Below are 109,198 nucleotides of genomic sequence, written 5' to 3'. Positions count from 1 at the left end.
GTGTGCGAATCCACGTACCCACCACTTCGTGGCGGCGTAGACAGGGTTGAAAGGACGGGGATACTGGCCCGCGAAACTCCCGACGAAGACGAGGTTCCCTGCCGATTCGCGGAGGTGTGGGAGGGCCGTCCGCGTGGTGAAGAAGACGCCATCCACGTTCGTCTCCTGCATCGTTCGGTACTCGTCGGTCGAGAGGTCTTCAACCTGTTCACCCCGCGCCAGTCCTGCGTTGTTCACTAGCACGTCGAGACTACCGAATTCGCCGACGGTGTCTTCGACCATCGACTCGATCTCGTCTTCGTCGCGCACGTCGGTCGGAAGGACGAGCGTCTCTGCGTCGTATTTCGATTCGAGTGACTCGGCGATGTCGGCTAGTTCCGATTCTCGCCGGGCCGCGAGCGCGACGTGCGCCCCCTCCCGCGCGAGTGCATGCGCGGTCGCCTGTCCGATGCCCGAACTCGCACCCGTTATCAACGCACTCTTTCCAGAAAGCGGCGTTTCTGCCATACCCCTTCGTTTGGTTTCAGACGGGTTCGTTCTTTTGCCCCCTGCCGTGGCTGCGAAATTCTCTCTCTATCTCGCTCTGCCGCGACCCCGACAGTTATCTTGCCAGCGCGTCTCACGCCAGTCATGATCGTACTTCGCGGTGGAGATGTCGTCGACTCCACAGGAGTCCGGAAAGCTGACGTGGCGGTCGAAGACGGTGAGATCGTCGCGGTTGGGGAGACACCCGACGCCGATGAAGAGATCGACGTCAGCGGACAGTTCGTCGCACCGGGGCTCATCGACTCGCACGTTCATCTGATGATGGATGGCCGACCCGACCCAGCGTCGACGGTCGGTGAGTCGGAGACGATGCTCGCGTATCGCGCGACGGCGAATCTCCGGGCGGCACTCGAAACCGGCGTGACGACCGTACGCGACCTCGGTGCGCCCTCGTCGCTCGCTCTCGATGCGGCGCGAGCGGTCGATGAAGGCGTCGTCGATGGACCGCGCGTGGTCGCCTGTGGCGAGAACGTCGTGATGACGGGTGGACACGGCCACTGGTTCGGCCGGGAGGCGGACGGGCGCGCGGAGGTCAAGAAGGCTGCCAGAGAGCAACTGAAGCGCGGCGCGGACGTGATAAAGTGCATGGCGACCGGTGGTGTCCTCACCGAGGGTGCGATCACTGGCGCGCCGGAACTGGACGAAGGGGAGCTAACCGCACTCGTCGAAACCGCCAGCGCGAAACGCGTTCCGACGGCGGCTCACGCCCACGGCTCGGCAGGGATCAAAAACGCGGTTCGTGCTGGGATATCGAGCATCGAACACGGGACGTTCATGGATCGGGAAGCGGCGGAACTCATGGCCGAGCGAGGCACCTACTGGGTACCGACCGCGAAAGCCCTCCACGGTATCGTCGACGAAGGCGTCGAAGCGGGTATTCCCGAATTTGCCGTCGAGAAGGCAGAAGAAGCCGCCGCCGCCTTCGAAGAGGCGTTCGAACACGCCATCGACGCTGGAGTGACGGTGGCGATGGGAACCGACGCCGGGACGCCCTTCAATTTCCACAGCGACATCCCCGAAGAGCTGGAGCTGATGGTCGAATACGGTCTCTCCCCCGACGATGCGCTGGAAGCCGCCACGGTCAACGCCGCCGACTTGCTCGGACTAACGGACGTCGGACTGGTCGAAACGGGCTACAGGGCCGATCTCGTCGTCCTCGATTCCGACCCTCGGGACGACGTAACTGCATGGCAATCGCCAACACAGGTCATGTCATCTGGAAGCATTGCACGCTGACGAGCGCACGTCACAAGGTCTTTTATATCCGGGCATGGACGAATTATGTACATGAGACGGCTCCTGGCTGTCGGCCTCGTCGCGGTACTACTCATAGGGTCGCTTCCCGCTCTCGGGACGACTCAGAGTAGTGACCCGACAACTCCCCAGACGATCACAACCTCCCAGGAGTTCGACGATGTCGAATTTCATATACTGGTCTATGGCAATGGCTCCGCGCGGTGGACGTTCCGCTACGAAAAGACACTGAACAACGAGAGTGAACGGAAGGATTTCAATCAGTTCTCCAACGAGTTCAACAACGGCAACACAGAGCTGTACAAGGACTTCCGGCAGAATGCGATGCAGTTGACCTCGACGGCGAACAATCAGACGAAGCGGGTGATGACCGCCGAGAACTTCACGAAACGAGCATACATCGGCGGTGGCGGTTTGAACCAGGATGCGAAACGGGGCGTCGTCGAGATGTCGTTCCGATGGACGTCGTTCGCGTACACCGACGAAGGATCGGACGGAGAGACGTATCTCGCCATCGGTGACGTGTTCAAGGGAGGGCTCTACCTCGGAGCGAACCAGCGGTTGGTGGTCGAACCCGCGGACGGGATGAAGTTCGAATCCGCACAACCAGTGAAAGGACGCCACATGACGGGCGATTCGCTAGTGGAAAGCGATACCGTCTCCTGGAATGGTGACCGCGAATTCAACGACCAGCGACCGATGGTTCGGTTCACACAACCGAAACAAAACGAATCACCGACGACAACGTCCCCGCCGGGCGGAAACGACCAGCCGGGAGATGGTGAGGAGAAGCCATCCGATTCGCCGATGATGCTGTTCGTCGCTGCCGTGGTCGTCTTGATCGGCTTGGCGGCGGTGTTCGCGTGGCGGCAGGGTGGCTTCGGGTCGCTCTCCTCGACTCCGACCACTCCAAGTGGCGGCGGTGGTGGCGGCACCGCGTCCACGGAGTCCAGTGGCGGGAGTGCCGAACCTGCCGTCAGCGACGAAGAGCTACTGACGGACGAAGCGCGGGTGAAGAAACTCCTCCGTGAGAACGGCGGTCGGATGAAACAGGTGAACATCGTGGAAGCGACCGGTTGGTCGAAGTCCAAGGTGAGCATGCTCCTCTCGGAGATGGAAGACGAAGGCGACATCAGCAAACTCCGGGTCGGACGCGAGAACATCATCAGCCTCGACGGCCACGAACCGGACGCTGCCGGGTCGCCACTCGACCGCGAGTGATCGGTCGTCCGGTTTCGGTCACTGTTCGTCGATTCGAGAACGCAGTCCACGTTTCTGGATGTGACAGATTGGGCCACAGCGTGGCGAAAACGCAACTGTTAAACAGTCCGTGCGATTATCGAAAGATGCGCTCCGTTGGTGTAGTCCGGCCAATCATCTTGCCCTCTCACGGCAAGGACCAGGGTTCAAATCCCTGACGGAGCATTTCTATCGAGACAAATCCCGAAGGTGGGTTTCTCTCTGAACTTGCATTCACAAGCACAAGCAACAGCCCCGTCGCCACGAAAGACAAAGCCATGCTTTCAGTACTCGCGCCCATCCGGTCGGTGCTTCGCTCGGCCATCAACCTCGTAATCGCGATCATCACGCTCCCCCTCCGCCTCCTTCGCCGGATACTGTAGCGCCGGAACAGTTCCGGCCCAGCTCGGAGTGACTCTGTTTAAGTATTCTCTCGATAAGCTTCGGGTATGACTGAGTCGATACTGGAATCGTCGCCCGAACGAACCCTCCACATCGGTCGGGACCGACCGATTCGTATCAGTTCTGGCCACCGGTTGCTCCATCACGATGGGAAATGTAGCCGACCGCACGGCCATAACTACGAGATCGAGGTAACGGTGGTCGGCGAACTCACGGAAGAAGGATGGGTCGTAGATAAAGGAGATATTACTGCAATCATCTCCGAGTGGGATCATCGATTCCTGCTGGAGGTGGGCGACCCTCTCGTCGAGGCGTTCGAGCAAAGTGGTGATTCAGACGCTGTCGTCCTCTTCGAAGATCCACCGACGGCCGAGGTGATGAGTATCGAACTGGAACGCCGCCTCCGTGAGGAACTGCCAGACACCGTCTCGGATGTCGCGGTACAGGTCAGTGAAACCGCAGAACTCTGTGGTGGGCCTGTCTGACTATGCCGGTGAACGCCGACGCGTGCTCGGAAGCAGATTCCGAATCGAGTACAGCGATGGATGCGAATCCCGATGAACCGACACTTCCCATCAACGAGTTGTTCTACTCGCTTCAGGGAGAGGGAACGCTGGCGGGGGTTCCGAGCGTCTTCGTCCGGACGAGCGGGTGTAACCTGCGCTGTTGGTTCTGTGACTCGTATCACACGTCGTGGGAACCGACCCACGCGCAGATGACGCTCTCCGAAATCCTCGCCGAAGTCGACTCGTACGATGCGAATCATGTCGTCGTCACGGGTGGCGAACCGCTGGTTCACGACGAGACTGTCATCCTCCTCGATCAACTCGCAGAGATGGGGTATCATACGACCGTCGAGACGAACGGAACGATCTTCAGGGACGCAGCTATCGATCTGGCGAGTATCAGCCCGAAACTCGCCTCCTCGACGCCGACGGCGGAGAACGACCCGAAAGGAGACGGTGAGTGGGCAGACCGCCACGAAGCGCGCAGGATCGATATCGACGCACTCGCGGCACTCGTCGATACCTACGAGACGCAGTTGAAGTTCGTCGTCACGGACGATTCCGACGTGAACGAAGTCGAGACACTCGTTTCGAGCGTTCGTGACGCTACGGACACGACCATCGACGACACCGACGTGCTCTTGATGCCCGAGGGCGCGACCCGCGAGCGGTTGGACGAGACACGCGAGCAAGTCGCAGAGTTGGCGATGGAGCACGGCTACCGATACACACCGCGATTGCACGTCGACCTCTGGAACGACGCACCAGGAACCTGAACCGATGACAGGAGACGAGACGACCGACGAATCAGAACCGGCCGACGAATACGAAATGACCGACAAGAGCGAAACGACCGAAGACGTACCGACACCGAATCGAGCGGTAATCCTCGCCTCCGGCGGGATGGACAGCGCGACCGCGGCCTACGAAGCCCGCAAACAGGGGTACGAACCGTTCTTCCTGCACACCTCCTACGGCCAGCGAACCGAGGGCAAGGAGTTCGAGTGCGCGAAACGGCAGGCCGACGAACTCGATGCCGAGTTCCTCCGCGTCGAAACGAGCCATCTCGCCACCATCGGCGGGTCGAGTCTCACCGACGACGAGATGGCGGTCGAAGACGCCGATTTAGAGAGTGAAGAAATTCCAGACACCTACGTTCCCTTCCGTAACGCGAACCTCCTCTCGATGGCCGTCTCGTGTGCGGAAGCGAACGACTGTGACGCCGTGTTCATCGGTGCGCATAGCGAGGATTTCTCGGGATATCCAGACTGCCGACCCGCGTTCTTCGAGGCGTTCCAGCAGGTCGTAGACGTCGGAACGAAACCCGACACGACCATCGAACTCGTCGCACCGTTCGTCGAATGGAGTAAGACCGACATCGCCCGACAAGGGGTCGAACTCGGCGTACCGTACGAACACACCTGGAGTTGCTACCGTGCGGAGGAACCCGCGTGTGGAACGTGCGATGCGTGCGCCTATCGATTGCAGGCATTCCAGAACGTCGGGGTACGCGACCCCATCGAGTACGAAGAACGCCCCGATTACTGAGCCTCAGCGTGCGGTCGAAGTGACGTAGATCCCTCCGAGGACAACGATACCCCCGACGACGGTGGCGATTCCCGGCACTTCACCGAGGATCGCAAGCGCGAGCAAGGTGCTTCCGACGGGTTCGCCGAGGAGCGAGACGCTGACGACGCTCGATTCGACGTACTTCAGTGCCCAGTTGATGACCGTATGACCGAAGATACCCGGCCCGATAGCCATAGCGAGAAACAGGAGCCACTCGATAGGTGGGTAGGCAGTAAGCGCAACGGTCGCATCACTGAACAGCGCCGCGCCGAGCAGAACGACGGTACAGACGCCGTAGACGACGGTCACGTAGGGGATGAGCGAGACGCGCTGGCGGAGTGACCGACCGGCGAGGACGTATCCTGCTGCCGCGATCGCTCCAGCGACCGCGAGTGCGTTGCCGTAGAGCGGATTCTCACCGGCCACGACCGCACCCGAGATGAGGCCGCCGAACGACATCGCCATCATGCCCACGAGTGCGACGAAGATCCCGACCACGGTTCGCTGGGTTACCCGCTCGTCGAGCAGTGCCCACGCCCCGAACGCGACGAACAGGGGTTGTGACTGGACGAGCGTCACGGAGGCGGCGACCGTCGTCCACTCCAGACTCTCGAACCAGGTGACGAAGTGGATGGCAAGTGCACCACCAGTGACGATCGCGATGAGAAAGTCCCGGCGTGAGAAGGTTCGAAGGTCGTCCCGGTAGCGGGTTACGGCGAGTGGAGCGAGCAGCAGCGTCGTAAAGAGCACTCGATAGAACGCTTTGATGATACTCGGGGCACTGCTCAACTCGATGAGTATCGCACTCGTACTGACGGCGACGATGGCGACTGCAAGCGCGACCATCGGTGGAACTTCGTCTTCGACCCGCTCGACCACGTGAAACATCACTCGTCGGTGGATGGTTCCGGCATCTGATTTAAACTTCCGGGTGATGGTTCGGAGCGGTCGTCTTCATTTACTCTCTTTTTCCACCAGTCGTCACAACGGGATTCGAAGCCACGAGAGCCACTCGACGACCGTCTCCGGGGGAATCAGTGGGTCGTGAAGCACCAGCCAATCGAGGAGGAAGAGACCACAGCCGTGCGCGACGACGGAAGGAAGCAGCGAATCGCTTTTGTAATCCACCGCGCCGAAGAGAACGTCGGTCGGTCCCGAGAGGAGGAGTTCGATAGGTGGTTTGCCGAGATGGTGAAAGGCGTACACGACCGGGCTGATGAACACGCTCTTGAACCCGATCTTGCGCACGCCGACACAGAGCAAGCCACGGTAGTACGTCTCCGCGGCGATCACGACGATGAACTGCTTGATCGTGTGGGGAACGAAACTGCCGAACTCGATCGTCGCACCCCACATCGGGTAGTACGCTCGAATCGATGGAAGTGACGACCCGACGATGTAGAACGGAAGGACGAACGCCGCGAGAAATATCGTGTTACGAATCGCCTTCCGGTCGATACGATAGCCGAGGTGTCGTCCGTGGGTCACCGCCAGTATGCCGGGGATCACCATGTATAGCGTCACGTCACGGACGAGTCGTGCGTTCAGGTCGTCACCGGGAACGTCCCACCACATCCACGCGACTGTCAGCACAGCCCCGACGAGAAGCGATAGCTGTACCCACGTCAGGCCAAACGTCCGCCCTTCGGTCGACCGGACGACGCTCACGAATCGTCTGCGGTCGGAACCGGGCCGGTGCCGATGGCGTCCCGGATGTTCTGCGTGAATTCGTGTTCGCTCTGGAAGTACGTCTCGTCGACACTCTCCAACACATCTGCGAGTTTCTGTGGTCCGTCAGGGGTTCGAATCGTCTCGTCACCCGCTTTTCGGGCGAGTTCGCTCTTCTGGATCGGCCAGTGAATCCGAGAGGAGAATCGTGCGACCGGCGCGCCTTCGACGGGGTCTCGCTCGCCGAGTTCGACGGCAGGCCCCTCGTCTTCGTTGTCGTCAGCCATACTCGCCCGTTTGACACCCCACGGATTAGGCTTTTCGACACGACCTTTTGCTGCGGTCGGCGAAGGCGCACGCACGCCGGGGAGGGATGGGGACGCCGAGGACGGGTGGCCCCGGCGATTTGGGCCACCCGTCCGCACTGCCGATGCGGTATGTTGCCCTGGCGACTCCTGCCGTGCAGTGCTGCCTCTAGCAGCTCCTGCGGTTGCGGCAGTTTGCTGCGGTGATTTCTGTTGTGACAAACGTATCAGGATACCAGTTACCTCGTGACTTCCAGTCGTCAGTTCGATTCCGAGTCGCTGTCCAGAGACAGTGAATCGAACGACCACCCAGCGAGAATCGAGCTAACGAGTAACGAAGTTGAATGGTCGAAGATACCGCCATTGCAGGCCTTTTCGTGCCGAACTCGCGCTTTAATATCTTATTTGTGATAATTTTCTGATGCAGTAGTTTAGTAGGTGGCCTTCAATGACGGACACATGACAAGCCTCGGGGAAACGTACGAAGGGCGCGACGGGGTCAAAAAGCGTCCAAAACGCCTCTAGATCGGCGTTGGACTGTTTCTCGCTGGGTCTTTGCTCGTCGTCGTCGCCATTCTCGCAGCGACCACGAGCCTCTTCGCGGCGATCGGCCTGGACATCTACGGCTCCCGAAAGCTCGCGGGCATCACCGCAGGTTTGGGCGTCCCAGCGGTGTTCGTCGGCATCTTCGCCGTGCTCCCAGCGACGAGTGATCGCGTCCGCGCGGCGGCGGCCATCGGGTCGAGTATCTCCATCCTCGGCGTCGGGATGTTCTGGTACGCCTACCCACTCCACTGGGCGGGGTACAATCGTGATCTCACCCTTCCGGTCGTCGCGGTCTACTTCGTCGGTCTCGTCGTCACGTTCTGGTGTCAGTTCACCGCCGTCGTGAACTTCAAGACGCGCAACGACCCCGGTGGAACCGTCACGATGGAGGTCACGCGCAAGGGTGAGACGAAGATCGTGGAGGTCGAACGCTCCCGCGGATTCGGAAGCGTCGGCGTCTTCGGCGACCAACCAAACGGCGATATCGGTGTTACGACCGATACAGTAAGCGACGGCGGCGCGACGAGTGACGATATCTCCTCCCCCATCCAGCAAGGAAACGACCGACGACCCACAACCCCCGAATCGGCCGCGACCGACACCTATTGTGGCAACTGCACCCACTTCGATTACGTCCGCACTGACAACGGAATGACTCCCTACTGCGGGCTCTACGATCAGCGAATGAACGATATGGATGCCTGCGACCAGTGGACGCCGAACCGCTGAACCCCTACAGATTTCGAAGCGTTCGTTCGATCGAATCCCAGTGACTTCCTTTCCAGAACCGCTTCCCGCAGTCTCGACACCGCCAGACAGCCTGTTCGTCGGGAACGTGGTCTGGGAAGCTGTCGGTACGATTGCTATCGTCGCGCATCAGCACCCCGTTACACGCTGAACACCGCGCAGGCTCGGAGAGCGAGAGGTCGAAGCCCAGAGCCGAGAGTTCGCGCAGTTGGTCGGTTACGTCGAGCGATTCGATGAGGATAGAATCCTCCATCTGCGCTGACAGGGCTTCGTCCCGCGTCACGAGCGTTCGGCCCTCCTCTCGCGCGAGTTCGAGGATCAGGTCGTCGTCTTCGATACCTCTATCGAGGGCGTAGGCCGCGTCGTGCCCGCACATCCGGAGGTACGTCGTGAGCTTGCCGAGCATCACGTCGAGTAGGAGCCCCATCAGTGACAGAAATCGCGGACGCCCTCGGCATCACGGGTGTTGAGCACGTCGTCGGCTTTGGCCCATCCACGCCGGGCGGTGTGAACGCCGTACCGGACGTTTCGATACTCGCCGGGGCTGTGGGCGTCGGTGTCGATGGCGATGGTCGCACCCTCTTCGACGGCGACCTGTACCGCCGCTCCCCAGAGATCGAGCCGGTGTGTGTTGCTGTTGATTTCGAGTGCGACTTCGTGTTCGACGGCAGCCTTCGCCACCTCGCGCACGTCGAAATCGACGCCGGGGCGCTGGTTGATGAGACGGCCACTCGGATGCCCCAGGATGTCGACGCTCGGGTGTTCGATGGCTCGAATCAGTCGGTCCGTGGCGTCGCCGTTGAGTCCGCTGTGCGGCGATGCGACCACGATATCCAACTCGGCAAGCACATCGTCGGCGACGCTGATTCCACCCCCCGCGTCGATGTTCGCTTCGACGCCGGTGAACACGTCTATCGGGGCATCTTCGGCGACTGTACGAACGTCATCGATCTGCTCGCGGAGTTCGTCGTCGTCCAGACCGACGCCGCCGACCATTCCCGGCCCGGTCGCGTGGTCGGAGATAGCGATGTAGTCGTGGCCGAACTCGGCGGCTCCCTCGACCATCTCCCTGATGGTGTTGTTTCCGTCCGACCACTGTGTGTGCAGGTGGAGGTCGCCGCGAACGTCACCTTCTTCGAGGAGGGTGGGGAGTTCTCCGGCGAGAGCCGCGTCGATCTCACCCCTGTCTTCGCGCATCTCCGGGGGAATCCACGGTAGGTCGAGCGCGTCGTACATACTCTCTTCAGTTTCGCCAGCGATTCGCTCTCCGACTCGCTGGCCCGCGTCGGGGTCGTCGACGTCGCTTACGTCGAACACACCGTACTCGTTCACCTTCAGGCCGCGTTCGATGGCGTAATTCCGCAGGGTGATGTTGTGGTTCTTGCTCCCCGTGAAGTACTGGAGCGCACTACCGAACTCGTCTGGCACCACGACTCGGAGGTCGACGCGCATGTCGGAGACGCGGATTGCGGCCTTGTCGGTGCCTGCTTCGATCACCTCCGTCGCACGTTCCCAGTCGGTGAAGGCGTCTATGACTGCCTGCTTGTCTTCGCTCTCCGCCAGCACGTCCACGTCGCCGATCGTCTCGCGCCAACGGCGCAGGGAACCCGCGAGTTCACAGCGCCCGACACTCGGCCCGTCGGCGAAGTACGCGAGCACCTGTTCGCCCACCGGACGGGCGTTTCCGAGCAGTTCTCGTCCACGGACAGTGCGGGCGAACTCGATGCCGTCGAGGATGTTCTGTTCGGACTTCTGTCCGTACCCTTTGAGTTCCTGGATCTTCCCCGCTCGGGCCGCGTTTTCGAGGTCGTCAAGCGTTTCGACGCCGAGTTCGTGATAGAGGTCGCCGACCGTCTTCGGGCCGACGCCTTCGACACGAGTCAATTCCTCCATCTGGACGGGTAACGTCTCGCGTTCTTCTTCGAGCGCCTCGATCTTCCCCGTCTCGAAGTATTCGACTACCTTTCCGGCGATGGAGTCGCCGACCTGTGGAATCGCTTGCACCGCGTCAGATCCCTTCGCCGCCATCTCCTCGATATCCTCGGGATAGTCCCGAATGTTGTCCGCAGCGCGGCGGTACGATTGGGGTTTGTACCCCACGTTCTGTGCCTCCAGAAGGTCTGCGTACTCTTCGAACAGGTCCGCGATCTCGGCGTTTCGGCTCATGGTCGTGTTCTATTGCTGGCGTCGTTTCGACCCAGTGCTTTCTTCAAGAACGTCATCCAGCGTTTCTTGTCGGCGGTGTCTTTCGCTCGTTCCTCCGCTTCGAGGTCGGTCGGGCCGAGACTCTCCAGCGCGTTCAGCGCCCGATCGATACCGATGATACTCTCGACCAGTCGCTCTCCCTCTTCGCGACTGATGTCACCGTCTTCGAGTCGCTGTTTCCGCTGGAGGCGCTCCCGGCGCAGGTTCGACTTCGCCTGGTCGACTCGGTCGCGTTCACCGGCCGGAATCGTCTCCCGGCGTTTGATCTCGAAGACGAACTCTCGGAGGTTCAACTCCTCGCCTTGCACCGTTATCGACTCCGGGATGGACGCGCCAACGGTGGCCCCCTCGCGTCCGACGCGCTCCAGTAGCCCTTTTCGCTCGTACTCTTTCACACGTCTTACTCGTCGGCGTGGAAGCAAAAAGTTCCTGCTGCTATGCATCCAGCGAATAAATTTTCCACTCCAGATATGGGCATAAAAAGCATTTCTTCCTCGGGATGTAACCTGTGGCATGAAAAAGCCCGGCGAAGTGTTCGAAGACGCTCGCGTCTACGACCCCGGCATCGAGGCCATCGTCCCGCGATACGACGAACTGCACGATGCCATCCTGAATGCACCACCACAGGAACGCACCGACGAGATTCGCGTCTTGGAACTGGGGGCGGGGACGGGAGAACTGACCGCGAAGCTGCTCACGCGCTTCCCCGAGAGCACCGTACTCGTCGTCGACCACAGTGAGACGATGCTCACCGAAGCCGAGCGCAAACTGGAGACGTTCGGCGACCGCGTCGTGATCGAACAGGGTGCGTTCCCGGACGATCACCCGGACGAGAGCGAGGCGTTCGACCTCGTCATCTCGTCGCTCGCCATCCATCACCTCTCGTCTGCTGAAAAGCGGACGCTCTTCGACCAGCTTCTCGATTCGCTCGTTCCCGGCGGCTGGTTCGTCAACGGCGACGTCATCCACTTCGACGCATCGCACCTCGAGACCCTCTCGGACGAGATGATCAAAAACTGGGTTCGCACCAAGGGGTGGGAAGAAGAAGAGTTCATGAACCGTTGGCAGGCCAGTGACGACCACGACGACCCCGACGTGCTCACCGACCAACTGGTGTGGCTCCGCGAATCCGGGTTCGAGTCGGTCACGTCGCTCTGGCAGTACTACAACTTCGTCGTCTATGGCGCGGCAAGACCCGAGTGATCGATTGCGGCAGGGCAGCGACCCACCCAAACCCATTTGACGTGTCGGTTCAAAAGTCGGAACAATGGCGAAATGCGACGCGTGTGGTCAAAACGAGAATATGCCGTACAAATGCCGGATGTGCGGCGGGACGTTCTGTAGCGAACATCGTCTTCCGGAAAACCACTCCTGTCCGGGGCTGAACGAGTGGGATGATCCGAAAGGGGTCTTCGATAGCGGGTTCGACGATAGCGTGAACCAGCAGGGCCGAACCAGGACGTTCGGTGTGAACACCGGCACTGGCGGCCCACTCGCCTACTTCCGGGGGAACATGACGTACGTCTTCCTCGGGCTGATGTGGCTGACGTTCCTCGTCCAGTACGGTATCGCACCGTTGGTGTTGGGCATCCCACAGGGGTCGCCCGAATGGTTCAACATCTTCACGCTGAACACCGCCCACCCAGAGTACGTCTGGACCTGGTTCACCTCTATCTTCGCCCACGGAGGCTTCGGTCACATCGCGATCAACAGCATCGTGCTGTACTTCTTCGGCCCGGTCGTCGAACAGCGCATCGGGAGCAAGAAGTTCACCGCGCTGTTTCTGGTGACGGGCGCGCTCGCGGGACTCGCACAGGTCGGTGCGACCATCATCACCAACCCGAATGCGTTCGTCCCCGTTCTCGGAGCCAGCGGTGCAATCGCGGCCATCATGGGCGTACTGACGGTGCTGAACCCCAACCTGCGCATCTACCTCTACTTCATCATCCCGATGCCGCTCTGGCTGGCGACGCTCGCGTTCGCCATCTACTCGGCGTTCGTCAGCGTTTCGGGCGGGATCGGTGCAGGTGGGGTGGCCCAGCTGGCTCACCTCACGGGACTCGGTCTCGGGCTGCTCTACGGTGCGAAGCTCAAGAAGGAAGGCCAGCGCGCACCCCAACAGCTCGAATTCGGGGGCGGCGGCGGTGGCATGGGCGGTCGTAGACGATACTGATGAACGTCGTCCACCCCGAATTCGCACCGGACGCCTCGCTCTCGCGCGAGGAGATGGAGTCGCTCCAGCACGAAGTGGCCGACACCGCGGTTTTCGAGGACGAACTGCATTTCGATCCGGCCAGTGTTCGTGCCGGAACTGGTGACGACGCACAGACGCAACTGCCGACCGGGAGTGATGGCCAGCCTACTGACGCAGACACCCCGATCGTCGTCGGAGTAGACCAGGCCTTCGTCGGCGAGAAGGCGGTGAGCGCCATCGTCGCGCTCCGTGACGGCGAGGTCGTAGAGCGCACCCACGCCGTGGTCGAGACAGAGATTCCGTACATCCCCGGCCTGCTGTCGTTCCGCGAAGGAACTGTGATCTTGCGTGCGTTCGAGCAACTGTCGGTCGATCCGGACCTCGCGATCGTCGACGGGAGCGGGCGGATCCACTTCCGGGAGGCGGGTATCGCCACGCACATCGGCGTCATGCTCGATCTGCCCGCTGTCGGCGTCGCCAAGAGCCTGCTCTGTGGAACCGTGCGCGATTCGCCGGAGGGCCACATGCGCGAAGGCGAGCGCGTTCCCGTGCTCTCGAACGCGCGCGTCAGCGCGCCCGACGGAACCGTCATCGGCTACGCCCTTCAGTCGCGTCAGTACGATAACCCCGAGAAGCGCCACGTCAACCCGCTGTACGTCAGTCCCGGCCATCGCGTGAGTGCCCAGACGGGGGCGGATCTCGTCTGGCAGCTCTGTGCTGGCTACAAGCTCCCGGAACCAACGCGGCGTGCGGACGCCTACGCAGACGAGGTGAAGGAAACCGTTGGTACTTAGCCACCCCCCTCCGAAGGAAACCCCATGGCCGAGACTGTGTTGATAACGGGCAGTTCGTCGGGTATCGGCAGGGAAACCGCACTCTCGTTCCTCGCAGACGGATGGGAAGTGTACGCGACCGCCAGGAACCCCGCCGACATCGAAACGCTCGGCGACAAGGGCTGTCATATCGCCAAACTCGACGTGACCGAGGACGACGACGTCGAGCGCGTCGTCTCGCGTATCGTTGACGAACACGGACACATCGATTGTCTCGTCAACAACGCGGGCTACGGGCAACCAGGCCCCATCGAGGACGTACCGATCGAACAGGTACACGCCCAGTTCGACGTGAACGTCTACGGGCCACTTCGACTCACGCGAGCCGTCCTCCCACATATGCGCGAGCGAGGGAAAGGAACCATCGTCAACGTCTCCAGTGCGGTAGGGCGGGTCGCCGTCCCCGGCATGGGGATATACTGCGGGTCGAAGTTCGCCCTGGAAGGCATCTCGGACTCGCTTCGCCCGGAGGTCGAAGCGTACGACGTGGATGTCGTCGTGGTCGAACCGGGCCCGGTGGACACCGAGTTCTACGAACGATCGAACGGTGAAATCGAGGGTGTCGAACGCTCGGGTGCCTACGAACGGTTCTACGAGATGTACGACGACCGGCAAGCCATCGACGGCGGGATGCCAGGCGCAGTCCATCCGAAAGAGGTCGCCGACACCATCCTCGATGCAGCGAACGTCCAGCACCCCGACGCCCGATATCCGGTCGGCACCGTCGCGGAACTGGCAGGTTACGCTCGAATCCTCCCTGCGGCGTGGCTGGACAAACTCTACGGAACGATCTCGGGCCTCTCGACCAGCGACTGGGCAAAGAAGTTTCTGGGATGATATCGAATCGGGCGGCACTCGCCACGACGCCCACCCGCGAGACGGCACTGGCGTGTATCGAGACCGGCATCGAGGCGGCCCACCCGCGAACCGTCGTCCGTGAGCAGGTGAGCCTCGACGGCAACACCCTTCGAATCGGGGATACGGAGTACGACTGTTCGGAGTACGACGAGATGGTCGTCGTCGGTGGCGGCAAAGCCGCCGCACAGGTCGCCGTCGCCTTCGAATCCATCGTCGGCGACCGAATCTCTCGTGGTGCAGTCGTGACCAACGACCCCGAGGAGACGGCGACTATCGACGTGCTTCCAGGTGACCACCCGGTGCCGAGCGAGGCGGGCGTCGAGAGTACGCGACAGGTACGACAGCTCGCCGAATCCGCCGACGAGAACACGCTCGTATTCGCGGTCGTCACCGGCGGTGCGAGTGCCCTCCTGCCAGCACCTGCGGACGGAATCGCGCTGACCGATCTGAAGGACGTGACCCGCGACCTGCTCGATTCGGGGGCGGACATCGACGAGATCAACGCCGTCCGCAAGCACTGTTCGGCGCTGAAAGGCGGGCAACTCGCCCGCACTGCCGCACCCGCGACCGTCGTCGGGTTGCTGTTCAGCGACGTCGTCGGTGACGACCCCGGCGTCATCGGCAGCGGGCCGACCGCACCGGACGAGACGACCTTCGAAGACGCACTGGGAGTTCTGGAACGGTACGGAGTCGAATCACCGGTTCGACATCGATTGGAACGCGGTGCTGACGGTGAACTGCCTGAGACGCCGGATTCGGACGATTCGCTGTTCGACCGCGTCACGAACCACGTCCTCGCAAACGGGTTCACCGCACTCGACGCTGCCCGCGAAATCGCCGAGGAGCGGGGGTACGAGACGATGATACTCTCCTCGCGCGTTCGCGGGGAGGCGCGCGAGTCCGCGACCACGCACGTCGCCATCGCAGAAGAGGTGCAAGCATCCGGCAATCCACTGGCTCCGCCCGCCGTCCTCCTTTCCGGTGGCGAGACGACCGTCACGGTTCGAGGGTCGGGTGAAGGCGGCCCGAATCTGGAGTTCGTCCTCGGTGCGCTCCTCGAACTCGACACGGGCATCGTGGTCGCAAGTGTCGATACCGACGGACGCGACGGAAGCACCGACGCGGCAGGTGCGCTCGTAGACGGGGAGACATCGAAAGAGAGCGGAGTGGAGAATGAGGAGGGTGGAGCGGAGAGTGCAGCGGATGCACTCCGGGAGAACGATTCGTACCCGTTTCTCGATTCGGTGGGGGAACTCGTGGAAACCGGCCCGACGGGGACGAACGTGAACGATCTGCGAGTTCTGGTCGTCGAGTAACGAGATCGGTTGGGTAATCGGTACTGGCCGAGTCAGTCCAGACACGCCGCGACGACCTGCAACATCTCCTCGCCCCGCACTTCGTCGGCGAACAGCGGGACGCGCTTGATGTCGTGGCCGCGGAACACGTCCTGGGCCTCTTGCAAGGCACCCTGTTGAACCTCCCATCGCTGCTGGCAGAACTCACACGTTTCTAAGTTCGGCGTGACGAACTGGCTCGAATCGACCGCCCCCGTCACGTCGGCGAGGTTCTCCATCACGCGGTTGACCACGACCGTTCCCACCGGGATTTCGAACTCTTCGAGTTGCGAGAGCAATCGCTTCGACTCGAAGACGCTCATCTCCTCGGGAACCATGACGACGCGAAAGTCGGTCTTCGAGGGGTCGCGCAGCGTCGTCCGCAGGCGCTCGATCTGCGCTTTCAGGGCTTCGAGGTCGTCGATGCCCTCCTCCGGTTCGGCCTCGCCGCCGAACATGCCTTTCACGCCGTCCATCATCCCCTGCAATCGCTGGCGGAGCGACACCATGCGCCCGACCATCGTGTCCATGACCTCGGGGAGTTCGAGCAGGCGAAGGGTGTGACCCGTCGGCGCGGTGTCCACGATCACGCGGTCGAACCGGTCGTCGTCCAGGAATTCGATGAGTTTCTGCATCGCGGCGGCCTCGTCGGCTCCCGGCATCGCCCCGCCGAGCAGTGAGGACATCGGCCCGTCACCGTCTTCGCCGAGAAGCCCGCCGAGTGGGCTCTCGCCACCGAGTGGGCCTTCGTCGCCGAACATCCCAGCCTGTTCTTCCAGCGCGGCGTCGGGGTCGATCTCCGCCGCGAAGAGCGGGATCTCGTCTCGAATCCGCGTCGCTTCCGGTGGAATATCGACCTCGAAGGTGTCCGAGAGCGAGTGTGCCGGGTCGGTCGAGACGACCAGCGTTCGCGTCCCGTCCCGCGCGCTCGCCAACCCCGTCGCGGCGGCCATCGTCGTCTTCCCGACGCCACCCTTGCCACCGTACAGGACGTACTCCGGCGCTTCGACACCCGCAGGTACGTCCCCCTCGTTGATTCGCTCGACGGCCTCCACGTCGATTTCGCTCATGACATGGGGTTTCCGGCGTGGACTTGTGTACCCGTCGGTATCGACGTGGACGGTGGTGGTGGAGAGGAGGTTCGATACTCGATCGTTCGGTAGTACATTTCAGTACAAAGCAGTACATTATCACCGTCGTGGGATTTTCTCTTTTGATCTGGTTCTTCGAGACGAACGAGTTACCGCAGTTGCGTTGTCCCAGAAAGCCCTCAGCCGCTACGCTTGCGCGACACGTGAGAGCTTCGCTCTCGCTGCCCTCCGCTCACGTTCGTGGAGGCCTCGCTGCGCTCCTCACCTCGTTTCCTTCGGTCGCTCGGTCTGCGGTGCTTCCTTCGTCGAGCTTCGCGTAGCGACTTCGCCCTTTCAGTCCACCAGGGGATTGTACGGACGGGCCGGGATGCTCTCGTGACTGGCTGGTGTGGACGCTCGGCGGCTGGTCGGCCATGCGTGCGGTGGCGCGCGACTGACGCACCGCAGGTGCGCCCGCGCGATGGACGAGTGAGCGAAGCGAGCGAGGAGGTTGGGGAGGACGAGGTGCGGTGGCTGTGGGGATGGGACTGAAAGCGGCCGGGGGCTTTCGAGGACACTACCTTTCGAATGGCGAAGTCAAGATATCTGCGTGGCTCTGAAATCGCATTCCAACGAAGCACTACAACAGGTTCAGAGTCAAAATCTGCTTACAGAACACCGACTCCACCAACAAATTGACCTCCTCCCGCGCCTCAAGACGCGGGAATCCCACCATGGGATTTCAGGCCGTCCGAGACGACCCTAAGGTTTCAAGACGCATCCGTTCCAAGCGTCACTTGCTGGGTGTCAGCATCGGCGTGGGTGTCTTGCGGGACGGTCAAACGTCCCCCATCCTCTGCCGAGTCATCGCCATCCGTGTGTTCTCTTGAATGGCTCTCTCCACAGAGGTAGCGGTCTACAATATTGAGCGCGGCGTTGACATCTGCTTGGTACTCCGAAACCCAACACTCCGAGTTGGAACACTTGAACGTCGCTTGATCAGGGCGGTAGCCTCGTTCTCCGCAACAGTGGCACGTCTTCGATGTGTATGCGGGATTCACCGTCTCCACACGAATCCCTTTCTCAGCCGCCTTGTAGCGAATCTGTGCGTGCATCTTTGCGAAGCCCCACCCGTGAAGCCGTCGGTTCATGAACGCGCCGTAGTCCATATACTCACGGATGTGCGTCAAGTCTTCCAGCACTAACACGGGATTCTCGAATTGGTCGGCGTAGGCGACCACTTCCGACGTGACAGTATGGAGGAGATGGTCGATGTGTCTCCACAACTCATCGCCGTAGGACTCTGCGATTCGTTCGCTCCCGCGTTGCTCAAGGCGTCGAGTAGCCGCGAAGTACGTCTCTCGGAGCTGTCGGACTCGTTTGCCTTCATCGTTCCAAAGGTTGGGTGTAGTCGGGGTGCCGCGCTCGTCACGGTGACACACCGTTAACAAAGAAGCCTCCCCGATATCTATCCCGATCGGCGTCTCCGCCGAACTGGTTTCTCGCTCCTCCACGTCTCGCGAGGCGACGATGTGGAAGTACCATTCGCCGTCGCGGTCGAACAGCCGACACTCACCCATTGTCGCGTCTCCTGCGTGCAACGCTTCAAGCCACTCTCGCTGTTCTGGATTCGGATGCGCGGGTAACCAGAGATGGTAGTCGTCGTGGTGAGGGATTTTGACGTACCATTCAATGGCGTTTTGCGGCTTGTGGTCGAGTTCCGGCCCTTCGTTCGTGAACCGAACCGGGTGGTCGTCGTGAAGCTCTTTCGCGTCGTAGCTGCCGCCACAGAGTTGCGGGACGTACTTCTTGAGCGCGTTCTTTGCGTATCCGCTCAAGTTGTAGTTCACGACCACATCGTTGGCCGCCGACTGTGTAGTACAGTTAGCAGTGAATGCGGCTTGGAGTGCCTGTTGGTACGCCTGTTTCGTCTCACACAGCTTGCGATGCTTGTGAGTATTCGGATTCACAAGTTTGAGTTCCAGCGTCTCGGTGAGTTCGGTCACTGCCCGTCCTCCTCGTGACGCTGGATGTAGTTTTGGACAGTTTCACTCGAAACGTGGCCCGCTGTGCCTGCGTAGTACCCACGCGCCCACTTGATTTTCTCGCCGTCGTGGTCGGCAAATCGGTGGTTGTACTTCCGCGAACTGATACCCTTGAACCAGTTTGCGAGCAGCGACGGAGCGTGTTTCGGCGGGCTACTGACGAACAAGTGGATGTGGTCGGGTTGGACTGTGAGGTCGATTATCTCCAACCCTTTCTCGTCAGCTACTTCGTGAAGGATTCGTCGCACACGGTCGGCTGCGTCGTTAACCAGTACCGGGCGTCGGTACTTTGGCAACCACACTATGTGGTAGTTGAGGTTGTAAGTAGCGTGCCGTGTGGTCTTCATCCGTACCACACACTATGGTTGTGTCGAGCCTTAAATCCGCCGAATGGCGTGGGAAATCCAGCCGTTTGTAGCAACGAGGAATGGACGCACTATGCCTACCGCTTGACCCCCGCCTAAAGACGGAAGTATGCGCTATCGGTATGTATCACGTCGCCGTCACCGCGCATAGAGTTTCGACCCGACGAGCGTCGCCAGTCGCGTTCCCTCATCAGGTGAGACGGCGAGGTAGGGCCGCGAAACCGGGCCGAACACGTCGACGACCCTGCCCACGGTCTGCAAACTCTCGTCTACGACCTCGGTACCGAGGTTCGGATACTCCTCGCCCGGCGACTGGACGATGGCGAGTCCCTGTGCCGTCCGAACGACCTGCCCGAGTCGCTGCATCACTCGCGCATGGCCGTGACGTATGCGGCGACGGCCTGGATGAGGTCGTTCTTCGAGGAGTCGTCCGCGTTCTTGACCAGGACGCGGCCTCGTGCTTCCCACCCTTCGCGAGAATAGGCTTTGTCGCGTTCGATGACGGTGTCGTACCCGACCTGCTGGACGGCGCGGGCGATCTCGTCCACCGTCGGCTCCTCGACGGCGGTGTGTTCGGGCACCCGCCGCCCCTCACTCCGAGTCAGCTCCGCGTCGAGATACGCGGGCCAGATGACTAGTTCGACCATATCCACCTCTCCGTAGTCCCGCGTTAAACGCCTTTTCGTGTCGGTCTGGTCGAACGCCTCACTCGCGCCGAGCAAGGAGCGACACCAACACGAGCGCCACGATTGCCGCAGGCGTGCCGAAGCCGGGTTGGCCACCGGAATCGCTCACGGTCGTGGTTTCCGTGGTCGAGGATTCAGCGGTCGTCGTCGCAGTCTCCCCGGTGTTCGTCTGCGTCGTCGCAGTCGCCTCGGTGGTCGTCGACGTCGCGTTCGCCTCGGCGTAGGCGTCCGGATGGAGCGTCTTCGCCAGTTTCGTGATCGAGTAAACGATTCGCGGTGCGGGTTGGCTGATGTAGTTCGGGTTCAGCGTCACGGTCTGGTTTTTCTTCGCAGCAGGCGTGTCGCTGTAGGCGTCCGGAACCTTGGCTCCGGCAGAGAGGATGAGCCACGCCGGTTGCTGCTGGACGACGACCTCGCTGCTGATCTGCTTGTAGCCCTGGATTCCGGCTTCCGCGGCGACGTTCGTCCCGCCAGCCGTCTGGATGATAGTGTTCACGAACGTTCCATTTCCGGCGGTGAAGCCACCGCTCATGGCGTAGAGCACCTTCGGACTGTCTTCGCCCTCGACAGCCTTCTCGACGGTGTTCACGCGGTCTTTCATCCACGAGACGGTCTCCGCCGCGCCCTGGCACTCACCGGTCAACTGGCCGGTCAGCTCCGTCTTGGCGTAGATGTCCTCGATGGATTTCGCTTCGCGGAATTTGTAGACTGTCAGTCCCGCATTCCGGAGTTTCTGGACGGTCTGGTCTGGGATGACGTTCGGCGCGAGCACGAGGTCGGGCTCCTGTGCGACCACCTTCTCTGGGACGACGGCCGTCATCCCGGCTCCCGAGACGTTAGCCTTCGCACCTGCCCCCTCCAGATAGGTCGCGTATTTCGTCACACCGACGACCTTGTCTTTCCCGCCGATCTCCCACATCGTCTGGGCTGCACTCGGCGAGAGCGTGACTATCTTCTGCGGTTCTTTCTCGATCGTAACATCGGTTCCTGTCGCGTCGGTCTTCGTGACCGGGAACGAACAGGTTTCCTGTGTCGCGTCAGCGACGCCGACAGCACTCCCCGTGTCGAGGGCACCGATACCACCGAAAACGCCGGCGATGACGAGCATCGCCGACAGCAGTAGATGTTTCATGACACTCGACACGTCGAGCGTATCCAATAAATATTTACCTAAAGCAACTGGACTTGCAGACAGATGCGATACGGGACGCGTATTACGACGTGGTGTGGTGGGTTGACGGTCGCGCTGGTGGTCGTCGTGTTGGCGAGTGCCGCAACCGGGCCGACCTCCCTCACATCGAGCGTCGTGGCGAAAACCTTGCTCAACACCCTCGCAGTACCGACCGGAGTCGGTCTCTCCCAGCACTCGCTATCGATTCCCGGTGGACTCGTACTCGGCGTTCCGATCCCGGATCTCACCTACAGTCCTGCCTTCTCGTTCGCGGTTCCACAGACCGCGACCGTCATCGTCGTGAAGCTCAGACTGCCGCGAATCGCACTGGCCGCGGTGGTCGGCTTCGCCCTCGCCACGGCTGGCGTCGTGATGCAGGGTTTCTTCCGTAATCCGATGGCTGACCCATCAATCATCGGCGTCTCCTCGGGCGCGGCGGTCGGTGCGGTCGCAACCATCGCGTTCTCCATCTCGCTTCCATTCGCACTCCCCGTATTCGCCTTCGGCGGCGCGATAATCGCCGCCTTCGGCGTCTACCTGCTGGCGACACAGGACGGGCGAACCCCGGTTGCAACCCTCCTGCTCGCCGGTGTCGCCGTCCAGACGCTGCTCGGTGCAGTCGTCTCCTTTCTCCTGCTCGAAAGCGGCGAGAGCCTGCGCGAAGCCGTCTTCTGGCTGATGGGACACCTGCACTACGCCTCGTGGGGCAAGGTCGGAGTCGCACTTCCCATCTCGCTCCTCGGGTTTCTCGTCCTCGCCGCGTTCGCACAGGAACTCAACGTCCTCCTGCTCGGCGAGGAGGACGCCCACAACCTCGGCGTCGAGGTGGAGCGAACCAAACGACTCCTGCTCGCGGTCGCGAGCATCGTCACCGCCGCTGCAGTCGCGGTGTCGGGCGTCATCGGATTCGTCGGCCTCGTCGTCCCACACGTGATGCGCTTGCTCGTCGGCCCAGACCACCGTATCTTGCTGCCGACCAGCGCGCTCGCTGGATCCGTCTTCCTCGTTGCAACCGACACCGTCGCCCGGTCTGCGGCAGGTGCCGAACAGCTCCCGGTCGGCATCGTCACCGCCTTCCTCGGCGCGCCATTCTTCCTCTACTTGCTCCGAAAACGGGAGGTACACGCGCTATGATCCGGATCGAGGACGTGGCAGTAACGCTCGGCGAGACACGGGTGTTAGACGGTGTGAACGCTCGGATCGGAGGGGGCCAGTTCGTCGGTCTCGTCGGCCCCAACGGTGCGGGCAAGACCACCCTGCTTCGGGCGATGAATGGCGTCCTCACCCCCGATTCGGGGCGCGTGCTGGTCGGTGACGACGCCATCTCCTCCCTCTCATCGAAGGCAGCCAGTCGTCGGGTAGCGACGGTGCCACAGGACACCTCACTCTCGTTCGACTTTCCCGTCCGTGACGTGGTCGCCATGGGGCGCAATCCCTATCGCTCGCGGTTCGGCGGCGTGGTCGAACGGACAGGAAACGATGCGGCGCAGACGAACGGGGGAGAAACGGACGAAACGACGGGAGATTCGAGTTCCGGCGAAGTGATCGTCGGGCAAGCGATGAAGCGAACCGAGGTAGCGAGATTCGCCGACCGAGCTATCACCTCCCTGAGCGGAGGGGAACGCCAGCGGGTCCTGCTCGCCCGCGCGCTCGCACAGGACACACCCGTCCTTCTGCTGGACGAACCGACCGCGAGCCTCGACATCAACCATCAGGTGCGAACGTTCGAACTCGTCCGTGAACTGGTTCGTGAGGGGAAGACGGTCGTCGCGGCCATCCACGACCTGAATCTTGCCGCCCACTACTGCGACGAACTCCTCCTGCTCGATTCGGGGTCGGTACTTGCCTCCGGCTCGCCGACCGAAGTGCTGGCCGAAGACACCCTCCGCGAGGCGTTCGACGCTCGTGCGGTCGTCTCCCGCCACCCCGTAACCGGTTCGACCTACGTGACCGCCCTCCCGGAGCAAACCGCTTCCAACCACGACGGTCGCGTCCACGTCATCGGTGGCGGTGGAACCGTCTCGCGGTTGCTCTATCTGCTTTCTGCGGCAGGATACGAGGTGTCGGTCGGCGTGCTGAACGAAGGTGACTCCGACCTCGAAACCGCCCGGCTGCTCGGCCTGGATGCGGTGGTCGAAGAGCCCTTCGCTCCCATCGGTTCTGCGGCACGAGAGGCACTCGAAAGCCGGATTCGAGACGCGGACGTGACCGTCCTCGCAGACGTGGAGGTCGGCGCTGGCAACCTGCCGAATCTCGAGGCTGCCCGCGAAACGGCATCCGTCGTCGTCGTCGAAGAACGGCCGTTCGACGAGCGAAACTACGCCGGAAGCGAGGCTGCCGTCTGCTATCGGTCACTCTGTGAACGAGGAACGGTCGTCTCACCGGACGAACTGCTCTCGGCAGTCGAAGCCAGCGTCGGCGACGATTCCTGATCCGGGGATCGGTCAGGGCGTGTACCGTTCTTGCACCAACTCGAACAGCATCAGTGCGGCGAACACGCTCGCGGCGAGCATGACGATGGCGGCGATGCCCACCGGAACCGACGGTGCGACGACTGCACTGACACCGAGGAGCATACCCGACAGCAACGCCATCAGGAAGCGTTTCACGCCCGACAGCGACACGAACCGCTGGGCGAGCGTCGGGTCGAGACCGACGATGCGAGACCAGATGACGTACAACGTTACGACGACGAGGAAAGAGAGGAGTGCGATACCGAGTATCAGTAAGAATCCGTCGAGTTGCACGTCGTTTACCTCTGTTAGAAATAAAGCCACAGCATGCAGACATAAATCCATCGAACATCGTACATTTCATCCAAGAAAGAAGTGCAGTGCGGGGGTACTGGTACACCGGGATGAGAACTTTCGTGAGAGGGTTGGTGACACTTTGGAAGGAGGCCAACCTTCCGCCAGAGCCTCCGGCGCCGCCGGGGTACCTGCGCTCACACTAGCACGCTTGCGCGCCCGAGTCAGGAAGGGCGCACTTGGACAATTGTACTCCGATACCTTTGTTATACGCCAGCTAAACTCCCCGAGAAACGACCTTATACACCGGGAAACCCCCAACACGTCAGGGACTCGTTTTTATCAGCGTCGCGGTCTGAAAGTACGTATGAACCTCGCCGACCAGTCAGTCGTCGTCGTAGGCAGTGGCTTCGGAGGACTATCGACGGCGTGCTACCTCGCGGAGGCGGGAGCGAACGTGACAGTACTAGAGAAGAACGACCAGCTCGGCGGACGGGCAAGTCGCCTCCATGCCGATGGGTTCCGGTTCGACATGGGACCGTCGTGGTACCTGATGCCCGACGTGTTCGAGCGGTTCTTCGGCCACTTCGACCGCACGCCGAGCGACTACTATCGGTTACAGCAACTCGACCCGCACTATCGGATATTCTTCAAGGATGGAGACCGCGCCGATATTCTCCCCGATCTCGAACGAAACAAGGAACTGTTCGAGTCCTACGAATCGGGGGCTGGCGAACAACTCCAGCGATATCTCGACAAAGCTGAGACGAACTACGGGGTCGGGATGGAGCACTTCGTCTACACCGACCGCAGTCGGTTTCGGGACTACGTCTCGTGGGACGTGGCGAAGAACGCTCGCGGCCTGAACCTCCTCGGATCGATGCAAGACCACGTCGAGAAGTTCTTCGACAACCCGAAACTCCAGCAGATAATGCAGTACACGCTCGTCTTTCTGGGTGGCTCACCGAAGAACACGCCAGCCATCTACAACCTGATGAGTCACGTCGATTTCAACCTCGGCGTCTACTACCCGGAGGGCGGCCTCGGCGGAGTGGTCGATGGCATCGCCGAACTCGGCGAAGAGTTGGGCGTCGAATACCACACCGACCACGAAGTGACCGGTATCACGGGCCACGAGGGGGATTTCCTCGTCCACAACGGGAGTGCGACGACCGCCACCGACCTCGTCGTGAGCGACGCCGACTACGCCTACACCGAACAGGAACTCTTGCCCCCGGAAGCACGTCGGTACAGCGCCGACTACTGGGATTCGCGCACCTACGCCCCCTCGGCGTTCCTCATGTATCTCGGCGTCGAAGGCGATGTGGAACCGCTCGCCCACCACACGCTCGTCCTGCCGACCGACTGGAACACCCACTTCGACCAGATATTCGAATCGCCCGCGTGGCCCGACGATCCGGCGTACTACCTCTGCGTGCCGAGCGAGACCGACGACTCGGTCGCGCCCGAGGGGTACAGCAACCTGTTCGTCCTCGTTCCCATCGCCCCCGGACTGCCGGATTCCCCGGCTATCCGCGAGCAGTATCGTGAGAAGATGCTCGACGACATCGCCGAGAATACGGGCGTCGAACTCCGCGACCGCATCGTCTTCGAAGAGCAGTTCTGTATCTCGGAGTTCGCCGAGCGATACAACAGCACGAAGGGAACCGCTCTCGGACTGGCCCACACGCTCAAGCAGACCGGCCCCATGCGTCCCGGCCACCGCTCCCCGAAAGTGGATGGTCTATATTTCACCGGATCGTACACCACACCTGGAATCGGAGTCCCGATGTGTCTCATCAGCGGCCAACACACCGCAGACGCCGTCTTCGAAGACCGATAACCGGGAAACACCGTGAATCCGAAAAAACGCATTCGATACGATGATCCGATATCTGTTGCAACTGTCTCGTCCACGATTCTGGCTCTATCTGGCCGGCCCGGTGTTGGTGGGTATCGCCTACGGAGCGAGTTCGACCGCAAATCTGCTCTCGTTCACCGCGATCGCCCTGTTCGCGTACTTCCTCGTTCCGGCGAACGTCTTCCTCTACGGCATCAACGACGTGTTCGACGCTGACGTGGACGAGGTGAATCCGAAGAAAGACCAGCGAGAGACGCGATATCGCGGAAACAGGGTCGTTCCCGTCGCAGTGGCGGTCTGTGCGCTCCTCGGACTCTCGCTCGTACTCGTCACACCACGGGTCGCGTGGCCCTGGCTCGTCGGGTTTCTCGTCCTCGGCGCGGAGTACTCTGCGCCGCCACTGCGATTCAAGACGACGCCCCTCGTCGATTCCGTCTCGAACGGTCTGTACGTCCTGCCGGGGGCCGCGGCCTACGCCGCACTCGCGGGGAGCAATCCGCCCGCACTCGCTGTTGCAGGCGGATGGCTCTGGACGATGGCGATGCACACTTTCTCGGCGATTCCCGATATCGAACCCGACCGCCAGGCTGGCATCGAGACGACCGCGACGATGCTCGGAGAACGCGGGACGCTGGCCTACTGTGGCGTCTGCTGGCTCCTCGCAGCAGGGCTGTTCGCCCTCCTCGACCCACGGGCCGGTCTGTTGTTACTCGCCTATCCCATCCTCGTCGTGGCGTGGGTCGTCCGTGACGTGCAGATCGACCGCGCCTACTGGTGGTATCCGGCCATCAACACCGCCGTCGGCATGGTGTTGACCGTCGCGGGCCTGTGGGGTGGCCTTCGTGGATAGACGCGATGCGGAGGCGAGGCTGGCGGCGATCGTCCGGAACAACCGGTTCACCATCGCCGTCGTCTTTCCGCTCGTCGGTGCCCTGTTGTTCGTGGCGGGCTACGAGGGATGGCTTCCGGCGTGGCTCGCACGCAGTCCACTCCTCATCCTCTTTGGCACGCTCGTCATGCGGTCGCCGCTCGTCGCCGGACTCGCCCCACTCGTCGACCGCCGGGCGGGAATCGCGCTCGTCGTGTTGACCGCCTACACCTACGCAGTGGAGTTCGTCGGCGTGACGACCGGCATCCCCTACGGTGAGTTCCACTACGAACTCGAACTCGGGCCGATGCTGTTCGGCACGGTTCCGGTGGGCCTCCCCGTCTTCTTCTTCCCGCTGGTGCTGAACAGCTATCTGCTCTGCCTGCTCTTGCTCGGCCCACGGGCTGAATCACGCGGCACGCGATTGCTGGCCTCGCTCGCCGTCGTCCTCGTCATCGACCTCGTGTTAGACCCTGCCGCCGTCGCACTCGGATTCTGGTCGTATTCGGCAGGGAGTGTGTACTACGGCGTTCCGCTGTCGAACTACGTCGGTTGGCTGGTAAGCGGCACGGTTGCCGTCGGGCTGGTCGAACTCGGGTTCGACTGGCGTGCTATCCGCGAGCGACTCGACCGCTGCGAGTTCATGCTGGACGACATGGTGAGCTTCGTCATCCTCTGGGGTGCGATGAACGCCTACTTCACGAACTGGATACCGGTCGTCGTGGCTGGCTTGCTGTTCGTCGGTCTGCGTCGGATCGACCGGTTCGATTTTGCCGTCTTTCGATCCCCTCGTGGAACGTCCCCATAGCAAACTATTCCGTAAAATGTCTCCCTAACAGGCCGCCCCGCAGAACGCTCGTCTATCGCGTCGGTGTCGGAGACCCGGTTCCTGCCCGACGACCGTCCCCCTCGGGAATCGAACTCACGGTACGGAAGACGGTCTCCGGGTCGTGGCAGAACTGCCAGCGCCAGCGCGTGCGAGCGAGCACCCACGCCTTTCGAGCGAGGCCGAGTTGGGGCGTCGAAGACAGCACGTCGTACTCCTGTGCACGGATAAGTCGGTGGTGTTCGGCATACAGTATCGCGGCGAGGAGGACGGAAAACTGGCAATCGGTGGGGAGATACTGGATACCGGCGACCCCGTCCCAGTACAGCGATTCGGCCCGCCGAAGTTCGTCACGCATCGCGGCCGCGAACCCCTCGGAGAACTCCGACCGGCGGATCTGTTCGTCCGTGACGCCGTGGCGGTCGAGCGTCGTCTGGGGCAGGTAGATCCGATCCCGGTCTCGGATGTCTTCGCGCACGTCGCGCAGGAAGTTGGTCAACTGGAACGCCTCGCCCAGTGCCGTCGCGTGGGGGCGGGCGCGCTCGGGATCGTCCGCGCCCATGATCGTGAGCATCATCCGCCCGACCGCAGCCGCTGACCCGTCCATATACGTCTCCAGTTCGGCGTAGTTCGCGTAGCGTGCCTTCTCGATGTCCGTTTCCATCGCATCGATGAACGAATCGATCTCTGCGTCGGGGATGTCGTGTTCGTCCGCCATCTCGCGGAAGGCGGCGAGCACCGGGTCGTCGGTCGGCTCTCGACCCTGTGCTTGTCTTCGGAGTCGCTCGAGCGCGGCCCGCTGTTCGTCTCGTGGAACGTCCCCCGCATCGTCGACGATCTCATCAGCTGTCCGGAAGAAGGCGTACAGGACGTAGGTCGGCTGGCGGACTCGTTCCGGAAGCAGCCGCGTTGCGACGTAGAACGTCCGTCCGGTTCGCCGATGAATCGCCTTGCTCGTTTTGAGCTGTCGTTCTGTAACCATTTCGGAAACCCGTTACCCGTGTCGGCGTTCCATCCCGATACGACGGCATCTTCTATAAATCGTATGTGCCTTCCAGGTACACAAGCGTCACCTGCGTCTGAAGAGGACGCCGATGAGAAATCCAACGACGAGGGCGAGACCGACGCGACGAGAGTCCGTGAACCGAACGAACTGCGTCTCGTCAGGCGTCAGTTCGACCACGCCGACCGGTTTGGCAGTGACTCCACCACCCATGCCGCCACCGTCGTCGCCCGTGCCGCCACCGAATCCGTAGTTGACGCTCGCGACGGGGACGACTGTCCGGTCACCGACCGAGATCGGGTCACCGTACACCGTTTCGACACCCGCATTCTGACTGAGTCGTTCGACCAGTGTCTGGATCTGTTCGAAGCTGTCCATATCATCGAATACGTCGGATAGTGACAAGTCGTTTTGGGCACCGACTGTGGCAGTACGTCCACACTTGTTCAGTTTTCGATAGTCTATCGAAACATATATAGAACAATTAGCGAACTCTTTACACTACCCGTGTGAGCGTCGAGACGTGGCGCGCCGAAACTCCGCCGTGACAAAACGTCATCCACACTCTGCCAGCCAGCAACCCCGCGCCACACCATCTCCTTGCCGGGTCTACCTGGGCTCTACACCATTCCTTGCCAGACCGACTGGGCACCACACCATCTCCTGTGACATCGACCCAGATTCGATAACAGGTCTCTCAGCGTCACGATTCCGGTGCGGATTCCGTTCCTCACCGTTCGGTTCGACCCTGTAACACCAGTCCGGCACCGAGTAACCAGACCCCGATACCGGCACCGAGGAGGCCGAGCGAGAGCAGCTCCTGTGGCCCACCGAGCAACGAGCCACGCACCGGGACCGCCTGAACGAGGTTGCCCAGCGCGTCCGAAGTGGTCGCCGTGTTCGTGACGATAACTGCGATTCCGACGAACACGACCGAAAGAGAGAGGATGAGAACCGCCGCTCCCGACGCGATCGAGAGCGTTCCGACGGTGTGGATGGTTCTTCTGGTGGGCACCGGGTGATTCGTCAGTTGGTAACACCCGGCAATCCTTAGCGTTATCCTCACGGAGAGTTCGAAGGCACGGAAACGGTACGGAAAGAATCGACGGTGGATAGGACTACAGTTCTCCGTGTCGCCGGGCGCGGACGAACCAGAATGCGAAGGCGAGTGAGAGGACCAACGCACCACCTGCGAAAAAGAGCAGTCCCGGTGGGATGCCGACTCCGGTTGACCCTTCCGCGACCGTTCGAGTGATAGTCGTCCCGCCGTCCTGTATCGTCACAGTCTCCCGTGCCACCGTCGTCGCCGTCTCTTCTGCCACAGACGTAACCGACTCGGCGGTCGTTCGTACCGCTTCTTCCGTCGTCCCACTGTCCGATGCCGGTTGTGTTGCGTCGGTCGTCGCCTCACCACTCCCCGCTCCCCCGCTCTTGTCACCGGAATTTGGTGCCCTATCGCCTTCACCACCCGAGTCGTTACTCGTCGGCAGGAAAGGCCCGGACGAGAGCCGCTGGACGACGAGACTCGCCAGTCCGAGAACGCCAAGACCACCGAGCAGGTTCGAGAGAGCGGATTTCAGGCCGACCGTCTCCGATTCGTTTCCGGCGAAGAGTACGAGCGGTTCTGCCGACGGGGCGTACACCTTCATCTCGCGGCCTTTTTCGGAGTAGATGGTATCGACGACCTCGACGAGCTCACCGTTTTCGAGTTTTTCCAGATGGTACTGGACGTTCTGAAGGGACGTATCGACGGTCTCTGCGATGGCAGCGGGCGTCGAGGGCTCTTCGTAGAGCGCGGCCAGGATATCCCGTCCAGTCTGGGAGGAGAGCGCGGCGACGAGTTTGTCGGCGTCCTCGCTATCGACGCCGACGACGCGAGGGTCGCGGACTTCGTCCTCGACAGAGTCGAGGGAGGAGGGCGGAAAATCGACCATATCGTGACATCCCATGCGATGATAATAACTTTGACCGAGTTTCGAACCCCACCGGCGATTCCCAGCGTTTTAATACGGCCCACTGAAAATCCCGATTCGATAGCTGGGTATGGAAGGGGAGATGGATTCGTTGCGACCGTTGTTGCAGATACTTGCAGAGCCACGGCGACGATACGCGTTGTATCATCTTCGCCGGCACGAGGAGACGACAGTCACGCGACTTGCCGACAACGTTGCCGGGTGGATGGACGCCGCCCAGGACGAACCGCTCTCGGCGGAGGCGCACGTGCGGATCTACACCGACCTCCACCACACCGACATTCCGAAGTTCGTCGCCGCCGGGATCGTCCACCATCACGACGAGGACGAGCATCTCGAAGTCATCCAGTTTCCCGACGTACTGAACAACCTCCTGGACGTGACGCTCGAATACGACGACGAGTTGACGACGATCGACACCACGTGACGGTTTAGTCTCTCACTAATAAAGTCAACAGTCGGTGAATCCCCACGTACGATGAACCGGATACAGCGGGTGCTGTCGCTCGTCGGTGTCGTGTTATTTCTTGCCGGTCTGGTGGTTACGATGGGTGGGTTCGACCTCCTGACCCCCGACGCGACACGGTCGTCCGGTTCGGTCCCAACGACGGTGATGGACGAAGCGAGCGGTTCGAACACCGCCGCCGATACTGGAGCCGAAACTGTCGCGACCAGCGATAGCGAGGTCACGCAAGACGATGGGAATCGAGAGACGAGCGAGGAGGCGCGGGAACGAGATGGCGACGAAAAAGAGCGGAAGGAAGAGAAAGAGGCGGAGAAAAAGGAGCGGAAAGAAGAGAAGAAGGAACAAAAAGAAGAGCAGAAAGAGGCCAAAAAGGAGCGAAAGGAGGAGCAAAAAGAGGAGAAAGAAGAGCGGAAAGACGAAGAGAAAGAGGAGGAAAAGGAGGAGGACGAAGACGGTTAGCACGGTGAAAACGAGCGCGACGACGGCTCATCGAGCGGTAACGGCCACGGGAAAGACGAGTCGGGTGAAGACGAGACGCCGATCAGGGCATCGGGAACGGATACCCCGCTAATCAGCCACCCCCTATCCGGCCCATTCGCCGCGCATGTCGCCGCTGATCTGTTCGCGCCACATCTCGAACTCCTCGTTACACGGCTGATTCTCCCGGATGTGGACGATGAATCCCCATCCACCATCGTCGAGAGCGGCGTTGCAGAACGGACACTGCTGGGGGTCGTTCCACTCTGCCGTCGTCTGGGCGGGTTGTGTTTGTGGTGTCATACCACGACATACGAGGTCATATCATAAAAAATTTCGCCACTAGTTAGACATTTGGAACCATTACGAGGGATATAAACAATATATATTCATAAACTCTCCTAGTCCAGTTACCGTTCGTCACACTCAGATCTCCTGAACGGCGGATTGAAGGGCTTCTTGCACTACGATAGCGGTATGAAGGCGTTCGCTCCGGGAAGCGTCACGGCGCTGTTCGCTCCGGCAGTATCGAGCGACGGATCCAGAGGTGCGAGTATGGCCATCGAAGATGGCGTCGTCTCCGAGGTACGGGCTTCAGGGCGAACCGAGGTTCATCTCGACGGCGAATCGACCGCGTTCGAGCCGGTCGAGGGGGTACTCGATAGGCTCGGTGTCACTGCGCACGTCGACCTGGATTCCGAAGTGCCGATCGGCTGTGGGTTCGGTGCGAGTGGTGCCGCGACGCTCGCGACCGCACTGGCTGCGAACGAGGTGTTCGAGCTTGGACGCTCGCGGGACGAACTCGTGCAGGCCTCCCACCAGGCGGAGGTCGAAGCGGGAACCGGACTCGGTGACGTGTTCATCCAGTCGGCGGGTGGCCTGTTGATGGACGACGGATCGGGACGCAGGCGGTGGGAACCGACCGACTCTATCGAATACGTATCGTTCGGCGGAATGGCGACGAGCGACACCCTCGGCGACGACGAACTCATGGCCCGCATCGAGACGGTCGGTGGACGACTCCTCGAATCGCTCCCCGAAGAACCGTCGCTCGAACGGCTGACAAGCGACGGATGGACGTTCGCCCGCGAACTCGACCTGCCGACGGAACGAGTTCGAGCAGCGGTGGCAGACGTCGAGGCTGCTGGCGGGGTCGCGAGTATGGCGATGCTCGGCGAAACGGTGTTCGCCGTCGGTGTCGAAGACGCACTCCCCAACCGTACGAGCATCTCGTTCGACGGTTCAACACTACTGTAGCTGCGTCGCGTATATTGATAACAAACGATGGTGTTTCGTCCGTTTCAGCAACCGTCACCTTCAGAGCTACTTCATCTCTATTCGCGCCGCTAACGAGTCGACGGTTGATAAAAACGGAACGCCACGATCGACGGTTAGCTACTGCCCGAGAGCTGGACGTCGTCGAGCGTCATGCCCACGTCGTGGACGGTTATGTCGATACGGCAGATCTCGTACGTCTCTCCGTTCACCGAGAGCGTGAGTCCTTCGATGGTCGTCGTGGACTTCTCGACGGTGTACGTCCGGTCTTCGATGGTTGTGTCCGGCAGTCCCGGCCCTTCGAGGTGGGTGTCTTCGACGGTTATCGTCGCGTCCTTGATCGTGATTTCTTGGCTGCCGATCTCGTGGACGCCTTCGTTCGAAGACTGCCCGTCTGCGAGAGCGACGGTCGTTCCGCCGCCGATGAGCAGAACGCTTACCAGTACGGTCGCCACGATTCGTCGAGATGGTATTTGCATAGTACAGTCACATGCTTTAGCGGCCATGGGAAAAAACGGGGGAGATGGTTGGGAGGCGTTCGACTCGATTGATGGTAGTTTATTTTGTACAAATACTATATGAAGAAACGCTCACCAACTGTTGGAATTGTTCATCGACGTTCTGAAGTGGTCTTCACGGTGATGAAAATAGAACGGCGAGTGGTTCGCTGTTGGAGTCCATTTCGACACTCTAGGCCAGCCCAATCCGGAGATAAGCAACTCCTACGACATCGCCTCCGCACCCCGACCCCATCTTCATCACGCTGTTTTACTTTCGTCACGCCGGTTCCGTCTCCGCTTTCATCTCGTCGGTTCCGTCATCTCCCTCGTCACTCGGATTCCGACTTTCTCTCTCATCACTCCGATTCCGTTTCTTTCCAGTCCCCTGCCTCTTCACCATGGAACTCTCCTTTGGCTTCTCGTTCCTGTGACCAGAAGGTAAGAAACACCACGACGAGATAGAAGATACCGACAGCACCGACGACGAGTTCCCCCGGAATACCCGGTATCGACGCCGTTTCGCGCCACGTCTTGGTCGGGTCGAAGAGGGTGATTCGGAACAGCCATGCGACGCCGAGGAGCAGATAGAGCAGGAAGTAGACGCGCTTGAGCCGACGGGAAAGCGCCTCTCTGTACGACACCTTCAACATCGGGTCTCGAAGGTCGTCACCGAGTTCTTCGCGCCATTCCGACAACGGCGCGCCGACCGGATCGAAGGCGTTTGCGTACACGTTCTCCTCGATGAGTCGGACGCGTGCACGGATCGCGTCGTACATCCGGTATCGGCGTACGTCGAACACGAGGAACATCGTGATGGCGATCATCCCGATGAGGAGGAGATACGACGACGCCTGCACGCTTTCGAACGCGAGTGCGAGGACTGCGGTGACGAGAGCGATGGCCCAATCGACGGTCAGGTCGAGTCTGTCGAGGTACTTTCCCGCCCGTGACACCTCTACACGGTAGTAGTGTGGAATCATCGAGAGGAACTCCTCACGGTCGTATGCGGCATCTCCGGCGACTTCCCGTGTCTCGCGCTCCGTCGGCCCGAGGTTCTCCCCACTGTCGCCCGTCATCACACCACGTAGTAGTTCGACGCGGTTAACCTCGCCTCTCGGTTCCACTGAGTGGATGACCGTAGCAAACCGTTGGTCGAAAGGACGGCAGGTCGAAACGGGTCAGTCGTCCGCCTGTCCACCGAGTTCGAATCGCTGTATCTTTCCGCTCGTCGTTCGGGGAAGCGTCTGGACGAACTCGATCTCCCTGGGGTGTTTGTACGCGGCCATCTCCGCCAGACAGTGTTCCCGAAGCCGGTCAGCGTCGGGCGACGTCCCCCTCGCCGGGATGACGTATGCCTTGATGGTCTCACCCCGACGGTCGTCCGGCACCCCGACCACGGCCGCATCCGACACGTCCGGGTGCTGGTGGAGTACTTCCTCGACCTCCTGTGGATAGACGTTGTATCCGGCGGTGAGGATGAGGTCGGATTTACGCCCGAGCACTTCGTAGTAGTTGTCGTCGTCTCGGCGGACGATGTCGCCCGTCCTGAAGTAGCCGTCGTCGGTGAACACCGCATCGGTCTCGTCCGGACGGTCGTGGTATCCCGCCATGACGTGCGGGCCACGAAGGAGGAGTTCACCCGCCTCACCCGACGGGATTTCATAGCCATCGTCGTCGACGACCTTGCAGTCGGTCGCGCGAAACGGCTGGCCGATGGTGCCGCGTCGGGGGCCGAACGTCGCGTTGATCCCGGCGTGCGTTCCGCCGCCGGTTTCGGTCAGCCCGTAGGCCTCGAACAGTTCGATTCCTGCCCCGGCTTCGAACCGCTCCTGAACTGCAGTCGGCATGGTCGTGCCGCCTTCCATCGATTCCTGGAGGCTCGACAGGTCGTACTCGCCGAAGGAGTCGTGTTCGATGATATCCACGTACATCGCCGCGACAGCACCGAACTTCGTGATCCGCTTTGCCTCGATGGTCGCCATAGCGTCCTCGGGGTTCCACGATTCGGGGTCGCGGAGGTAGACGGACGCACCCCGGACGAGGGGTTGCCACGTCCGGTTGACGAAGCCAGCGATGTGCGATAAGGGAAGCACCGACAGGAACCGTTCGTCCTCGGCATCGAGGGCAGTTCGCTCGAATCCCATGAACGACTGGGCGCGCAGGTTTCGGTGCGTGAGCAGGACGCCTTTGGGTTCGCCCGTCGTTCCGCTGGTGTACGGTTGCATCGCAACGTCGTCGTCAGATTGGTCTTCGACCAGCGGGTCGCCGTCGATCGCTTCGAACGAGAGACCGTCGAGTTCCTTGCTATCGCCATCACGATCGCTCCGCTCGTCGCGTTCGATGACCAGCGGGTCGCCGTCGATGCTGGCAACCGCCTCATCGACCGTCGCTCGGAGTGTCGCATCCGTCACGATCGCTGTGGCATCGGCATCGGCCAGTCGATAGGCGACTTCTCGGGTGCGATACTGTGGATTCATGGGAACGAACGGCGTCCCCGCCTTGAACGCACCGAGTGCCGCGACGACGAACGCAGGACAGTTCGGCAAGAAGAGTGCTATCCGGTCGTCGGGGCACAGACCGAGCGCCCGAAGACCGCCAGCGAACCGGGCGGAACGCTCGCGGAGTTCGGCGTGCGTGTACGTCGCCCCATCCATCTCCAGTGCCAGCTTTCGTGGATGGTTCGCTGCGGTTTCGTCGTACAGCCGCGCGACGTTCCCCGACCGGGCCGCGACTGAAAACTCGTCGGCCTTCATGAACGTAGCGCCACGACCAGTCGGGAAAAGTGTGGCAAACCGTTCAGCGACGACAGTCGTGAACTATCCGGTTAGCGCGAGTCTTCGCCGTCGGCAGGTGGTACGTACCGAACTATCAGAATTATGATCTTTCGTCGTCCACTCTGCCTAGCCGTGCGAACGACCACCGCAATTTACGGACGCCGTTGGTGTCCTTCCAGCGATGGCAGACAGGGAGTACGCTTCGTCCACCGGTGATTCGTACACGATTCGGCAGTACGAACCCGGCGACCGGGGTGGCGTGCTGGCGCTGTACGAGATGGTGTTCGGCGACCGGCGTGGGCGTGGTAACTGGTTCGACTGGAAGTTCGTCGAGAATCCGTATCGCTCGCAGGTGCCGATCTGCGTCGCGGAACGAGACGGGCAGGTCGTCGGGGCGCGCCCGAGTCTTCCCCTCCCCCTGTCCGTCGGGGGGTCGCGGGAACTTGCGCTCGTGCAGGTCGATCCGATGGTTCACCCCGACCACCGCAGACAGGGGCTGTTCACCCGGATGGCGGCACACGTCTACGACTACTACGGTTCTCGAGAACCGTCTATCGTCGTCGGATTCCCCAACGAGGCCGTGAAAGCCGGACTCGAAAAGATGGCCGAGACGCTCTCGCTCGAAGAGGGGATCATGACGGAATTCACCGAATTTTATCGCGTGCAGAACCCGCGTGCACTGTCCGCCTCGCCTCTCGCAAGGACAGCAACACCGGGGCTTCTCTCCTATCTCGCAGTCCGCGACCGAGTTACCCCCACCGCACCTGCCGACAGGGTAGACCGCTATGCCGGAGTGGCGCCGACGCTTCTCGCGGAGATCGCGACGCGCCGGAACACCCTACGCGCGCACGCCGTGCGCGACGAACAGTTCTTCCAATGGCGCTTTGCCAACCCACGATACGACTACACCACCTACGTGCGTCAGGGAGACGGCGACGAACCCTCGGTCGCCATCGTGGTCGGCGAGCAAGGGAATACGGACGAAACCATCGTCCACCTCTCGGACGTGCTCCCCGTGACGGGTGGCGAATCGCGCACGAGGGCACTCTCCGCGCTCCTCGGGAGGATCATCGAAGAGTACAGAGATGCCGACGTAATCGCCGCGGCAGGGACGACGATTCCGCGGTCGGTGCTCGCCCAGCACGGTTTCTTCGGCACCGACCGGATCCCGCTCTCGCGGTTCACCTCAGCGTACTGGTTCTCGGCACGACCACTGAACGGTTCAGACGGCGAGTGGGTTCAGAACGGCCAGCGACTGGCTGACGAAGAGAGTTGGAACCTGTCGTTCTGCGAGTTAGAAGTCGGGTAGCAGGTGACGGGTGACGGTCAAGTCGAATGCGATTCGAGTCAGGCGGCGTTCGTGAACCACCACGATTCAGGGTGTTGACCACCCCAGCAAAGTCGATCGACTCAAAGATATTGCTGATACGCACACGAGGTGCAGTGGAGTCGATCTGCGGTACAGAGGAGAATTCCCTGTCCGCATTCGGCACAGACACCGAGACACTCCCCGGAACCGATGGGGATCGTTCGGGACTCCCGTTCGAGTTGCTTCATCAGCGCAAGCTCTCGCTCGTGCTGTTCGATCTTGCGCTGTAGCTCTTCCATCTCTCCTGCTAACCGATTCCGATTCCGTTTTTTCCCCATCAGTGGCCCAGCCATCGTACTCACCTGCTGTGTGAATAAGTCACACAGGTATATAGACAATCTGTACGAGTTTACCACATCTCGGTGAGAAAGAGAAAGATAGTGGAGAAGTGGGCGACGGAAACCGCGTTGTTTCTTGCTCGACAGCTTCAGACCGAACTCGTTACTCTCGAATTTGTTCGCAGAGAAGGTAAGCCGGTGGAGGGATTTGAACCCTCGGCCTATTCCTTACGAAGGAATCGCTCTAGCCAGTCTGAGCTACACCGGCACGGTGTTGCTAACTGCATTCAAACATACTCACTACTGGAAGCATAAGGGTTGCGGAATCGCCGTGGGCTAACGGGTTAGTCGCACATCGAGGCAGACGTTCGTCTCGTGCGGGGCGTACGACCGCACGACGCGGCGCGTCTCCACCGAAACGTCGTACTCAGGCTCTGCTGTGGCTCGAATGGCCGCCTCGCCGGGGCCGAACGGGTCGTCTTCGTGCTGGATGTCGTAGTAGTGAATCACGCAGTCGTCGCCAGCGAGCGTGACTGCCGTGTCGAGGAACTCGTCCGCGCTGTGGGGGAGATTCATCACGAGGCGGTCGGCCCAGTCTTCGTATTCGGGGACGGTCTCCCGGACGTCGCCGCAGATGGCCGTCACCCGGTCTTCGACCTTGTTTCGGCGCGCGTTTTCCCGGAGATACTCGATCGCCACGTCGTTTACGTCCACGCCGACGACCTGCGCGCCGCGCGTTGCGAAGGGAATGACGAACGGGCCGACGCCTGCGAACATGTCGAAGGCCTGCTCGTCGGCAGCCACTTGCTCGGCGACGCGGTGGCGCTCGGTGGCGAGACGTGGAGAGAAGTAGACTCGTGCCACGTCGAGGGCGAACTCGTTGCCGTACTCTCGGTGAACTGTCTCGGTCGTCTCGCCCACGAGCACGTCCCAATCACGGACGCGGGTCTCGCCTTTGACCTTCGATGCCCGGTTGAGCACTGTCGAGACGGGGAGCACCGAGTCGACAATGGCGTCGGCGATTTCCTGTGCGCGCTCGGGGTCGTCTTCGTCGACGAGGACGATGTCACCCAATCGCTCGTAGGACGGGTCGAACCCGAGTAGGTCGGCGGGGGTGTCCTGCGTTCGGCGGGTCGGAACGTCGTGTTCGACGACCGTGAACCCGTCGGGGACTGGGTCTGCGTTCGTAACGGGGATGTAGAGCCAGTCGTCTTCGACTACGATCTCCAGGTCGTCCGTGATGAGGTCGTCGTCCGCGAGTTCGCGGCGCGCCGCCTCGCCGTGTTCCCGCTCGACGCGCACGCAGGGCGCTTTCATACGTCTCCCTTGCCGGAAGCAGGCGTTAACGCTGACGCTTCGTGTTGGAACCCCGTTCATCTCTCTATTTTGGCTCGCCCCAGTCTCGGTTCGGTTCCGGTTCAGTTTCGATTCGGTCCCGGTTCGACTCTCAATCTGCCACCTATCACCTCTGTGGTCGAATCAGCAGAAGGACCGATTTCCAGAAGAAATTCTCGGTTCGCCGTTCAGTGAACGACGGGGCACAATCGCAGGGCGGCTCAGTTCTAAACTGTTCGGACGGCTGTAGCTGTCGGGCATCGTAGCTGAACGATTCGAAACGGTGAGTCCGATTTATTCCGGGTCTCGATGTACGGCGGAGTAGCTCCGCAGGCGGATGCGGAGCCGGAGGAAAACAATGGCACAACAGTACCAGCAACAGCCAGAGACACAACAGCAGGTCGGCGTCGGACAGCAGCCACAGCGATATCGGCCGATCGGCCAGCAGGGTCAGCAACAGTCGACGCAGCAGCAGCCGATGCAGCAGCACCAGCAACAGCCACAACAGCAGTACCAGCAACAGCCACAACAGCAGCAGCAACAACCACAACAGCAGCAGCAACAGCCCGGACAGTTCGGCCAGCAGATTCGCCAGCGCTACGAGGAATCCGTTCCGAGCGAGGTTCGACTGGCGGTCGACGACTTAGAGAAGGTCTCGACCACTGCGGAATGGGCCAAGATGAAGGCGGTACAGCGTGGGTTGCCGCGCGTGGCGAACGTCTGTGACGACATCCAGGAGCTCGCGGAGTTCCAGAAGAAGCTCATCATCCGGCAGTCGCCGTTCAGCCAGGAGCTCGGCCAGTGCACGACGCAGGTCATCCAGCACGGATTGCAGGAACTGCAACAGCACATCGACGAACCCGAAGTGCAGGACACTATCGAGCACGCTCGGCAGTCGCTCGACTCCATCAACAAGGGACTGACGGCGCTGCAAGGCTTCGGCACGCAACAGCAGGTCGGTGGCCAGCAGATGGGCGGTGGCCAGCAGATGGGCGGTGGCCAACGTGGTGGACAATCGATGGGGCAGATTGGCGGCCAACAGACCGGCGGTCAGCAGGTCGGCGGTCAGCAGGTCGGGGGTCAGCAGCTTGGTGGTCAGCAGACGAGCCAGTTCCCGAGTCAGCGATACTGAATCGACGACCATCGACGGTTCGATTTTTTGGACGACGTTCCGCGCCGCTTAACCGACGAGCGTGCAGAGTGACGGTATGCTCACCTTCATCGGTCTCGGCCTGTACGACGAGCGTTCGATCACCGTCGAAGGCCGTGACGCGATCGCCGATGCTGACCGCGTATTCGCCGAGTTCTATACCAGCAAACTCGTCGGTGCGGACGTTGTCGACCTCGAACGATTCCACGAGAAAGACATCGAGGTGCGAGACCGCCCCGGCGTCGAACAAGACCCCGAGGAGGTCCTCACTACCGCCGAATCGGGTCACGCCGCCTTTCTCACGGCAGGCGATACGATGATCTCGACCACCCACGTCGACCTCCGACTGCGTGCCGAAGACCGTGGCATCGACACCCGCGTCATCCACGCACCCACAGCAGAGTCCGCCGCGAGTGGCCTGACCGGTCTCCAGAACTACCGCTTCGGCAAGGCGACGACGCTTCCGTTCGATTACGCCCACGGCGCGGATGGTCTCCCGGCCAGCGTCACGACCGTCCTGGACGACAACCGCGACCGCGGTCTCCACACGCTCGTCTATCTCGACATCAAGGTCGGCTGGAATCCGTCCGGGGAAAAGAACGCAACCACGGAAGACGAGTACATGACCGCGGACGTGGCGAGCGAGATGCTCGCCGACGGGTACGACGACGTGCTCGCGGTCGTGGTCGCACGGGCAGGGAGTCCCGACCCACTGGTCGAAGCCGATCGACTGTCGGAACTCGCAGAACGCGACTTCGGTGACCCACTCCACCTGCTCGTCGTGCCGGGTGATCTCCACCACATCGAAGCGGACGCCCTCGAAGCACTCGCGGGCGCACCGAGCGAACTGCTCAGCGTCGAGTAACGGCGGTCGTAGTTACCGGAGAATCGTCGGTGTTGTCGTCACTGCAGAATCATCGGCGTTGTTGTTACTGTAGAACTATCGCGGTTTTCGATACCATAGAATCGTCCCCGTCTTGGGTGCCGGAGAATAGTCTCACTTCTCGATTCGTCTTTGGGTTCGATAGCGCTATCGCTCAGCGGTCGAGTGCGCGAAAAATGAATCAGTTATCGTTGGAATCGGAAGTTAATCCGATTTAGTTCTCTCGGCGGAGCGCGAGGAGCGCAGCGGCGAGGAGTGCGACAACGGAGACTGCGACACCGAATCCAGGCTGACCGTCATCGTTGGTCGACGTGGTCGTGGTGGACGTTGGCTCTTCCGTCGTGGACGTTGGCTCTTCCGTCGTGGACGTTGGCTCTTCCGTCGTGGACTCAGTCGTCGTGGTCGTCGTCGTCGTCGTGGTTTCCTGGAGGTTTGCGTTCAGGACACCGTCGACGGAGACCGAGTCGACGCCCGTGGCACTTGCCGTAACACCGAACTCAGTGCCGTTCTCGTAGCCACTGAAGTCGAACGTGCCCGTGAAGGAACCGTCCTCGGAGACCGTAACATCCTGGTTCTTGAAGAAGACACCGGAGCTGCGGGCTCGCAGGTTCACCGACGTACCGGGTGCGAGGTTAGTCATACCCGTGACCGTCTGGTTGTCCGAGTTCGCGACTTTGAGGTCGTTACCGTCGTTCAGTTCGAACGAAGGCTGTTCGACCGTGAACGTGGTCGATGCGTACTGGTCGTCGTCAGGCGTGACGGCGTAACCACCGCTGCTGGCATCGCTCACGTGGAACGTGGCCTTCCAGTCACCGTAGAAGTCCTCGTCTGCGTCAGACTGTTCAGCGAAGTCAACTGCAGAGGTATCAATAACTGCGTAGAGCGTGTTGTTCTTACCGTCAGCGAACACCTTGACACCGGCGCTGTTGCTGTTGAGACTGTTGACTTCCGTGTTTGGCTCTGGGTTGACCTCTTTGATACTCAGTGAGAGGCCCTCAACGTCGTCAACGGACGCACCGAATCCCTGAGCGGCGAGAGCACCGTAGATACCAGTCGTGTCCTTGAGTTGGACAACGATGTGGTCGTCCTTTGCGACATTGCTACGCTGGGTGAGCTGCGACGTCAGACCAGGAGCGTCGTCGTAGCTCTCAAGATTGTTGGGAGCGATCCACGTCTGGGCGCTACCAGTGGAACGTGGGTCGACGGAGAGCGACGCAACGTCGTCCGGGGTACCGTCATTGTTCGTGTCGACGGACAGCTCGTAGATGTTGTCACCCGACGTGACTGCGATTGGGTCTTCCAGACCGCCACTCGAGGGCGTTTCCCACGCTGCCGTGACGCCATCTTCGCTGTTGGCTCCCGCGTAGATGACCTTGGAAGCGTCAGTGTTGGTCGTCTGGTACGTGTTCAGCCAGAAGGTGACCTTACCATCGTCGTCGTTGTCGGTGACGTCGACGGTCATCTCGAAGTTGGACTCTGCGCTGCCAACAGTAGCCGTTGCCGATTTGGTGTTCTCGAGGTTCACCGTGATCGGGACGATGTCACCGCGTGGGACGTTGTAGACGCTGTCTCCGAAGCTGGAGGATGCGGAACCGCCCTTCTTGACGGTGATCTCGAACGTCTGAGATGCCGTAGTGTCATCGACGCTAACAGTCACGTTGTACGTGCCAGGCGAGAGGTCGTAGCTGCTGAGGTCGAGGTCGAACGTGTGTGGACCGTCGCCTTCCTCGTGCATTCCGGAGAACGAGTCAATGGCGCTGTCGTCGCCAGTGATCTCTTCGGAGTAAACACTGACGTCGAAGTTCTCACGGTTCGAGTCATCGATGGAGAACGAGACCGACTGGTCTTCGCTGTTTTCCATGAGAGTGGTCGAGTCGGCACTCACATCGAATGACTGCTGAACGACCTGGAAGGTGATTGTTACGGTAGTACCGCTGCCATCGTCTCCCGAGAGCTGGTAGAATCCTGTCTCCAGCTCGGAGGTGTCGATGGTGAATTCGCCGTTAGTGTCCGCGGTGTATGTGTCGACGAATCCGTTACCGCCGTCTTTTCCTTTCGAGAGCGTTACTTCTTTCTCGGCCCCGAATGCGTTCACGAGACCGACTTGACCTTGATAGACAACAGTGTTGTCCGAAATCGTCTTACCGGATTCTGCTGCCACAGCCGAACCTGCGAACGCGGTTGCGCCGGCGAAGACCGACATAACCATAAGCGCCGTCAGGAGCAGGCTGCGAACCTTTGTCATATTTCCTGTCATGCTTTCTCTTGTTTTGTTTCTATTGCGGCGACAGTTACTTTCCCACGACCATTTGCACATTTTGTGCAACCCGAATCGAACGGGAAGTCAAGTGGTACTCCGATTGCCACCATGGGTAGGGGTACAGACGAAACGTTATCCCCTTGTTATAAATTCTTTGTGGCATAGTGATCGGGCCATACACCCTCAAACGCCCGGTTTCGGGCAGTAGAGGGTTCTATGAGGGTTCGCAGTAATGGTAAATCGACTGATTGGTAACGAATTTTGTCGTCAGATTCAGGCCGGGATTACTCCCATGAATGAGATGATTCACCATTCCAGTCTTTAAGTAGCGTCGAATAACCATATCAAATGAAGACATGATTCGATGCCGATTATGACATCGAACGATGACTGACGACTATCCGATAGAACAGTGATTTCGGGCGTATAACGTCGGAATACTATCGTTTTCGGCTGAGTGCTAGAAGTCGGGGACGGCGGCTTACTCGCGTTCGACGAGTTCGATCTCGTGACCGTCCTGGTCTTTGGTGAAGGCGTAGCGGTCGCCACAGGAGTCTGGGTCGCGGTACTCTTCTGCTTCGCGCTCCATCAGCGTCTCCCAATCCTCGTGGAGGTCGTCCGCGCGCACCGCGAGATGTCCCCATACGTCGCCCATCTCGTAGGTTCGACCGTCGTAGTTGTAGGTGAGTTCGACCGCCATCGACTCCGGCGCGGCGTCCTCGGGTTTCACGAAGTAGTTGGCGAACGTGTCCGACTCCCAGCGTCCGGTGTGCTGGTACTCGAACTTGCGCGTCCAGAAGCCCAGGGCTTCGTCCGCGTCCTCGACGCGGATCATGGTGTGGTCGAGACTCCAGCGCGCGCCGTGGTCGCGCTCGACGATCTCGACTTCGTGCCCATCTGGGTCTTTCACGAAGGCGTAGCTCCCGCCACAGGAGTCGGGGTCGCGGTAATCATCGACGCCCTCGTCAATCAGCTCCTCGTAGGCGTCGTACACGTCGTCCACCCGCACGGCGATGTGGCCCCACGCGTCGCCCATCTCGTACGACCGACCGTCGTGGTTGTACGTGAGTTCGAGCACGGCACCCTCGTCGTGAACGTCCTCCGGCGCGAGGAAGACGTTGGTGAACGTGTCGGCCTCCCAGCGACCCTTCTCCTCGTAATCGAGGTGGGTCTGGTACCAGTCGAGCGCCGCGTCCAAGTCCTCTACGCGCATCATCACGTGGTCGAGTGTCCCACTCATGCGTTCGAAACCAGCCACTCCGCGGCGAAAAGCGTACCGCTCGCGGAACTTCGGGATGATAGGCGGAGCTTCGGAACGGTTGTTTTTGGTTGTTGTTCGCGTGTGTCGCGTGCGGGCAAACTATAATGAGTGGTCGGTTATCCGGTGACGAGACTACGACCGATCCAGCGCACCGCGCAGGTCGGGCCAGTGGAACCACCACGCAGTCGCCCAGAGTGCGACAGTCCCGAGTGGAACGACCAACCCTGCCCGTCGCACGAATCCGAGAGCGAAGTTCGCGTGGGTCACACCTGCCAGTACCAGCAACGCCCCCGTCACCCGTCGGTCTTCGAAGCGCCCGGAGAACGAACTCACGAGTGCGAGCAGGTAGAGCAGCACGCTCACCGGCCACGCGAGGAGTCGTCCCGGCAATCCGGCTGTCAGGACGAACAGATACTCGGGAAGCGTCGTGACGTGGAGCGTCGTCGGTTCGACGAGTCCCCAGGGAAAGACGAGCGTCGTCCCGCCCGGTGCGACGAGGATCGTCCACGGTACGATGCCGAGCGCGAGCAATGCGAGGTGGCGATGCTGCCACGAGTCTTCGCGTGAGGAATCTGCTTGTGAAGAACCTGCCTGTGAGGAATCAGTATGCGAAGACGAACGCCTCGTAAGAACCATGGGGACGTTTACTTTCGAAGGATCATTCGGAGCACGTCTTCGTCCGCGAGAACGTGCTCGGTGCCGACCTGCTGTTCGTCGTGTTTCGCGCTGGGACCGCTGACCCGCGCGAATCGGAACCGCTCTTCGAAGTCGCCGCCGAGTTTCTCACAGGCATTCGTGATGGTGCTTCCTTCACGGAGGACGAGCGGCTCGTCGTAGTCGACACCGCGACCCGGTTTGTCCATGTAGACACGCATCAGACCGAGTTCCGACCAGATCTTCTCTTTCAGCGCGTCCAGTCCCTTCTCTTCTTCTGCGCTGATGAACACCGCCTCGTCGGGATCGATATCGTGTTCTCGAAGCTGTTCGTGGACGGTTTCGGCGTAGTCTGGATTGATGAGATCGACCTTGTTCACCGTCACCATCGACGGGATGTAGACGCGGTTGTCCATGATGCCGTCGATGAGGCGGTCGATATCCATCTTCTCGCGCAGGGTCACGTCTGCGTTCACGTAGCCGCGCTCGCGGAGCACCTCCTTGATGACGTTGTCGGACATCTCCAGGTCGGCGCTGGAGGTGACCTTGATCCCGCCTTTGCCTTTCTTCGAGATCGAGACGCTCGGCGGTTGGGAGTCCAACCGGATCTTGTTCTCGTACAACTCCTTGCTGAGTCGTTCGTACTGGTCGATCTCGAAGACGGAGAGGACGAACACCGCGAGGTCGGCGGCACGGACGACCGACAGCACTTCGCGCCCTCCGCCCCGCCCGTGGGCCGCACCTTCGATGAGTCCCGGCACGTCGAGCAGTTGGATGTTCGCACCGTTGTACTGCAACATCCCCGGATTCACGTCGAGCGTCGTGAACTCGTACGAGCCGACCTCGCTCTCTGCGGCGGTCAGGGCGTTCAACAGCGTCGACTTTCCGACGCTGGGGAAGCCGACGAACGCGACCGTCGCGTCACCGGTTTTCTCGACGGCGTAGCCGTGGCCACCGCCTGCGGAGGACTGGTTCTCCAACTTCTCTTTTTTCTCCGCGAGTTTCGCCTTCAGCCGACCGATATGTGCCTCGGTCGATTTATTGTATGGCGTGTTGGTAATCTCCTCGCGGAGATCCTCGATTTCCTCCTCCAGTCCCATTATGGACACCTCCGCCGTGACTGCCGAAAAATCTGTTCTTTCGACCCAGCGAGAACCCTGCAATAGTTTCGACACGTTAATAGGTTACGGCTAGCGAACCCCCTACACGAATGCCGGATCCCGCCCACCTCCGCGATAGTACCCAGATTATTCTTCACCGCGACGTCCTCAACGGGATTCGGGCCGACCTCGAAGATCAGTTCATAGTCACCATCGTCCCCTACGAAGACGACCAGCTCCGCATCATCGGGAGTCCGGTCGAGATCAAGAGAGCGAGCGAATTCCTCGGTCGACACGGCGTGAGCCTTCCGTGAGAGACGTTCCAACGCTCACGACCGACGCTCGGAGAACCAGACGCTGACGGCGACACTGCCGCCAGTCAGTATCCCTATCTTGAAACCCTGTTTCCGACCGCCAGCGACAGATGCAACCGACGCTGCGACGACGAATGCGAGGAGTCCACTCGTGAGTCCTTTCGTAGCGGGATTCATACCGAACCGATAGCCACGATGGAGAGAATAGCTATCGGTTCGAAGACGACCACGAAGCCATCGTTCCGAGCCGGCATCCCGACGACTGGTACACCCACCGAGAAACGAGAACGGACACGATCGCGATGAACGCGAGCACAACTGCGCTGATTCCAAACGGGAAACAGGACGTGGAATCTATCGAAGCCATCCCTGCGAACGGTGGCCCAGCGAACTCTCCTCGTAACGTTTAAAACTGCGGCGAGATTCCATTCTGGTATGGCTGATACAATCGAAGTCCTCGTACCCGGAGGGCAGGCCAACCCTGGCCCACCGCTCGGCCCGGAACTCGGCCCGACCGCGGTCAACGTACAGGAAGTCGTCAACGAGATCAACGAACAGACCGCCGCCTTCGATGGTACGGAGGTTCCCGTGACCATCTCCATCGAAGAGGACGGCAGCTTCGAACTCGAGATCGGTGTCCCGCCGACGGCAGCACTCATCAAGGACGAGGCTGGCTTCGACACGGGCAGCGGCGAACCCCAGAAGGATTTCGTCGCCGACCTCTCCATCGACCAGGTGAAGAAGATCGCGGAGCAGAAACACCCCGACCTCCTCGCCTACGACACGAAGAACGCGGCGAAAGAGGTCGTCGGGACGTGTACCTCGCTCGGTGTCACCATCGAGGGAGAGAACCCCCGCGAATTCAAAGAGAAGATCGACGCTGGCGAGTACGACGACGCTCTCGCCGCCTAATCCGGGTCTCTTCTTTCCGCTGTTTGCGATCTGTAGCGACAGAGCTGACTCTGTTTCGCTGGTCAATTGGATGGGCAGTCACTCACGCGAGAAGTAAGATCGCCGTGTAGCCTGCTGCACCGAGCGCGAACGCCCAGAATCGACTCTCGCGCTCTTCGGGGAGTTCTTCTTTGATGACGTTCAAGACGATACCCCCACCGAGAAACGCAAAGAGGGTGTTCACCACGGCTTCGTCGACGTGGGTCGCACTGCCGATCGCCCACCCGACGAGCACTGCTGCGGCGAGCAACCACCGCCCCCGTCGGTCGTATGCGTCCTCGTGGTGGTCTCGGAGACCGTAATCGTTGACGAGGAAGTGCAACCCCATCGCCACGGCGAAGTACAGCAGACTCGCCACGCCCGGTTGCTCCCGATGGACGAGCAGATAGCCGATGAGTCCGTTGTACGCGGTAAAGGAGCCGATGTGGAGCCAGAACACCCCGGAACCGGTCACTCGTCGGTTCGCGTCTTTCCCGTTGTCGGTTCGTCCGTGGCCGGACTCCTGTGCGAGTCGTTCCAGCCCATAGAACAGTGCGAACCCGATGAGCGCGACGATGAAGACGTGTCGTTCGAGAAATCGAGCCAAGAAGGCCACCGATTCCAGCACCGTCGCCCCTTCGAGTTCTGGCAAGATGTGGACGAAGACGTATGCGACCGACGCACCACCAGCCCCCGAGAGCCAGTAGCTCCGCGGAATCACCTGAAACGACTTCACCTTCCCGGCGAAGAGGTGGACGGCGGCGAGCAAGAGCGCCAGAACCCCCGGTAGTAGCGTCATCGTTCGATGGTCGTGTGGCGATATTTTACCATCGTCGCACATATCGATGGCGGCTCACGGCACGCTCCGATGCGGGTGGTTCGACGGGTTTAAGTTACGCATGGGACAATTTCGAGTGAGACAGGCATGGCCTGTTTCACTGACCCGTAGGAGCATTCCTGCGTACTACGGAGGTGAACGATGGCAGATAATGAGATAGAGCAAGCAGTCTCTCGCGCACTCGAGGACTCCCCACAGCGGAATTTCCGCGAAACGGTAGACCTCGCGATCAACTTGCGCGACCTCGATTTAAACGATCCCTCGAATCGTGTAGACGAGAGTATCGTACTCCCGTCTGGAACCGGCCAAGACACCACTATCGTCGTGTTCGCGGAGGGCGAAACCGCCCTTCGAGCTGAGGACGTCGCCGACGACGTTCTCAGCGGTGACGAACTCGAAGACCTGGGTGACGACAACGACGCGGCGAAAGATCTCGCCGACGACACGGACTTCTTCATCGCCGAGGCATCGATGATGCAAGATATCGGTCGATACCTCGGTACCGTGCTCGGACCGCGCGGGAAGATGCCGACGCCACTCCAGCCCGACGACGACGTGGTCGAAACCGTCAACCGGATGAAAAACACCGTCCAGCTTCGCAGTGGCGACCGACGGACGTTCCACACGCGCGTGGGCGCAGAGGACATGAATGCGGAGGAAATCGCTGACAACATCGACGTCATCCTCCGTCGTCTCCACTCCAACCTGGAGAAAGGTCCACTCAACGTCGATACCGTCTACGTGAAGACGACGATGGGCCCATCCGTGGAGGTGGCCTAAGATGTCCGCAGAAGCCGAACGCAAGACTGAGACTATTCCGGAGTGGAAACGTGAGGAAGTCGGCAAGTTGACAGATTTCGTCGACGACTACAGCAGTGTCGGCGTCGTCAACATCACCGGCATCCCGAGCAAGCAGCTCCAGAACATGCGTCGCAGCCTGCACGGCAGCGCGGAACTCCGCGTCAGCCGTAACACGCTGGTTCGACGCGCGCTCTCGGAGGTCGGCGAAGGATTCGAAGACTTAGAAGAGTACGTCGACGGCCAGATCGGACTCATCGGCACGAACGACAACCCGTTCGGGCTGTACCGCGAACTGGAAGCCTCGAAGAGTCCGGCACCCATCTCGGCGGGCGAAGTCGCCCCGAACCAGATCGTCATCCCCGAGGGTGACACGGGCGTCGACCCCGGCCCGTTCGTGGGTGAACTCCAGCAGGCCGGTGCTGCCGCACGGATCATGGATGGCTCCATCCACGTGACCGAGGACAGCGTCGTCGCAGAGGAAGGCGACGAGGTGTCGGAAGCACTCGCAAACGTGCTCTCCGAACTCGGCATGGAGCCGAAAGAGGTCGGTCTCGACCTGCGCGCAGTCTACTCTGACGGCGTCATGTTCGAGTCGGACGAACTCGCCATCGACGTGGACGAGTACCGCGCAGACATCGAGACGGCGGCGGCCTTCGGTCGCAACCTCTCGGTCAACGCGGTGTTCCCGACCGAACAGACCGTCCCACTGCTCGTCTCGAAGGCGACTGGCGAGGCAAAGAGCCTCGGTCTCCAGGCCGCCATCGAGAGTCCCGACCTTGCCCCGGATCTCGTGAGCAAGGCGGACGCACAGGTGCGGACGCTGGCTGCCCAGATAGACGACGAGGACGCACTGCCCGAGGAGCTTCGTGGAATCGAAGCCCCTGCTGCGGGCGGTGTGGCTGAGGAAGAAGAATCGACTGACGAAGAAACTGAAGCCGAGCCTGACGACGAAGACGACGAAGACGACGATGACGACGCGGCAGGAGAAGGCCTCGGCGCTATGTTCGGATAACAACAATGGAATACGTATACGCTGCACTCATCCTGAACGAATCGGGCGAAGAGATCAACGAAGAAAACCTCACCAACGTGCTCGACGCTGCTGGCGTCGACGTCGAGGAATCCCGCGTCAAGGCGCTCGTCGCCGCGCTGGAGGACGTCGACATCGACGAGGCCGTCGAACAGGCCGCCGCAGTCCCTGCCGGTGGTGCCGCAGCTGGCGGTGCCGCAGGCGGTGCCGACGAAGGCGACGAGGAAGCCGAAGAAGAGGAAGCCGCAGAGGAAGAAGAAGAAGACGACGAAGAAGAAGAGGCCAGCGGCGAAGGTCTCGGCGAACTCTTCGGCTAAGCGACGACACCAAACGAGATTTTCTTTCGCGCACTGACCACGGAGCGACAGCCATCGCCACCCGGAAAACGACGGTTCCCTCAGTGTGAGAGAAGCGTACTGAGAGACGAACGCACCACACGACCTGCCGGTCTTGCTGGTCGTCAAAGTGGTCGCTGGCGTCGTCGGGGTCGTCCTCGTGCTCACTCCAGGAGATGGCTATCGCCGAACAATCGGCAAGATGGACTACCGACTACTCTCGGTGGGTGTTCTCTCCCTGTTGGTCGTCGCATCGTATCTGTTCGCAGGTTCCTTCGGTATCGGCATCTTCCTCGTCAGCACGGCTCTCAGTTTGTTTCCACCCCGTGTCGGGTGTCGCCGCGTTCATCTGATGGGGGTGTTGATGGGCCGCTCGCCCTCGGTGGATGACCACGGTGCTTTTGTCCGTCGCCTGTCGATATGCGGGTATGGTTCCCCTGTTTGGCCCCGTTCCCGGTGGGATGGAAATTCTCGTCATCATCATCATGGCGATCATGCTGTTCGGCCTCCCACTGACCATCTTCGGTGGTTTGTATCTGGTCTACAAGCGGTCACAAACGGAGCAGGCGTCGAAAGACGACGTGGCGAAACTCGAAAACGAGGTTTCGGAACTCCGTGAGGAGATCCGACGACGAGATGCGGAAGGACTCGGCGAAGACCAGGAAATTGTCGGACAGGGAGAAACGGAGAGCAAGGAGTAGTCAGGCCGTATCGAGATTCGCCCACGCTTCGTCCACGAGGTCACCTGTTTCGGAGACGATGTCCGCCCACGCGTCGCTGTCGGGAGCCATCCCGACGAGCCGGGCGATCTTCATGATGCTGACGTGGTAGACGGTCTGAGTGCCAGGTGCTTCCTCCCAGATGACGACGTTACAGGGAAAGAGCGCGCCGATCTGCTGGTCGCTCTCGTCCAGTGCACGATTCGCCATCGCAGGGTTGCACGCACCGAGGACGTGGTACTCGTCCCGGTCGGCGTCGATCTTCTCCGCGAGTAGTGCAGAGGGGGAGAACTCGGTTGCGACGCCGAACCCGGCGTCAGTGAATGCTTCTCGGACGTGTTCGACGGCTTCCTCGTGTTCCATCGCCAGCGTCGCGCGTTTTTCACCGATCGCTTCTGCATCCACCTTCGAAGGGTCGATTTCGAGGCTCATATGGACTCCTCAGAGGGAAGACAGTAAAAGGCCGACATCCGGGCCAAACTCTCCGCTTTCAGCCCTGTCCCATCACTTCGAGACAGCGACCGATGAACGAGTTTTGCACCGCGAACACCTCCCCATCGAGTGCAACGGCAGTTCCGGAACGTTCGCCGTGGACGAAATGCATCTCGACGGCGTCTTCGAAACAGCGAATCGTACAGTTCAACGACCCGTGGACGTAGAGGTCTTCTTGATGGGCCTTTTCGATTGCTTCAAGCCGCATATCTTGGATTACGTTTGTCCGCCCGTTTTCGTTGTAAGCATCGGCAACGTCGTCACGAACGTATAGTAAGTCAGAGACATCGTCGTCGTAGTAGAGGACACTTCGGAGGTGATCGCCGACGTGCTCTCGCAAGAACGTAACGAGTTCTTCCGACTCAGTGACTGTCATGGGAACCAACGTACATCGAGTCAACACGATACTATTTTTAATCTTCGAAAGGTTATCAAAAGAGAGGATTACCCGGAAAGTTCCCGAACGACTCGCTCTTGTACCGACTCTCGCATTCGATGGCTCGCTTCGGCGTCGGTGAGGACTTCGATGACCTGCGTTCCCGGCGTGTCGAGCGACGTCTGGAACTGCTCACGGAATTCAGGAAGCGATTCTACGCGCTCGAAATCGAAGCCGTAGATGTCGCCGGTTGGCTCGAAATCGAGACCGTGCGGCGTCTTGAACTGGCCGGTGAACGGCGGGTCGAACGATTCGATGGGGAGCATGTGGAAGATGCCGCCACCGTCGTTGTTGATCTCCACGATGGTCGCATCGACATCGCAGCGTTCGAGCGCGAGCAACCCATTCATGTCGTGGTAGTACGCGAGATCGCCGGTCACGAGGACGAGCGGGTCGTCCGTCGCACTTCCGGCCCCGAGTGCTGAGCTGACGATACCGTCGATACCACTCGCACCGCGATTGCCGAGTACAGAGATCTCGGCGGAACGAGGTCTGCCAAACCGGTCTAGATCGCGAACCGGCATACTGTTCGAGACGAACAGGGTCGTCGGATCGGGAACAAGTTCGGCGACGGACGCGAGTATCTTCCCCTCGAAATACTCGTCTGTCGCTTCGACCGCATTCCAGTGGCAGCTTTCTGCACGGGCGAACCGACCAGCCCAGTCCTCGTCTGCCGACGTATCGAGCGTATGAGCGAGTCGCTTCGCAAATCGGGTCGGGTCGGCGACTACGAGATCAGTCGCAGTGAAGGACGCCTCACGCCACCCACCCGCGGAATCGACGACGAACTGGTGAGCGTCGGTCCGTTCGAGATACTGTCGGAGCACCTTCGAGGTGGGTGATGCGCCGAACCGGAGGACGACCTCCGGGTCGGGCCACTCGTCGGTCACGTCCGGGACGAGATACGAGTCGTAACCACCGACGATGGACCCGTCGTGGCCGAACCGATGACCCGACAGAGGGTCTGCGATCACCGGGAAACCGGTGGCGTCTGCAAGGGTTGCCAGCGCGTCGCGGGATGGCGTGGGCGCATCTTCGGGACCGACGACCAGTAACCCGCGGTTCGTACCCGCAATCCTGTCACTGAGTCGGGCGACCGATTCGACGTCGAGTTCGGGAACTCCCTGTGTCACCCGAACGAATGGGCCATCGCGTCCCTCGACCGCGAGGGGATTGCGCTCACGGAAGTCGTCCGGGACGTCACCCGGAACCTCGGTGGGTTCGAGCGGTTTTCGGAACGGAACGTTGAGATGTACCGGTCCCGGCGGTGTTCCAGTCGCCGACCCGACTGCGCGCGCAGCCGTGGTCCGAAGCGACCGGAGTTTCCGTGGCTCGGCCTCCGGTTCGGCGAGGTCGGCGTACCATCGGACGGTGTCGCCGTAGAGTTTCTCCTGATCGACCGTCTGATTCGCCCCGCTATCTCTGAGTTCCGGTGGACGGTCTGCCGTGCAAACGAGCATCGGCACGCGCGCCCTGTCCGCCTCGATGACTGCTGGATAGAAGTTCGCCGCTGCCGTTCCCGAGGTGCAGACGAGCGGTGTCGGCATTCCAGTGCGCTTTGCCCGACCGAGCGCGAAGAAGGCCGCGGACCGTTCGTCGAGATGTGAGAAGACTTCGATATCGTCGTGTGCCGCGAACGCGACCGTCAGCGGTGTCGACCGACTGCCGGGGGTGAGACAGACGGCCTCGACGCCTCCGGCGGCCAGTTCGTCCACGAACGTCTCGGCCCACAGCGTGTTTCGGTTCGGTGCAGTCATTCGAGTTCGTCGAGAATCGGCAGGAACTTCAACTGTACCTCTTCCCATTCGTCGGTCGGGTCGCTGTCGGCGACGATGCCGTTACCGGCGAAGAGGGTCGCACGCTCGTCGGCAGCGATACCGGCGCGGATCGCCACCGCGAACTCGCCATCACCGTCGGCATCGAACCAGCCGACGGGAGAGGCGTACCAGCCACGGTCGAACGTCTCCGTCTCCCGAATCGTTTGCATCGCTTCGTCCGGCGGGAGGCCCCCGACGGCAGGAGTCGGATGCAGTGCTTCGACGACCGAAAGGATATGCTGGTCGGCAGTGAGTTCCGCCGATATCAGCGTCTGGAGATGCTGGATGTTCGAGAGGCGCTTGAGTCGTCGGTCACCGACGACGACCGACGACGCGAGTGGTTCGAGTCCGTCCCGAATCGTTTCGGTGACGAGGTCGTGTTCCTCGCGGACTTTCTCGCTGTTGGCTAGTTCCGCTGCGAGTTCGTCGTCCTCTTCGGGCGTCTCGCCCCGAGCGATCGACCCCGCGAGGGCCTCCGTCTCGACGGTCTGCCCGCGAAGCGAGACGAGTCGCTCGGGGGGTGCGCCGAAGAAGCCGCCACCCTCGGCGGGTTCAACGAGGAACCGGTAGCATTCGGGATACGACGTGCGAAGGCGTTCGAGGGTATCCGGGACGGAGACCGATTCGGACAGTTCGACGTCGAGTGCGGTCGCGAGGACGACCTTCTGGAGGGTTCCATCGTGTATCTGGTCGGTCGCCCGGCGAACCTGTTCGCACCATTCCTCGCGCGAGGTGATGTGCTCGGTCGTCTCGACACCCGGCGGGTCGGCTGTTGGCTGCATCTGGGGGAGCGACTCCATCTCGGCACGAACGTCCGTCAGCGTCTCCGCGACGGCGTCCGGTGAGGTATCGTGGCCCGAGACGGTAAGCCACGTATCGGTCGCCGTTCGGGTCAGTTGGATTCGCGGGAGGACGAACTCCGCACCGTGGAAGCCGTCCCATGGTGGGGTGGTGGCGTGTTCGGCGTGAAACGAGAACCCACCGAACAGCCGCGGACGGGTCGATTCTGGGGCGTCGTCGGTATCGACCGAGTCGAAGAGGTCGTTCGCTCGCGCGCGAACGTCGTCGAACCGACCGTCTCCGTCGGCAGTGATGCGGGCGACAGCCCCACTCGCGGCGATCTCGAGACCGTCGGGGGTAGTCCAGTAGATTCTCGGTGCCGGTCGCCCGGCGAGAAACGAGCGAAACGAAACGTCGGATATCCGGCAGGATCGAGTGACGAGGGGTACACCTGCCGATAGTTGACCGTCACGGTGCGGTGCCATTGAAAGAAAACTCAGGAGCGATAACCCTTCAGCCTAACTATATCGCTCCTGGTTCCACGGATTCGCCGTGTTAGAATACCCACGTTTCTCCCAGTAGCCGCGTTCGGGTTCGGTGAGAAATTCGATCCCGTCTACCCATTTCGCCCCTTTGTAGGCGTACTTGTGTGGGGTGAGCACCCGAAGCGGGCCACCGTGTTCGCGCGGGAGCGGGTCGCCATCGTACGCCCACGCGAAGAGCACTTCGTCGCGCATGCACTCGGACAGCGGGAGGTTCGTGGTGTAGCCATCGAGGGCGGAGAACATGACGTGAACGGCGTCCTCGTCCACACCAGCCTGCGCTGCGAGTTCCGGGAAGGTGACGCCCGTGAACTCGCAGTCGAACTTGCTCCAGCCGGTGACGCAGTGAAAGTCCTGTCTCTGTGTCTCGCTCGGCAGGTCACGAAACTCCTCCCACGTGAACGATAGTTCGTTCTCGACCGCGCCTGTGACCGAAAACTCCCACGTCTCGGGGTTCCAATCAGGTGTCCCCCCTTTCGAGAGGACAGGGAATTTACTCGTCTCGCGCTGTCCCGGTGGCAGTCGTTCGTCGTCGAACTCTCGATACAGGTTCGTCACGTCCCTGACGCTCATGGTCGAACTCTGGGGAGCGAAAACGTAGGGTTATCGACTGCGCCTCGTCCGGCGGTAAACGTGAAATTTCCATCGAGTATCCTCCATTTCTCCCGAGTAACCGTCGTAACTGGTTCCATCGCAGCGGTGCTGGAAAGTAGCGACTGAATAACAAAGACCGGCGTTGCATAATCGGTTGACGCATGTCCGAAGCAGAACAACGAACGAGAATGCGAGAGCGCCCCGCGATGGAGGCAGCGGAAGAATCGACACGAGACGTCGCCATACTGGCTTCGGCCGTCTCCGTGCTTCTCGCGTGGCACCAGTTCTTCATCAGGGGGAACCGAGAGCGCGGACTGTTCATCGGTCTCTGGCCGCCGACGATTCTTGCGTTCGCCAGCTATTTCAACCAAAAGCGGATGGAACAGCGGCTCGAATCGCTGAAGCCGAGTAGTATCGTCGAATCGTTAGATCAGATGTTCGGCAACCGATGACGGCAGATAGATAGCTTTTCCTTTCTTTGCTGAGACAGCAGCGAGTTATTGGTCGAGTGTGAGAATCCGCGGAGTTGGGAGGAAATAAATTTGTGAAATAAACATTTCTCGTTCGCAAACCGCCGAACTATCTACCCGTCAGACTTAAGAACACCCCTCTCGAAGCGTGCAACTGTTCCAATGCCAAAGGTAGAGATCACCGTCCCGGAGCACCTCGAAATGCAGATTGCCCAGTTGGTTGACCAAGGGGAATTCGTCAATCGGGAGGAAGCCATTGAGGACCTGCTCGCAACCGGTCTCAAGGCATACAAGACGAGTGGGCCGATGGACGACGACCGGGAACCAGGTATGGAAGATGAGGGGATGATGGGGCACGAAGACGAGTACGTCTTCTGACACCGCCGTCCACTCTGTGTGAATAGTTCTCAGAAACCCTTAAATCGACTACTTACTAATCCGCGAACATGCATAAAGACGAACTCCTCGAACTTCACGAACAGATGGTCACCATCATGGAGTACTTCAGAGAGCAAGACGACGTTGCCGACGGGTCGTTCGACGCGTACGACCAACTTGACGTCGACCCCTCGCACGTTCACAAATCCAAGAGCGAGCACAAGCACGCGGTTTTCGTGCTCGGCAACTCCTTGGCCGCCGTGATGAGCGAAGACGAGTTCAGCGAAGCCGGTCGAATCGGCAAGCGCATGGAAGAGCTCGCCGACGATGCCGAGAGCAAGATCTGATTTCGGCGACGACATGCACGTTCGTGTTCTCGGGACTGCCCAGGACGAGGGCATTCCTCGACTCGATTGTGACTGCAACCAGTGTTCTGCGGATATCGTTCGCCACGGGCCAGCTATCGTTATCGAATCGGGCGACGAGACGATTCTGGTGGATGCACCACCCGACATCCGACAGACGGTCGGGCTGACGACGGTCGATTCCATCGTCGTCACCCACGCCCACGTCGGTCACTACGGCGGGCTGTTCTACCTCGGTCGAGAGGCCTACGACACGGACGGAGTCCCCGTCTACTGTTCCGGCGCGTTGGCGACGTGGCTCCGCGAGGGAAACAAAGCCTATCATCACCTCCTCGCCCGCGGAAACGTCGAATTACAGCCGTTCACGCCCGACGAACCGTTCGAGATCGGGGGGTCGACCTGCCATCCATTTAGCGTTCCCCATCGAAACGAGGACGCCGACACGGTCGGGGTTCGGTTCGAAGACGACGACACCTCCGTTTACTATCTTCCGGATATCGACTACTGGACGACCTCGGCAGAGCGCGCAGTCCGAGACTCCAACGTGGCACTGGTGGACGGGACGTTCCACTCGCTCGACGAGGTCGATGGGCGCGCCGAGGAGGTTCCGCATCCACCGATTCCGGAGACGATGACACGATTCGAAGACTATCAGACGGCGATTCATTTCACACACCTGAATCACACAAATCCGATCGCCGACCCCGATAGTTCGGAACACGGTACCGTGGTCGAGCAGGGATTCGGCGTGGCGAGCGACGAACAGGTAATCTATCTATAACACGTCTGACGGTCGTGTTCCGCCAACCCGAAAGTATTTGACGGGGTTACCGTTTTGACGTAATATGGATGCGCGTACAGTCGAGAAGATAAACGAATGGGATTCTCGCCCATTCTCCGGCGGTTTCGACGCACTCCGCGACCTCGCCGACACCGAGTTCACCGGTGCCGTGCAGGCGAGCGGCGCGTGGCTGTTCATGTTGAACGGTCGCGTCGTCGGCGTGTTCGGCGGTGAACTCGCCGATTTCGGGAGTGCGAGCGGGACGCTGTTCGAAGCGCCACACCCCTCGCTTCCGCTGTTGTTCACCATGCAAGAACGCGGTGGGAAGACGCAGGCGAAATACTACACGAACGACACACCACTCGCCGAGGCGAGCGATACACTCGCCGAGAAGAACTTCACGGGATACATCGAACTCAGTGAGAACGTCCTGAGCGGTGATTACTACGTTGTCTACCACGCTGGGCGCTCCATGAGCGTCGCGTACGTCGGCGAGAGCGAACAACTCGTTTCGGGAGACGACGCGTTCGAGCGCGCTAACGACGAAGTCGGAATCTACGAAGTCGTCGCCGCAGACGTGGACATCATCGGTATCCCACAACCGGAAACGTCGGACACGACACCGGTATCCGAGCCGGAAGACGCGCCGGATCCGGAACCCGAGTCAGAATCCGAACAGTCGTCGGCGTCGGATCCGAATCAGCAGTCGGGTCCGAAACCGGAGTCCGAGCCGGAGCCGGCGAAATCCACGGGAACACCGCCGACACAAGAAACGGAGCCTCCGCGTCAGCCCACCCCAACGACGACCCAGCAGCCACCCGAACGAACGTCGGAAGCGAGTCAACAGCCGACCCAACAATCGAGTCCGTCGGAGGACGAGACGAAGAAACCGGGGTCTGACCCGCTCTCCGACGAAAAGCAGTGGCGGGAGACCACGACGATTCCGTCCCTCGACCCGGACAAGAGTAGTTCGTCCAAATCGCGAGAAGTGGGCGTCAAACAGCGCCGAACGACGCGACGACCGCCACAGCAACAGACACAGGGTTCTGCCTCGTCGAAGCGAGCGAAGGAACTCGAAACCGAACTCACGGCGCGCGCAGAGAAGATAGAGGCGCTCCAGGCGAAGCTGTCCGAGACGGAAGCCGAACGCGACGAACTCCGACAGGAGCGCGACCGGCTTCGAGACGAGGTGGAGAGACTCCGCGACGAACTCGAAACGATCAAAGAGAACAGCCCCGGAACGGTCGCAGAGCGCCAGCTTACCCCTCAGAAGGCGCTCTCGGAGACCAACCTGTTCGTCCGATACGGCTCGAAGGGGAAAGGAACCCTGGCCGACGCGGCAGCAGGCGAGATCGAGCGATCTGCGGTCGAATCTAACCTGAAACTCGAACACCACACGCAGTTCGAATCCGAGGGCGTCGCGGTCGACGGTCAGGAGTACGAGGCGTTCCTCCACGATTCGATGGAGTACCAGTTCGTCTCGTGGCTCGTCACCGACCTGCTGTACGAGATCCTGGAGACGGGCCACCAGCGCGGGATGAAAGACCTCTTCGACGCGATCCAGGAGATCGATCGGGCCGAACTTCACGGGATGGTGACCGCGGTGGACGAAGCAGGCGAGGAGCTGGAGCTGTCGTTCGACGTCATCTTGCGCGACAGGATGGGCAACCCACTCGCCGTCGCGAACATTAACGATTCACGCGACCCGGCCACCGGGGAGATGTTGGGGTCGCTCGTGGACGACTCGACCGATGTCGCCTCCGCGAACGACGAACTCAGCGCAGCCTTCCAGGTCACAAAGAGTTTCTTCGAACCCGCCGCACTGGAGACGACGGAGGACGCGACCAGTGGCGGGTTGCTGACGCGGGAAAAACGAGAGAGTTTCGTCAAGCTATCCCGTAAGCGGGGGTATCATCTCTGCTTAGTCGAATCACGTAACGGCGAGTTTTACCTGACCGTTCCAGAACTCTAGTTTTCTGCTTCGGGCTTCTCACCGATCTTCATCGTGTCGAGCTTATCCGTAATCTCGGTGAGTTTCTCGTCGAGCTCGGCGACGAACTCCTCGGTTCTGTCGGTCGTAATCGCACCTTGGTTGGAGGGCGAGATGAGATTCTCTTCTTCGAGGACGCGGAGGGAGTACCGAACCTTGTGATGCGGGTATCCCGTCTCGTTCGACATCTTCACGATACCGATGGGTTCGTTCTCGATCACCATTTTCAGAACCTGTAAATGGCGTTCTAACATATCGACTTCCTTCTCAAGTCGGTCTATCATGGCATGTGTTAACTTGTCTTTGAGGCTTTTAAAGGTTGTTGTCCGCCCCCGCAACGAGAAGTAACAGTCGACACGTAACGTTTTTCAGTGAGACTAGTTAACACTTCCGGCTTGCACCTGACGATATACCCGGAAGTGCACCATTCGGCGTCGTTCGAATCACATATTATGCACGAACATGCATCGCTTTGCTCTGCAGACCGTAATCGGTTTACGAGGTGCGCGAGAAGCCATCTCCGGTATGACCGTAACTATCGTCGGTTCCCAACTCGGCGACGAGGGCAAAGGTGGCGTCGTCGACCTCTATGGCGACGCTGCAGACGTCGTCGTCAGGTATCAAGGCGGCGACAACGCAGGCCACACTGTCGTCGAAGGTGGCAGCGAATACAAACTCTCACTCGTCCCGAGTGGTGCTGTCCGCGGCAAAGTCGGCGTCCTCGGAAATGGCTGTGTCATCAACCCGGAGACGCTCTTCGAAGAGATCGATGCACTCCGTGAGCGAGGGCTCGAACCGGACGTTCGACTCGCGCGCAGAGCGCACGTCATCCTCCCATATCACCGCGTTCTCGATGGGATCGAAGAGGACGCGAAAGAGGACGACGACCTCGCGGCAGGCACGACGGGCCGCGGTATCGGCCCGACCTACGAGGACAAAGCCGGACGGCGCGGCATCCGCGTCGGCGACCTCCTCGATCCCGACGTGCTCCGCGACCGACTGGAGTACGTCGTCCCACAAAAGCGCGCACTGGCCGAGAAGGTGTTCGGCATCGAGACCGGCGACGAGTTCGACATCGACGCCCTCTACGAGCAGTACCGCGACTACGGCGAGCGACTGGAGAACGAAGACATGACAGTCAACGCTGGCGAGTTCCTCTCCGACCACGTCGAAAACGACGAGAACGTGATGTTCGAAGGCGCACAGGGAACGTCCATCGACATCGACCACGGCATCTATCCTTACGTTACCTCCTCGAATCCGACTGCGGGTGGCGCTGCTACCGGAACCGGCGTCGGCCCGACCGTCGTCGGACGCGGCGAGGTCGTCGGCGTCGTGAAAGCCTACCTCTCGCGCGTCGGCACCGGGCCGCTTCCGACCGAACTCTACGACGAGACGGCAGAGTACATCCGAGAAGAGGGTGGCGAGTTCGGAACGGTGACCGGCCGACCACGTCGTATCGGCTGGCTCGACATGCCCATGCTCCGTCATGCGACGCGCGCGAACGGATTCACCGGACTGGCGATCAACCACCTCGACGTGCTCGCAGGCATCGACGAACTTCAGGTCGGGCACAGCTACGACCTGGACGGCGAGGAGATCTTCACGATGCCGGCGACGACCGAACGATGGGGTCGCTGTGAGCCGAACTACCGGACCTTCGAGGGGTGGCCAGAAGTGGACTGGAGTGACGTCGCCGAGAACGGGTACGACACTATCCCGGAGAACGCACAGACGTATCTCGAATACGTCAGCGATGAACTCGACACGCCCATCTACGCCATCGGCGTCGGACCGGGCAGAGAAGAGACCGTCATCCTGACGAACCCGTTCGAATAACTTCGGCTTTCGACTCTCATCTCACATTTCTCCACTATTCCGGGGTTCCTCCTCTGTTCCCTGCGCCGATTCTCCTAGTCGGCAGCGGTCAGGTAGATCGCGAGCAGTGCGAATCCGATCCCTGCGGCCTTCCGCGCGGTGAGCGGTTCGTCCAGGAACGCGATTCCGAGGATCGAACTCGTGGCGATGAACAGGCCGAAGATGGGGACGACGACGCTCACCGGCCCGGACGCCAGCGCGCGGTAGTACGCGAGGATACCGATCGCGAGGAAGACACCCGCGAGGTACATGTACGGCGCTTTGTCGCTCGTCAGGTAGGGGACGATCTGCTCGCCTTCGTACACCGTGATGGCGAGCGCGGCGACGACCAAGATTCCGTTTGCGACGAGCGCAGCGACCGTGTCGGGGATCTCCTGTGTAGCGATGCTGACAAGCGGCGGCAGTGCGGTGTACCCGACGAGGGCGACGATGGCCCACCCGACGTAGTTCATGACGGATGCTTTCGACCGAAGGGTGAGAGACGTTTCGAAAGCAGAAGGTGGTGTCCGAATCGTAAGCGCCACACTCGCCAGTTCGTAGATTCAAATACCAGAACGGAACCAGTTCGTGTCAGATGGGGATATCGTCGATGCACCCAGACACGAGTCACCGAACCCGTCACGCTTTTGCCCCACCCCTTCGTCTCCCCTGTCATGAAGCAATCCCTGATGGACATCATCTGTTGTCCACTGGACAAGCAGGAACTCGAACTCGACGTTCGACAGGAAGACGACGAAGAGGTTCTCCAAGGAACCCTGACCTGCACGGAGTGTGGCGAACAGTATCCCATCGAGGATGGCATCCCGAACCTCCTCCCGCCGGACATGCGCGAAGCCTGAATATTGTAATACTCTGAACTAAAGAGGGTACCGTGCCAGGGACGCTACCGATCCACATCAACCGCGAAGGCCTGCACGACATCGACGTAGCACCGTCGTTCGAGGCCGACGACTCGTTCACCATCTCGCTCGAAAACCACGGCGCGCCCGTTCACGCCTACGTCCATCTGGACGACGAACTCTCGCAGGTCGCAACGCTAGAGGCGACGAACCACTACGTCGAAGCAGAGACGACTCGCCACGTGAACGTCTCGGTTCACGACTGGCCCTCTCACGGCAAGTTGAAGGTTGCGACGGGATACGGTGCGGAAACCGCCTACATCGATGTCGATATCGTGGAACCCGACGGGCAAAACGGCACTGTGCTGGTGGACGAATCGCTCTCGAAACCACAACGGCGTCCTTCCGAAACTGAATCAGAGCCATCGGAGCTGATTCGGAACCTTCCGCTCCTCGTCCTCGGTGCGTTCGCGCTGATCCTCGTGATCGGGGTCGGTGCCATCGTCGATGGTGTGGTCGCGGTGTTCGGCGCGCTGGTCATTCTGGCCGGACTCGGTGTGGCGGCGTACTTTTTGACCCGGTAACTTCCTTCTTCACTCGGTAACTTCGTTCACCACTCGATATCCCCCTACGCGGGAGCACCGTGTCCATTCGAAGGTATCCCAGTCCCGCTCCAATCACATCTCTTTTTGTGGTTCTGTGCGTGCAGGTCGGTAATGTCACTCGCAGCAGCCACCCGAGAGGCGGTTCGACGACGGCCATTTCTCCACACCGCGCTCCGTGCGGGCGTCGTGAACTACACCGCCGCAGCCCGATCTCTTGCGGACGACGTCGGAGACGACACCGACGCTATCTCGACGGCACTGAATCGATTCGCAGACGAGCTCCCCGACTATCAGCCCGAAACGCGGGATGCTCGCGTCGCCATGCAGAGTGGACTCGGCGAATCGGACGACGACCCACTGCTCGTCGTCGGCGACACCGGCTTCGCTCCCGATTCCGGCTCGCTTACCGCGGTCATCGCGACCGGCGAGGTGGATACCGTGGCGCTCTCGCACGTCCTCGCGCGCCTCGTCACGGCGGAGATCGAAGTCGTCGCCGCTGGTGCCGCGGATTCGCTCGCCGTCGTCGTCGAACGACGGGATGGGGCCACGGCGGTTCGAGCGGTCGAAGACGCGCTCGATTCGGTGCCAGAACTCGGCTGACGGGGAGTTCCGACGGTTTAAAACGGTTGCTGACGCTACCCTTCTGCATGACACTCTCCGTAACGAACACGCTCACGGGAGAGCGGGAACCGTTCGAACCCAGTGACCCCGATTCCGTGCTTCTCTACTACTGCGGATTGACCGTCTCGGACTACGCACATCTCGGTCACGCACGCGGATGGGTACACACCGACGTGATACATCGCTGGCTGGACCACCTCGGCTACGACGTCCGCCACGTCGAGAACTTCACCGACGTGAACGAGAAGATCGCGGCACGGGCGGGAGAAGACGACCTCGGTGACGACGAGGCTGCGGTCGCACAGACCTTCCTCACGCAGGTCATCCGTGACATGCGCGACCTGAATCTGAAACGGGCGGACGTCTATCCGCGAGTCACCGAACACATCCCGGAGATCATCGATCTCATCGAGACGCTGGTCGAGAAAGGGTACGCCTACGAATCGAACGGCTCCGTCTACTTCGACGTGACGACGTTCGACGAGTACGGAAAGCTCTCGAACCAGCAAGTCGAGGAGATGGAATCACAGGGCGAAGAACAGGGCGACAAGCGCCATCCCGCCGACTTCGCGCTCTGGAAGGCAAATGGCATCGGTGAGGACGCGATCGAGGAACACCGAGACTCGGACACCGACTATTCGGTCGCACACCCCACCGGGCAGACGTGGGAATCACCGTGGGGCGAGGGCCGACCGGGATGGCACATCGAATGCTCGGCGATGAGCATGAAACATCTCGGCGAGACCATCGACATCCACATCGGCGGCCAGGACCTCGTCTTCCCGCATCACGAAAACGAGGTCGCACAGAGCGAAGCCGCGACCGGCCACCAGTTCGCCCGCTACTGGCTTCACGTTCGCCTCCTCGAAACGGAGGGCGAGAAGATGAGTTCGAGCCTCCAGAACTTCTTCACCGTCCGCGAGGCGGTGGCTGAACTCGGCGCGAACGCGGTGCGGATGTTCTTGCTCTCCACGTCCTACGCCAACCGCCAGACGTACAGCGACGAGACGGTGAACGAAGCGGTCGACCGCTGGGAACGACTTTCGGGCGGATACGAACGCGCGCTCGACGCACTCGACAGTCCTGATTCCCGGACGAAAGTCGTCGACGACGACCTGCGCGGCGCTGTGGACGACGCCCTCGTCGAGTTCGAAGCGGCGATGAACGACGATTTCAACACGCGCCGCGCGCTGGCGGCCCTGCTCGACCTCGTGACTGCGGTCAACCGACACGTGGACGAACACGAGGAGTACGACTACGACGGCCTCCGTCGGGCGGTCGAGACGTTCGAAGAACTTGGTGGTGGCGTCCTCGGGTTCGCATTCGGCGGCGAGACGGGTGGCGACGTGCGACTCGCGGAGGACCTCGTCGAACTCGTTCTCGATCTGCGCGAACAGGAGCGCGAATCGGGCAACTACGAGCGTGCCGATACCTTGCGAGACGACCTGGAGGCGCTCGGTGTCGACGTACAGGACACCGACTCGGGGCCGACGTTCAAACTTCCGTAGCGACTTGGGATAGCTCACAGAGGTCGAGCGTCGCTTGGAACTATTCTCAATCTCCCATAATGAATGTGGTATCGTTCAAATTTCAAATTCCATAGTCGTCGGGTTTATACTACGGTAGTGAGAACCTGAACTCTACATGAAACGAACGCTGGTCGCAGGAACGTTTTTAGCGGTACTCGTCGTCACGAGTGGCTGTCTCGGATTCATCCTCGGGGATAGCCTCGCGTTTAGCGCCAACAAGGCGACGGTCGGCGACGAAACAGTCTCGAACACGGGGTACGAGAAGGCGAGCGTCGAACAGAAGCCAGTAACGCGGACGTTCGAAGCCGCCGGACAGTCCCGCGAAGTCAAGGTGACGAACTGGCTCGCACAGTACGAGAAGACAGCCGGCATTCCGGGTGTCGCCGAGGGAACTGCTTCGACGTTCGTCGTGCTCAGCAGCCCAAAGTTCGAGGTTGCTGGCAAGCCGATCAACCCGCTGGCGAAGTACAGCGATCGCAAACTGGTCGAGAAGTTCGTCTCTGGGTACGCGAACGTCAACGACCTCGAGAAGACCGGTTCGAAAGAAGTGACGATGCTCGGAAAGACGACCGACGTAACGAAGTTCACCACCACCGCGAAGTCCAACGGCGCGGAGGTCGAGGTGAACATCCACGTCACGAAGGTCGAACACGGTGACGACGTCGTGGTCGCCTTGGCAGTGTACCCGAAGAAGATCGACGAATCGGAGAACGTCTACAAACTGATCGAGGGTATCGAACACGAGAAGTAGACGGGCGACAGGGTGCGTACTCCCGCTCGCGACTGGTCGGAAATAAGCGGTGTATACTGCGCTGATCGTTTTCTCCTGTAAGATGATTCGAGAGGATATCTATCGAGGAGCACTTATCGGGTTACTTTCCCTGATCTCGTTGCAACTGGTAGTCGTAATCCAGTTATTGCATGGCGAGTTCTACGTGGCAGACCCCTGGAATATCCGCAATTCGTCGTGACGTGCGTCCCCGTGCTTTTCGTGGTGGTCTTGCTCGAATACTGGTATAGTGTGATGAAAGATCACCCAGTGGCGACTCTGGCCGAAGACGGTCAGCAGGACTGACGAACGCGGCGTCATCTACGAAGCCGTCATCGATAGCAGCGCAGGGCCGGACAGCAAGACAGACCACGCCGAGTACCGAGTCGTCGAACTCGGTGCGTCACCGGAGCACTCCGAGTGGGTCGCCATTCAATTTGTAGATTTTTCTGCCAACCTATATCACATAGTATAGTTAAGCCTCTGAGGCGCCTAGACGCGCCGACCATGTTCGAGGAGATACGGCGAGCGAACCGAGCGACGCGCGTCCAGTACGGCCTCATGCTCATCTTCGGGGCGCTGTGTATCGTCACCGCATTCGCACCGCTCGAAGAGTCGATCCGCATCACGACCGTCGGCACCCTCTTCGGGTTCACCGCTGGCCTCTGGGTCTCACACCTCGTCCAGGTACTCCAGCGTGCTGCCGAACTGAAAAAAGCCGACGTCACGGGAGTAGCTGACTAATAATCCTACCAGAGCCAATCATGAACCAACCGGAAACCACCGCCGACACGGAGACCGAATCGACGTTCCTCGACAGTATCGAGTTCCTTACGGGGAAAGATCCCAATCTCGGTTCGTTCCTCCTCGTCGTCGGGATGGTGACGAGCGTGTTCATCGCGCTGTTCCAGTTCACGATCCCGCCACCGATCTCGCATCTGCTCACGGCTGGCGTGCTGTTCGTCACCGTCCTTAGCGCCATCTTCGCCTCGCTTCTCGACAGCCTCGGCTACTTCGAGCGGGACACCACGACTACCACCAGCGAGTCCGACAACCGCAGGACGGGCGCCAAGCCATGGGTTCCCGAGGGGAAGGCGTCCGCACCCCTTCCGCCGCTGATCAACTTCGACGCCGAACTCCGGGCCTACGCCGACATGTTCGCCGGAGACCTCCCGGAGGAGTTCGACCCGTTCATCAGCGATTACCGCCGTCTGAAGACCAACACGAGGAACCGACCCACCATCGCAAGCGACCTGCGAGCCGACCTGAACCCGATCGGCACCCTCTTCGATGACGGCTCTGAGGGCGACAGGATCTACGAAGACATATCGCAACGACTCTTCCGATATATCGGCAGCGAGAACAGTCTTCTCACCCTAGATCGCGTCGCATTCTACGACGAGGACGGAAACGAGGCCGACATCGACACCCTCGAAAACCAACTCGGGCACGTCGAACTCAGTGTCACCAACGAGGGTGAAACAGCCGAGGTCGATGTCGACATCACGTTGTACGACGAAGCCGACTCTGCCATCTCCAGTCACACCTACAATGCGGGTTTCGTCAGTCCAGGCTCCACGAAGAACCTCGACGCCGACATCTTCGTCCCCTCGGACGCCGAACGCGCCAGCACGACCATCCGAACATAGATCAGTGACGAACCCGAACCATCGTGGCCGTTCGAATCCGCTGAAGGCCACCGATGTCGTCCAGACACGAACTCGTAGCGACGGTCTACCTAACGAACTCGTCGTTCCAACGACGGCAACAGTCGGAGTTCCCAGTACAAATCAGTAGAAAACAGTACATTTCAGTACGAGCGAGTGGAGACCGATTTCACGGGACCGAAATCCGCCCTACAGCCCGAAATCGGAGAGGTTCGCCTGCACGCCCGAGACCATCTCCGATTTCCGGCGAAGCGAGTTCATCGAGATGGGCAGTTCTGGAACGATGTTCCGAACGGCGGTGTGGAACGATTCGGATTCGCCGAACTCGCCGTCGAAGGCATTGCGGACGCTCTCGCGTACCTGCCAGACGCCGACGGGTGCCCAGTAGTCGTCGCTCACCTCACGCAGGACGAGGGCTTTCGCCTGTCGGCCCACGCTTTCGAGATGCTCCAGCACGCCGAGGCGGGAGGCGTAGTACGCGCCCGCCGTCTCCTCGACGTATTTCGTTCGGCCTTCGTACCCCTCGTGGGCGCTTCCCATCCAGATATCGCCCGTCGGCGAGGGGTTCCAGATGCTGCCCGGTGCCTTCATCTCTACGAGTTCGAACTCCCACTGGCCCGGCGCGAGGACGACCCAGTAGCGGTTGCCCATGTACTCGTTCACCCAGACCTGCGTCTCGTCGATACTCGGCGCGTTTCGGATGCGTCCCCGAAGGTACTGGCCGATGGTGTCGTCTACCGCCGTGATCGACCAGCGCGTGGGGACGAGTTTGCGATTCTGCCCCCGTCCGAGCGCACCCGCCGAGAGGATGTTGTTGATGTCGTACACGTCGAATCCACGCCGATAGAGGTATGTCATCGCGCCCTGTGCCTGCCAGTCATCGTCTTCCAGCGTCTTCTTCACCGGGCGCGGGACGTGGGGATTCTCGGCGAGCGACGCTGAGTTCGCCCGCGCCGACGGGCCGGTCGGGGTGGCGATGTCGTCTACGTTCACGTCCAGATCGAGTTTCTCCGAGAGGCCGATCTCCACGTCGACCGGGCGGTCGGCGATGGCGATCTCGCGCTGGACGCCGACGAACCCGTCCCACACGTCGTCGACGTTCACCTTCGCGGAGCGATTCGAGTTCAACAGGCCGGTGCGGTACTGGAGGACGTTGTCGATGTCGAGTCCGCGCTGGTACCACTCGCCGCTGGTTGCGAACTCCGACGCGCGCTCTTCTTCGCCCACCGGAGAGAGGATACCGGTCGAGACGTTGGGGTACGACGACCGCCCGACGAACACCGAGGGCGACGTGCTCCCGAAGAGCGAATCACCCTGTGCGACTTCCGCGAAACGGTCTTCGAAGTCGTCTACATAGTCCAGAATCTCGTAGGATTTCTCCTCGGCGAGGCGGCGACGGCGCTCTTCCTCGTTGGGGCGCAGGTCGTCGATGTACTCGTCCAGCCGCATTCGCTGGCCCTTGGGTCGCAGATGGCTTGAACGTTCGGTCACGCTCCACTGACCGGGAGCGCGAGCGAGTAGAGTGGCGAGTGGGTAGAGTTGCAAGCGAGTAGAGTGGCGAGCGGTGATAGCAGCCGCTCGCCGGAGATTGTAAAAAAGAGGGTGGCCTAGCTGTGGATTCCCATCGCTTCGATCTGCTCTTGATACCGATTGCGGATCGTGACCTCGGTCACCTGGGCGACGTCCGCGACTTCGCGCTGAGTCTTCTTCTCGTTGCAGAGAAGCGATGCAGCGTAGATCGCGGCGGCGGCGTAGCCCGTCGGCGACTTGCCCGAGAGCAATCCTTTTTCGGCGGTCGTTTCGATGATGTCGTTCGCTTTCGACTGGACCTCTTCACTGAGTTCGAGTTCAGAACAGAACCGAGGGACGTATTTTTTAGGGTCGACCGGTTTCATCTCCAGGCCGAGTTCCTGCGAGATGTAGCGATACGTTCGTCCGATTTCTTTTCGCTCTACGCGAGATACCTCTGAAATCTCTTCGAGACTTCGTGGAATCCCTTCCTTTCGACAGGCAGCGTAGAGTGCGCTCGTTGCGACACCTTCGATGGAGCGCCCGCGGATGAGGTCTTCTTTGAGTGCCCGGCGGTAGATAACCGAGGCGACCTCGCGGACAGACCGGGGAACACCGAGTGCAGACGCCATCCGGTCGATCTCGGAGAGGGCGAACTGGAGATTCCGTTCGCCCGCGTCTTTCGTCCGGATGCGTTCTTGCCACTTACGCAGTCGGTGCATCTGACTGCGCTTTTTGGAAGAAATAGACCGACCGTAGGCGTCTTTGTCCTTCCAGTCGATGGTCGTCGTCAAACCTTTGTCGTGCATCGTCTGCGTCGTGGGCGCGCCCACGCGAGACTTCTGCTGGCGTTCCTGATGATTGAAGGCACGCCACTCCGGACCTGGGTCGATCTTCTCCTCCTCGACGACTAACCCACAGTCGTCACAGACCAGTTCGGCCCGGTCGGTACTCTTGACCAGATTATCAGACCCACATTCAGGACAAGTTCGCTCTCCCTCTCGTTCGTTCGCCGTTTGCTCCCCTTCTAGTTGGCGCTCCCGCTGGCGAGTGGACCGTGTCATCGCACTTTTATAGTAGTAGCTTCGAAGTACTTAAATCCTCGGACAATAGTTATATATATCTGACACGCTGTAACACATACGTCCGACGTATCGGAACCTGTTTACTTACTCACAGACGAGTGCCGACAATGCCAGTCATCGAGTGTGACGTGGACGAGGCACGCCAGACGCTCGCCGATGCGGGGGTCATCGTCTCGGACGGAAAGACCGAGTACGAAAAGTGGCGAGCGAAACGCGGTGATGCCGTCGCTATCGCCTACGACAACAAGGTCGTGATACAGGGCTCGAACCCCCAGGACATCGAAGCGATACTCTCCGATACGGGGGGTCACGGGTACGTCTACTTCGACGGTGCGAGTCGTGGAAACCCCGGCCCGGCGTCCACCGGTTGGGTCATCGTCACCAGTGATGGCATCGCCGCAGAAGGAAACGACCGGATCGGGCGCGCCACGAACAATCAGGCCGAGTACGAGGCGCTCATCCAGGCGCTCGAAGCCGCCCGCGATTACGGATTCGACACCGTGGAAGTGAAAGGCGACTCGCAACTCATCGTCAAACAGGTGACTGGCGCGTGGAAGACCAACGACCCCGAACTGCGTGAGCGACGAGTGCGCGCGCGCGAACTACTCGACCAGTTCGATAGCTGGTCGCTCAAGCACGTTCCGAGAGAGGTAAACGAACGCGCCGACAAACTCGCAAACGAGGCGTTAAACGATGGCTGAACTGCCAGACGAGACCATCGAAGCGGCGGAGCGACTGACCCACCTCGAACGCGCCGCCGGAGAGGAAGAAGCCGAGGCGTACCGAACCGAGCGCAAACGACTCCTTGCAGACCACGATTTCACCGCACGAATCCGCGAGGACGACACCCGCACCGTGCTCGTCCTCCACCCGGACGAGTGGCTCGACGATGGAACCATCCGCGTCGAGCGAATCGAGGACACGAACCGAGCAGTCGAGATCCCACTCGACGGCCCCGGCGACCCCGACGATTGGGACGAGATAGACGAACACAACCGGGCCGTCGCACGGGAAGTCCGCGACTCACACGGCGACGTTCACGGGGCGAACGCCGAAGCTTTTGCCGATTTCATGAGCAACCACTACGCCCGACCAGTCGAGTCGGCGACGGAGACCGAAGTCACCGAGTTCTGTACCGAGTACTTCCGGCGTAACGCGTGGCCATCGGCGGAACAAAAAGAAGTCGTCGAGAAATCGGTCGAACTCGTGTTCGAGTCCGTTAGCTGTGCTTCTCGATGAGCGAACGTACCTTCTCGGCACGGTCTTCGTCCGTGACGAACTTCGAGAGCGACCACGCAAGCGAGTCTTCGACGGCGCCGAAGCCTTCCTGAGTAAGGCCGTACTCGTTGGTGCGCTTGTCGAGTTCGCTCTTTTCGACCAGTCCGCGCTCGACCAGCGTGTCGAGGTTGGGGTACAGACGACCGTGGTTCACTTCCGCGTCGTAGAAGTCCTCCAGTTCACGCTTGATCGCGAGACCGTACATCGGTTCCTCGGTGAGGACGATGAGGATATTCTTCTGGAACGCGGTAAGATCGCGAGCGGTACTAGTTTCGGTGAGTGTTTGTGCCTCTGACATTGGCGTTGACACGAGATATGTAACCGGGATATTTAACCCTTCGCAAGTTTTTTGGTGTTTCTCTCCGCTTTCGTTCGATTTTAATACCCGACCACTCTGCCACGAATGCGGAGGCGTGTATTGTTTGTGGGGTAGTGAACGGGTACAGATGGAGGGTTTGCATCGATGCCGAAAGGCCTTTTTGGTCTTCCCGTCGATTCGCAGGTGACCCATGACGAATCTCTGGGAAGACCTCGAAACGGGGCCGAACGCTCCCGAGGAAATCTACGCAGTTGTCGAGTGTCTCAAAGGCGACCGGAACAAGTACGAATACGACAAGGACATCCCCGGCGTGATGTTGGATCGCGTCCTCCACAGCAACGTCCACTATCCGGGCGATTACGGATTCATCCCGCAGTCGTACTACGACGACGAAGACCCCTTCGACGTGCTCGTGCTCGTCGAGGATTCGACGTTCCCCGGCTGTGTCATCGAAGTCCGTCCGGTCGGTCTCATGAAGATGGACGACGACGGTGAACAGGACGACAAGGTCATCGCCGTCCCCATCGAAGACCCGCGCTTCGACCACATCGAGGACGTCGACGACATCACCCAACAGCAGAAAGACGAGATCGACGAGTTCTTCCAGACCTACAAGAACCTCGAAGCGGGCAAAGAGGTCGAAACGCTGGGCTGGGAAGACAAGCAGGCTGCACTCGACGCTATCAAGCACGCACAGGACCTGTACGCAGAGCACTTCGGCTAGTTCTGTCGGTAGAACAGCAGCTAGTTCTCTCTGGCCAGTACTGTCTACCGGCCAGACATTTCGACGTTCCATATATTTTAGCAGCTCCTCGAAACACCGTCATCACTACCGATCATCGGACGAAGAGATCGAACCATCACCTTACTCGACGGAACATTAAATATAACTGTTACAGTATTCCATCCGAAAATATTTACGACTGGACAGAGCTATGCGATACCAATGCCTTCCGGTTTTCTCGACGGAAACACGACGGTCGTACTCGTTGCGCTCCTACTTGCGCTCTCTACCGGTGGTGTTCTCTACGCGGTTCAGCTTCGTTCGGTGCGCCGCAACGACGAAAAATCGCCGATCGATTCGCTTCGAGAGACGGTGGCGGGCCAGAACCGGGTCGCACTCGTCGTTCCCGAAAGTGCGAGCATCGACTCACTCGCGGCAGCAGTCGGTGCCCAGGCGCTCTGTAAGGATTGGGGCGTCGCAGGCCGAATCGCGGCAGAAGGCGAAGTCACCGGCGAGGATAGCAAGGCTTTCTGCAACATCTTCGATATCGACCTGACGGTGATCGACAGGGGCGAAGGACTCCCGGACTGTGACGCCGCCATCGCAGTCGGTGGGGGCGGTGCAGTGCCGCGCCTCTCGAACAACCCGCCGGTCGTCGGAGTTATCCGCCATCGACCGACCGCAGAGGAGAACATCCTGACCATCACGCGCCCGGACGACGGTGCTACCTCGACCGTGGTGACCGAACTCATCCGTGAAGCGGCCCTCATCCCCGACCAGCGCGTGGCGACGGCGCTGTTGTACGGCGTCCGCGCCGGAACACGGGAGTTCCGTCGTGCCAACGGTCCCAACGACTACGACGCCGCCGGGTTCCTACACGCCTACGCCGACCTCGGACGCATCGAGGCGTTGCGGTCGCCCGGCGTCAGCGGCGACACGTTCGACGTACTCGGCGAAGCCATCGCCAACCGGGAGCGCCGCGCGAGTTTCGCCGTGGCGAACGTCGGAGGCGTCCCCTCGGTGAGCGCGCTGGAAGAAGCCGCCGACTCGTTGCTCCGACTGGAGGGCGTCTCGACGGCGGCGGTGTTCGGACTGCACGAGGAGACCATCGTCATCTCGTGTCGAGCAGAAGACGTTCGAACCAGCGCGGTCGACATCCTCGACGGTGCGTTCGACGCCAGCGAGACGACGGGGGGGAACACCGACGCCGCGACGGCACGTGTTCCGCTCGGGATCTTCGCGCAGGTAGATAGTCAGCACGCCGCCACGCTGGACTCGTTGATCGATGCGAGCACCCGGAAGGCACTGTTCACCGCGTTCGAGAGTTCGTAGGGTAGATACTTGAGAGGCGGTAGCACGGAAACGAAGGTTCTTGTAGTCGCCTGTGGTAGGGCGCCCTATGGGTCTATTCGATAGGCTCCGTGGAGGCGACGACCCCAGGGTAGCCTTCTTCGGTATCGACGGCGTGCCGTATAGCTTTCTCAAGGAAAACGCCTCGGAGTTCCCCAACATCGCATCGCTCGCGAGCGAGGGAAGTGCTGGGGCTATCGACAGCATCGTACCCCCGGAATCCTCGGCCTGCTGGCCAGCCCTCACGACGGGTGTCAACCCCGGAGAGACGGGCGTCTACGGGTTCCAAGACCGCGAAGTCGGATCGTACGACACGTACGTGCCGATGGGCCGGGACGTGCAAGCCACGCGAATCTGGGATCGCGTGACCGACGCGGGCCGAAACGCGACGGTGATGAACGTCCCCGTCACGTTCCCGCCCCAGCGCAACGTCCAGCGCATGGTCTCGGGCTTCCTCTCGCCCGGCGTGGACAAGGCGGCGTACCCCGACGAACTGCGGGACTATCTGGAATCGACCGATTACCGCATCGACGCGAACGCGAAGCTCGGTCACGACGAGGACAAATCCGAGTTCCTAGAGAACGCACACGCGACGCTCGAAGCGCGCTACGAGGCGTTCCGTCACTACATCGACCAGGACGACTGGGACTTGTTCTTCGGCGTCTTCATGACCACCGACCGGGTCAACCACTTCCTCTACAAGCACTACGAGGAGGACGGCGATTACAAACAGGAGTTCATCGACTTCTACAAGAAGGTCGACGAGTACCTCGGCGAACTCCGTGATGCACTGGCCGACGACGTGACGATGGTCGTCGCCAGCGACCACGGGTTCACCAGCCTCGACTACGAGGTTCATTTCAACTCGTGGCTCGAACAGGAGGGCTGGCTCTCCTACGAGGACGACGACCACGAGGAACTCGGCGACATCGCCGACGACACGGAGGCGTACTCACTCATTCCGGGTCGATTCTACATCAACCTCGAAGGGCGCGAACCACGTGGAAGCGTCCCCGAAAGCGAGTACGAAGCGAAACGCGCCGAACTCAAGGAGAAACTCGAAAACCTCGAAGGGCCGAACGGGAAGAAAGTGTGCGCCCGCGTGGTCGAGAAGGAAGATGCCTTCCGCGGCGACCACGAGGACATCGCACCCGACCTCGTCGCCATCCCGAACTACGGCTTCGACCTCAAGGCCGGATTCAAGGGCCACGATGACGTGTTCGGCGTCGGCCCGCGCAACGGGATGCACAGCTTCGACAACGCCTCCCTGTTCGTGGACGACCCCGACGTGACCATCGGCGAGGGTGTCGATCTGTTCGACATCGCACCGACCATCCTCGACCTGATGGAACTCGACTACCCCGCGAGCGAACTCGACGGGCGTAGTCTCGCCTGAACGCGATAGTCCATTTTTTACAGTCGAAATATCGTCGAGCGACAGAGCTACGAGCAGATCGAACGAGAGCGGAATCCTCGAAGCGCGACAGAACGAACCACGTTTTAACCGTCGAATCACAATCCCCGGACGAATGACCGACCGAGTCGGAACCGTGCTGGTCGTCGTCTCCGCAGTGGGCTTTGGCACCCTCGGCATCTTCGGCAAGCTCGCAGCGGAGGCGGGGCTGTCGATTCCGACCGTCCTCTTCTTTCGGTTCGTGCTCGCCACCGCCCTCGTCTGGACAGGGCTCGCGATGCGCGGGCGTCTCCATCGGTTTTCGGGACGGAACCTGTTCGTCGGGCTGGCCCTCGGCGCGTTCGGCTACGCCGTGATGAGTGGGCTGTACTTCTGGGGACTCTCGTTCATGACCGCCGGTCTCGTCGGCATCCTGCTCTACACTTATCCCGTCTTCGTCGTCGCTATCTCGGCGCTCGTCCTGGACGAGCGCGTGACCCGCCGAACCGGTGCGGCGCTCGTCCTCGCGCTGACCGGCGTCGCGCTCATCACGGGTGGCGACCCGGCGGGAGCTGACCTGCGCGGTATCGTCGTCGTCCTCGGAGCCGCCGTGGTGTACGCCAGCTACATCACCGCGAGCAGGCTCGCGCTGGACGCCGTACCCGCAGACCAACTCACCGCCCACGTCCTCCCGGCGGCGGCCTGCGCGTACTTCGCCTATGGTTCGACCACCGGGACGATCTCGATCCCGGCGACGGCCATCGAGTGGTCGGTCATCGCGGCTATCACCGTGGTGGCAACCGCGTTGCCCATCTTCACCTTCTTCGCCGGAATGGGGCGGATCGGCGCGAGCCGGGCGAGCATCGTCAGCACCATCGAACCCGTCGTCACGCTGCTCCTCGGTGCCGCCATCCTCGCCGAACCGATCACGCCCGTAACCGTCGTGGGCGGTGGGATGGTGCTCGCTGGTGTCCTACTCGTGCAGGTCGAGTGACCAGAAAACATATGCCATGAATCGATGTGAATTGACACAGTGATGGTAGATTCGATTTCGTCAAAGGGTTCGGCTCACGATCGCATATTCGCAGTCGTGACGACGCTCGCCGGACTCGTTCTTGCCGGGTACGCGGCCGCGATACATCTCTCGGTTGCCGGACGAGCACAGTGTGATGGCTGTGCGCCCTTCCATCCGCTGTTCGTCGTCGCGCCCTTCGTGGGCGGCGTCGCCCTGCTTCTGGTCGGTGGCTATCTTGTCAGCCGATAACGCGACAGAATCCGCAAAATCAGACCGAATCTGGCTTCTCGTGCACTTCGAGTTCCACGGCTCGGGGTTCGCCCTCCAAGTCCGCGACGATTCGCTCCACGACGGTCTCGGCTTCCCGAAGCACGATGGGTTTCACCTTGTTCACGACCCAGCCGAGCGAGACGAACATCGGCAGATCGAGCATGCTGGAGTCCGCTGAGTCTGCGTCGAACTGGATCGAGAGCCACACTCGCGAGGCGGTCTCTTTCCCCTCGGGTGCCTCTTCGGGCACCTCCTCGACCCGCCAGTAGCCGTGTGCGTGCAGGTCTTTGATTATCTTCCAGTCGATGCGCTTCGGCGGGTCGAGTTCGGTCACCTCTGACCGGACGGTGTACCGGAGCTTCCACCACTTGAGGTGGATGTCGTACTCCGTCCCCGGCCCACCCTCGCCTTTTCGTGTGACGCGAGTGAGGTGCTTCGAGTAGTTCGCGTACCCCGGAAAGTCGATGAGGAACTCGTAGGCTTCCTCCGGCGGTACGTAGACGACAGTGCTGAGTTCGACGCTATCCACGCCATTCAGTTCTGGGTGACTGAAAGTAAACATTCCGGCAGGACGGGGTATCCGCCTTCGATTTCGTGTACCACCTCGAAATCGAGACTCGGTTCACCAGGCCTGCATTCGCCAGTAGAACCCTTTCAACCCTTCCGCGAAAAGCACACGATATGGTAACCGAGTCAACCGAGGAAGGCAAGTTCTCGTGCGAACAGTGCGACGAGTCGTTCGAGCAGCAAGAGCAGTTGAACGACCACATGAAGCAAGCTCACGACGTCGCTCCGAACGAAGACAGTGAAGATGCCGCTGCGGCTGGTTCGGATGCGAGCGGGTCGACTGGCTCGATAACCGAGGAAACGAACGATTCGCCGTCTGCCGCGGAGCCGTCCGAGGCGGCTGGCCCATCCGAGAGCGATGCCGACGTGCGCCCCGACGACGCCGACGAAAACGACTCGTAAACACCGGACGACACCGTTCTTTTCCGACCCGCCACCAACACCAGCAGTTTATACTCCCCTCTCCGCTACCTGCGACCATGACACAGTACGACGTACTCATCGTCGGTGGAGGCGTCGCCGGGCTTTCGGCTGGCGTCTTCACCGCCCGCGCAGACCTCGACACGCTGGTCGTGAACGACGGCGTCTCCATCCTCCACCGGAACGCGATCCTGGAGAACTTCCCCGGTTTCCCCGCCGGAATCGACTCGCGCCTGTTCTGTCTCATGCTCGAAGAGCAGGCCGAACGCGCCGGGTGTGCGCGACTCGACGCCGAGGTATTAGACCTGACTCACGCAGACGACAGCGTCGGTTTCTCGGTCGTAACCGACGCGGAGACAATCGAAGCCCGACGGGTCGTCGTGGCCTCGTGGTCGAACTCGGAATACCTCGACGGACTCCGCCTCGACTTCGAGCAGTCCGGGAGCAAGCAGTTCGTCTCGGTGGACGACACGGGGCGAACCGGCGTCGAGGGGCTCTACGCCGCCGGGCGACTCGCGGAGCAGTACCACCAGGCCATCGTCGCGGCGGGCCACGGCTCGCAGGTCGGCATCACCGTGGTTCACGACGCCGACCCCGAGTTCTACCACGATTGGGTCGCCCCGGAGGGCTATTTCACAAACCGCGACCGCGAGGTTCCGGTCGGCTGCGAGGAAATCTCGGAGGACGAGCGCCAGCGCCGCGCGCGCCGCGCACACGACCGCCTTCGGACGTATCTGGAGGAGTGGGAAGACGAGACACCCGTCCCGCACCCGAGTTTCGTCGAGAAGATGAATTGAAGCGTTTCGTTTATTCTCGTCGAGTCGATTCCAGCGATAACGAGGTGATCTCTTCCCAGAAAGCCCCCGCTCGGTCGCGGTCGCTCTGCAACATCTCGGCTCGGCTCACTTCGTTCGCCTCGTCGAGAGCGGTCGCAGAGGCGACCACGTAAACGCGACCGAGCGGCCCCTTTCAGTCCCATCCCGTACCGCAACCGCGACGGCCACCGCAAGCCACGACCCTCCCCAGCCGATTCCTTCGCTCACATTCGTTCGCTCAGTCATCCCTCGCACGATGTCGGCACAGGCCTTCGGACGTGAAGTCCTCAGACCTGTGCCAGCGCGCGCCGGGTGGGTTGTTTCCTATCATCTATTCAACTTAGTGCCCGCCCGAGGAAATGTGCAGACCGACGATACCGACGACGATGAGGCCGATGAACGCCACGCGGAGCAGGTCGGCGGGTTCGTCGAAGAGGACAACGCCGAGCGTCGCGGTGCCGACCGCGCCGATCCCCGTCCAGACCGCGTAGGCGGTGCCGACGGGAAGCGTCTCGATGGCCTTCGCCAACAGCACCATGCTGACGACGAGGGCGACGACCGTCGCCACCGAGGGCCAGAACTTCGACAGCCCATCCGAGTACTCCAGCCCGATCGCCCACGCCACCTCGAATAGCCCGGCGACGACGAGTATCTTCCACGACATCGTTCGCTTCTCGTTCGGGGCAGGCACTATGCCTTCCGTTTCGGGTTTCTCCGCTGTCTCCGCGGTCCCTATCGGTTCCCAGTCTGCCGAAATCCAAGTCTCTTTATCAATCTGTTTTGAACCGTCTACGAAATGAGTGACCGCGACAATGAGTGACGACGAAGTCGACCCTGACGAATTGGGGGAGTCGGTGGAGCGACCGATGTATCGACTCTTCACCGAGTACGGCGACGACCATCTCCACTGGTTCATCATCGGTGTGCTGACGAGTTTGACCGCAAGATTCCTCGCGCTCGTTCCACCCGTCGTGCTCGGTGTCGCCCTGGACTCCGTGTTCGAGAGCAAGCGAGCTTACGAACTGCCACTCGTACCAAGTGCCTGGGTTCCGGCGACGACGATGGGGCAGTTCTGGTTCTCCGCGAAGATCATGGCCATCTCGATGGTGCTCGCCGCCATCAGTAACTTCGCCCGCTCGTCGACGCTGAATCTCTTCTCCCACCGCGTGAAACACGAGGTTCGGACGGCCACCTATCAGTGGATGCAGCGGCTCGACATGGAGTTCTTCGACGACCACAAGACCGGCGAGCTGATGAGCATCCTGAACAACGACACCAACCGCCTCGAACTGTTCCTTGACAACATGATGGGAAGCGCCATCCAACTACTCGTCCTCATCATCGGAATCAGCGGAATCTTGCTCTGGCGGAATCCCGGATTGGCGGTCATCACGCTGACCATCGTTCCCATCGCAGCACTGTTCACGTGGTGGTTCATGCGACGAGTCGAAGCGTTCTACGCCGATATCCGGTCGTCGGTCGGGAATCTCAACACGCGACTGGAGAACAATCTCGCCGGTGTCGAAGTCATCAAGACCGCCGGAACCGAGTCGTTCGAAGACGAGCGCGTCCGAAAGGCCTCCTACGAGTATTTCCGGCGGGACTGGAAGGCCCTTCGGATGAACTTCGTCTACCGGCCCGGCTTACAGTTGCTCACCTCAATCGCGTTCGTCGCTACCTTCGTGGCAGGCGGCTTCTGGCTCCTCAGCGAGGGATCACCGCTCTGGTTCACCGGGAAGTTCACCTCGGGCGATCTGGTCATCTTCCTCCTGCTCACCCAGCGCATGGTCGAACCACTCACGCAGATGAGTGAAGTCGTCGATCGATACGAGGACGCGAAAGCCTCGACGCGCCGGATCTTCGGACTCATGTCGATTCCACCCGCCATCGAGAACAGCCCGGATGCGGTCGCACTCGATACGGTCGAGGGGCGCGTCGAGTACGACCACGTCGATTTCGCCTACGACGAGGGTGAACAGGTGCTCTCGGACGTGACATTCACCGCCGACCCCGGCGAAACCGTGGGACTGGTCGGTCCGACCGGCGCCGGAAAATCGACCATCTGCAAACTCCTCCCGCGTCTCTACGACGTGAGCGACGGCGCGATTCGAGTGGACGGCCACGACGTGCGAGATGTGACGGTCGAAAGCCTGCGAGGGCACATCGGCTACGTCGGCCAGGACACCTTCCTGTTCGATGGAACCGTGCGCGAGAACATCGTGTACGGCACGTTCGACGCAACCGACGAGGATATCGAGCAAGCCGCGAAAGCCGCCGAAGCCCACGAGTTCGTCAGCAACCTGCCCGAGGGCTACGACACACGAGTCGGCGAGCGCGGCGTGAAACTCTCGGGTGGCCAGCGCCAGCGCATCTCCATCGCACGAACCATCCTCGCAGACCCGGAACTCCTCGTGCTGGACGAGGCGACGAGCGCGGTCGACACCGAGACCGAGATGCTCATCCAGCGAAGTCTCGACCGCCTCACCGAAGACCGGACGACGTTCATCATCGCCCACCGACTCTCGACCGTGAAGGGTGCAGACACCATCCTCTCGGTCGAAGATGGAGCGATCGTCGAACGTGGCACCCACGACGAATTGCTCGACAGTGACGGCCTGTACGCCGACCTCTGGCGCGTGCAGGCGGGCGAGATCGACGCGCTCTCCGAGAAGTTCGTCGAAGATGCGACCCGCCGGGCGAGTACGACGCAAGAGCCGAACCCGTGACTTTTTATCGGATTCCGCACCCAATAGCGGGTAATGCTTACCGGAGTGAACGTGGCGCTGGGGGTGACGGGCAGTATCGCGGCGGTGAAGGTCGTCGAGTTGGCCCACGAACTGCGTCGACGCGGCGCGAACGTTCGAGCCGTGATGTCGCCGAGTGCGAAAGGAATTATCCATCCGTGGGCGGTCGAGTTCGCCACCGATAACCCCGTCGTCACGGAGATAACGGGGAAGGTCGAACACGTCGAACTCTGTGGCCGCGAAGGGTGGGCCGACGTGTTCTGTATCGCGCCAGCCACGGCGAACACGGTCGGAAAGATCGCCAGCGCAGTCGACGACACACCAGTAACGACCTGCGCGACGACGGCACTGGGTGCTGAGGTTCCAATCGTCGTCGCACCAGCCATGCACGAACCGATGTACGATCATCCGGGCGTCCTCGACGCGATCGAGCGAGTAACGTCGTGGGGTGTCGAGTTCGTCGAACCACGATTGGAGGAAGGAAAGGCGAAGATCGCCACCGAGGAGATGATCGCACTCGAAATCGCTCGGGCGACCTTGCCTAGCCCACTCGCCGGGAAGCACGTCGTCGTCACCAGCGGGGCGACGAGCGAATCCATCGACCCCGTCCGAGTCCTGACCAGTCGCGCGTCGGGGAAGACGGGGCGGGGCGTCGCGCGCGCCTGCTACGTCTACGGCGCGAACGTCGCGCTCGTCCACGACGCACCTGATGTTCCCTACGCGACAGGGGTTCAGGTCGAGACGGCGGGCGAGATGATCGACGCCGTCACCGACCTCGTGACGGCGTTCCCGGCCGATGCGCTCGTCTCGGTCGCGGCCATCAGCGACTACACCACCGACGCCGAGGAGGAAAAGATCCGCTCCGGACAGGACCTCTCGCTCGACCTGCGTCCGACGCCAAAGCTCATCGACGAGGTTCGAGACAGCTATCCCGAGCTACCCATCGTCGGCTTCAAAGCCGAGACGATCGGCGACGATGAGTCGATGGTCGCCGCCGCGCGCGAGACGCTCACGCGCGCGGACTGCTCGTTCGTCGTCGCAAACGACGTGGGCGTGATGGGAGAAGACGAGACGCGAGCCCTGTTCGTCCGCGAACACAGCGTTCGCGAGTACAGTGGGAGCAAGACTGATCTGGGACTCCGGGTCGCGAAAGAACTCGCGGACGAGATGGCCGACGACTGAGATTTACTCTTCGTCAGGCCACTCGGCATCCCCGAAGAATTCGATACCCATCTTCTGGGCCGACCGGGAGATCATGTGCGCACCGGTCGGTGCCGTGAGAAAGAGGAAGACGATGCCGACCAGCGAGGTCAGTCCTGCTCCCTGCGGGCCGTACTGGACGAACCCGGCGAGAAAGAGCGATGCTGCGCCGAGCGTGGTCGCCTTGCTGGTGGCATGCATCCGGTTGTACACGTCGGGAAGTCTCAGGAGGCCGACCGTTCCGACCACGAGGAAGAAACTCCCGACGGTGACGAGCAGTGCGACGACGAGTTGCTGGATAGTGCTCATTTGATGATGTCCCCCTCGATGACGTACTGCGAGACCGCGATGGTACTGATGAACCCGATGATGGCGAGGACGAGACTCACCGTGACGAACAGGCCTTCGCCGGTCTGCAACGCGAACAAGACCGCGATGGCGACCACGTTCGTTCCGATGGTGTCCAGCGCGACGACCCGGTCGGGCACCGTCGGTCCCTTGATGACGCGGTACCCCGCGAGCAAGGTCAGCCCGCTTACGATGACGAGGGCCGCCTGCAGGAACGGTGTGAGGAAGGTTTCAGTCGCCACGTTTGACACCTCCTTCGGCTCGTTCGGTTTCGGCGTGGGTGATCGGCGTCTCCGGAACCGGATCGCCGGGCTTGCGCTCCTCGTCGAAGATGACGAGCGCGTAATCTTCCCACGTCCGGATCGGTGCGATGATCGACTTGGGGTCGCGGGCGTCGATGCTGTGAACGTATAGTGTGTTGGTCTCCTCGTCGTAATCCATGGTCAAGGTACCGGGTGTGAGCGTGATGCTGTTGGCGATGGTCGTGATCGCCGCGTCGGTCTGCACCCGAAGCGGGACGACGACCACACCGGGTTTGATCGGCATTCCCGGTGCGAGAACGCGGTAGGCCACGTCGATGTTCGCCGTCAGGAGTTCTTTGAGGAAGACGGCGACGTAGATCAGCGCGTACGGCGTCGCCTGTAGATGCCGGACGACGTTCGTCTCCGTCGTGTAGAATCGCCGGAGGATGAAGGCGATGAGCAGCCCGAACGCGAGACCGATGAGGAACTCGCCGAGGATGGCAATCGGTTCGAGTACGACGCCGCGAACGAACAGCCAGAGGACGGCGAGTACGACGCCGATAGCGGGCCACTTCTTCATGCACCACCACCTCCGAGCACGGCGTCGACGTAGCCTTGTGTTTCAGTAGCTGCCTTCGCCGCCGATTCAGCCGCCAGGAACACCGGATCGAATCCGACGCCGACCAGCAGGACGAGCAGAGCGAGTCCTGTGAGGACGAAGACACCGGTCGGCCGACCACCGTGTTCGACCATCGGGCTTTCAGCACCCCAGAAGCCGCGATTCCACGCGCGGGTGAAGTACGCGATGGTCAGGATTGCACCGGCCAGCGCAAGTGCGAGTGCGAGGCTCGCTCCTGCTCGTCCGGCCACGTCGAAAACGAGGAACTTGCCGAAGAAGCCCGAGAGAGGTGGAATGCCGATGAGCGAGAGCGCGCCGACGAAGAAGACGCCCGACAACATGGGGTCTTTCCGGGTCAGGCCACCGAGGTCGGCGAACCGGATCGAGCCGACCGACGAGAACACCGACCCGGAGACGAGGAACAGGAGTCCCTTCGCCAGCGCGTGATTCAGCGCGTAGACGAGCGCCGCTGCGATGGCGAGCGTTCGCACTTCTGGAACGGTCGCGCCGATGGCGAGGGGCAGGACGATGAAGCCGACCTGTCCGATGCTCGAATAGGCGAGCAAGCCGTCGATGTCCTCTCTGCTGACCGCGCCGAGACCGCCGAGCAGGATACTCGCGCCAGCCATGACGAACATGACGGGTCCGAAGAAGGCGAGTGCGGAGGTGCCCGAAAGGCCGGGGAGTCCGAGTTCGCCGACGTTCAGCCCCGCGAAGACGGTGAAGTAGAGGCGGATGATGGCGTAGACGCCTACCTTCTTCACCACACCTGCGAGCATCGCGGAGACCGGTGCTGGCGCAGCGCGGTAGGCCGCGGGTACCCAGAACTGGAAGGGTGCGATACCCGCCTTCAGCGCGAAGACGGCGAAGAGGAGCGCCGACAGGCCGAGGACGGGCAGGGGTGAGATGCCGCCCGATTCGGTCGCTAGACGTCGAGCGAGTTGCGCCATGTTGAGCGTCCCCGTCGTAGCGTAGATGCCACCGATCGCGAGCAGCATGACCGCACTCCCGATGAGGTTGAGGACGACGTAGTTGAGCGCCGCGCGGGTGTGTTGTGGCCCGCTGTAGAAGACGACAAGGACGTAACTCGACATGAGCATCACCTCGAACCAGACGAACAGGTTGAAGATGTCGCCCGTGAGGAACGACCCCGTGACGCCGACCATCATGAAGTGATAGAGCGGATGGTACGAGAGACGCTGGCCGAACTCGTCGACGTACCGGATCGAGAACACCAGTGCGGCCAGCGAGACGACCGCCGCCAGCGCGAGCATGAACACCGATAGTGAGTCGGCGACCAGCGTGATACCGTACGGTGCTTGCCAGTTGCCGAGCTGATACGGGACGACGTTCGATGCGCCCAGTGGCTCGACTTCGGCCCAGAGAGCCGCCACTGCGAAGACGTAGGCGAACCCTCCGATGAGGCTCACGCCGCGCTGGACGTTCTGCAATCGCCGGACGAGCAACGTCAGTATCGCCGTCACGAGCGCGACCAACAGCGGTGCGATGACGAATTGATTCATGCAGACTCACCCAGTTCGTTCATGTCGATGGTTCCGTGTTCTTCGTAGACGCGATACGTCAAGACGAGTGCGAAGGCGGTCGTCCCGAAGCCGATGACGATGGCAGTCAGGACGAGCGCCTGCACGAGTGGGTCGGTGATGGAGTGTCCGCCACCGTGGCCGCCGCCGTGTGAGAGGATGGGGACACCGCCGGACAGCCCGCCCATCGTGACGAGATAGACGTTTGCCGCCTGGCTGATGATGGAGACGCCCCAGACGACTCGTACCACGTCCCTGCGCAGGACGAGGTAGGTGCCGAGCGCGAACAGGAAGCCGAGGACGGCAGCGAGTATGAACTGCGTCATTCGGCACCCACCACCGAGAGGATCGTGAGGAGGGCGCCAACGACGACGAGGTAGACCCCCGTGTCGAACGCGATCGCGCTCGCCACCTCGAAGTGCGGGTAGAGCGGGATGTGTTCGAGGTAGACGAACGTCTGGTAAAGGAAGGCGTGACCGAACGCCATCGACACCAGTCCAGCGCCGGCTGCGAGTGCGAGTCCGAGCGCGAACATGGTGCGGTAGTTCTCGACGATACCGTGCTGGAGGTGTTCGACCGGGCCGCGAACCATCCGGTGGAAGAGTTCGTCTTCCAGATAGTCCAGCCCGTAGACGATGTAGATGAGGGCGAACGCCGTCGTCGTCAGGACGCCCGCGATGAATCCCCCACCGGGGAGGTTGTGTCCCTGCAACATCAGCGCCACTGCGGTGACGAAGATGAGTGGGACCACCGTGCGCGTGACGGTGCGGGTGATGACGGTCGTCATTGCGTCTCACCTCGTTCCCGCATGGCGATGAGCGTCAACACCGAGAGCGCGGCCATGGCGACGACCGAGATTTCGCCCATCGTATCGAAACCACGGAAGTCCACGAGGATGATGTTGACGATGTTCGTGCCGCCCGCCTGATCGACGGTCACGTGGGGGTCTTTGAAGTACGACGCGATGGAGTCGGGGTGTGCCGCCGTCGAGAGGAGCACCGTGACGAAGACTGTCGCGCCGACAGCGACCGAGAGTGCCCCGTCGCGGATGGCTCGCGCTCGAGTCGTCTCGCCGTAGAACGTCGGAAGCCGATCCAGGACGAGCAGGAAGATGACGAGCGCGAGCGTCTCGACCACGAGCTGCGTGAGCGCGAGGTCGGGGGCGCTGGCCAGCACGTAGAAGACGGCGACCATGAACCCCAGGATCGAGAGAGTGAGCACGCCTGCGACGTGCGAGGGTGCGATGCTCACGGCGATTGCACCGACGACCGCGACCAGCAGAATGAGCAGGATGGGATAGGTGACTGCTAATCCTTCGAAGGCAGGAAGCGAGACACCTGCCGCGGCGTAGCCGCCGAGTGCGAGGGCACTGACTGCCGCGAGCGTCCACGTCGCGTAGGTTCGGAGCAGGCCGGTCTGGACGCGAGGAACCAACGCCACGCTCGCGTCGTTCAGGCCGTAGACGGTGTTGTCGTACCACCAGTTGGCGCGAAGCGGGTCGATGGAGAGCAGACGGTTAATGCCGTCGTGCAGGCGGTCGTAGAACGGGTAGGCCGCCACGCCGAGCGCGATGGTCGTCGCACTCATGATAGCGTAGGGAGTGACGTGCGTCGGCAGGTGGTAGTGGAACGCCTCGTGCTGTGCGCCCGGCGGAAGGACGCTCTCGATGACCAGCGTGACGAAGTGGTCGAGGGGCGCGATGTGGACGCCGAACGTCGAGGTGATGCCGCCGAGTCCGATGAGTGCTGCGATGGTGCCGAGGATGGCGGGCGGCACGAGCATCACCGCTGGTGGGCGATGGACGTGTCCCAGACCTTCCGGCTTCTCGCCGAAGAAGAGCATCATGAATTTGACCGAGTAGAGAAACGTGAAGATGCTCCCGAAGACGGCCACGACAGGGTAGAGCCACGCGAGGCCGCCCGTGACTTCCGCGGCGTGGTAGGCCGCTTCGAACAGGAACTCCTTGGAGTAGAAGCCGTTGAAGGGCGGCACACCAGCCATCCCGAGCGCCGCGACGACTGTGATGGCCGCGGTGAACGGGAGGTCGTGACGGAGGCCGCCGAGGTGTTTTATCTTCCGGGTGCCTGCCTCGTGCGCGATGATCCCCGCGACGAGGAACAGCGCGGCCTTGAACATCGCGTGGTTCAAGATGTGGAACGCGCCCGTCTCGGCACCGAGTTCGGAGGCGAAGCCGAATCCGGCGATGATGAGTCCGAGGTGGCTCGCCGTCGAGTAGGCCAACAGTTCCTTGATGTCGGTGGCTGCGACGGCGAGGATGGCCGCGATGGTCATCGTGGCGAGGCCGAGGACGGTAAAGAGCAGCGACCACTCGGGGATGCCGTGTGCGCCTTCGGGCAGGAGGAGCGGGCGGAATCGCCCGACCAGATACACCCCCGCCTTGACCATCGTGGCGGAGTGCAGGAACGCGGAGACGGGCGTCGGGGCTTCCATCGCGTTCGGAAGCCAGATGTGGAGTGGTACCTGCGCCGACTTGGCTGCCGCACCGATGGCGACGAGACCGAGGACGGGCAGGAGCATCCCTGCGTTAACCAGTTCTTCGTGTACCTGCGCGGGGTGTTCGAGCATCGCCGCGAGGTTGAACGTCCCCGTCACGTCGTGGAGCAACAGGAAGCCGATGAGCATGAACAGACCGCCGGAGACGGTGATAATCATCGACTTCCGGGCAGCGTACTGGGACGACCGCTGGTCTGTGTAGTGGCCGATGAGGATGAACGACGAGAGACTCGTCAGTTCCCAGAAGAGAAAGAGGGCGACGAGGTCTGCCGCGAAGGCGACCCCGAGCATCGACCCCATGAACGCCAGCAGTGCGGTGTAGTATTTCGCCTTGCCCGGTTCGTGGTGCATGTACGCGCCGGAGTACGTGAGGATGAGCACGCCTACCCCGCTGGCGAGAAAGCCGATGAGTAAGGCGAGCCCATCCACGTAGAACCGGAGGGAGACGTCGAGTGACGGGATCCACGTGAAAGTAACCGGGCCGTGGGTGCCTGCCTGGCTGGCAACCATCCCGAAGCAGGCGAGCGCGACTGCTGCCGCATAGTAAGCGGTCCGCTCGCCCAACACGCGGTAGACGAGCGGTGTCAGCGCCGCCGCCGCGAACGGGAGCATCACTAGCGCAAGCACAACCACGGCTACCGGGTCGGATGGTGATTGCACACTCGAATGTGAGCGATGGACCCACCTTAACGCTTCTCAAACCGCTTGGATGACATGCTCGCGCGGGACGGGCCAATCAGTCCGCCGATTCGAATCGGTCGGCAGTTCAGTGATTCGCGGTTCGACGGGTCGGCGGTTCCAAGGCCTACAATCCGAAAACAACACTTTAACGGACAGTTCACTCACCATGTCGTAGTCATTATCTGCTACTTCGACTATCGCATTTAAATTCTCGCCCGAAAGGATGGATGGTATCCCGTCTGCCGCTCGGATTACGCCATTAGCCTTGCCTGGATGTCCCGAAGGGGTGGGATACGGATGGAACCCTGCTGGGGTAGGGGTCTGTGACAACCGTGCTGTCCTGCGGGCCTCGCCAACCCGCACTCTCTCCTACCGCAGGCAGTGTAAAAGTGGTGTGCCTTACCCGGACTGAAAGTGAAAGTGGCTCCTCGATACGAACACGATGAGACGGACGCTCGAACGGTTCCAGTATTCGTCAGTCGCCACCATGATTCCAGCTTCAGTGTCACCGTTTTTCGAATCACTTCGCGTACGCGATACCGGCACCTTTTACTGCTGGATTGAATACCTCCAACATGGACCAGTTGAAGCAGTCGCTTCTCGAAGCGCCGATCATCGAGAAAGAAGGGTACCATTACTTCGTCCACCCCATCAGCGACGGGATTCCGATGCTCGAACCGACACTGCTGCGCGAGATCGTCATCAAGATCATCCGCAAGGCGGATCTGGAGAACGTCGATAAGATCGTCACGCCCGCCGCGATGGGCATCCACATCTCGACCGCGGTCTCGCTGATGACCGACATCCCGCTGGTGGTCATCCGCAAGCGCCAGTACGGACTGGAAGGCGAAGTCGCGCTCTCCCAGCAGACCGGCTACTCCGAGAACGAGATGTTCATCAACAACGTCCACGAGGGCGACCGCGTGCTCCTCCTGGACGACGTGCTCAGCACGGGGGGGACGATGAAAGCCGTCACCGAGGCGCTCGAATACATCGGCGCCGACGTGGTTGACGTCTGTGCCGTCATCAAGAAAGTCGGCGCGAACGAACTGGACGACACAGATTATCTGGTGAAGACGCTCATCAACGTGGACGTGCAGGACGGCGAAGTCGTCATCGTGGACGAGCACGGCGACGGGTAAGATGCTCTCCAGACAGTTTCTGGCGATGCTCTCGACGTTCACGCTCGTCACGGGCGCGCTACTCGTCGGTGACGCCCTTCACGGGTCGGTCGTGACGGGCGTGTACGGAGTGCTCACGCCAGCGTTCGCCGTTCGCGTGCTCCCCGGAATCGCGTTCATCTGGCTCGGCTACACCCTGCGCGAGAATCACGAGCAGTTCATCTCCGCGTACTTCGCCGGACGAGACGCGGCATCGAAGTCGAGCGACGAGGAGTTCGACGAGCGAATGTCACCGCTCTCCGGTGATGGACTGGAGCATCTGGAAGCCAGCGACCGAGACCGCGACGAATGAAACTAACTCTCTTTGCAGAACATTTATGCTTGTGCCGAAGTAGCACAAACCATGGCGTTAAAGAATCGCGTCCCGAAACAGATGCGCGGTCCGATAGGGTTTGTATCGATCGCTGTAGCAATACTCTGTGTCGTCATTGGATACATCTACCTCCTGTTCGGCATCTCACTGTACTTCAAACTGATACCGCAGTTGAGAGCGACCATGACGACGACCGAGTCGCTCATTGTCGTTGCGAGTGGTGTTCTACTTCTCGGTCTCGGCTACGCTGGCTGGCGCGGTTTCAACTACTTCGCGTACTAAGCTATGGATATTCGAAACCATCCTGACGCCCCCGATTTCGAGGAACTGCAGGACATCGTGGTCGAACCCATTCCTCGTGAGGAGATCGAAGCCCGGAGAGCCGACGGCGAGGTGCTGGTCGAGGACAACGTCCGCGAACGTGACGACCTGAACGTCGTCGCGTACATCAGTCCCGGAACGGACGGTGCCGACGAAGACAACATCGGCGTCCCGCTCTACCGGCTCGTCCAGATGTTCGGTACACCGCAGTTCCCCGAATACCAGGCGGGTGAAGACATCAGCTGGCGAACCGACGAGACGTTCAAATACCTGTTCCGGGTGATGCATAAGGGGGAGGCCGACGAACTCCCAACCGAGTGGCTCATGACGATTCACGATTCCCACGTCAGATTCGCTGCAAGTGTCGCCGAATGGCGCGACGATGACGAAGCGTTCACCGCCGATTCGAAGCTCGCGCTCACCACCTACGCTCTGGCGCAAGAGATCGTCATCGCGCCAGTCGAATGTGTCTTCGAAGATATCCGTTTCTGAGGACACTATGGACGACCTTGGAAACCGGGTCTTCTACTGGTTGACCAACGAGACGAATCTCTCGATACTGCTGTTCGTCGTCGCAACGGCGCTCGGTGTTTCGAGCCTCGTGCTGTTCTTTCTCTCTAACGAGCAGTCTGCCACCCGCATGGAGTTCGGTCTCCTCGTCGCCGCGATGGCAGTCCTCTTTTACATGACGCTCCGGAACAACACGTTCTAACGCGTCACGACGTGCATGATGGTAAACGCGAGCGTGATCGAACCGATGAGTAGCCCGGCAAAGACCGGGATGATCGCGCCGTAGTCGTACAGGTCGTACCAGTAACCGGCGTACGTGAGCAAGATGAACGACGGGACCGAAAGCAGCAAGAAAAGCGATGAGAGGTAGCTGGCGAGAGTCGGGTCGTCACCGTGTTTTGCGAAGGTGCCGCGCTCACGGACGGAGCGGTCACGGGTGGGAACGTCTTTCGACACGGAAGAACGTACAGACGCTCAGAACAAAACACTCACGGTTTAGGTAGATGCGTAGGCATCCACCGTCAGGGCTGTCAGATACGCGCCGAGGTACACCGACGAATAGACGAACAGTGCGGCGACGACCGCCGTCCCCGTCAGCCGTGGCAGCAGGATGTCACGCGCACCCGTCGAGTACGGAAGGATCCAGAGGGGCGCAACCCACACCCCGACCATCGTGAATCCACCGACGAAGAAGCCGACGATTCCGACGTGGATACTCTCTCGAAGGTCGTGTGCGAGCAGATGTGCGAATACGCCAGCGAGAGCCGTCAGTCCGAGCACGAGCCGTGGGTCTATCGAGATTGTCATCAGCTCCGACATGTTGTAGGTGAACGCTGCCAGGCCTGCGATGACACCCGAGACGAGGCTCTTCGCAAGGACAGCGATCTGATATCGCCGTCGGAGCTTTCCGCTGAACTTTTCGGTCGTCCATCCGTGGTTATTCGCTTCTGTCATCAGTTTGCTCCTCCGATATCTACGGGAACGGTTACCGATTTCTGACCGATCTCACCGTTGATTTCGCCAGCTAACCGTATCGAACCTGATTGGACGGCACGTCTCGTCTGTTTTTCGGTTGCCGGGGTGAGATCGATGTTCGCCGTTATCTCGACCGTCTCTCCTGCTGGAACCGCTGTTTTATCGAACATCGTCGTCGTTCCATCGTTCAACTGCGTTTGCCCATCGTAGGCGTGCAACAGACCAGAGTAGAACACTACCGTTCGTCGTGTCGGATTGTGTACCTCGAACGTGGCGGAGAGATGTTCACCACCATCGGTGACTGCATACTCCGTCGCCGTCACGTCGACACTGCCGATGTTCATCGTGGCGATGTGCCCCTGCATCGTAGGGACGAACAACATCATCGTGACGATAGCTGTAACGAGGACGAGACCGACGACGAGAGGGCGTTTCGGCCGTAAGGGGTTGCGGGCGTTCGAATTCGACATGAAGATGTGCGAAGCTATGTGTATCAGTACCGTAAGGTTTTCCCTCGACAACGGGACGGAATCGAGAAAGGTAGCGACGATCAGTCGGAAGCGTCTGGTGTGATCGGCTCCGTGTTCGACGACGACGATTCGTAGAGGTGACAGGCTGCGATCTGGTCACCCGACTGTCGCAATTCGGGATGACTCTGCTCACAGATCGTCTGGAACTCTCGGTCGAGTTGTTCCTCTGCTTCCTCGACGTTTCCTTCGAGGAGATCGCGCGCAGCAGACCGAAGTGCGTTCTCGGCCTGTCGAGGCATGTCGAGTGTGTCTATATCGACGTTCCCCTCGTCTTCACCTTCGATACGGTACTCTTCGGGTAGTTCCATCGCGAGCCCGGTTTCGAGCAGTCTATCGACGGCGTGGCGCTGGTCTCGGTTCTCCGCATCGATATCTTCTCCGTCGAGATCACCGAGGGCAACCTTGCGCTTGAAATTGAAGGCACGCCGGAACGCTTCCTGACTGCCTGTCCAGTCCTCCGGCGGGATTATCTTCGAACATCGCGGGTGGAACTGACAACCACTGGGTGGGTTCCGCGGGTTCGGAACCTCACCTGTCACGTTCGCCCGGTGGCGCTCAGCTTCGGGTTCGATCTCCGGCACCGCGTCGAACAGCGCTTGCGTGTAGGGATGTTTCGAGTTCTCGACGACCTCACTCGTCGGTCCCTGTTCGATGATGTCACCGAGATACATGATGGCCGTTCGGTCACACATGTACCGGATGAGCGAGAGGTCGTGGCTGATGAACAGATACGTCAGGCCGTACTCGTCCTGCAGTTCCTTCATCAGGTTCAAGACGCCTGCCCGAATCGACACGTCGAGCATCGAGACGGGTTCGTCACAGACGACGAAATCGGGGTCGACGACCAGCGCACGCGCGATAGCGACACGCTGCCGTTCACCACCTGAGAGCTCTTTCGGGAACTCGTTCAAGTACGCCTCTGCAGGCGAGAGACCCACGTCGTTCAACACCTGGACGACCTTGTCACGGCGGTCTTGGTAGCCCTCTCCGATGTCGTTTATCTGGAGCGGCTCGACGATGGACTGGAACACCGTCATCCGTGGGTTCAGACTCTCGAAGGGATCCTGGAAGATCATCTGGACACGCTGGCGGAACACCTTCTCGTCCTCCCGCGTGAGTTCGGTCACGTCACGACCGTCGAACTTGATGGTTCCGTGCGTGGGGTTGTACAGCTTCACCAGTAGCTTCCCGAGCGTGGTCTTCCCACAGCCGGACTCGCCAGCGATTCCCATGATGTCGCCCTTGTTGATCGTTAGGTCGACGTCCTGAACTGCACGGACCGGTCGTGGTTCTCGACCGAGCAGCCGCTCGACGACACCCTGCGATAGGTCGAACAACTTCGAGACGTTCTCGATCTCTACTAGTGCGTCTGCGTCGTGTTCTGTTGCCATATTTCCTCCTTTTTCGCCTCAGTGCGCATCATTTCGAGTTCGTCGACACGATAGCACGCCGAGCGGTGGATTTTGGGTTTGCTCGCTTCCGTGCGTTTCCCCGTCTCTGCCTGGTCGATATCGTACATCGGCGGGTGTGCCGAGTAGCACTCGTCCACTACGAACGGACACCGAGTTGCGAACCGGCACCCAGCACTCGGGTCGAGGAGCGTCGGTGGCGACCCGGGGATCGAGATGAGTTCCTGCTGTTCTTCTTCGACCGTCGGGAACGAATTCTTCAGGCCGAGTGTGTAGGGATTCGCCGAATCCGTGAGCACCTCGGTCATCGGTCCACTCTCCATCATCTTCCCACCGTACATCACGGCGAGCTGGTCACAGATCTCGGCCATGACACTGATGTCGTGGCTGACGACGATGATCGCAACGTTGAACTCCTCCTGAAGTGCTTCGAGTTCCTCCAGGATTCGGTCCTGGATGATGACGTCGAGTGCCGTCGTCGGCTCGTCCGCGATGAGCAAGTCCGGATTGCACGCCATCGCCATGGCGATGACGGCGCGTTGTTTCATCCCACCACTGAACTGGTGGGCGTAGTCGTCCGCGCGCTCCGGTTCGATACCGACACGTTCGATGAGATCACGTGCGCGCTCGTCCGCCTCCTTCTCGGTCGTGTTTGGTTCGTGACGCAAGATCGCTTCGACGATCTGATCACCGACCTTGTACACCGGGTTGAGGGCGTTCATCGCACTCTGTGGGATGAGTGCGATATCTCGCCATCGGACGTCACGGATCTCCTGATTGTCCAGCTTTGCGAGGTCGGTCATCCCGTCTTCACGAACCGGGTACCGGTCGTCGTCGATTATCTCACGACGTGCGTTGCCGTTCTCGTCCTCCCACTGTGGCAACGTTCCGTCGAACCAGATCTCCCCACTTTCGACGTATCCGTTCGAGTCGAGAAGGTGGATGAGTGACTTCGCCAGCGTCGTCTTTCCGCAGCCTGATTCACCGACGAGACCGTACGTCTCGCCGTGATCGACACTAAAGCTGACACCATCGACAGCGTGAACCTGCTTGTCGCCAGCGTCGTAGCGAACGCAGAGATCGTTTACTTCTAGTAGTGACATGAGTTACTCCTGTGGGTTGGCAACGTCCTCCACCGAGAATCCGATGAAGTAGAACGCCGCAGCGATAGACGTGATCGCCAGTCCTGGTGGGATGAGCCACCACGGCGCGTCGAAGATATACTGTTGTGCCTTTACTCGCTCGATCATCACACCCCACGAGACCTCCGTGAAGTCGGCCAGACCGAGGTACGCGAGCGCTGCCTGGGCGAGAATCGCGGATGCCGCGTCTTGCGCGAGGAACACGAATGCCAGTGGCACGACGTTCGGCAGGATGTGTCGGAACACGATTCGCGTGTCGCTCGCGCCTGCAACTCGCGCAGACTCGATGTACGCTCGTTCCTTGAGCGACAACGTCTCCCCGCGGATGAGGATGCAGTTGTTGAGCCACGACGTGATGGCGATGCCGAGGATGATGTTCGTCGTGTTAATCCCTCGGATCGCGACGAGGACGATGAGGAACGGGAGGAACGGCATTCCGTACATCACGTCCACGATGCGCTGGATGAGCTCGTCGATCCAGGTGTCGCCGTAGAAACCGCTGATGAGACCCAGCGGAACGCCGACGAGGCTGGAGAGGAGCCCGGCTGCGAACCCGATATACAGCGCGTCCTTCGCTGCGTACACCATCAGCGTCAGGATACCGTGGCCCAAGTCGTTCGTCCCGAGTGGTGCGAAGAACGGGTCACCGAACGCTGGCGGGTGTGGCAGTTGTTGTGTCTGTTGGAGCGTCATCCGGACGTACTGGTCGTTGCCGACGAACGCCCGCCACTCCATCGTGTGCGGGGCGAAAAACGACGGGAACAGCGCCCAGAGGATGTACATGAAGAGGATGAGGACACCGAGAACACCCATCTTGTGCTGCGTGTATCGGTTCCATCCCCGACGGAAGCGTTCGATGCGCGGTTCCCATCGCTCTTTGAATGTATCGATCGTTGATGCGTTTTCAGATTGTGTCGCCATCTATGATTCCTCCCCGAACTTGATTCGTGGGTCGAGGAACGTGTACGCGATGTCTGTCACCAGCCGCATCGTGATGATGAGGACTGCGAGCATGAAGAACGCCGCCTGTGTGACGGGGTAGTCCTTCTGCATCACCGCGTTCACGATCAACTTCCCGATACCGGGCCAACTGAACACCTGTTCGATGATGACACTCCCGTCGATGAGGAACGCCAATCCGACGATCGCCTGCGTAGCGACCGGAATCAGCGCATTGCGGGCTGCGTGTTTCATCATCACCGTTCGCTCACTGAGACCTTTCGCTCTCGCGAGGAAGACATAATCTTCCCCGGTGACGTTGTTCATCGACGGGCGCATGACGAGCATCGACCCGACCCACCCGACGAACGCGATACTGAACAGTGGGAGCGCGATATGGTGAAGAATGTTCGTCATCGCCAGGAACGGCGTCCAATCGGCGATTCCGAACTGGTCGACCATGTATGTGCTCTTCAGCAGTCCGAGTTCGTAGTCGAACAACCAGATGAACAACCATGCGATCCAGAATGCGGGCATGGAGTACATCGTCAGACCGGCGGTGTAGGTGAACTTGTCTTTCCGGGTACCACGCCACCAGCCCAGATACATACCCACCAGTGGCCCCACGGTGTATGCGATGACGAACCCGGCACCGAACAGGATGATGGTGCGGGGGAATCGTCGGATGATCAGATCCCAGACGGGAACCTTCAGCGTCGGTGACCGTCCGAACTCACCGACCTGGTAGTTGATCATGAAGTTCAGGTACTGTTTCCACAGCGGCTCATTGAGACCCCAGGTCTCTCGAAGTCGCTCGATCTGTACTGGCTTCATCTCCGGTGTGATCATTGTCGAGATAAACGATCCCGGCATGCTCCGAATGAGCACGAACAGGATCGTCATTATCACGAGCAGAGTCAGGTAGGAGACGACAAGCCGCTTTGCAAGGTAGCGAGTGCTAATCCTAGTCATTGTCTTCCTTTCGTTGACGTCGGTCTGTCAGTTACCATATCGCTTACTCTTGTGTATCCATACAATGCATGGTACACATTCGTTATCAATGTGGTGATTCTCTAATCGGTCGCGTACTAAATACAGCCATGTTCCCCCTACGTATCGGCAAAAAACCAGTGTCGAGGGTCGTGTGTCAGACCGTTATTTCTTCAGGTTCTTCTTGAGGTACATGTTGCCGTACTCGACGCCCCAGTTCGCGTAGGCGGGGTCGACGATGTTCTCGACCACACCACCGAACTTGGCCGTGTTCATGGGCCAGCGGTACTTCGCGTAGTCCTGCACCATGTACGGCATGTCGAGGTAGACGCGCTCGATAGCCTTCGCCCACTTCTTGTTCCGTGGCTCCGGTTCGGTCTCGCTGTATGCAGTGTCGATCAGTTTGTCGGCACTGCCACCGGAGACACCGTAGCCAGTGGAGTTGTAGGCGAACTTCTCGTGGTCGTCGCCGGACTGCCGCGAGTGGAAGAACGCCTCGATGGACGTTCCGTACGGGTCGGTTCCACCCCAACCCATCGGGTAGATGTCGAACTCCTCGGTCTGGTACACCTTACCAGTCATGGTGTTGAACTCGATCGGTTTGGTGGAAACCGGGATGCCGAGCTGTTTCAGGTTCTTCACCCACTGCGCGATAGCCTTCGCTTCGTTCGGCTTCTCGCTTGGCGGGTCGATGAAGATCGTGAGAGAGTCGCCGTCCATCATCTCGGGGATGGTTTTTCCATCGACGAGAAGCTCTTTGTCGGCGTTCGAGTTCTTGAGTGCCTTCGACTTGACGGAGCCGAAGGTGTACTCGTACTTCGAACTCGACCGGCTCGCTTTCACACCGGAGTACGTTCCGGGGAACTCCTTGCCGACGTAGGTACCTTTGCCGCTGACGACGTTTCCGTCCGTCAGGAACTTCCGAACGCCTTCGATGTCCGGTTTCTTACCACCCGCGCTCCGGAAGTCGAATGCGTTCGTCTGCGGATCGGTCAGCAGATTTCCATCGTGGACGGATTCGGGACGTGCAGCCCGGTAACCCGGCGAGTGTGCGTAGTCGCCCTTGATGACGAAGCCACCTTTGAGGGTCTGCGTCCAGTACTTGTCGTCGAACAGGAACGCCATCGCCTGTCGGAGTGCAACGTCGTCGAGGGGGGCACGCCGACAGTTGAATCCGTAGTACGAGAATCCACTGTCGTACCCCTTCATGAGGCCTTTATCTTCGGATTTCTGGACCTTGGGGATCTTCGATGCCTTGAAGCTCCCGTAGTGAGTGTCGATGTCACCGTTCAGGAACGCCTGCGTCATCGGACCGGTACCACCGTAGACCTTGAAGTTCACGCCATCGAGGAACGGACCGCCGTGGACGAGCGACTTGTGGTCTTTGATCCACTGGAGGCTGTTGAGAGCGTAGGTGTTATCGATGTAGTCGCGGCGGAACTTGACCTGCATCGAGGTGTCCGGGTTGTACTTGGTGAGTTTACCCGGCCCGGTTCCGACGGGACCTTCATCGTTCTCCTTCATCGGGTCGTAGTTCTTGTAGTCGACGCCCTCCCACTTGTGCTTGGGAATGATCGGCGCGCCACCGAGGATGGTGGAGTCCCACGTCCCGACCTGCTTGGACATCTTGATGTGGAGGTCCCAGTCGTTGCTCGCCTCTTCAATTGCATCGAAGTCATTCCACACCGAGTACTCGCCGGGTTCGTTGTCGAGTACGTACTGGTATGAGAAGAGCACGTCTTCGATCGGCTTGAACTTCTCACCGTCGTTCCACTCCAGACCTTCCTTTCGGACGTTGAAGTAGATGTCCGGTTTCTCCTTGTCTGCGTTCTTCACTTCCCAATCAGTGAAGACGTTCTCTTTGACTTCGAACGTCACTGGGTCGGTAGTGATACCGTAGTTGTAGATGGGACTGAGCGCGACTGCTGAGTAAACGCTGCCCGACAAGAAGATGTTCGGGCTGTCCGGGTTCGATGGAAGACCGTAGCGGAGCGTTCCACCGGGCGTGATGTTGTCCGGCCCGACTTCGACGGTTCCGGCTGCTTCGGTCGTAGTCGAACCTGTGCTCGTCGTGCTCGTGTTTTCCCCTTCGTCGTCGTTGTTATTCTGAGTCGAACAACCCGCAAGCGAGAGGGCAACTGCTCCGGCCCCACTTGCCTTCAGGAAGTTCCTTCGGCTGTCATCCTTACCACTTCGGTTGCGTCGCCGTGGCATACCAAAGACTTGCACAAGATGTATTTAAAGCTACTGGTTGCCAGAAGCTTTTAGTTTTTTGAGTCTCATAGAAGACGAGAGTGGTTCTAAAGTATGATGAACTGTTCGTTGATACTGAACAGATATGTTTTCATTAAAATGTTTTCCGTTAATTAACAGATTCTCTCGCAAGCATCCCATAATAGATCGCCCCGGCAACCGCAGTCGTCCCTAATACGAGATGCGACTCTGCGGGAATCGCGGATTGGTTCGGATACTCTCGTGCCCAGACGACACTCAGGCCCGACCAGATACTGGCTATGAAGAATGCAGTCGTGAGTAACCAGAGCCCCATCTGCTTTCGCCCCGAGCGCATTGCGGCGATGGCGATGATCATCGTCCCCCCCGCCATCACTGCCAACACACCGCGTGTCCCGACCATCCGTTGACACTGGGGGCGACGCTGGTATAAATCGACCGATTTCACTAATCGATGACCTATTCGATACCGAGCGCGTCGAGCAGCGTCGTCGCCGCCGCGTGCGATGACCCCGGTCCGCGTCCCGTGATCAGATCGCCATCGGTTCGGACGCTCGTCTCCGCATCCAGCTCTGCGTCCCAGTTACCGCCCGCGCCTTTCACCTCGTCTTCGACCCAGTACGGGAGCTTTCTCCCGTCCGGCATACAGTCGTTCTCGTCGACGATGCCCTCTTCCCACTCGTTCGGGAAGCCGGTCACGTCACGTCCCTCGACGAGCAGTTCGCCGTCACTGTCCCACGTGAACGCCAGCAGGCCGACCGCGTGACAGACCACGAGTGCTTTCTTCTCGCCCGTTTCCACCGCGTCACGGAGCAACCGACGCGCATGTTTGTCTTGATTGATATCCCATTCGGTTCCGTGACCGCCGGGGAACACCACCGCACCGTACTCGTCCATCCCCGTCTGTGCCAACGGCGTCGGGTCTTGAAGCCGAGAGTCGTTTTCGTGCGCTTCGCGGACTCGCTCGGCGGTCTCCTCACCGACGTTCTCCGGGTCGGTCGAACGTTCGTCGATGACCGGTTTCGAACCGCTCGGCGTCGCAACGTCGATATCGACACCTGCATCGGAGAGCGTCTGCAGCGGCTCGATACACTCTTCGCCCCAGTAGCCTTCTTCACTAACCACGAATAGCACGGAGGTCATACACCAGACGTAGCGTGCCACTATCCATAAATCGGGTGGCCCGACCGACGAAGCAGGTGGTCACTCGGCGCTCACCAGAGATTCGGATAGAGAACCCTCCACGAGGGTTTGTTTCCTTTACAATAGCGGGAGGTAGATTTGAACTACGCCAGAACATGCTCACTACGTTGTGCGTGTCCTGTCTCATTCAAATCTACTCAGATACGATTTTGCTCACCAGAGAATCGCATAGAGAATCCTCCACGAAGGTTTGTTTCCTTTAAAATAGCGGGAGGTAGATTTGAACTACCGATCTGCGGGTTATGAGCCCGCCGGAATCTCCTGGCTATCCCATCCCGCTACCATCTCGTACTGGCGTTCGGTAGTTAAGGATTGTGATTCGACCGCCCTATGTGAGTTCCTACCGTTATCTCACCGTCGTCAAACGTATCGGAACTGTGTCACGACCCCAAGACGTATATCCATGCGGCGCACGCACCAAATCAGAGATATGGAGTTCGGACTCGTCGCTATCTGGCTGCTCGTCTACTATGCATTCGCTCTCGCGGGGCTTCCGGTCGCTACCACGCTCTTTCCCCGGTTTCCCGACCGTGGTGCCGCGTTCGCACTCCCGGTCGCCCTGACGGTCGTTACGATAGTGACGTACTGGCTCGGGCAGTTTACCTTCACTTCGTTCACGATCGCTGGCGCTATCATCGTTCTCGCTGCCCTCTCCGCTCTGCTAACGAGACGCGACCTCGAACTCGACCTCCGACGGTACGCGGAAGCCATGGTCGTCTTCACCGTCGCATTTTGCTTTCTCGTCGCCATCAGGGCTATCGACCCGGCGCTACACGCGGGCGGGGGCGAGAAGTTCCTCGACTTCGGGCTGCTGAAATCCCTCATGCGCGCGCCCGCGCTCCCGCCCGAGGACATGTGGTTCGCCGGGGAATCCATCCGGTACTACTACGGCGGTCATCTCATCGCGGCGATTCTGACGAAGCTGATCGGGACGCTCCCCCGGTTCGGCTACAACCTCGCACTCGCCGGATTCTACGGAATGTTGGTCACCACCGCCTACGGACTGGCTGGCGCTATCGCCGACCGACACGGAACTCCAGCCCGATTCGCGGGGGTCTTCGCCGCGTTCTTCGTCGGGTTCGCCGCGAACGTCTTCACATTGATTCGGCTGTTTGCGGGAGTGTTTCCACGTGCAGTCGTCGTGGCGATCGCAACACCACTGGAGATGGAACCTGCCGACGTCGCGCTCGCCGCAAAGGATTTCCACTACTGGGATGCCAGCCGCGTGATGGTCGGGACGATAAACGAGTTCCCCCTCTTCGCGTATCTGAACGGCGATCTTCACGCCCACATGATGGGGCAACCGTTTCTCCTGCTGGTCGCGGCCCTCGGGTTCGCCGTCTACCGCGCCGAAACCCGGTGGCGTCGAATACTCGTCTTCGGGGTACTTCCACCGGTCGTTGCCTTCGTCAGTACCATCAGTTCCTGGAGTTTCCCGACCGCACTCGGTGTCGTCTGGCTGGCGCTCACCTTCGCCGACGAACACCCTGCGACACTCGTTCCGGGCGGCGAACGAATCGTCGGCGGCAGGTCGGCGATCACCCGAGAACTCGGAACCATCGTGGTTGCGATGGCGATGACGCTCGTCGTCGGACTCCTCTCGCTCCTCTGGGCGGCACCGTTCGTGGTGAACATCCTGCTCGGGGCGGCAGGAACGCGAAGCGTCGGGTTTCTCCCGGATCGAAGCAGTTTCGTGGAGATACTCATCGTCCACGGTACGTTCCTCGTCCTCTTTGCGCTCTATTTCGGCTCGCACGTCCAGTGGCGAGACAGGGAAGCCACACAGGTCGGCGTTCTCGGCGGTCTGCTGGTCGTCGTCGGGTGGCAAGGCGGGGTTGCGGCACTGGCGTTGGTCGCTCCCCTCCTCGTCGGTGGGTGGGTCCTTCTCCGTCTCGACACCGACCTCGGCTACGAGACGGTCTTGGTGCTCGGCGGTGCGGGCCTCGTCTTACTCGTGGAGTTCGCTTACGTACAGGACAACGCTATCTCCGGGCGGTTCAACACCGTCTTCAAGGTGTACATGCAGGTGTGGGTGCTCTGGGCGGTCGCCGCGGGTGTCGCACTAACACGACTCCTCACCGATTCCGTCCCCGACCAACTCACTGGAACCCTCCTCACGCCTCGACAGTGGATGGCCGTCTTCACCACGTTGCTCGTCCTCTCGACCTCGGTCTACGGCGTGTTCGCCCTCAGCGAGCACGTCAACACGGACAATCCCATCCACCGCGCAGACGACCCGTCACTCGATGGGCTGGCGTTCGTCGAAACCTTTCGTGGAGACGAGGCTGGTGCAATCGCGTGGCTGGACGCGAGAGAGGGGCGACCACACATCGTCTCGGCACCCGGAAAAGCGTACCAGTGGAGCAGTCCGGCAGCGTCACTGACCGGCTTGCCGACCGTTCTCGGCTGGCCCCAGGAACGGGCCTATCGCGGCCATCTAGCCTACACAGAGCGAAAGAACGACGTGAAATTGATATACAGCCAGAACACCGCGTGGTGTACGCGCGCGGAGGTCCTCCAACGGTACGACGTGCAGTACATCTACTACGGCCCACAGGAGCGAGAGTGGTACGGTCGGATAGGCTTCGAACCCCTCCCCGGTATCGAGCGCGTCCATCGCTCCGGGTCGGTGTCGGTCTACCGCGTGAACCAGACGGTCATCGACCAGCAGGTCGGTAACTGTTGAACGAGACGTATCGACCGAAATCTGTCGACTGAAACCCGTCGACAGGGCATCGTCGACCGGTGACTGCTCAGTCGAGCGAGAGCCCCGGATGCCAGCGTTCGACGCCCGCTTTGGCTTTCAGTTCGTCCATCTCGGCGAGGAGCTTCACCGCCAGGCTGGCGGTTTCGGCGGCGCGATGCTCGCCCTCCGTTCGGAACTCTCCTGTCTCGCGATTGGCGTATACCGAGCAGACCGCACCCGCACGCAGACCGTAGACGTTTGCGATGGTCAGTATCGCGCTCGCTTCCATCTCGATGTTCTTCACGTTCGCATTCTTCAGGTGGGAGACTAATTCGTCGCCCCCCTCCGCGAGGAAGCCTTCGAATCCCGGACGGCCCTGTCCAGCGTAAAAGCTGTCCGCGCTCATCGTGATGCCGGTATGATAGTCGTAGTCGAGTCGCTCTGCGGCAGCGACGAGCGCGGCGACCACTTCGTAATCCGCGACTGCGGGGTAGTCTTTGCGGACGTATTCGTCGCTCGTCCCCTCCTGTCTGACACCACCGGTCGTGATGACGAGGTCGCCCACGTTCATGTCGGGTTGGATCGCACCACACGACCCGACGCGGATGAACGTCTCCGCGCCGATTCGCGCCAGTTCCTCGACCGCGATCGCGGCAGACGGACTCCCGATTCCCGTGGACGTAACGCTGATCGGCGTCTCGTCATAGGTGCCGGTCACGGTTCGGTACTCGCGGTGGAAGGCGACCTCTTCGGCCGAGTCCCAGAACTGCGTAATCTTCTCGACGCGCTCGGGGTTCCCCGGCAGCAGGACGGCGTCGGCAACGTCTCCCTCGCCGACCTCGATGTGGTACTGTACGTCCGCATTCGGGTCTTCGCTATCGTCCATACCTGTCACGTCTGGCGGGGGAAAAATAGGTGCTTCGCGTCGCGTCCGGTTCACTCAGCCGAGCATCTCTTCTGAGATCGTGTTCGGTAGCAACTCGCCAAGGGTGTACTCGGTCACGTCGTCACCCTCGTCGCAGACGACCGCGAGGTCGTCGTCGCAGAATTCCGCGAGCGTCTGGCGGCACATTCCGCAGGGAGTCACACCGTCGCGTCGGGCGGAGCTGACGGCGAGTCTGTCGAACTCCCGATGGCCCGACTTGATGGCCTCTGCGATGGCCACCTCCTCGGCGTGCAACGAGTTGCTGTAGTTCGCGTTCTCGATGTTACAGCCGACGTACACCGTCCCGTCAGTGGCTCTGAGTGCCGCACCGACCGGGTAGTCCGAGTAAGGGACGTGTGCGCGATCCTGTACCTCGCGTGCCTGCTCGACGAGTTCGTCCATACGAGAAAGGTGTGTGACGGTGGTTCAAATAAAACGCGGACGTGGCTCGTGACGAAGCCCTCGCTCACTACGTTCGTTCGCCCTTCGTCCACCGGGGAAACGGGGGTCATCATCGACCAGGACAACACGAATCTCCATCTGGGACCACAACACGAATTCCGCTCCTCGCGCGGGCGCGGCGCAAGCGTCGCTCGCGCCCGCGCCGAACGTTTATTATACCAGTACGGAACCAGATTCGCCGTGTTTCACCACCTACTCGTTTCGGTCGTCTGGCTGTTCGTCTTCGAACGCCGATGCGAGTTGACGACGCCGATCGCGTTCCAGAGGACGACCGAAACACGGTACAGAAAAAGAACCACGATCGTGGTGACCGACCGACCACTACCTCACTCTTCGCCGGATTCGTAGTGGTCGCCTGCCGCGTCCGGCGTCCGGGTACGACCGACCAGCGCGAGGACGACGATGACCACGACGTACGGCACGAGGCGGACGAGAGTCTGCGAGACAGCGAATCCGAGGGTCTGGAGACGTATCTCCAGTGCCGAGAGCGCCGCGAACAGCAGTGACGCGCCGAACGCGCCGATCGGGTTGTAGTTCCCGAACAGATACGCCGTGATGCCGATCCAACCCCGGCCATCCACCATGGTCGCGCCGCTGCCGATGAACTGCCCCAGCGACAGGGAGAGTCCGGCACCGCCGATACCGCAGAGGATACCCGACAACAGGACGCTCGCATAGCGAACTCGGCGGACGTCCACACCGGCGGTGTCCAGCGCCTGCGGGTTCTCGCCACTGGCGCGCACCCAACGCCCGAACGGTGTCCCGCGGAGCACGTACCACGACAGCGGCACGGCGATCAGGAGCATGTACACGGTCGGGTTGGCGTCGAAGAACACCGGCCCGATCACCGGTATCTCGACCAGCCCGGGTACCACCCAGTTCGACATCGACGGCACCGTATCGCTGGTGGTGCTCCCCCAGATGATCCGACTGGCGAACGGCGCGAGTCCGAGTGCGATGAGCCATACCGCCAGCCCTGCGATGATCTGGTCGGCTTTCAGGTCGATGGTGACGATCGCGAATAGCAACGCGAACAGCGTGCTGACGGCGATCGCCGACAGGAAGCCGAGCCACGCGGCAGTCGATGGCGAGACGAAGCCAGTCGACGAGCCACTGACGGCGATGCCGGTGAAGGCAGCGATGATGAGCAGCCCTTCGAGACCGATGTTGATGACGCCGCTCTTCTCGGCGAAGATACCACCCAGTGCTGCGAAAGCGATGGGGACGGTCACCCGGAGCGACGCACTGAGGTATCCGGCGTCGATGATACCGATGACCGCCGCGACCGGGCTCGCCGGGAAGAACACTTCCACGACGAGCGCGACGACCACGACCAGCGCCGCGAGTGCGGTGAGCAGGCTCTGTTTCCTACGCATCGTCGTCACCTCCTTCATCGCCGTCGGTTCCAGTTGGTTCGCCACCATCCGCGGCGACGCGCTCGCGCTTTGCAACCCCGAGTCGACCGCCGAGCATGCGGAAAAACTCCGGCATGGCGACGAACAGGATGATAAGCCCGCGAAGTACGCCGATGAGTTGCGGCGGAACGTCCGTCTGGAAGCCGACCGTGAGACCGCCGCTTTTCAAGACACCGAACAGGAACGCGGCCGGGATCACCGCGAGCGGGTTGTTCCCCGCGAGAATGGAGACGGTGATACCGTCGAAGCCGAGCGCCGGCGGATTGATGTATCGGCCTTCGACCATCAGCACGAAGATCGCCCCGGCGATCCCACCGATGGCCCCCGAGAGCGTCATACTCGTCACAGCCATCCGCTTCGCGTTCACTCCGGCGTACGATGCGGCTTCCGGCTGGATGCCGCTGGTTCGCAGGTCGTAGCCAAAGGAGGTGTTCTTGAACAGGTGATAGACGCCGACCGCGAGTGCCAGCCCTCCGAAGAAGACGAGCAGTGAGAAGCTCGAACTCGGGTGGAACAGGAGCGGTTTGAGCATTGCATAGCCAGGGACGCTCTCGGTAGCGACCGTCGAACTCACCCGGAAGTAGTTGTTGACGAGATAGAATGCGATACCGGAGGCGATGAAGTTGAGCATGATCGTGGTGATGACCTCGTTGGCGTCGGCGTACGCCTTCAGCGCACCCGGAATCGCTCCATACACGCCACCCGCTACCGCTCCTGCCAGCAGTCCGAGCGGGATGAGGACGATAGCACCGACGATTCCGGTCGGAACCAGAGGTGCAACGTAGAGAACGGTCAGCGCCGTCGCCAGTGAGCCGAGCACGAGCTGCCCCTGCGTACCGATATTGAACAGACCGGCCCGGAACGAAACCGCAACCGCCAGCCCGGTGAGCAAAAGCAGGGTCATCTGCTGGAGTGTGAGTGCGATGTTGAACGGCGTTCCGATCGCGCCGATGAACAGATAGAGGTACACGAGCAACGGGTTGTAACCGGACGCCACGAGCAACACAGCACCGACCAGCAACGCCGCGAACAGCGCTGCCACACTCAGTGCCAGTCGTTCGAGGGCCGACGCACCGACGAGCCGTTCGAGTCCGGCTCGCACCCGACCTCGCAGCCCACCGCTCATCGACGATCACCTCCGGCGGGCATACCACCGTCTGCTGCACGCGCCGCCATCCGCGGCACCGAGTCCGGCTCCTCACCTGCCATCAGCAACCCGAGCTGTTCCTCGGTGACCGTGTCGGGGTCGACCACGTCGACCAATTCGCCATCGTGGACGACACCCAGGCGGTCGGAGAGCTGTTGCACTTCGTCGAGTTTCGAGGAAACGAGTAGGATGGCCTTCCCCTCCTGTCGCAGATCCAGTAGACGGTCGTGGATGAACTCGATGCTGCCGATGTCCACCCCACGTGTCGGATGTGAAGCGACGACCAGTGACGGATCGCGGTTGAACTCCCGTCCGACGACGAACTTCTGCTGGTTGCCGCCGGACAGCGAGTGTGCCTCGGCGTCCGCGTTTCTCGGGCGCACGTCGTACTCCGCTACGAGATCCTCTGCGTGTTCTCGGGTCGTCTCCCAGTCGATGCTGCCGCGCTTGGCGTAGGGTTCGCTGTGTTGGCTGCCGAGCAAGCTGTTCTCGACGAGGTCGAAGTCCATGACGAGCCCTCGCTCCTGGCGGTCTTCGGGGATGTACGCGATCCCACCTTCGATGTGTTCGTGGCGTGAACGGCGGGTCACGTCTTCGCCGTCGAAGACGACCTGACCAGCGTTGGGTTTCCGCATCCCCGTGATCGCTTCGATCAGCTCGTTCTGCCCGTTGCCGTCCACGCCCGCGATGCCGAACACCTCGCCTTCGCGCACGTCGAAGCTCACGCCCGAAACGCGCTCGATGCCAGCCTCGTCGGTGATTCCGATATCGTCGACCGAGAGGACGACGTCACCGGGAGTCTGAGGTGCTTTGTCCGCTTCGAGGATGACTTCCCGACCGACCATCATCTCCGCCAGTTCCTCGCGGGTCGCGGCGGCGGCGTCTACGCTGCCGATGTTCTTGCCGTCACGGAGGACGGTGATATCGTCAGCGGCGTGCATCGCCTCGCCGAGTTTGTGCGTGATGAAGATAATCGTCTTGCCCTGGTCGGTCAACTCCTCGAAGACGGCGAAAAGATCCTCGACCTCCTGGGGCGTGAGCACCGCGGTCGGCTCGTCCAGGATGAGCACGTCGGCCCCGCGATACAGTGCTTTCAGGATCTCCACACGTTGCTGGACGCCGACGCCGACGGACTCGATGTTCGCATCGGGGTCGACGTCGAAACCGTATCGCTCGCTCAGATCGACCACCTGCTCACGGGCACGTTGATGGTCGACCGCCAGCCCGCCCCATTTTCGCGGCTCGTTGCCGAGCACGATATTCTCGGTGACGGTCATCGGATCGACGAGCATGAAGTGCTGGTGTATCATGCCGATGCCGACATCGATCGCGTCCCGAGGTGATTCGAACCTGCGAGCGTCGCCGTTCACTCGAACCGTTCCCTCCTCGGGGCGGTACAGTCCGTAGAGGACGTTCATCAGCGTGGTCTTCCCTGCGCCGTTTTCGCCGAGGAGCGCGTGAACAGTGCCGTGCTCGACGACGAGATCGACGTCGTCGTTAGCGACGACTCCGGGAAACCGCTTCGTGATTCCATCGAGATGTACAGTAGGAGTACTCATTTATGTATGACGACGCGACGTTCGTCAGACGGTGTATTTACCTCTCCCCGCCGCCGTCTACCAGATTCGGTAGTTCGACGACTGTGTGTGCCGACCGCCGTCGACAGCACCGTCTGGGAGTCACGTCAGATCAGGGTGTGCGATTAGACGTTCTTCGGGTCAGTCGGAACCGAGATGTCGCCGTTGGTGATGGCTTTCTTCGATTCCTCTAGCTTCGAGGTGATCTCCTTCGGGAGTTTCCCTTTGAAGCTCTGCCCGATGACGGCCTCGACGCCGTCTTTCTGCAGGCCGAGGGCGTGCGTCTGTCCGCCCTCGAAGCTGTCGTTGGCAACGTTCTTCACGGAGTTGTAGACAGCCGTGTCAACGTGTTTGACCATGCTGGCGACGATCCAGTCCGCGTAGGATTTTGCGCTCTTGGACTGATCCGAGTCCACGCCGATGGCGTAGCGTTTCTTCTGCTTGGCCGCCTTGAACACGCCGTTTCCGGTGCCACCTGCGGCGT

At 60.8% G+C, this 109,198-nt stretch carries 124 protein-coding genes, 3 tRNA genes and 2 pseudogenes (2 of these 129 only partly in view); 60 read left to right on the top strand and 69 right to left on the bottom strand.

Annotation, left to right across the window (positions count from 1 at the left end):
• Window positions 1-507 carry the 5' portion of an SDR family oxidoreductase gene (locus ACR3FE_RS07530; RefSeq protein WP_458206458.1) on the bottom strand. Its footprint begins 234 nt before the window's first position, so the window shows 507 of its 741 coding nt (coding positions 1-507); it begins with the start codon at window positions 505-507; its stop codon lies beyond the left edge, outside the window.
• A gap of 123 nt (window positions 508-630) precedes the next feature.
• On the opposite strand from ACR3FE_RS07530, the gene ACR3FE_RS07525 reads away from it, so the two are divergent.
• The 6 genes from ACR3FE_RS07525 to queC all read left to right on the top strand — a co-directional run bounded on the left by ACR3FE_RS07525 (window position 631) and on the right by queC (window position 5,495).
• Window positions 631-1,782, top strand: coding sequence for a metal-dependent hydrolase family protein (locus ACR3FE_RS07525; RefSeq protein ID WP_458206457.1), 1,152 nt, complete (start codon window positions 631-633; stop codon window positions 1,780-1,782).
• Between the two features lie 51 nt (window positions 1,783-1,833).
• Window positions 1,834-3,021, top strand: a complete 1,188-nt coding sequence (locus ACR3FE_RS07520) for a helix-turn-helix transcriptional regulator (protein WP_458206456.1) — start codon at window positions 1,834-1,836, stop codon at window positions 3,019-3,021.
• Window positions 3,022-3,150: 129 nt separating this feature from the next.
• Window positions 3,151-3,225, top strand: a tRNA-Glu gene (locus tag ACR3FE_RS07515).
• Between the two features lie 263 nt (window positions 3,226-3,488).
• A complete protein-coding gene (locus tag ACR3FE_RS07510) occupies window positions 3,489-3,926 on the top strand; it encodes a 6-pyruvoyl trahydropterin synthase family protein (RefSeq protein ID WP_458206455.1) in 438 nt (145 codons plus the stop codon).
• Window positions 3,927-3,928: 2 nt separating this feature from the next.
• On the top strand, window positions 3,929-4,723 hold the full coding sequence (locus ACR3FE_RS07505) for a 7-carboxy-7-deazaguanine synthase QueE (protein WP_458206454.1): 795 nt from the start codon (window positions 3,929-3,931) through the stop codon (window positions 4,721-4,723).
• A gap of 55 nt (window positions 4,724-4,778) precedes the next feature.
• Window positions 4,779-5,495, top strand: coding sequence for a 7-cyano-7-deazaguanine synthase QueC (gene queC / locus ACR3FE_RS07500; protein WP_458206733.1), 717 nt, complete (start codon window positions 4,779-4,781; stop codon window positions 5,493-5,495).
• A gap of 3 nt (window positions 5,496-5,498) precedes the next feature.
• Here the strand turns inward: queC and ACR3FE_RS07495 are convergent, their stop codons facing one another.
• The 3 genes from ACR3FE_RS07495 to ACR3FE_RS07485 form a co-directional block, all read right to left on the bottom strand.
• Window positions 5,499-6,404: a DMT family transporter gene (locus ACR3FE_RS07495; RefSeq protein ID WP_458206453.1), complete on the bottom strand. Its 906-nt coding sequence runs from the start codon at window positions 6,402-6,404 to the stop codon at window positions 5,499-5,501.
• A 93-nt stretch (window positions 6,405-6,497) separates the two neighbouring features.
• The gene (locus ACR3FE_RS07490) at window positions 6,498-7,091 is read right to left on the bottom strand and encodes a CPBP family intramembrane glutamic endopeptidase (RefSeq protein WP_458206732.1); all 594 of its coding nucleotides are present in this window, start codon (window positions 7,089-7,091) and stop codon (window positions 6,498-6,500) included.
• A gap of 89 nt (window positions 7,092-7,180) precedes the next feature.
• A complete protein-coding gene (locus tag ACR3FE_RS07485; protein ID WP_458206452.1) occupies window positions 7,181-7,471 on the bottom strand; it encodes a DUF5789 family protein in 291 nt (96 codons plus the stop codon).
• 477 nt (window positions 7,472-7,948) lie between these two features.
• Here ACR3FE_RS07485 and ACR3FE_RS07480 point away from each other — a divergent pair.
• Window positions 7,949-8,764: pseudogene (locus ACR3FE_RS07480) on the top strand (cell division protein CdpA domain-containing protein).
• A 4-nt stretch (window positions 8,765-8,768) separates the two neighbouring features.
• Here the strand turns inward: ACR3FE_RS07480 and ACR3FE_RS07475 are convergent.
• From ACR3FE_RS07475 to ACR3FE_RS07465, 3 genes are read right to left on the bottom strand one after another with little or no spacing between them, the layout of a single operon-like run.
• Window positions 8,769-9,209, bottom strand: coding sequence for a DUF5615 family PIN-like protein (locus ACR3FE_RS07475; protein WP_458206451.1), 441 nt, complete (start codon window positions 9,207-9,209; stop codon window positions 8,769-8,771).
• Window positions 9,209-10,948, bottom strand: coding sequence for a helix-hairpin-helix domain-containing protein (locus ACR3FE_RS07470; protein ID WP_458206450.1), 1,740 nt, complete (start codon window positions 10,946-10,948; stop codon window positions 9,209-9,211). The genes ACR3FE_RS07475 and ACR3FE_RS07470 overlap by 1 nt, the downstream gene beginning before the upstream one ends.
• A complete protein-coding gene (locus ACR3FE_RS07465; RefSeq protein WP_458206449.1) occupies window positions 10,945-11,382 on the bottom strand; it encodes a DUF5788 family protein in 438 nt (145 codons plus the stop codon). Before ACR3FE_RS07465 ends, ACR3FE_RS07470 begins: the two co-directional genes overlap by 4 nt.
• Before the next feature lie 118 nt (window positions 11,383-11,500).
• Between ACR3FE_RS07465 and ACR3FE_RS07460 the strand changes: the two genes are divergently transcribed.
• The 5 genes from ACR3FE_RS07460 (at window position 11,501) to ACR3FE_RS07440 (ending at window position 16,188) form a co-directional block, all read left to right on the top strand.
• Window positions 11,501-12,190 (top strand): class I SAM-dependent methyltransferase, encoded by a 690-nt coding sequence (locus ACR3FE_RS07460; RefSeq protein ID WP_458206448.1) that lies wholly within the window; start codon window positions 11,501-11,503, stop codon window positions 12,188-12,190.
• Between the two features lie 64 nt (window positions 12,191-12,254).
• A complete protein-coding gene (locus ACR3FE_RS07455) occupies window positions 12,255-13,160 on the top strand; it encodes a rhomboid family intramembrane serine protease (RefSeq protein WP_458206447.1) in 906 nt (301 codons plus the stop codon).
• Window positions 13,160-13,975, top strand: coding sequence for an endonuclease V (locus ACR3FE_RS07450; protein WP_458206446.1), 816 nt, complete (start codon window positions 13,160-13,162; stop codon window positions 13,973-13,975). Before ACR3FE_RS07455 ends, ACR3FE_RS07450 begins: the two co-directional genes overlap by 1 nt.
• A gap of 24 nt (window positions 13,976-13,999) precedes the next feature.
• Entirely contained in the window at window positions 14,000-14,851 is an 852-nt protein-coding gene (locus ACR3FE_RS07445; protein ID WP_458206445.1) for an SDR family oxidoreductase, read from the top strand.
• The gene (locus tag ACR3FE_RS07440; protein ID WP_458206444.1) at window positions 14,848-16,188 is read left to right on the top strand and encodes a glycerate kinase type-2 family protein; all 1,341 of its coding nucleotides are present in this window, start codon (window positions 14,848-14,850) and stop codon (window positions 16,186-16,188) included. The genes ACR3FE_RS07445 and ACR3FE_RS07440 overlap by 4 nt, the downstream gene beginning before the upstream one ends.
• A 32-nt stretch (window positions 16,189-16,220) precedes the next feature.
• On the opposite strand, the gene ACR3FE_RS07435 is transcribed toward ACR3FE_RS07440, so the two are convergent.
• From ACR3FE_RS07435 to ACR3FE_RS07405, 7 genes are all read right to left on the bottom strand, one after another.
• Window positions 16,221-17,276 carry an ArsA family ATPase gene (locus ACR3FE_RS07435; protein ID WP_458206443.1) on the bottom strand — a complete coding sequence of 352 codons (1,056 nt, stop codon included), beginning with the start codon at window positions 17,274-17,276 and terminating at the stop codon, window positions 16,221-16,223.
• A gap of 253 nt (window positions 17,277-17,529) precedes the next feature.
• Window positions 17,530-17,712 (bottom strand): hypothetical protein, encoded by a 183-nt coding sequence (locus ACR3FE_RS07430; RefSeq protein ID WP_458206442.1) that lies wholly within the window; start codon window positions 17,710-17,712, stop codon window positions 17,530-17,532.
• Window positions 17,713-18,046: 334 nt separating this feature from the next.
• Window positions 18,047-19,282, bottom strand: coding sequence for an RNA-guided endonuclease TnpB family protein (locus tag ACR3FE_RS07425; protein WP_458206441.1), 1,236 nt, complete (start codon window positions 19,280-19,282; stop codon window positions 18,047-18,049).
• On the bottom strand, window positions 19,279-19,668 hold the full coding sequence (gene tnpA, locus ACR3FE_RS07420; protein ID WP_458206440.1) for an IS200/IS605 family transposase: 390 nt from the start codon (window positions 19,666-19,668) through the stop codon (window positions 19,279-19,281). The genes ACR3FE_RS07425 and tnpA overlap by 4 nt, the downstream gene beginning before the upstream one ends.
• 156 nt (window positions 19,669-19,824) lie before the next feature.
• Window positions 19,825-20,052 carry an H/ACA ribonucleoprotein complex subunit GAR1 gene (locus tag ACR3FE_RS07415; RefSeq protein ID WP_458206731.1) on the bottom strand — a complete coding sequence of 76 codons (228 nt, stop codon included), beginning with the start codon at window positions 20,050-20,052 and terminating at the stop codon, window positions 19,825-19,827.
• Window positions 20,052-20,333, bottom strand: a complete 282-nt coding sequence (srp19, locus tag ACR3FE_RS07410) for a signal recognition particle subunit SRP19 (RefSeq protein WP_458206439.1) — start codon at window positions 20,331-20,333, stop codon at window positions 20,052-20,054. The genes ACR3FE_RS07415 and srp19 overlap by 1 nt, the downstream gene beginning before the upstream one ends.
• 58 nt (window positions 20,334-20,391) lie before the next feature.
• Window positions 20,392-21,504 carry a PGF-CTERM-anchored ABC transporter substrate-binding protein gene (locus ACR3FE_RS07405; RefSeq protein ID WP_458206438.1) on the bottom strand — a complete coding sequence of 371 codons (1,113 nt, stop codon included), beginning with the start codon at window positions 21,502-21,504 and terminating at the stop codon, window positions 20,392-20,394.
• A 63-nt stretch (window positions 21,505-21,567) separates the two neighbouring features.
• Between ACR3FE_RS07405 and btuC the strand changes: the two genes are divergently transcribed.
• Together btuC and ACR3FE_RS07395 are read left to right on the top strand one after the other, a co-directional pair.
• Window positions 21,568-22,677, top strand: a complete 1,110-nt coding sequence (gene btuC / locus ACR3FE_RS07400) for a vitamin B12 ABC transporter permease BtuC (protein WP_458206437.1) — start codon at window positions 21,568-21,570, stop codon at window positions 22,675-22,677.
• Window positions 22,674-23,975, top strand: a complete 1,302-nt coding sequence (locus ACR3FE_RS07395) for an ATP-binding cassette domain-containing protein (RefSeq protein WP_458206436.1) — start codon at window positions 22,674-22,676, stop codon at window positions 23,973-23,975. Before btuC ends, ACR3FE_RS07395 begins: the two co-directional genes overlap by 4 nt.
• Before the next feature lie 12 nt (window positions 23,976-23,987).
• On the opposite strand, the gene ACR3FE_RS07390 is transcribed toward ACR3FE_RS07395, so the two are convergent.
• Entirely contained in the window at window positions 23,988-24,290 is a 303-nt protein-coding gene (locus tag ACR3FE_RS07390; RefSeq protein WP_458206435.1) for a hypothetical protein, read from the bottom strand.
• Window positions 24,291-24,657: 367 nt separating this feature from the next.
• On the opposite strand from ACR3FE_RS07390, the gene ACR3FE_RS07385 reads away from it, so the two are divergent.
• From ACR3FE_RS07385 to cruF, 3 genes are read left to right on the top strand one after another with little or no spacing between them, the layout of a single operon-like run.
• On the top strand, window positions 24,658-26,133 hold the full coding sequence (locus tag ACR3FE_RS07385) for a phytoene desaturase family protein (RefSeq protein ID WP_458206434.1): 1,476 nt from the start codon (window positions 24,658-24,660) through the stop codon (window positions 26,131-26,133).
• Between the two features lie 40 nt (window positions 26,134-26,173).
• The gene (locus tag ACR3FE_RS07380) at window positions 26,174-27,001 is read left to right on the top strand and encodes a prenyltransferase (RefSeq protein ID WP_458206433.1); all 828 of its coding nucleotides are present in this window, start codon (window positions 26,174-26,176) and stop codon (window positions 26,999-27,001) included.
• Window positions 26,994-27,827 carry a bisanhydrobacterioruberin hydratase gene (gene cruF, locus ACR3FE_RS07375; protein WP_458206432.1) on the top strand — a complete coding sequence of 278 codons (834 nt, stop codon included), beginning with the start codon at window positions 26,994-26,996 and terminating at the stop codon, window positions 27,825-27,827. The genes ACR3FE_RS07380 and cruF overlap by 8 nt, the downstream gene beginning before the upstream one ends.
• 52 nt (window positions 27,828-27,879) lie before the next feature.
• Here the strand turns inward: cruF and ACR3FE_RS07370 are convergent, their stop codons facing one another.
• The 4 genes from ACR3FE_RS07370 to ACR3FE_RS07355 all read right to left on the bottom strand — a co-directional run bounded on the left by ACR3FE_RS07370 (window position 27,880) and on the right by ACR3FE_RS07355 (window position 30,782).
• Window positions 27,880-28,827, bottom strand: coding sequence for a phytoene/squalene synthase family protein (locus tag ACR3FE_RS07370; protein WP_458206431.1), 948 nt, complete (start codon window positions 28,825-28,827; stop codon window positions 27,880-27,882).
• 87 nt (window positions 28,828-28,914) lie between these two features.
• The gene (locus tag ACR3FE_RS07365) at window positions 28,915-29,226 is read right to left on the bottom strand and encodes a spore germination protein GerW family protein (RefSeq protein WP_458206430.1); all 312 of its coding nucleotides are present in this window, start codon (window positions 29,224-29,226) and stop codon (window positions 28,915-28,917) included.
• A 352-nt stretch (window positions 29,227-29,578) separates the two neighbouring features.
• Window positions 29,579-29,863, bottom strand: coding sequence for a hypothetical protein (locus ACR3FE_RS07360; RefSeq protein ID WP_458206429.1), 285 nt, complete (start codon window positions 29,861-29,863; stop codon window positions 29,579-29,581).
• Between the two features lie 103 nt (window positions 29,864-29,966).
• Window positions 29,967-30,782 carry an ArsR/SmtB family transcription factor gene (locus ACR3FE_RS07355; RefSeq protein ID WP_458206428.1) on the bottom strand — a complete coding sequence of 272 codons (816 nt, stop codon included), beginning with the start codon at window positions 30,780-30,782 and terminating at the stop codon, window positions 29,967-29,969.
• A 121-nt stretch (window positions 30,783-30,903) separates the two neighbouring features.
• On the opposite strand from ACR3FE_RS07355, the gene ACR3FE_RS07350 reads away from it, so the two are divergent.
• Window positions 30,904-31,248 carry a DUF7344 domain-containing protein gene (locus ACR3FE_RS07350; protein WP_458206427.1) on the top strand — a complete coding sequence of 115 codons (345 nt, stop codon included), beginning with the start codon at window positions 30,904-30,906 and terminating at the stop codon, window positions 31,246-31,248.
• A 51-nt stretch (window positions 31,249-31,299) separates the two neighbouring features.
• Window positions 31,300-31,746: a hypothetical protein gene (locus ACR3FE_RS07345; RefSeq protein ID WP_458206426.1), complete on the top strand. Its 447-nt coding sequence runs from the start codon at window positions 31,300-31,302 to the stop codon at window positions 31,744-31,746.
• A 123-nt stretch (window positions 31,747-31,869) separates the two neighbouring features.
• On the opposite strand, the gene ACR3FE_RS07340 is transcribed toward ACR3FE_RS07345, so the two are convergent.
• Window positions 31,870-32,067 carry a DUF7501 family protein gene (locus ACR3FE_RS07340; RefSeq protein ID WP_458206425.1) on the bottom strand — a complete coding sequence of 66 codons (198 nt, stop codon included), beginning with the start codon at window positions 32,065-32,067 and terminating at the stop codon, window positions 31,870-31,872.
• Between the two features lie 174 nt (window positions 32,068-32,241).
• Here ACR3FE_RS07340 and ACR3FE_RS07335 point away from each other — a divergent pair, with 174 nt between their 5' ends.
• The gene (locus tag ACR3FE_RS07335) at window positions 32,242-33,021 is read left to right on the top strand and encodes a pantoate kinase (RefSeq protein ID WP_458206424.1); all 780 of its coding nucleotides are present in this window, start codon (window positions 32,242-32,244) and stop codon (window positions 33,019-33,021) included.
• Window positions 33,022-33,155: 134 nt separating this feature from the next.
• On the opposite strand, the gene ACR3FE_RS07330 is transcribed toward ACR3FE_RS07335, so the two are convergent.
• From ACR3FE_RS07330 to ACR3FE_RS07320, 3 genes are all read right to left on the bottom strand, one after another.
• On the bottom strand, window positions 33,156-33,494 hold the full coding sequence (locus ACR3FE_RS07330; RefSeq protein ID WP_458206423.1) for a hypothetical protein: 339 nt from the start codon (window positions 33,492-33,494) through the stop codon (window positions 33,156-33,158).
• 401 nt (window positions 33,495-33,895) lie between these two features.
• Window positions 33,896-34,615 (bottom strand): DUF2270 domain-containing protein, encoded by a 720-nt coding sequence (locus ACR3FE_RS07325; protein ID WP_458206422.1) that lies wholly within the window; start codon window positions 34,613-34,615, stop codon window positions 33,896-33,898.
• Between the two features lie 102 nt (window positions 34,616-34,717).
• The gene (locus ACR3FE_RS07320) at window positions 34,718-36,292 is read right to left on the bottom strand and encodes a class I adenylate-forming enzyme family protein (protein ID WP_458206421.1); all 1,575 of its coding nucleotides are present in this window, start codon (window positions 36,290-36,292) and stop codon (window positions 34,718-34,720) included.
• A 202-nt stretch (window positions 36,293-36,494) separates the two neighbouring features.
• Here ACR3FE_RS07320 and ACR3FE_RS07315 point away from each other — a divergent pair, with 202 nt between their 5' ends.
• Window positions 36,495-37,622, top strand: coding sequence for a GNAT family N-acetyltransferase (locus tag ACR3FE_RS07315; RefSeq protein WP_458206420.1), 1,128 nt, complete (start codon window positions 36,495-36,497; stop codon window positions 37,620-37,622).
• Window positions 37,623-37,723: 101 nt separating this feature from the next.
• On the opposite strand, the gene ACR3FE_RS07310 is transcribed toward ACR3FE_RS07315, so the two are convergent.
• From ACR3FE_RS07310 to ACR3FE_RS07300, 3 genes are all read right to left on the bottom strand, one after another.
• The gene (locus ACR3FE_RS07310; RefSeq protein WP_458206419.1) at window positions 37,724-37,975 is read right to left on the bottom strand and encodes a hypothetical protein; all 252 of its coding nucleotides are present in this window, start codon (window positions 37,973-37,975) and stop codon (window positions 37,724-37,726) included.
• A 178-nt stretch (window positions 37,976-38,153) separates the two neighbouring features.
• Window positions 38,154-38,228, bottom strand: a tRNA-Thr gene (locus ACR3FE_RS07305).
• 68 nt (window positions 38,229-38,296) lie between these two features.
• A complete protein-coding gene (locus ACR3FE_RS07300; RefSeq protein WP_458206418.1) occupies window positions 38,297-39,277 on the bottom strand; it encodes a class I SAM-dependent methyltransferase in 981 nt (326 codons plus the stop codon).
• Window positions 39,278-39,653: 376 nt separating this feature from the next.
• On the opposite strand from ACR3FE_RS07300, the gene ACR3FE_RS07295 reads away from it, so the two are divergent.
• Window positions 39,654-40,427: a hypothetical protein gene (locus ACR3FE_RS07295; RefSeq protein WP_458206417.1), complete on the top strand. Its 774-nt coding sequence runs from the start codon at window positions 39,654-39,656 to the stop codon at window positions 40,425-40,427.
• A 76-nt stretch (window positions 40,428-40,503) separates the two neighbouring features.
• Window positions 40,504-41,310: a diphthine synthase gene (gene dph5 / locus ACR3FE_RS07290; protein WP_458206416.1), complete on the top strand. Its 807-nt coding sequence runs from the start codon at window positions 40,504-40,506 to the stop codon at window positions 41,308-41,310.
• Window positions 41,311-41,542: 232 nt separating this feature from the next.
• Here dph5 and ACR3FE_RS07285 read toward each other — a convergent pair whose 3' ends face one another.
• The 4 genes from ACR3FE_RS07285 to ACR3FE_RS07270 form a co-directional block, all read right to left on the bottom strand.
• Window positions 41,543-43,573: a BGTF surface domain-containing protein gene (locus tag ACR3FE_RS07285; protein WP_458206415.1), complete on the bottom strand. Its 2,031-nt coding sequence runs from the start codon at window positions 43,571-43,573 to the stop codon at window positions 41,543-41,545.
• Window positions 43,574-44,069: 496 nt separating this feature from the next.
• Window positions 44,070-44,828 (bottom strand): VOC family protein, encoded by a 759-nt coding sequence (locus tag ACR3FE_RS07280; RefSeq protein WP_458206414.1) that lies wholly within the window; start codon window positions 44,826-44,828, stop codon window positions 44,070-44,072.
• A 153-nt stretch (window positions 44,829-44,981) separates the two neighbouring features.
• Entirely contained in the window at window positions 44,982-45,485 is a 504-nt protein-coding gene (locus ACR3FE_RS07275; RefSeq protein ID WP_458206413.1) for a TIGR04206 family protein, read from the bottom strand.
• A gap of 8 nt (window positions 45,486-45,493) precedes the next feature.
• Complete coding sequence (locus tag ACR3FE_RS07270; protein ID WP_458206412.1) at window positions 45,494-46,603, bottom strand: OBG GTPase family GTP-binding protein; 1,110 nt, start codon at window positions 46,601-46,603, stop codon at window positions 45,494-45,496.
• 110 nt (window positions 46,604-46,713) lie between these two features.
• On the opposite strand from ACR3FE_RS07270, the gene ACR3FE_RS07265 reads away from it, so the two are divergent.
• The gene (locus ACR3FE_RS07265) at window positions 46,714-46,917 is read left to right on the top strand and encodes a VNG_1110C family protein (protein WP_458206411.1); all 204 of its coding nucleotides are present in this window, start codon (window positions 46,714-46,716) and stop codon (window positions 46,915-46,917) included.
• A gap of 15 nt (window positions 46,918-46,932) precedes the next feature.
• On the opposite strand, the gene ACR3FE_RS07260 is transcribed toward ACR3FE_RS07265, so the two are convergent.
• Complete coding sequence (locus tag ACR3FE_RS07260) at window positions 46,933-47,094, bottom strand: hypothetical protein (RefSeq protein WP_458206410.1); 162 nt, start codon at window positions 47,092-47,094, stop codon at window positions 46,933-46,935.
• Window positions 47,095-47,352: 258 nt separating this feature from the next.
• Here ACR3FE_RS07260 and ACR3FE_RS07255 point away from each other — a divergent pair, with 258 nt between their 5' ends.
• A complete protein-coding gene (locus ACR3FE_RS07255) occupies window positions 47,353-47,829 on the top strand; it encodes a 50S ribosomal protein L11 (protein WP_458206409.1) in 477 nt (158 codons plus the stop codon).
• Between the two features lie 82 nt (window positions 47,830-47,911).
• Here ACR3FE_RS07255 and ACR3FE_RS07250 read toward each other — a convergent pair whose 3' ends face one another.
• Entirely contained in the window at window positions 47,912-48,646 is a 735-nt protein-coding gene (locus ACR3FE_RS07250) for a hypothetical protein (protein ID WP_458206408.1), read from the bottom strand.
• Between the two features lie 180 nt (window positions 48,647-48,826).
• Between ACR3FE_RS07250 and ACR3FE_RS07245 the strand changes: the two genes are divergently transcribed.
• The 4 genes and pseudogenes from ACR3FE_RS07245 to ACR3FE_RS07230 all read left to right on the top strand — a co-directional run.
• Window positions 48,827-49,465, top strand: a complete 639-nt coding sequence (locus tag ACR3FE_RS07245; RefSeq protein ID WP_458206407.1) for a 50S ribosomal protein L1 — start codon at window positions 48,827-48,829, stop codon at window positions 49,463-49,465.
• Between the two features lies 1 nt (window position 49,466).
• Window positions 49,467-50,498: a 50S ribosomal protein L10 gene (locus ACR3FE_RS07240; RefSeq protein WP_458206406.1), complete on the top strand. Its 1,032-nt coding sequence runs from the start codon at window positions 49,467-49,469 to the stop codon at window positions 50,496-50,498.
• Between the two features lie 5 nt (window positions 50,499-50,503).
• Complete coding sequence (gene rpl12p, locus ACR3FE_RS07235; RefSeq protein ID WP_458206405.1) at window positions 50,504-50,833, top strand: 50S ribosomal protein P1; 330 nt, start codon at window positions 50,504-50,506, stop codon at window positions 50,831-50,833.
• A gap of 148 nt (window positions 50,834-50,981) precedes the next feature.
• Window positions 50,982-51,146: pseudogene (locus tag ACR3FE_RS07230) on the top strand (tripartite tricarboxylate transporter permease); the annotation flags it as partial.
• Here the strand turns inward: ACR3FE_RS07230 and ACR3FE_RS07225 are convergent.
• Complete coding sequence (locus ACR3FE_RS07225) at window positions 51,066-51,245, bottom strand: hypothetical protein (RefSeq protein WP_458206746.1); 180 nt, start codon at window positions 51,243-51,245, stop codon at window positions 51,066-51,068. The pseudogene ACR3FE_RS07230 and the gene ACR3FE_RS07225 overlap by 81 nt on opposite strands.
• Window positions 51,246-51,279: 34 nt before the next feature.
• Between ACR3FE_RS07225 and ACR3FE_RS07220 the strand changes: the two genes are divergently transcribed.
• On the top strand, window positions 51,280-51,552 hold the full coding sequence (locus ACR3FE_RS07220) for a hypothetical protein (protein ID WP_458206404.1): 273 nt from the start codon (window positions 51,280-51,282) through the stop codon (window positions 51,550-51,552).
• Here the strand turns inward: ACR3FE_RS07220 and ACR3FE_RS07215 are convergent, their stop codons facing one another.
• The 5 genes from ACR3FE_RS07215 to ACR3FE_RS07195 form a co-directional block, all read right to left on the bottom strand.
• Window positions 51,553-52,002: a DUF302 domain-containing protein gene (locus ACR3FE_RS07215; protein ID WP_458206403.1), complete on the bottom strand. Its 450-nt coding sequence runs from the start codon at window positions 52,000-52,002 to the stop codon at window positions 51,553-51,555. It abuts the gene before it with no gap.
• Window positions 52,003-52,060: 58 nt separating this feature from the next.
• Window positions 52,061-52,438: a DUF7522 family protein gene (locus ACR3FE_RS07210; protein ID WP_458206402.1), complete on the bottom strand. Its 378-nt coding sequence runs from the start codon at window positions 52,436-52,438 to the stop codon at window positions 52,061-52,063.
• A 68-nt stretch (window positions 52,439-52,506) separates the two neighbouring features.
• Window positions 52,507-54,255, bottom strand: coding sequence for a 2-succinyl-5-enolpyruvyl-6-hydroxy-3-cyclohexene-1-carboxylic-acid synthase (gene menD / locus ACR3FE_RS07205; protein ID WP_458206401.1), 1,749 nt, complete (start codon window positions 54,253-54,255; stop codon window positions 52,507-52,509).
• On the bottom strand, window positions 54,252-55,580 hold the full coding sequence (locus ACR3FE_RS07200; protein WP_458206400.1) for an isochorismate synthase: 1,329 nt from the start codon (window positions 55,578-55,580) through the stop codon (window positions 54,252-54,254). Before ACR3FE_RS07200 ends, menD begins: the two co-directional genes overlap by 4 nt.
• Before the next feature lie 33 nt (window positions 55,581-55,613).
• Window positions 55,614-56,210, bottom strand: coding sequence for a sulfite oxidase-like oxidoreductase (locus ACR3FE_RS07195; protein ID WP_458206399.1), 597 nt, complete (start codon window positions 56,208-56,210; stop codon window positions 55,614-55,616).
• 182 nt (window positions 56,211-56,392) lie between these two features.
• Between ACR3FE_RS07195 and ACR3FE_RS07190 the strand changes: the two genes are divergently transcribed.
• From ACR3FE_RS07190 to ACR3FE_RS07170, 5 genes are all read left to right on the top strand, one after another.
• Entirely contained in the window at window positions 56,393-56,683 is a 291-nt protein-coding gene (locus ACR3FE_RS07190; protein ID WP_458206398.1) for a hypothetical protein, read from the top strand.
• Window positions 56,684-56,863: 180 nt separating this feature from the next.
• Entirely contained in the window at window positions 56,864-57,079 is a 216-nt protein-coding gene (locus ACR3FE_RS07185) for a ribbon-helix-helix domain-containing protein (RefSeq protein WP_458189262.1), read from the top strand.
• 68 nt (window positions 57,080-57,147) lie between these two features.
• Entirely contained in the window at window positions 57,148-57,426 is a 279-nt protein-coding gene (locus tag ACR3FE_RS07180; RefSeq protein WP_458206397.1) for a UPF0058 family protein, read from the top strand.
• Window positions 57,407-58,225 (top strand): MBL fold metallo-hydrolase, encoded by an 819-nt coding sequence (locus ACR3FE_RS07175; RefSeq protein WP_458206396.1) that lies wholly within the window; start codon window positions 57,407-57,409, stop codon window positions 58,223-58,225. The genes ACR3FE_RS07180 and ACR3FE_RS07175 overlap by 20 nt, the downstream gene beginning before the upstream one ends.
• Before the next feature lie 64 nt (window positions 58,226-58,289).
• Window positions 58,290-60,197, top strand: coding sequence for a DUF7527 domain-containing protein (locus ACR3FE_RS07170; protein ID WP_458206395.1), 1,908 nt, complete (start codon window positions 58,290-58,292; stop codon window positions 60,195-60,197).
• On the opposite strand, the gene ACR3FE_RS07165 is transcribed toward ACR3FE_RS07170, so the two are convergent.
• Window positions 60,194-60,499, bottom strand: a complete 306-nt coding sequence (locus ACR3FE_RS07165; protein ID WP_458206394.1) for a hypothetical protein — start codon at window positions 60,497-60,499, stop codon at window positions 60,194-60,196. The genes ACR3FE_RS07170 and ACR3FE_RS07165 overlap by 4 nt on opposite strands.
• Before the next feature lie 241 nt (window positions 60,500-60,740).
• Here ACR3FE_RS07165 and ACR3FE_RS07160 point away from each other — a divergent pair, with 241 nt between their 5' ends.
• Window positions 60,741-62,054 carry an adenylosuccinate synthase gene (locus ACR3FE_RS07160; RefSeq protein WP_458206393.1) on the top strand — a complete coding sequence of 438 codons (1,314 nt, stop codon included), beginning with the start codon at window positions 60,741-60,743 and terminating at the stop codon, window positions 62,052-62,054.
• A 74-nt stretch (window positions 62,055-62,128) separates the two neighbouring features.
• On the opposite strand, the gene ACR3FE_RS07155 is transcribed toward ACR3FE_RS07160, so the two are convergent.
• On the bottom strand, window positions 62,129-62,545 hold the full coding sequence (locus tag ACR3FE_RS07155) for an EamA family transporter (protein WP_458206392.1): 417 nt from the start codon (window positions 62,543-62,545) through the stop codon (window positions 62,129-62,131).
• A 201-nt stretch (window positions 62,546-62,746) separates the two neighbouring features.
• On the opposite strand from ACR3FE_RS07155, the gene ACR3FE_RS07150 reads away from it, so the two are divergent.
• The 7 genes from ACR3FE_RS07150 (at window position 62,747) to ACR3FE_RS07120 (ending at window position 68,105) form a co-directional block, all read left to right on the top strand.
• Window positions 62,747-62,932, top strand: a complete 186-nt coding sequence (locus ACR3FE_RS07150; RefSeq protein ID WP_458206391.1) for a methytransferase partner Trm112 — start codon at window positions 62,747-62,749, stop codon at window positions 62,930-62,932.
• Between the two features lie 32 nt (window positions 62,933-62,964).
• Window positions 62,965-63,516, top strand: a complete 552-nt coding sequence (locus ACR3FE_RS07145; RefSeq protein ID WP_458206390.1) for a DUF7524 family protein — start codon at window positions 62,965-62,967, stop codon at window positions 63,514-63,516.
• 132 nt (window positions 63,517-63,648) lie between these two features.
• Window positions 63,649-64,137: a DUF7523 family protein gene (locus ACR3FE_RS07140; RefSeq protein WP_458206389.1), complete on the top strand. Its 489-nt coding sequence runs from the start codon at window positions 63,649-63,651 to the stop codon at window positions 64,135-64,137.
• Window positions 64,138-64,184: 47 nt separating this feature from the next.
• Window positions 64,185-65,666 (top strand): cysteine--tRNA ligase, encoded by a 1,482-nt coding sequence (gene cysS / locus ACR3FE_RS07135; RefSeq protein ID WP_458206388.1) that lies wholly within the window; start codon window positions 64,185-64,187, stop codon window positions 65,664-65,666.
• A 136-nt stretch (window positions 65,667-65,802) separates the two neighbouring features.
• The gene (locus ACR3FE_RS07130) at window positions 65,803-66,438 is read left to right on the top strand and encodes a DUF6517 family protein (protein ID WP_458206387.1); all 636 of its coding nucleotides are present in this window, start codon (window positions 65,803-65,805) and stop codon (window positions 66,436-66,438) included.
• A gap of 525 nt (window positions 66,439-66,963) precedes the next feature.
• Window positions 66,964-67,200, top strand: coding sequence for a hypothetical protein (locus ACR3FE_RS07125; RefSeq protein ID WP_458206386.1), 237 nt, complete (start codon window positions 66,964-66,966; stop codon window positions 67,198-67,200).
• Window positions 67,201-67,220: 20 nt separating this feature from the next.
• Window positions 67,221-68,105 carry a hypothetical protein gene (locus tag ACR3FE_RS07120; protein WP_458206385.1) on the top strand — a complete coding sequence of 295 codons (885 nt, stop codon included), beginning with the start codon at window positions 67,221-67,223 and terminating at the stop codon, window positions 68,103-68,105.
• Window positions 68,106-68,312: 207 nt separating this feature from the next.
• On the opposite strand, the gene nreA is transcribed toward ACR3FE_RS07120, so the two are convergent.
• Window positions 68,313-69,572: a DNA repair protein NreA gene (gene nreA / locus ACR3FE_RS07115; RefSeq protein ID WP_458206384.1), complete on the bottom strand. Its 1,260-nt coding sequence runs from the start codon at window positions 69,570-69,572 to the stop codon at window positions 68,313-68,315.
• Between the two features lie 158 nt (window positions 69,573-69,730).
• A complete protein-coding gene (locus ACR3FE_RS07110; protein WP_458206383.1) occupies window positions 69,731-70,696 on the bottom strand; it encodes a transcription initiation factor IIB in 966 nt (321 codons plus the stop codon).
• 128 nt (window positions 70,697-70,824) lie between these two features.
• Between ACR3FE_RS07110 and rnhA the strand changes: the two genes are divergently transcribed.
• Both rnhA and ACR3FE_RS07100 read left to right on the top strand, forming a co-directional pair.
• Window positions 70,825-71,418, top strand: coding sequence for a ribonuclease HI (gene rnhA, locus ACR3FE_RS07105; protein ID WP_458206382.1), 594 nt, complete (start codon window positions 70,825-70,827; stop codon window positions 71,416-71,418).
• Window positions 71,411-71,956: a DUF7108 family protein gene (locus ACR3FE_RS07100; protein ID WP_458206381.1), complete on the top strand. Its 546-nt coding sequence runs from the start codon at window positions 71,411-71,413 to the stop codon at window positions 71,954-71,956. The genes rnhA and ACR3FE_RS07100 overlap by 8 nt, the downstream gene beginning before the upstream one ends.
• Here ACR3FE_RS07100 and ACR3FE_RS07095 read toward each other — a convergent pair.
• Window positions 71,937-72,293, bottom strand: a complete 357-nt coding sequence (locus ACR3FE_RS07095; RefSeq protein ID WP_458206380.1) for a PadR family transcriptional regulator — start codon at window positions 72,291-72,293, stop codon at window positions 71,937-71,939. The two genes, ACR3FE_RS07100 and ACR3FE_RS07095, sit on opposite strands and share 20 nt — an antisense overlap.
• Window positions 72,294-72,504: 211 nt before the next feature.
• Here ACR3FE_RS07095 and ACR3FE_RS07090 point away from each other — a divergent pair, with 211 nt between their 5' ends.
• The 5 genes from ACR3FE_RS07090 (at window position 72,505) to ACR3FE_RS07070 (ending at window position 77,045) form a co-directional block, all read left to right on the top strand.
• Window positions 72,505-73,038 carry an inorganic diphosphatase gene (locus ACR3FE_RS07090; RefSeq protein ID WP_458206379.1) on the top strand — a complete coding sequence of 178 codons (534 nt, stop codon included), beginning with the start codon at window positions 72,505-72,507 and terminating at the stop codon, window positions 73,036-73,038.
• A gap of 222 nt (window positions 73,039-73,260) precedes the next feature.
• Window positions 73,261-74,370 carry a DHH family phosphoesterase gene (locus ACR3FE_RS07085; protein WP_458206378.1) on the top strand — a complete coding sequence of 370 codons (1,110 nt, stop codon included), beginning with the start codon at window positions 73,261-73,263 and terminating at the stop codon, window positions 74,368-74,370.
• A 67-nt stretch (window positions 74,371-74,437) separates the two neighbouring features.
• Window positions 74,438-75,784: an alkaline phosphatase family protein gene (locus ACR3FE_RS07080; RefSeq protein WP_458206377.1), complete on the top strand. Its 1,347-nt coding sequence runs from the start codon at window positions 74,438-74,440 to the stop codon at window positions 75,782-75,784.
• Between the two features lie 133 nt (window positions 75,785-75,917).
• On the top strand, window positions 75,918-76,775 hold the full coding sequence (locus ACR3FE_RS07075; RefSeq protein WP_458206376.1) for a DMT family transporter: 858 nt from the start codon (window positions 75,918-75,920) through the stop codon (window positions 76,773-76,775).
• 42 nt (window positions 76,776-76,817) lie between these two features.
• Window positions 76,818-77,045: a hypothetical protein gene (locus ACR3FE_RS07070; protein ID WP_458206375.1), complete on the top strand. Its 228-nt coding sequence runs from the start codon at window positions 76,818-76,820 to the stop codon at window positions 77,043-77,045.
• 19 nt (window positions 77,046-77,064) lie between these two features.
• Here the strand turns inward: ACR3FE_RS07070 and ACR3FE_RS07065 are convergent, their stop codons facing one another.
• On the bottom strand, window positions 77,065-77,595 hold the full coding sequence (locus tag ACR3FE_RS07065) for an SRPBCC family protein (RefSeq protein WP_458206374.1): 531 nt from the start codon (window positions 77,593-77,595) through the stop codon (window positions 77,065-77,067).
• 152 nt (window positions 77,596-77,747) lie between these two features.
• On the opposite strand from ACR3FE_RS07065, the gene ACR3FE_RS07060 reads away from it, so the two are divergent.
• Both ACR3FE_RS07060 and ACR3FE_RS07055 read left to right on the top strand, forming a co-directional pair.
• Window positions 77,748-78,035: a C2H2-type zinc finger protein gene (locus tag ACR3FE_RS07060; RefSeq protein WP_458206373.1), complete on the top strand. Its 288-nt coding sequence runs from the start codon at window positions 77,748-77,750 to the stop codon at window positions 78,033-78,035.
• A 77-nt stretch (window positions 78,036-78,112) separates the two neighbouring features.
• Window positions 78,113-78,850: an NAD(P)/FAD-dependent oxidoreductase gene (locus ACR3FE_RS07055; RefSeq protein ID WP_458206372.1), complete on the top strand. Its 738-nt coding sequence runs from the start codon at window positions 78,113-78,115 to the stop codon at window positions 78,848-78,850.
• Between the two features lie 358 nt (window positions 78,851-79,208).
• Here the strand turns inward: ACR3FE_RS07055 and sugE are convergent, their stop codons facing one another.
• On the bottom strand, window positions 79,209-79,532 hold the full coding sequence (gene sugE, locus ACR3FE_RS07050) for a quaternary ammonium compound efflux SMR transporter SugE (protein WP_458206371.1): 324 nt from the start codon (window positions 79,530-79,532) through the stop codon (window positions 79,209-79,211).
• A 148-nt stretch (window positions 79,533-79,680) separates the two neighbouring features.
• Between sugE and ACR3FE_RS07045 the strand changes: the two genes are divergently transcribed.
• Window positions 79,681-81,594 (top strand): ABC transporter ATP-binding protein, encoded by a 1,914-nt coding sequence (locus ACR3FE_RS07045; protein ID WP_458206370.1) that lies wholly within the window; start codon window positions 79,681-79,683, stop codon window positions 81,592-81,594.
• 33 nt (window positions 81,595-81,627) lie between these two features.
• On the top strand, window positions 81,628-82,794 hold the full coding sequence (gene coaBC / locus ACR3FE_RS07040; RefSeq protein WP_458206369.1) for a bifunctional phosphopantothenoylcysteine decarboxylase/phosphopantothenate--cysteine ligase CoaBC: 1,167 nt from the start codon (window positions 81,628-81,630) through the stop codon (window positions 82,792-82,794).
• Between the two features lie 3 nt (window positions 82,795-82,797).
• Here the strand turns inward: coaBC and mnhG are convergent, their stop codons facing one another.
• From mnhG to mbhE, 7 genes are read right to left on the bottom strand one after another with little or no spacing between them, the layout of a single operon-like run.
• Window positions 82,798-83,121, bottom strand: coding sequence for a monovalent cation/H(+) antiporter subunit G (gene mnhG, locus ACR3FE_RS07035; protein ID WP_458206368.1), 324 nt, complete (start codon window positions 83,119-83,121; stop codon window positions 82,798-82,800).
• Window positions 83,118-83,402 (bottom strand): MrpF/PhaF family protein, encoded by a 285-nt coding sequence (locus ACR3FE_RS07030; RefSeq protein ID WP_458206367.1) that lies wholly within the window; start codon window positions 83,400-83,402, stop codon window positions 83,118-83,120. The genes mnhG and ACR3FE_RS07030 overlap by 4 nt, the downstream gene beginning before the upstream one ends.
• Window positions 83,392-83,982 carry a Na+/H+ antiporter subunit E gene (locus ACR3FE_RS07025; RefSeq protein WP_458206366.1) on the bottom strand — a complete coding sequence of 197 codons (591 nt, stop codon included), beginning with the start codon at window positions 83,980-83,982 and terminating at the stop codon, window positions 83,392-83,394. The genes ACR3FE_RS07030 and ACR3FE_RS07025 overlap by 11 nt, the downstream gene beginning before the upstream one ends.
• Window positions 83,979-85,544: a complex I subunit 5 family protein gene (locus ACR3FE_RS07020; protein WP_458206365.1), complete on the bottom strand. Its 1,566-nt coding sequence runs from the start codon at window positions 85,542-85,544 to the stop codon at window positions 83,979-83,981. The genes ACR3FE_RS07025 and ACR3FE_RS07020 overlap by 4 nt, the downstream gene beginning before the upstream one ends.
• Window positions 85,541-85,888 carry a sodium:proton antiporter gene (locus tag ACR3FE_RS07015; RefSeq protein ID WP_458206364.1) on the bottom strand — a complete coding sequence of 116 codons (348 nt, stop codon included), beginning with the start codon at window positions 85,886-85,888 and terminating at the stop codon, window positions 85,541-85,543. The genes ACR3FE_RS07020 and ACR3FE_RS07015 overlap by 4 nt, the downstream gene beginning before the upstream one ends.
• Window positions 85,885-86,349 carry an MnhB domain-containing protein gene (locus ACR3FE_RS07010; RefSeq protein WP_458206363.1) on the bottom strand — a complete coding sequence of 155 codons (465 nt, stop codon included), beginning with the start codon at window positions 86,347-86,349 and terminating at the stop codon, window positions 85,885-85,887. Before ACR3FE_RS07010 ends, ACR3FE_RS07015 begins: the two co-directional genes overlap by 4 nt.
• A complete protein-coding gene (mbhE, locus tag ACR3FE_RS07005; RefSeq protein WP_458206730.1) occupies window positions 86,346-88,688 on the bottom strand; it encodes a hydrogen gas-evolving membrane-bound hydrogenase subunit E in 2,343 nt (780 codons plus the stop codon). Before mbhE ends, ACR3FE_RS07010 begins: the two co-directional genes overlap by 4 nt.
• 644 nt (window positions 88,689-89,332) lie before the next feature.
• On the opposite strand from mbhE, the gene hpt reads away from it, so the two are divergent.
• The 5 genes from hpt to ACR3FE_RS06980 are packed head-to-tail and all read left to right on the top strand — an operon-like array spanning window position 89,333 to window position 91,284.
• A complete protein-coding gene (hpt, locus tag ACR3FE_RS07000; RefSeq protein ID WP_458206362.1) occupies window positions 89,333-89,899 on the top strand; it encodes a hypoxanthine/guanine phosphoribosyltransferase in 567 nt (188 codons plus the stop codon).
• Window position 89,900: 1 nt separating this feature from the next.
• Window positions 89,901-90,230, top strand: a complete 330-nt coding sequence (locus tag ACR3FE_RS06995; protein ID WP_458206361.1) for a hypothetical protein — start codon at window positions 89,901-89,903, stop codon at window positions 90,228-90,230.
• 51 nt (window positions 90,231-90,281) lie between these two features.
• A complete protein-coding gene (locus tag ACR3FE_RS06990) occupies window positions 90,282-90,533 on the top strand; it encodes a hypothetical protein (RefSeq protein WP_458206360.1) in 252 nt (83 codons plus the stop codon).
• Window positions 90,534-90,536: 3 nt separating this feature from the next.
• Window positions 90,537-91,064 (top strand): hypothetical protein, encoded by a 528-nt coding sequence (locus ACR3FE_RS06985; protein WP_458206359.1) that lies wholly within the window; start codon window positions 90,537-90,539, stop codon window positions 91,062-91,064.
• 7 nt (window positions 91,065-91,071) lie between these two features.
• Window positions 91,072-91,284 carry a hypothetical protein gene (locus ACR3FE_RS06980; protein ID WP_458206358.1) on the top strand — a complete coding sequence of 71 codons (213 nt, stop codon included), beginning with the start codon at window positions 91,072-91,074 and terminating at the stop codon, window positions 91,282-91,284.
• Here the strand turns inward: ACR3FE_RS06980 and ACR3FE_RS06975 are convergent.
• The 11 genes from ACR3FE_RS06975 to ACR3FE_RS06925 form a co-directional block, all read right to left on the bottom strand.
• Complete coding sequence (locus ACR3FE_RS06975; RefSeq protein WP_458206357.1) at window positions 91,281-91,538, bottom strand: hypothetical protein; 258 nt, start codon at window positions 91,536-91,538, stop codon at window positions 91,281-91,283. The two genes, ACR3FE_RS06980 and ACR3FE_RS06975, sit on opposite strands and share 4 nt — an antisense overlap.
• Window positions 91,539-91,577: 39 nt before the next feature.
• Window positions 91,578-92,036: a hypothetical protein gene (locus ACR3FE_RS06970; RefSeq protein ID WP_458206356.1), complete on the bottom strand. Its 459-nt coding sequence runs from the start codon at window positions 92,034-92,036 to the stop codon at window positions 91,578-91,580.
• Window positions 92,036-92,527 carry a hypothetical protein gene (locus tag ACR3FE_RS06965; RefSeq protein WP_458206355.1) on the bottom strand — a complete coding sequence of 164 codons (492 nt, stop codon included), beginning with the start codon at window positions 92,525-92,527 and terminating at the stop codon, window positions 92,036-92,038. The genes ACR3FE_RS06970 and ACR3FE_RS06965 overlap by 1 nt, the downstream gene beginning before the upstream one ends.
• 80 nt (window positions 92,528-92,607) lie before the next feature.
• Entirely contained in the window at window positions 92,608-93,978 is a 1,371-nt protein-coding gene (locus ACR3FE_RS06960) for an ABC transporter ATP-binding protein (protein ID WP_458206354.1), read from the bottom strand.
• Window positions 93,948-95,099, bottom strand: a complete 1,152-nt coding sequence (locus ACR3FE_RS06955) for an ABC transporter ATP-binding protein (protein WP_458206353.1) — start codon at window positions 95,097-95,099, stop codon at window positions 93,948-93,950. The genes ACR3FE_RS06960 and ACR3FE_RS06955 overlap by 31 nt, the downstream gene beginning before the upstream one ends.
• 3 nt (window positions 95,100-95,102) lie before the next feature.
• The gene (locus tag ACR3FE_RS06950; protein ID WP_458206352.1) at window positions 95,103-96,059 is read right to left on the bottom strand and encodes an ABC transporter permease; all 957 of its coding nucleotides are present in this window, start codon (window positions 96,057-96,059) and stop codon (window positions 95,103-95,105) included.
• Complete coding sequence (locus ACR3FE_RS06945; protein WP_458206351.1) at window positions 96,060-97,049, bottom strand: ABC transporter permease; 990 nt, start codon at window positions 97,047-97,049, stop codon at window positions 96,060-96,062.
• A gap of 183 nt (window positions 97,050-97,232) precedes the next feature.
• Window positions 97,233-99,281: an ABC transporter substrate-binding protein gene (locus ACR3FE_RS06940; protein WP_458206350.1), complete on the bottom strand. Its 2,049-nt coding sequence runs from the start codon at window positions 99,279-99,281 to the stop codon at window positions 97,233-97,235.
• Between the two features lie 148 nt (window positions 99,282-99,429).
• Window positions 99,430-99,702: a hypothetical protein gene (locus ACR3FE_RS06935; RefSeq protein ID WP_458206349.1), complete on the bottom strand. Its 273-nt coding sequence runs from the start codon at window positions 99,700-99,702 to the stop codon at window positions 99,430-99,432.
• A gap of 56 nt (window positions 99,703-99,758) precedes the next feature.
• On the bottom strand, window positions 99,759-100,442 hold the full coding sequence (locus ACR3FE_RS06930; protein WP_458206348.1) for a type 1 glutamine amidotransferase domain-containing protein: 684 nt from the start codon (window positions 100,440-100,442) through the stop codon (window positions 99,759-99,761).
• A gap of 265 nt (window positions 100,443-100,707) precedes the next feature.
• Window positions 100,708-100,782 (bottom strand) — tRNA-Met (locus ACR3FE_RS06925).
• Window positions 100,783-100,932: 150 nt separating this feature from the next.
• Here ACR3FE_RS06925 and ACR3FE_RS06920 point away from each other — a divergent pair.
• Window positions 100,933-103,188, top strand: coding sequence for a DUF2298 domain-containing protein (locus ACR3FE_RS06920; RefSeq protein WP_458206347.1), 2,256 nt, complete (start codon window positions 100,933-100,935; stop codon window positions 103,186-103,188).
• A gap of 67 nt (window positions 103,189-103,255) precedes the next feature.
• On the opposite strand, the gene ACR3FE_RS06915 is transcribed toward ACR3FE_RS06920, so the two are convergent.
• The 6 genes from ACR3FE_RS06915 to ACR3FE_RS06890 form a co-directional block, all read right to left on the bottom strand.
• Complete coding sequence (locus ACR3FE_RS06915) at window positions 103,256-104,074, bottom strand: nucleoside phosphorylase (protein WP_458206346.1); 819 nt, start codon at window positions 104,072-104,074, stop codon at window positions 103,256-103,258.
• Between the two features lie 54 nt (window positions 104,075-104,128).
• Window positions 104,129-104,515, bottom strand: a complete 387-nt coding sequence (gene cdd, locus ACR3FE_RS06910) for a cytidine deaminase (RefSeq protein WP_458206345.1) — start codon at window positions 104,513-104,515, stop codon at window positions 104,129-104,131.
• Between the two features lie 386 nt (window positions 104,516-104,901).
• Window positions 104,902-105,951: an ABC transporter permease gene (locus ACR3FE_RS06905; RefSeq protein ID WP_458206344.1), complete on the bottom strand. Its 1,050-nt coding sequence runs from the start codon at window positions 105,949-105,951 to the stop codon at window positions 104,902-104,904.
• Window positions 105,944-107,116, bottom strand: coding sequence for an ABC transporter permease (locus ACR3FE_RS06900; RefSeq protein ID WP_458206343.1), 1,173 nt, complete (start codon window positions 107,114-107,116; stop codon window positions 105,944-105,946). Before ACR3FE_RS06900 ends, ACR3FE_RS06905 begins: the two co-directional genes overlap by 8 nt.
• Window positions 107,113-108,696: an ABC transporter ATP-binding protein gene (locus tag ACR3FE_RS06895; RefSeq protein ID WP_458206342.1), complete on the bottom strand. Its 1,584-nt coding sequence runs from the start codon at window positions 108,694-108,696 to the stop codon at window positions 107,113-107,115. The genes ACR3FE_RS06900 and ACR3FE_RS06895 overlap by 4 nt, the downstream gene beginning before the upstream one ends.
• A gap of 143 nt (window positions 108,697-108,839) precedes the next feature.
• Window positions 108,840-109,198, bottom strand: partial view of a BMP family lipoprotein gene (locus ACR3FE_RS06890; RefSeq protein ID WP_458206341.1) — the 3' end only. Its footprint extends 712 nt past the window's final position; 359 of the gene's 1,071 nt are visible here — the last part of the coding sequence; its start codon lies off the right edge, out of view; it ends in the stop codon at window positions 108,840-108,842.

This window comes from Haladaptatus rarus (assembly GCF_054177585.1).
This window is presented reverse-complemented; position numbering and strand designations above follow the sequence as displayed.

Coding starts and splice junctions, on each gene's coding strand:
- ACR3FE_RS07525 (WP_458206457.1), top strand. CDS start 631: ATGATCGTACTTCGCGGTGGAGATGTCGTCGACTCCACAGGAGTCCGG.
- ACR3FE_RS07520 (WP_458206456.1), top strand. CDS start 1,834: ATGAGACGGCTCCTGGCTGTCGGCCTCGTCGCGGTACTACTCATAGGG.
- ACR3FE_RS07510 (WP_458206455.1), top strand. CDS start 3,489: ATGACTGAGTCGATACTGGAATCGTCGCCCGAACGAACCCTCCACATC.
- ACR3FE_RS07505 (WP_458206454.1), top strand. CDS start 3,929: ATGCCGGTGAACGCCGACGCGTGCTCGGAAGCAGATTCCGAATCGAGT.
- queC (WP_458206733.1), top strand. CDS start 4,779: ATGACCGACAAGAGCGAAACGACCGAAGACGTACCGACACCGAATCGA.
- ACR3FE_RS07495 (WP_458206453.1), bottom strand. CDS start 6,404: ATGTTTCACGTGGTCGAGCGGGTCGAAGACGAAGTTCCACCGATGGTC.
- ACR3FE_RS07490 (WP_458206732.1), bottom strand. CDS start 7,091: ATGTGGTGGGACGTTCCCGGTGACGACCTGAACGCACGACTCGTCCGT.
- ACR3FE_RS07485 (WP_458206452.1), bottom strand. CDS start 7,471: ATGGCTGACGACAACGAAGACGAGGGGCCTGCCGTCGAACTCGGCGAG.
- ACR3FE_RS07475 (WP_458206451.1), bottom strand. CDS start 9,209: ATGGGGCTCCTACTCGACGTGATGCTCGGCAAGCTCACGACGTACCTC.
- ACR3FE_RS07470 (WP_458206450.1), bottom strand. CDS start 10,948: ATGAGCCGAAACGCCGAGATCGCGGACCTGTTCGAAGAGTACGCAGAC.
- ACR3FE_RS07460 (WP_458206448.1), top strand. CDS start 11,501: ATGAAAAAGCCCGGCGAAGTGTTCGAAGACGCTCGCGTCTACGACCCC.
- ACR3FE_RS07455 (WP_458206447.1), top strand. CDS start 12,255: ATGGCGAAATGCGACGCGTGTGGTCAAAACGAGAATATGCCGTACAAA.
- ACR3FE_RS07450 (WP_458206446.1), top strand. CDS start 13,160: ATGAACGTCGTCCACCCCGAATTCGCACCGGACGCCTCGCTCTCGCGC.
- ACR3FE_RS07445 (WP_458206445.1), top strand. CDS start 14,000: ATGGCCGAGACTGTGTTGATAACGGGCAGTTCGTCGGGTATCGGCAGG.
- ACR3FE_RS07440 (WP_458206444.1), top strand. CDS start 14,848: ATGATATCGAATCGGGCGGCACTCGCCACGACGCCCACCCGCGAGACG.
- ACR3FE_RS07435 (WP_458206443.1), bottom strand. CDS start 17,276: ATGAGCGAAATCGACGTGGAGGCCGTCGAGCGAATCAACGAGGGGGAC.
- ACR3FE_RS07430 (WP_458206442.1), bottom strand. CDS start 17,712: ATGGCCGACCAGCCGCCGAGCGTCCACACCAGCCAGTCACGAGAGCAT.
- tnpA (WP_458206440.1), bottom strand. CDS start 19,668: ATGAAGACCACACGGCACGCTACTTACAACCTCAACTACCACATAGTG.
- ACR3FE_RS07415 (WP_458206731.1), bottom strand. CDS start 20,052: ATGCAGCGACTCGGGCAGGTCGTTCGGACGGCACAGGGACTCGCCATC.
- srp19 (WP_458206439.1), bottom strand. CDS start 20,333: ATGGTCGAACTAGTCATCTGGCCCGCGTATCTCGACGCGGAGCTGACT.
- ACR3FE_RS07405 (WP_458206438.1), bottom strand. CDS start 21,504: ATGAAACATCTACTGCTGTCGGCGATGCTCGTCATCGCCGGCGTTTTC.
- btuC (WP_458206437.1), top strand. CDS start 21,568: ATGCGATACGGGACGCGTATTACGACGTGGTGTGGTGGGTTGACGGTC.
- ACR3FE_RS07395 (WP_458206436.1), top strand. CDS start 22,674: ATGATCCGGATCGAGGACGTGGCAGTAACGCTCGGCGAGACACGGGTG.
- ACR3FE_RS07385 (WP_458206434.1), top strand. CDS start 24,658: ATGAACCTCGCCGACCAGTCAGTCGTCGTCGTAGGCAGTGGCTTCGGA.
- ACR3FE_RS07380 (WP_458206433.1), top strand. CDS start 26,174: ATGATCCGATATCTGTTGCAACTGTCTCGTCCACGATTCTGGCTCTAT.
- ACR3FE_RS07370 (WP_458206431.1), bottom strand. CDS start 28,827: ATGGTTACAGAACGACAGCTCAAAACGAGCAAGGCGATTCATCGGCGA.
- ACR3FE_RS07365 (WP_458206430.1), bottom strand. CDS start 29,226: ATGGACAGCTTCGAACAGATCCAGACACTGGTCGAACGACTCAGTCAG.
- ACR3FE_RS07355 (WP_458206428.1), bottom strand. CDS start 30,782: ATGGTCGATTTTCCGCCCTCCTCCCTCGACTCTGTCGAGGACGAAGTC.
- ACR3FE_RS07350 (WP_458206427.1), top strand. CDS start 30,904: ATGGATTCGTTGCGACCGTTGTTGCAGATACTTGCAGAGCCACGGCGA.
- ACR3FE_RS07345 (WP_458206426.1), top strand. CDS start 31,300: ATGAACCGGATACAGCGGGTGCTGTCGCTCGTCGGTGTCGTGTTATTT.
- ACR3FE_RS07340 (WP_458206425.1), bottom strand. CDS start 32,067: ATGACACCACAAACACAACCCGCCCAGACGACGGCAGAGTGGAACGAC.
- ACR3FE_RS07335 (WP_458206424.1), top strand. CDS start 32,242: ATGAAGGCGTTCGCTCCGGGAAGCGTCACGGCGCTGTTCGCTCCGGCA.
- ACR3FE_RS07325 (WP_458206422.1), bottom strand. CDS start 34,615: ATGACGGGCGACAGTGGGGAGAACCTCGGGCCGACGGAGCGCGAGACA.
- ACR3FE_RS07320 (WP_458206421.1), bottom strand. CDS start 36,292: ATGAAGGCCGACGAGTTTTCAGTCGCGGCCCGGTCGGGGAACGTCGCG.
- ACR3FE_RS07315 (WP_458206420.1), top strand. CDS start 36,495: ATGGCAGACAGGGAGTACGCTTCGTCCACCGGTGATTCGTACACGATT.
- ACR3FE_RS07310 (WP_458206419.1), bottom strand. CDS start 37,975: ATGGCTGGGCCACTGATGGGGAAAAAACGGAATCGGAATCGGTTAGCA.
- ACR3FE_RS07300 (WP_458206418.1), bottom strand. CDS start 39,277: ATGAAAGCGCCCTGCGTGCGCGTCGAGCGGGAACACGGCGAGGCGGCG.
- ACR3FE_RS07295 (WP_458206417.1), top strand. CDS start 39,654: ATGGCACAACAGTACCAGCAACAGCCAGAGACACAACAGCAGGTCGGC.
- dph5 (WP_458206416.1), top strand. CDS start 40,504: ATGCTCACCTTCATCGGTCTCGGCCTGTACGACGAGCGTTCGATCACC.
- ACR3FE_RS07285 (WP_458206415.1), bottom strand. CDS start 43,573: ATGACAAAGGTTCGCAGCCTGCTCCTGACGGCGCTTATGGTTATGTCG.
- ACR3FE_RS07280 (WP_458206414.1), bottom strand. CDS start 44,828: ATGAGTGGGACACTCGACCACGTGATGATGCGCGTAGAGGACTTGGAC.
- ACR3FE_RS07275 (WP_458206413.1), bottom strand. CDS start 45,485: ATGGTTCTTACGAGGCGTTCGTCTTCGCATACTGATTCCTCACAGGCA.
- ACR3FE_RS07270 (WP_458206412.1), bottom strand. CDS start 46,603: ATGGGACTGGAGGAGGAAATCGAGGATCTCCGCGAGGAGATTACCAAC.
- ACR3FE_RS07265 (WP_458206411.1), top strand. CDS start 46,714: ATGCCGGATCCCGCCCACCTCCGCGATAGTACCCAGATTATTCTTCAC.
- ACR3FE_RS07260 (WP_458206410.1), bottom strand. CDS start 47,094: ATGAATCCCGCTACGAAAGGACTCACGAGTGGACTCCTCGCATTCGTC.
- ACR3FE_RS07255 (WP_458206409.1), top strand. CDS start 47,353: ATGGCTGATACAATCGAAGTCCTCGTACCCGGAGGGCAGGCCAACCCT.
- ACR3FE_RS07250 (WP_458206408.1), bottom strand. CDS start 48,646: ATGACGCTACTACCGGGGGTTCTGGCGCTCTTGCTCGCCGCCGTCCAC.
- ACR3FE_RS07245 (WP_458206407.1), top strand. CDS start 48,827: ATGGCAGATAATGAGATAGAGCAAGCAGTCTCTCGCGCACTCGAGGAC.
- ACR3FE_RS07240 (WP_458206406.1), top strand. CDS start 49,467: ATGTCCGCAGAAGCCGAACGCAAGACTGAGACTATTCCGGAGTGGAAA.
- rpl12p (WP_458206405.1), top strand. CDS start 50,504: ATGGAATACGTATACGCTGCACTCATCCTGAACGAATCGGGCGAAGAG.
- ACR3FE_RS07220 (WP_458206404.1), top strand. CDS start 51,280: ATGGTTCCCCTGTTTGGCCCCGTTCCCGGTGGGATGGAAATTCTCGTC.
- ACR3FE_RS07215 (WP_458206403.1), bottom strand. CDS start 52,002: ATGAGCCTCGAAATCGACCCTTCGAAGGTGGATGCAGAAGCGATCGGT.
- ACR3FE_RS07210 (WP_458206402.1), bottom strand. CDS start 52,438: ATGACAGTCACTGAGTCGGAAGAACTCGTTACGTTCTTGCGAGAGCAC.
- menD (WP_458206401.1), bottom strand. CDS start 54,255: ATGACTGCACCGAACCGAAACACGCTGTGGGCCGAGACGTTCGTGGAC.
- ACR3FE_RS07200 (WP_458206400.1), bottom strand. CDS start 55,580: ATGGCACCGCACCGTGACGGTCAACTATCGGCAGGTGTACCCCTCGTC.
- ACR3FE_RS07195 (WP_458206399.1), bottom strand. CDS start 56,210: ATGAGCGTCAGGGACGTGACGAACCTGTATCGAGAGTTCGACGACGAA.
- ACR3FE_RS07190 (WP_458206398.1), top strand. CDS start 56,393: ATGTCCGAAGCAGAACAACGAACGAGAATGCGAGAGCGCCCCGCGATG.
- ACR3FE_RS07185 (WP_458189262.1), top strand. CDS start 56,864: ATGCCAAAGGTAGAGATCACCGTCCCGGAGCACCTCGAAATGCAGATT.
- ACR3FE_RS07180 (WP_458206397.1), top strand. CDS start 57,148: ATGCATAAAGACGAACTCCTCGAACTTCACGAACAGATGGTCACCATC.
- ACR3FE_RS07175 (WP_458206396.1), top strand. CDS start 57,407: ATGCCGAGAGCAAGATCTGATTTCGGCGACGACATGCACGTTCGTGTT.
- ACR3FE_RS07170 (WP_458206395.1), top strand. CDS start 58,290: ATGGATGCGCGTACAGTCGAGAAGATAAACGAATGGGATTCTCGCCCA.
- ACR3FE_RS07165 (WP_458206394.1), bottom strand. CDS start 60,499: ATGATAGACCGACTTGAGAAGGAAGTCGATATGTTAGAACGCCATTTA.
- ACR3FE_RS07160 (WP_458206393.1), top strand. CDS start 60,741: ATGACCGTAACTATCGTCGGTTCCCAACTCGGCGACGAGGGCAAAGGT.
- ACR3FE_RS07155 (WP_458206392.1), bottom strand. CDS start 62,545: ATGAACTACGTCGGGTGGGCCATCGTCGCCCTCGTCGGGTACACCGCA.
- ACR3FE_RS07150 (WP_458206391.1), top strand. CDS start 62,747: ATGAAGCAATCCCTGATGGACATCATCTGTTGTCCACTGGACAAGCAG.
- ACR3FE_RS07140 (WP_458206389.1), top strand. CDS start 63,649: ATGTCACTCGCAGCAGCCACCCGAGAGGCGGTTCGACGACGGCCATTT.
- cysS (WP_458206388.1), top strand. CDS start 64,185: ATGACACTCTCCGTAACGAACACGCTCACGGGAGAGCGGGAACCGTTC.
- ACR3FE_RS07130 (WP_458206387.1), top strand. CDS start 65,803: ATGAAACGAACGCTGGTCGCAGGAACGTTTTTAGCGGTACTCGTCGTC.
- ACR3FE_RS07125 (WP_458206386.1), top strand. CDS start 66,964: ATGTTCGAGGAGATACGGCGAGCGAACCGAGCGACGCGCGTCCAGTAC.
- ACR3FE_RS07120 (WP_458206385.1), top strand. CDS start 67,221: ATGAACCAACCGGAAACCACCGCCGACACGGAGACCGAATCGACGTTC.
- nreA (WP_458206384.1), bottom strand. CDS start 69,572: ATGCGGCTGGACGAGTACATCGACGACCTGCGCCCCAACGAGGAAGAG.
- ACR3FE_RS07110 (WP_458206383.1), bottom strand. CDS start 70,696: ATGACACGGTCCACTCGCCAGCGGGAGCGCCAACTAGAAGGGGAGCAA.
- rnhA (WP_458206382.1), top strand. CDS start 70,825: ATGCCAGTCATCGAGTGTGACGTGGACGAGGCACGCCAGACGCTCGCC.
- ACR3FE_RS07100 (WP_458206381.1), top strand. CDS start 71,411: ATGGCTGAACTGCCAGACGAGACCATCGAAGCGGCGGAGCGACTGACC.
- ACR3FE_RS07095 (WP_458206380.1), bottom strand. CDS start 72,293: ATGTCAGAGGCACAAACACTCACCGAAACTAGTACCGCTCGCGATCTT.
- ACR3FE_RS07090 (WP_458206379.1), top strand. CDS start 72,505: ATGACGAATCTCTGGGAAGACCTCGAAACGGGGCCGAACGCTCCCGAG.
- ACR3FE_RS07085 (WP_458206378.1), top strand. CDS start 73,261: ATGCCTTCCGGTTTTCTCGACGGAAACACGACGGTCGTACTCGTTGCG.
- ACR3FE_RS07080 (WP_458206377.1), top strand. CDS start 74,438: ATGGGTCTATTCGATAGGCTCCGTGGAGGCGACGACCCCAGGGTAGCC.
- ACR3FE_RS07075 (WP_458206376.1), top strand. CDS start 75,918: ATGACCGACCGAGTCGGAACCGTGCTGGTCGTCGTCTCCGCAGTGGGC.
- ACR3FE_RS07070 (WP_458206375.1), top strand. CDS start 76,818: ATGGTAGATTCGATTTCGTCAAAGGGTTCGGCTCACGATCGCATATTC.
- ACR3FE_RS07060 (WP_458206373.1), top strand. CDS start 77,748: ATGGTAACCGAGTCAACCGAGGAAGGCAAGTTCTCGTGCGAACAGTGC.
- ACR3FE_RS07055 (WP_458206372.1), top strand. CDS start 78,113: ATGACACAGTACGACGTACTCATCGTCGGTGGAGGCGTCGCCGGGCTT.
- sugE (WP_458206371.1), bottom strand. CDS start 79,532: ATGTCGTGGAAGATACTCGTCGTCGCCGGGCTATTCGAGGTGGCGTGG.
- ACR3FE_RS07045 (WP_458206370.1), top strand. CDS start 79,681: ATGAGTGACGACGAAGTCGACCCTGACGAATTGGGGGAGTCGGTGGAG.
- coaBC (WP_458206369.1), top strand. CDS start 81,628: ATGCTTACCGGAGTGAACGTGGCGCTGGGGGTGACGGGCAGTATCGCG.
- mnhG (WP_458206368.1), bottom strand. CDS start 83,121: ATGAGCACTATCCAGCAACTCGTCGTCGCACTGCTCGTCACCGTCGGG.
- ACR3FE_RS07025 (WP_458206366.1), bottom strand. CDS start 83,982: ATGAAGAAGTGGCCCGCTATCGGCGTCGTACTCGCCGTCCTCTGGCTG.
- ACR3FE_RS07020 (WP_458206365.1), bottom strand. CDS start 85,544: ATGAATCAATTCGTCATCGCACCGCTGTTGGTCGCGCTCGTGACGGCG.
- ACR3FE_RS07015 (WP_458206364.1), bottom strand. CDS start 85,888: ATGACGCAGTTCATACTCGCTGCCGTCCTCGGCTTCCTGTTCGCGCTC.
- ACR3FE_RS07010 (WP_458206363.1), bottom strand. CDS start 86,349: ATGACGACCGTCATCACCCGCACCGTCACGCGCACGGTGGTCCCACTC.
- mbhE (WP_458206730.1), bottom strand. CDS start 88,688: ATGCTCCCGTTCGCGGCGGCGGCGCTGACACCGCTCGTCTACCGCGTG.
- hpt (WP_458206362.1), top strand. CDS start 89,333: ATGGACCAGTTGAAGCAGTCGCTTCTCGAAGCGCCGATCATCGAGAAA.
- ACR3FE_RS06995 (WP_458206361.1), top strand. CDS start 89,901: ATGCTCTCCAGACAGTTTCTGGCGATGCTCTCGACGTTCACGCTCGTC.
- ACR3FE_RS06990 (WP_458206360.1), top strand. CDS start 90,282: ATGGCGTTAAAGAATCGCGTCCCGAAACAGATGCGCGGTCCGATAGGG.
- ACR3FE_RS06985 (WP_458206359.1), top strand. CDS start 90,537: ATGGATATTCGAAACCATCCTGACGCCCCCGATTTCGAGGAACTGCAG.
- ACR3FE_RS06980 (WP_458206358.1), top strand. CDS start 91,072: ATGGACGACCTTGGAAACCGGGTCTTCTACTGGTTGACCAACGAGACG.
- ACR3FE_RS06970 (WP_458206356.1), bottom strand. CDS start 92,036: ATGACAGAAGCGAATAACCACGGATGGACGACCGAAAAGTTCAGCGGA.
- ACR3FE_RS06965 (WP_458206355.1), bottom strand. CDS start 92,527: ATGTCGAATTCGAACGCCCGCAACCCCTTACGGCCGAAACGCCCTCTC.
- ACR3FE_RS06960 (WP_458206354.1), bottom strand. CDS start 93,978: ATGGCAACAGAACACGACGCAGACGCACTAGTAGAGATCGAGAACGTC.
- ACR3FE_RS06955 (WP_458206353.1), bottom strand. CDS start 95,099: ATGTCACTACTAGAAGTAAACGATCTCTGCGTTCGCTACGACGCTGGC.
- ACR3FE_RS06950 (WP_458206352.1), bottom strand. CDS start 96,059: ATGGCGACACAATCTGAAAACGCATCAACGATCGATACATTCAAAGAG.
- ACR3FE_RS06945 (WP_458206351.1), bottom strand. CDS start 97,049: ATGACTAGGATTAGCACTCGCTACCTTGCAAAGCGGCTTGTCGTCTCC.
- ACR3FE_RS06940 (WP_458206350.1), bottom strand. CDS start 99,281: ATGCCACGGCGACGCAACCGAAGTGGTAAGGATGACAGCCGAAGGAAC.
- ACR3FE_RS06935 (WP_458206349.1), bottom strand. CDS start 99,702: ATGGTCGGGACACGCGGTGTGTTGGCAGTGATGGCGGGGGGGACGATG.
- ACR3FE_RS06930 (WP_458206348.1), bottom strand. CDS start 100,442: ATGACCTCCGTGCTATTCGTGGTTAGTGAAGAAGGCTACTGGGGCGAA.
- ACR3FE_RS06920 (WP_458206347.1), top strand. CDS start 100,933: ATGGAGTTCGGACTCGTCGCTATCTGGCTGCTCGTCTACTATGCATTC.
- ACR3FE_RS06915 (WP_458206346.1), bottom strand. CDS start 104,074: ATGGACGATAGCGAAGACCCGAATGCGGACGTACAGTACCACATCGAG.
- cdd (WP_458206345.1), bottom strand. CDS start 104,515: ATGGACGAACTCGTCGAGCAGGCACGCGAGGTACAGGATCGCGCACAC.
- ACR3FE_RS06905 (WP_458206344.1), bottom strand. CDS start 105,951: ATGCGTAGGAAACAGAGCCTGCTCACCGCACTCGCGGCGCTGGTCGTG.
- ACR3FE_RS06900 (WP_458206343.1), bottom strand. CDS start 107,116: ATGAGCGGTGGGCTGCGAGGTCGGGTGCGAGCCGGACTCGAACGGCTC.
- ACR3FE_RS06895 (WP_458206342.1), bottom strand. CDS start 108,696: ATGAGTACTCCTACTGTACATCTCGATGGAATCACGAAGCGGTTTCCC.